The organism is Pseudarthrobacter sp. S3, assembly GCF_050156905.1.
In the GTDB taxonomy this organism is placed as follows: Bacteria; Actinomycetota; Actinomycetes; order Actinomycetales; family Micrococcaceae; genus Arthrobacter.
On sequence record NZ_CP189583.1, the window covers coordinates 1,757,880 to 1,873,222 of the forward strand.

Sequence of the window (115,343 nt, forward strand, 5' to 3'; positions counted from 1 at the left end):
CGTGGTGGACGCCGACGGAAGGATTCTGAGCGAGGCCCGGCGGTCCACCCCAGGCAGCGACCCGCGCGCTGTGGAGCAGGTCATCGTCGAGCTCGTGGACGAATTGGGAGCAGGCCACAGGGTCTGGTCGGTGGGCATCGGTGCGGCCGGTTGGATGGATCTGGAGGGCGGAACAGTGCTTTTCAGTCCGCACCTCGCCTGGCGCAACGAGCCGTTGCGTGCCAACCTTGAGCGCCTCCTGCGACGCCCTGTGCTGCTGACGAACGACGCCGACGCCGCGGCCTGGGCGGAATGGCGCTTTGGTGCAGGGCAGGGGGAGGACCGGCTGGTGTGCATCACCCTCGGTACCGGTATCGGCGGCGCCATGGTGATGGACGGGCGGGTGGAGCGCGGCCGGTTTGGTGTAGCGGGCGAATTCGGCCACCAGATCATCATGCCCGGCGGGCAGCGTTGCGAGTGCGGGAACCGGGGCTGCTGGGAGCAGTACGCTTCGGGCAACGCCCTCGGCCGGGAAGCGAGGATCCTGGCGCGTGCCAACTCGCCGGTTGCCCAGGAACTGCTGGCCACCGTCGGCGGTGACGCGGAGCAGATCACCGGGTCGATTGTCACCGAACTGGCACTCGCCGGTGACGCGGCCTGCCGCGAACTCCTTGATGAAGTGGGCGAATGGCTGGGCCTGGGACTGGCGAACCTGGCAGCATCGTTGGATCCCGGACTGTTTGTGATCGGCGGGGGACTCTGCTCGGCGGGCGACCTGCTGGTGGAGCCCGCCCGTAAAGCCTTCGCCCGGAACCTCACCGGCCGAGGCTTCCGTCCGGCGGCCGGCATCGAGCTGGCAGCGCTCGGGCCAAACGCAGGGCTCATCGGAGCGGCCGATCTGTCCCGAGTCAGCAGCCGCATGCGGTGACGGACGCTTCTTAGACGCGCGCGCCGTCGTCGTTCTCGTCTTTTTCCTGGGGCAGCTTCATGATCAGGTAAACAACGGCGAGGATGAACACCGCCACCATGCCCACAATCGCCAGCAGTGGAGCGGACCGCCAGAACATGGCGGACAGGAGCAAGGCAAGGGGCGCACCAATGGCGCCGAGCCAGGCCAGCATGGTCAGGGGATCCGTCCCGGCAAGGCTTGGCGGTTCTTCCGGCACGAAGTCCCCCGCGTCGTCCTCCACGGCATAGTCACGCTGGCCGAAGCCCTCGCTGGCACCCTGGCCGTAACCAGCGGTACCTTCGCCGGCCTTCGCACCGTCACCGGCGCCGGACGTTGCCGCCTGCCGTTCGGCTGCGGACAGTTCGGTAGGGGCTGTGCCCGCCAGGCCCAGGGGATCAAAGTCGCGGAACGTCGCGGACCTGCCAGACCCGGCCGCGGCTTCCGGGCCTGCTAAATCAGGAGTTTTGGTGTCATTACAAGTGGCGTCAGGGCCCGGGGCAATCGGGCCGGGGGTGGTGGCACTCGCAGGGACTGTGCCGGAAGGGGCTCCGGGCTTTTCTTCGAGCCGGGCCACCAGGTCCAGCCACACTGCATCGTCCTGGTTTGCGCTTTGGTCCTGTGAGCCGGAGTCGGGCCTATTCATGGGCGGTACCCTCCTGGACCTGGGCTGCTGCCGTGCCGGCAACCACCGCCCGGACGAAGTCGGCGGATCCTCGGAAAATCTCCTCAGCGTCGTTATCAAGCGTTGCCACGTGGTAGCTGTTCTCCAGCGTGGTCAGTGTCAGTGGTGCGTTTGCCAGGCCGCGGCGCAGCGCTGCCACACTCGTGTCCGATACGACGTGGTCCACGGTGGAGCGGAAGACCCGGACGGGCGCGGTGACGCGAGGGAGCAACCGGATGGTGTCCTTGAACATCTTGTTCAGCTCATGGGCCGCAGCTACGGGCGTCCGGGGGTAGGCGCCCTCGTCCATCCCGGGTTTCAGGATGTCGTTGGCGATGGCCGGAGTACTCTTCAGGACCAGTTTCAGGATGCCGGCCAAGGGCGCTCGGGGATCATCGATAACGAGGCCGGGGTTCACCAAGATCACCCCGGCCACGGGCCGGCTGGCCGCGATTCTCAGGGCCAGGGCGCCGCCCATGCTCAGCCCGGCGACAAAGACGTGGTCGCAGTGCGAGTCAAGCTCCAGGTAGGCGTCGTCCAGTGCGCCGTGCCACTGCGGCCACCGCGTGCGCGCCAGGGCCTGCCAGCTGGTGCCGTGCCCGGGCAGCAGCGGCATGCGTACGGCGAACCCGGCGTCGGCGAACGACTGCGCCCACGCGCGCAGCCCGTGCGGACTGCCCGTAAATCCGTGGGAGAGGACCACCCCGATGCGGGCTCCGTCGCCGTTGAAGGTGCTGCTGAAAGGGCTGTGGTCCGGTGCGCCGGTCATGAGGTCTCCGAGGTGGTGTGAGGTGTGGCCGCGGTTCGGGCTGGCGGGGCAGCGGCGGGTGCATGGGCAAGGAAGAAGGAGCTGGAACGGGCAAATATCTCTGGCGCATCAACATCCAGCGTGGCCACATGTCCGCTGTTGTGCAGGTCCACTACTTCCACCAGCCGTGGGCCCAGAACTTGCCGCAGCGTCAGGAGCGAGGTGGCCGGCACGACGACGTCCGACTGGGACTTGAAGACCTGCACCGGGGCGCTGACCTGGTGCAGCCCCCGCGTGGCTGCGCCGAAAAGCTTCTTGAGCTCATGGACGGCTGCCAACGGCGTCCGCGAATAATCGCCGTTATTGGTGACTCCCGCCGTCGGCTGTTCCTCCTGGATGGGCAAGGTAGTGCGCTGGAAATACTTGAGCACTCCGATGACACGCACGCGGCGGTCATAAAAGCTAAGGCCAGGATTCACCAGAGAGACGCCAGCCGCAGGATGCCTGGCGGCCGTCAGCAACGCAATGGCGCCGCCCATCGAGAGGCCGGCCACAAAACACTGCTCCGTCCGGGCGCTCAGTTCCAGGTACGCCGATTCGAAAGTCCCGTACCAGTCGCGCCAATTTGAGCGCGCAAGCTGACGCCAATCTGTCCCATGGCCGGGAAGAAGCGGTACCGACACCGCGAATCCCTGGGCGGCGAGGTGCTCTGCCCAGGGCAGGACGCTCAGGGGGCTGCCGGTGAAGCCGTGGCAGATGGCAATCCCGGTGGTGGCATTGGGTCCGTGGCCGGGGTAGCTGAAAGCGGCAGGCCGGGGCGCGATGCTGCTTTCTGTCATGACACCATCGTGTCATTGTTCGGGACAAATCTCACTAGCGTAGGGTTGCATTGAAGTGCCCGCCCGGCCCGACGAAGGGGCTGGCCGGCCGGCTTCCGGAGAGGTTCATCACGTGTTCTATTGGGTCATGAAGAGGATCTTCCTGGGGCCGGTGCTACGGCTTCTTTTCCGTCCCTGGGTCAAAGGCCTGGACAATGTTCCGGCGCACGGGGCGGCCATTATCGCCTCGAACCATCTGTCTTTCTCCGATTCCATCTTCATGCCGCTGATGGTTCGAAGGCCGGTGGTTTTCCTGGCCAAGTCCGAGTACTTCACCGGCACGGGCCTCAAGGGCAGGCTGACGGCCCTCTTCTTCAGGCTCACCAACCAGTTGCCCATGGACAGGTCCGGCGGCGCGGCATCGGCCGTATCGCTCAACGCCGGCATGGATGTCCTGACAAGCGGGGGACTGCTGGCCATCTACCCTGAAGGCACCCGCAGCCCCGACGCACGCCTCTACCGGGGCAAAGTGGGCGTCGCCAAGCTGGCGCTGGAAGCTGGTGTGCCAGTGATCCCCGTGGCAATGATCGGCACGGACAAGGTTCAGCCCATCGGCAAGCGGATGCCGAATATCCGGCGGATCGGCATGATTTTCGGTGCCCCGCTGGATTTCAGCCAACACTCCGACCAGGCGGAGGACCGGCTGGTCCAGCGCAAGGTCACCGACGAGATCATGTTCGAGCTGATGCGCCTCTCCGGCCAGGAGTACGTGGACGAGTACGCTGCCGTGGTTAAGCTCCGCCTTGCGGGAGCAGCGGCGGGCGAGGCTGGCGATCCCTCCGCGAAACGGGCTGAATCTGACGGCGGTGCTGAGGGCACTGAGACCGAGGGCAAGGACCCGGCAGCCGGCTGACTGTGACGCCGCACCCGGGACGCGTGACGGACAGGTGTCCTGAAGCCAGCCGCGCACATTAGTCTTAGATAGTGACTGAGCTATCTGCAAAACCTGTCTTTTCGCTGTCCAGCACCGCCCAGAGCGGAGCAGCCAACTATCCCGGACTGGATGTGTGGCGTGACCTTCCCGTTTCCCAGCAGCCCAGCTGGCAGGACAAGGACGTTTTCGACGCATCGGTCGGGGAACTTTCCGTGCTGCCGCCGCTGGTTTTCGCCGGCGAAGTGGACGTTCTCCGTGAACGGCTGGCAGCAGCCGCGGAGGGCAAAGCCTTCCTGCTGCAAGGTGGCGACTGTGCTGAGACCTTTGAAGCGGCAACGGCGGATAAGATCAGCGCCCGCGTTAAGACCATCCTGCAGATGGCAGTGGTGCTTACTTACGGCGCAGCGATGCCGGTCATCAAGATGGGCCGGATGGCCGGCCAGTTCGCCAAGCCCCGCTCGTCCAACGATGAGACCCGCGACGGCGTGACCCTGCCGGCGTACCGAGGCGACATCGTCAACGGCTACGAGTTCACTCCCGAGTCCCGTGGCCATGACGCCGCCCGGATGCTCAAGGCCTACCATACGTCCGCCTCCACGCTGAACCTCATCAGGGCCTTCACGCAGGGCGGCTTCGCGGATCTGCGCTCCGTGCACCAGTGGAACAAGGGTTTTACCGAAAACCCGGCGCACGCCCGTTACGAATCCCTCGCCCGAGACATCGACCGCGCCATCAAGTTCATGGCCTCCTGCGGCGCTGATTTCGAAGCACTCAAGCGGGTGGAATTCTTCGCCAGCCACGAGGCCCTGCTGCTGGACTACGAACGTGCACTGACCCGCATCGATTCGCGGACCGGTTTTCCGTATGACACCTCGGCGCATTTCCTGTGGATCGGGGAGCGTACGCGCGAACTTGACCACGCGCACGTTGACTTCCTCTCACGCGTTCGAAATCCCATTGGCGTGAAGCTGGGCCCGTCGACAACCGGCGACGACGCCCTCCGCCTCATCGACAAGCTGGACCCCGAGCGGGAGCCGGGCAGGCTGACGTTCATCACGCGCATGGGAGCGGGCAATATACGCGAGAAGCTTCCTGCCATTGTGGAGAAGGTCACAGCCTCCGGCGCCAAGGTTCTCTGGGTCACCGATCCGATGCACGGCAACACGGTTACGTCGCCGAACGGCTACAAGACCCGCAACTTCGACGACGTCATTGACGAAGTACGCGGCTTCTTCGAAGTGCACCAGGCCCTGGGCACGGTTCCCGGTGGCCTCCATGTGGAGATGACCGGTGACGACGTCGCGGAATGCCTGGGCGGAGCCGATCCGGTGGACCAGGAATCGTTCCTCGACAAGTACGAGTCGGTCTGCGATCCGCGACTGAACCACATGCAGTCCCTTGAAATGGCGTTCCTGGTGGCCGGAGCACTGGCTAAGCACTGACCGCCCGATGCGGAGTCAGGCTTCCACGGTGGTGTGGCCGGCAGACCGCCGGCTACACCACGGTGAGGGTAACGACGGAGCCTTCAGGCACCTTCTTCTTCACCGGGTCTTGATCACGAACCGTGCCGAAGAAGCCGCCGAGGATATTGTTTACCCGTACCTCGAAGCCCAACGCACGCAGCGCTTCTTCGGCTTCTTTGGCTTGTTTGCCGATGAAGCTGGGGACTTCAACCAGCTTTGGTCCGTCGGAAATGGTCAGCGTCACTGCGCCGCCCTTGGTCAGGGTGCCGGTCGCGGGCGACTGCTCGGCAACTGAGCCCTTGGGCACCTTGGGATCGTTGACTTCGCCCTTCGCGACATCGGCCTTGAGGCCGGCAGCTTCGATGGTGTCGACGGCGGCGTTCTTCGCCAGTCCCACGACTGACGGGACCGGGATCGGCTGCGGCCCCTTGGAGACCAGAAGATTGACGGGGGTGCCGTGGCGCGCGGGAGTCGCGGCGGCCGGCTCCTGGGAGAGCACGACGCCGGCGGCAACGGCGTCGTCAAATTGTTCAGTGACGGTGCCGAGCGCCATGTCGGCCTGGTTCAGTGCATTTTTCGCTTCGTCAAGCGTTCCGCCGGTCAGCTTCGGGAGTTCATAGAGTTGCGGGCCCTTGGAAACAAACAAGGACACCGGCTGGTACTTCCGGGTCTCCGCGCCGGCAGTCGGGTCGGAGCCCACCACAAGGCCGGAAGGAACGTCGTCGTCAAAGACATCGTTGGTCCGTGACTGGAACCCCGCCTCGCTCAGCAATTGCTGCGCCTGTGCCACCGACTTGTTGGCGAGCGCCGGAATGGTGCCCGGGGACCCTGGACCCATGCCGAAGAACCAGCCGGCTCCGGTGGCAAGCAACGCGATGATGACCAGGACCACCACCCAGAGGACGCCGCGGCGCCGCGGGTTGCCCTCCCGGAGGCTCCGGACCGGGGTGGCCGCAGCCCGCGCCCTTGCCTTCTCTTCCTCCCTGTCGAGCCTGCGCCGGGCGCGTTTGCTGATGGGGATCGCTGCCGGGACGGCGTCTTGAGCATCTGGCCTGTAGTGCGCTTCCGGCCGGTACTGTTCGCCTGGCCGGAAGTCGGCGTCGGGCGGATACAGGGCATGCGGAGCGTGCGGTGGGTGCTGTGGCTGGGGCCGGGAGAAGGACGACATTACGGCGGTGGGGTTGTTGGTGCGGGCGATGATCTCGGTCTGGTTCTGCTGGCTTTCTTGGGTCGCGGCAGGCGGCCTGAGGTCCAGTTCGGCATCCGTGAGGTTGGTCCGGATGTGGCGGAGTTCCTGCAGCAGGGCGTTGCCGTCGACGGGGCGGTTCTCTGGATCGTTTGCGGTGCACCACTGGACGAGTTCATCCACCTCGGCGGCGAGGCCGGGCACCAAGGCCGAGGGAGGACCGACCGTTTCATTCACGTGCTTGTACGCAACCTGGATGGGGACCTCGCCGTCGTACGGCTGCTGGCCGGTCAGCATCTCATAGAGCATGATGCCCACCGAGTAGATATCACTCCGGGTGTCAGCCTGTTTTCCGAGCACAAGCTCGGGGGAGAGGTAACCCACGGTACCGATGAGTGTCCCGGTGCTCGTGGACGTCGTTACCGCACGGGCCAGTCCAAAGTCGCCGATCTTAATCCGGCCGTCGTCGGCAATCAGGACGTTCTCCGGTTTCACATCCCGGTGGATCAGCCCCGCCGCGTGGGCCGCGCCGAGGCCCTGCACTACCGGATCAATCAGGGCAAGGGCCAGCCGGGGAGGAAGCGCACCTTTGGATCTGATGACGTCCCGGAGGGTGTGGCCCTTGATGTGTTCCATGACCAGATAAGCGGTCTGGCCGTCGTTGCCCTGGTCCAGCACTCCCACAACGTGGGCGTGGGACAGCTTCGCGGCGGCTTTAGCCTCGCGGCCCAGCCGGTCCAGGAACGTCTCGTCGGTGGCGAGGTGGGGATGGAGGACCTTCAGGGCAACATCGCGTTCCAGCCGAAGGTCCGTTGCCAGATACACGGTCGACATGCCGCCGCGCGCGAGTTTAGAGCGGACGGCGTAGCGGTTGTCCACCAGCGTTCCAACGAGACGGTCTGACACTTGTTCCTGCACCCTACGATACTAATCCTGCATGGAAAAGGGTCCGAACCGACGTGCGGTCCGGACCCTTATCGTTATCCCCGGGCTGGCTTCAGCAAGCACGCGGGGCACTTTTATGCGGGGATTTAGCCGAAGTCCTTTTGGTGCGCCTTGATCGCAGCTACGTAGGCCTTGGTGTCGTCGTACATACCGTATTTGCTGACCGAGTACTGGCCCTGGTAGTACCCCGCTATCGCTGTGTCCTCGTCCTTGCTGGTGGAAATAAGCCGCTTGATGATCGCCACGCCGGCCGTTGCGTTGTCGTAGGGATCCAGCAGGTTGAGCTTCCGCCCTACGAGGTCTGACGCCCACTGCCCGGAGGACGGGATGACCTGCATGGTGCCGATCGCGTTGGCCGGTGACACCGCCCGCTGGTCAAAGCCGGACTCCTGCTGTGCGAAGGCCAGAGCCAGGGTGGGGTCCACCCCCAACTGGCGGGCTGTATCGGCCACAATTGTGCGCATCTCAGCCCGGGACGGTACGGGAGCGGCGTTCAGCAAGGCCTTGTTTTCGTTGGCGGAGCTCACAACGGCCGCGGGGTAGGTGAAGCCCAGGAAGGAGCTCGCTATCAGTGGAGCGGCGGGCGCCGCGGGGGCGGCCGGGGTGGAGGAAGCGGGCTGGATGGAGGCGCCCGGAATGACCAGCTTGTTGCCGGGGTAGATGACAGTAGTCATGCTCAGCTTGTTGGCCGCCAGGATGTCCGCGAGCTTGACGCCGTGCCGGGAGGCGATCGCTGACAGGGTGTCGCCGGCCTTGATCGTGTATGAACCGCCGGGAGCCGGTGCGGGAGCCGGCGCTACGGGAGCCGGCGCTGCGGGAGCGGAAGTAGGCTGGACGGCTGCAGCCGGTGCTGCAGCAGCACCCGCGCCCACGTTGATCTTCTGGCCAGGGTAGATGATGGAGCGCATGTTCAGTCCGTTCCAGCTGAAAACATCGGACAGACTGACGTTGTGCTGGGCCGCGATGGCGCCGAGCGTGTCGCCGGACTTTACCGTGTAGCTGCCTCCGGCATTGGCCGGAGCGGCCGCGGTGGGGGCCGCCGGCGCCGGAGCAGGCGCAGCGGGGGAACCCGAGCCGGACAGCTTGATCTTCTGGCCGGGGTAAATGATGGTGTTCGTCTGGAGGTTGTTGAGCTTGAGGACTTCGTACGTGTCCAGTCCGAATTTGCCGGCAATTCCGCTGATGGTGTCGCCGCGGGCGATGGTGTATTCCGCGGGCGCCGCAGGCTGCATGGGCTGGAAGGCAGCCGGAATGGTAGTGGAGACAGAAGCCGCCGGGATCAGGCCGACTTTCGTTTCAGCCGCTTGGGCCTTCATCGCGGCGGCAAGGGTTGCCGGGATTGCGCGGGCAGGTGCCTCTGCCGCAGCAGGCTGGGCGAGGGCCAACGACGACAAGACAACCGCAGGGAGTGCCGCCGTGGTGACAGCAATCATGGGCAGGCTCTGCCTCGGGGGTTGTTTTGGCGAACGGGACGTCGTCATGGAAAGAATCCTCTTCTTCAACTGCCGTGGGCGGGAGATGCAATGTGACTATTGATACTAATGTTACTTAAGTTATTGCTGTTACAAATGTGATCTATGTGAATCTCTCATGAAATGTCCCGTAGCACAAGAATTCCGACCCCGGCGGCATAAAGAGTTTTGTGGAGTGTTGGATAATTCGTGGCAATGGCAGCCAATGCCGACTAGGCGGCAGGGGTCCGGCCGTGGCAACCTTGATCCGTGAGTAACGTAGAAAGCCTTGTGGGCGAGTGGCTGCCCCTGCCGGATGTCGCGCAGATGTTGGACGTTTCGATTACGAGAGTCCATGGCCTTATTGATGAACGCGCCCTGGCGGCCCTGCGGGTCGGGGAACGGCGAATACGGTCAGTTCCAGCCGCGTTTATCCTGGACGGCCAGGTTGTTGACAGCCTCAAGGGGACCATTGTGGTCCTGGCGGACGCCGGCTACTCCGACGAGGACCTGATCGTCTGGCTGTTTACCCCCGACGAGTCGCTCCGGGGCCGGCCAATTGATGCCTTGCGGGAAGGCCGCAAGACGGAAATCAGGCGCCGGGCCCAAACTCTGGCCTGGTAAACAACATAAGGAGCCCGGTCAACGCCGGGCCTGCAGCTGCTGCAAAGACCAGTACGAATGTCAGGACGCGCGGCTGACCGTGGCTTCCGCCAGCTTCCGCAAGGCGGTCTTGGGCAGTTCGTCCAGCGGCAGCTGTTCCAGCGCGTTATAGGCCGCCGCGCCGAATTCGTTGATCAGCACTTCCGTCGCCTGAAGCGCACCCGACTCTTCGATGATCCGCCGGATCTCGGACACGTCAGCGTCGCCCAGGTCCGGGCTGCCCAGCTTGGCGTCGATAAATTCCGATTCTGCCGTTGACGCCTGGCCCAGCGCGAGGGCAATGAGCACTGTCCGCTTACCTTCGCGAAGATCGTCGCCTGCCGGCTTGCCCGTAGTGACAGGGTCCCCGAAGACCCCCAGGACGTCGTCGCGCAGTTGGAACGCCTCGCCCAGCGGCAGCGCGAAGGCCGAGTAGCCCCGGAGCAGGTCGTCCGGAGCGCCCGCCAAGGCGCCGCCAAGCGCCAGCGGGTGCTCAGTGGAGTATTTGGCGGACTTGAACCTGATGATGGACTGTGCCCTCGTCACCGCTCCGGCCCGGTCCCGGACGGGACCTGCCACTTCCTCCAGGATGTCAAGATACTGACCCGCCATAACCTCGGCACGCATGAGGTTGAAGATCAGACGCGCCCTACTGCCTGCAGCCGCCTGTTCGCCGATGTCCGTGAAGGCCTCCTCGCTGAAGGAGAGGCATAGATCCCCGGTGAGGATCGCGGCTGCCTGCCCAAACCGCTCGCTGTCCAGGGCCCAGCCTTGCGCGTGGTGCAGCTGGCTGAAGCGGCGATGCACGCTGGGCCCGCCACGCCGCGTGTCCGAGCGGTCAATGATGTCGTCATGGATCAGGGCAGCTGCCTGGAAAAGTTCCAAGGCCGATCCCGCCGTCACGATTTCCTCGGCCGCCGGATCGCCGCCCGCGCCGCGCCACCCCCAGTAACACATCAGGGCGCGGAGCCTCTTGCCGCCCGTCACCAGGTTGGAAATGGAACCCATGATGGGATCGATATCGGGTGAAATGGCAGCCATGAGCGATTGCCGCGTGGTGAGGAAGTCTGTGAGCTCACCGGCAACAGCGGCGACGAATGCAGTCTGCTCAATCCTTAACTGCTCCGAAACGCTCACTTGGCGGACTCAGCAGCCACGTTCGCGCCGATGGTGAAAGTAGAAAGGCCGGCCGCTTCGACGGCGGCGATGTTGACCGTCTCGGAATCGTTCCGGACGAAGTCTTTGGAAGCGACAGCGCCCACAGCGTCGCCGGGGACGGCTTTGAATCCCTGTGCTTCGAGGTGCTTTGTGTAGAACTCCACGACGGTGGCGGTCGGGGCGTTGATGCTGGCCACGAGGGCCGCCGTGGCGGGCGTTGATGTCTTATCAAAGCTGCTCGAAATCACCGTGGCGCCGGGCATCAGTGGGAGCAGGGTTTCCGGGAATCCCGCGACGATTGTCCCCACGGTGGCGGAAGTTCCCGGCGACGCCGTCGGGCTCGCGGACGCGGTTACGCTGGCGCTGCCAGTCGCTGGCGAGGATGTAACTGAGGAGGATGATGCCGCTCCGGGCTCCGCGGGGCTGCAGGCAGCGAGAGCCAGAAGGGCGCCCGCGGCCAGTGCCGCTAATCCTATTGGCTTAAGACTTTTCATGACGGTCACGGGGACTGTCCTCCTGGTGTTGATGCCGGATTCAGCCTCCAGTTTAGTCAGTACCAGCCGATACAATTGCCGGTGTGGGACCTGAGCGGAACAACCAGTACACCGAAGCGGGTCTTCGTGAGCTCCGGCGCAACTGCATCATGCACGTGGATATGGACGCATTCTTCGTCGCAGTGGAGCTTCGCACCCGGCCGGAACTCCGCGGCAAACCCGTGATCGTTGGCTTCCCTGCGGACCGCTCGGTAGTACTCTCGGCGTCGTATGAAGCCCGGGCCTTCGGAGTGAAGTCCGCCATGCCCATGGTGGTCGCAGCAAGGATGTGCCCCAAAGCCGTCATCATTGAACCGCGCCACAAGCTGTACTACGACGTTTCCGCCCGGCTGATGGAAATCTTCGCGTCCATCACCGATCTGGTGGAGCCGCTGAGCGTCGACGAAGCTTTCCTGGACGTCGGTGGCGCCATCCGGCGGTTGGGGCCCCCGCGCGAAATAGGTGAACTGATCCGGCGCCGGGTGGCTTCCGAACTGGGCATTACAGCCTCCGTGGGCATCGCAGCCAGTAAGTTCGTAGCCAAGATTGCTTCCACGCGTTGCAAGCCTGACGGGTTGTTGCAGATCGGACCCGACGAGACAGTGCCCTACCTCCACAGCCTGCCCGTCGGGGCGCTGTGGGGCATCGGCGCCAAGACCGCGGACGTCCTGGCCCGGATGGGCATCAGGACGGTGGCGGACGTGGCTGCCACTCCGGTGTCCGCACTGAAGAAAATGCTCGGGGCCACCGGTGAACACGTCTACCGCCTGTCGTGGGGGATCGATCCGCGGCCCGTAACCCCCGTGCGGCCTGAGAAGAGCATCGGCGCTGAAGAGACCTTCGCCGTGGATACCGGCGACAACGCCCTGATCGCACGGGAGCTGCTGCGGCTTTCCCACAGGACGGCAGGACGGCTGCGGAGTTCGGGGATGGTGGCGCGGACGGTGGCGTTGAAACTCCGGTATGCCGATTTTTCCACCATCACCAGGAGCCGCACTGTCCACGCACCTGTAGACAGCGCCCAACTGATTTATGCCGTGGCAATTCAACTCCTGGAATCGTTGGGGAGTCGGCCCATGACCGTGCGCCTTGTTGGCATCCGGGCCGAGCAGTTGGAAGACGCCGCCCACACGTCCCTCCAGCTGAGCTTTGACCGCCGGGATGATAACTGGCGGGCAGCAGAACAGGCACTGGACGAGGTCAGCCGGAAGTTCGGAAACAAATCGATTCTCCCCGCCAGCCTGCTGGATTCCGGAAACGGGTCTTAGCCGGACGCCGGCACGTTGCGTGTTTGGTTCAGGGAGGTGATGGCCGTCTTTCAGAACGGCCCCCGACAAACTATCCTTATATATACATAGTTCTCAGTTATTGCCGGACTTCCTGGACATGCTGCAGTTCCGAAGCCCCGCATGCCGGTGTTCGCTTTCCGCCATCGTCGGCGGGGCGGGAACCTCCCGGCCATGCCGGTCGTTATCGAAGCAGTAGTACGGGATGGGACCAGCCCGTACGTTGGCCTACTTAAGGAGGTCGTGATGCCGCTCTCGGAGCACGAACAGAAGCTGCTGGAGCAGCTGGAGAAGCAGCTGCACGAAGACGATCCGAAATTCGCCAATTCCATGGGTTCGGATCCCGGGCGAACGTGGTCCACCCGCCACATCGTGATTGGTGTGCTCTGCACTCTTGCGGGCATCGCCCTGCTCCTGGTCGGCGTCACAGTCCAGAACATCTTTGTCGGTGTCCTGGGCTTCGTAGTTATGGGCGGCGGTGTGTACTTCGCCACAATGCGCAGCGCTGCCGGCGGCAAGCAGCGCTCCGCACCTGGTACAGGTAAGTCCGGAAAACCAAGAAGTTCATTTATGTCCAGCCTGGAAGAGCGCTGGGACGAGCGCCGCCGCGACGAATCCTAAGGCAGCGCCTGTAAGCCGGGTGCCGTGGCCGTAGGTTCCGGCCTGCCCTCCATTTCGCTCCCCGCGGTCAGGATGACCGCAGCAGAAGACCCGCCACGGCGGGTCTTCTGCGTTTAACCGCAGCAGGTAGTAGCCGGTGCCCTTCTGCGTTTAACCGCAGCAGGTAGTAGCCGGTGCCCTTTTGCGCGCTCAAATCGACCCCTGCTGCGGGCCTTGGATGGGCGGCCGGATGCGCCGGCTGGGCCCGTTTTGAGCCTGACGGTGCAGGGCGCCGCCGTCGGGCACTTATGATTCCAGCCGAAACGGCGACGGACCCTCCACTTCCATCTCCCACGCCATTTGGGGGACAGTGGCCTGAAAGGGGGAATATTGGCCCAATTCGCGTTGACTGTGGTGGAAAGTGGAGTAATGTGGAGGACATAAGAGGGTAGTTGCAACACAGGGGATATTGCAGTTCCTGACGGCAGACAGGCGGTGGGCCAGTGTTTCTGGGCACACACTCGCCACGTCTGGACGAAAAGGGCCGAATTATCCTCCCCGCGAAGTTCCGTGAGGAGCTTGCCAGTGGACTTGTTCTCACCAGGGGGCAGGAACGTTGCATTTACGTCTTCAGTGAGCAGGAATTTGCACGTGTCCACGAGCAAATGCGGGAGGCGCCCATTTCCTCCAAGCAGGCCCGGGACTACATACGCGTCTTTCTCTCTGGAGCCTCTGACGAGGTACCTGACAAGCAGGGGCGCATAACCATTCCGGCCACGCTCCGGGAGTACGCAGGCCTCGGCAGGGAACTGGCCGTCATCGGTGCAGGAACCCGGGCCGAGATCTGGGATGCCCAGGCCTGGAACGAGTACCTCGCGGAGAAGGAAACCGCCTTCTCCGAAACCGACGACGCCATTCCGGGAATCCTGTGATCCCCTGAACGGCCCGGCGGAACCGCTTCTTGAACGAGATCTCCAGCCGCCCATCAGACAGTCAACCTGGCCTCACTTCCCCGGAGCCAGGCCGGCAGGATGATAGGCGCGGATGGGGATCTGGCTCAAGAAGCTACACACCAACACTCACGGCAAGAAGGGACGAAGGCATGACCGATGACCCGAAGCCAACGTCCGAACGCCATGTGCCGGTCCTCAAGAACCGGTGCATTAATTTGTTGGCCCCCGGCTTCGAAGCTGCCCGCCGCCGAGGTGAAACCCCGATCGCCATTGATGCGACCCTCGGCATGGGCGGCCACTCCGAAGCTCTGCTGGAGCGGTTCCCTGATCTGCACCTGATCGGCATCGACCGTGACGAGGAAGCCCTGGCGCTGGCAGGGGATCGACTGGGGCGCTTTGCTTCCCGGACGGATCTGGTCCACGCCGTCTACGACGAAATCGACGACGTCCTCGAAGACCTGGGTGTCGGGCAGGTCCACGGCATCCTCATGGACCTGGGCGTGTCGTCGCTGCAGCTGGACGAGCGCGAGCGTGGCTTCGCCTACTCCTTCGACGCTCCGCTGGACATGCGGATGGACACCAGCCGCGGGCAGACCGCAGCGGATGTGGTCAACAACTACAGCGAAGAGGATCTCGTCAGGATCATCCGGAAGTGGGGCGAGGAGAAGTTCGCTGGCCGGATCGCCAACAGGATTGTCGCGGCGAGGACTGCCAAGCCTTTCGCCAGCACGGGGGAACTGGTGGAACAGATCCGCTCCGTGGTTCCGGCCGCAGCCGCCAAATCGGGCGGCCATCCCGCCAAACGGACATTCCAGGCACTGCGCATCGAAGTCAATGAGGAACTGGACGTGCTGGAGCGCGCCGTTCCGGCAGCCGTGGAAGCAACGGCACTGGGCGGACGCATCGTGGTCATGTCCTACCACTCCCTCGAAGACAAGATCGTCAAGTCATTTTTCCAGGCCGGGTCCAAGTCCTCCGCGCCGCTCGGATTTCCGGTGGAACTTGAGGAACACAAGGCCTTCCTCAAAACCCTGACCAAGGGCACCGAGGTGCCCACCGCCGTCGAGATTGCAGAAAATCCACGCGCGGCCTCCGCCAGGTTGCGGGCCGTGGAACGTATCAGAGCCAGGAGCGAAGCATGAGCACTGCCGCCGTCAAGAACTTTCCGGTCGTCTCCGGCAGCAGCGCCCCGGCGATCAGGTCGCTTCCGTCTGGCGCTGGCCGCCGGGAACGCACACCTCTGTCTGTGGTCCGTTCCGCCCCCAAGAAGCGCCGGGCGCCGTTTGTCGTCATGTGTTTCGCCCTGCTCGCCGTTGCGCTCGTCACCGTGCTGGTCCTGAACATCTCAGTCTCTACCTCCCAGTACCAGCTGGTGGAACTGAGGGGTAAGCAGAGCACGCTGACCAAGCAGAACCAGGACCTGACACAGCAGGTCCAAAGCTTCGAGGCTCCCCAGAACCTGGCAGCCAAGGCCTCAGACCTGGGAATGGTCGCTTCGACGGTTAAAGGCCAGATCGATCTCTCCACCCTTGCCGTTACGGGCAAGGCAACTCCGGCTGTGAAGGGTGGCGCGGCTGGAGCGGTCATCCCCGCCCCGGCCGTCGAGGGAATGCTCATTGTGGTTCCCCCGGCAACGTCCGGGGAGCCGCTGGCGAACCGTAAACCTGCTACCGAAGAACCGGCACCTGCCGCGGCAGCCCCGCCGGTTGAAGCACCCGCTCCGCCGGCACCTGCCGTGGAGCTCCACGGCGGTTCGGTACCGGCGCCCGAACAGAAGGCGCCCGGGCTCTAACCGGTAGCCGCTGAAGGACAGCCAGTCAGGCATTAAACAGGCAATAATGGCGAGCAGCAAGGGAATCACGGTGGCGCAGAGGACCGGCAAGGCAAAAAGCGGTATGGCCCCTAACGCCACAAAACGGCTGCGCCTCGGCCTAGGCATTATGCTGACGCTGCTGTTGGTGGTGGGCGGCAAGCTCTTCTTCGTCCAGGGGCTCGACGTCGGCGGGATGGCCGCCGCTGCGCTCGATTACCGAATGCGCGCGACTTCGCTCCCTGCCGAACGCGGCAGCATCCTGGACGCAGCCGGGACGGTCCTGGCAAACAGCGTGATCCGCTACAACATTGTGGTGGACCAGACCACCAACACAAAGACCGATAAGTTCTGGCGCCTGGAGGAAGGCGCCGACAAGCTGGTTGAAGTCAGCCGGGAGCAGGGCATCAGCGAACTCGCGGCTGTCCTGGGCATGGACACTGAAGACCTCAGGAACGCCGTGACGGGTGAATCTAAATACCACATCGTCGCTAAGGACCTGAAACCGGACGTTGAGCTCAGGGTCTCGGATCTTAGTATTCCCGGCATCGTCACCGAGGGCGTCAGTAAACGCGTATACCCCAACGGTTCCGTGGCCGGTGGCATTATCGGCTTCCTCCAGGACGGAAGTACCGGCCAGGCGGGGATCGAACAGACCCAGGATGGGCTGCTGCGGGGCAAGGACGGCAAGCGGCTTTTCGAGATCGGCGCGGACGGTCTTCGGATTCCCGTCGGCGTCGATGAGCTGACACCCCCGGAAAACGGCAAGGACGTCAAGCTCACCCTCAATTCCGATCTCCAGTATTTCGCCCAGCAAGCCATCCAGAGCCAGTCGGACAAGCTCGGTGCCGAGTGGGGTGTCATCATCGTGATGGATGCCAAGACCGGCAACCTGATCGCGATGGCCGACACCAATGCGCCGGACCCGAACGATCCAGGCCGGGTGGCCGCCAAGGACCGCGGTGTGCGCTCCGTGACTGCTGCGTATGAGCCCGGATCGGTCCAGAAGATGATCACCGCGGCCGCCCTGATTGAGGAAGGAAAATCCAGCCCGCTGGACACCTTCACGCTCGGCCCGTCGTACACCGTGGACGGCCAGACGTTCACGGACTCCTTTACCCATGGCACAGAAGAGCGCACGCTCGCGGGCATCCTGGGCTGGTCCATGAACACCGGCACCGTGGCGGCCGGCTCCCGGCTCACCAAGGACCAAAGGCACGACTGGCTGAAGAAATTCGGTATCGGCGAAGCGCCGGACATCGGGCTGCCCGCCACCGCGGCCGGCATTCTTACCCCGGCCGACCAATGGGACGGCCGCCAGGAGTACACAGTGCTTTTCGGCCAGGGCGTGGCGCAGTCGACGCTGCAGACGGTCCGCGCTTTCCAGACGATCGCCAACAATGGTGTGATGCTCCAGCCGCGCCTGATTGATGCGTATGTGTCCCCGGACGGAACAGAAGAGGCGGTTGCCCCGCAGCCTTCCCGCCAGGTGGTGTCTGACGGCACGGCGCAACAGGTCCAGGACATCCTGGAAAGCGCGGTGACCGAAGGTCAGATCAAGGACGCCGCGATCGACGGGTACCGGGTGGGGGCAAAGACCGGAACGTCTGAATCTCCGTGCGACGACGGGAAGTCAGGGTTCTGCGGCTACACCGCTTCCATCGTGGGGATGGCACCGATGGACGACCCGCGGTTTATTGTTGAGGTGGTACTGCAGCGTCCGAAGGGCAGCATCTACGGCATCACGCAGGGGCCGGTGTTCCGTTCGGTCATGAGCCAGGCCCTGCGCACCTACAACGTCCAGCCGTCCACGGGTGAACCGGCCAGGTTGCCGCAGTACGCCAAGTAGCATCAAGCCAGGCAGCAGTTCCCCGAATGCCCGCAGTGGAAGCAGTTTCCCGCGGGCATGATCCACTAGCACCACCATCGGAGATTCCCTTGTCAGACCAGAACGCATCAGCCAACAACGCGGGGCCGGCAGGGGAACCAGCCCCCGCGCGGTTCAGGCCTACGGCCGTTGCTGCGGTCCGCCTGGACGCGATCGGAGACGCGATCGGTGTGCATGTCCCGGGTGCCTCCGCTGCCGTCAGCGTCATGGGAATTTCACTGAACTCGCGAACCGTGGAACCGGGAGACCTCTATGTGGCGCTGCCCGGTGCCGCCCGCCATGGCGCCGACTTCGTTTCGCAGGCGGTCGGCAGGGGAGCGGTGGCAGTCCTGACCGACGCCGCCGGCGCCCGCCTTCTCGCGCTGTCAGGGGACACTGCCGTTCCCGTCCTCGTGGTGGACGGACCGCGCAACGTGGTGGGGCCGCTGTCCGCCATGATCTACCAGAGCCAGCCAACAGCCGGGCGGACGCCGCGCTTGTACGGTGTGACGGGAACCAACGGCAAGACCACTACCACGTACTTCATTAACGCCCTCCTCCGTGCGCTCGGGCAGCAGACCGGCCTGATCGGAACCATCGAAATCCTGGCCGGCGGAGAGCCGGTTCCCAGCCTCCTGACCACACCCGAGTCACCGGATCTTCACGGCTTGCTCGCCCTCATGCGGGAACGGGGGCTGGACGCCGCCTCCATGGAAGTTTCCTCCCACGCCGTATCCTTCCAGCGGGTGGACGGTGTGCTCTTCGACGTTGCCGGTTTTACGAACCTGACGCAGGACCATCTGGACCTGCACGGCACCATGGAGGACTACTTCGCCACGAAGGCGGAACTGTTCACCCGGGGCCGTGCCCGCAGGGCTGTGGTGACGGTCGACGACGAATGGGGCCGCAGGCTTGCCGCCACGGCACCGATCCCGGTCACCACACTCTCGATGGCACCCGGCGCAGCTCCCACCGACTGGACGGTCACCGCCACTGCCGCGCGGGGGTTGGGTACCGACTTCAGCCTTGAGGGACCCGAGGGCGTCACCCTGAATGTACACACCGGCCTGCCCGGCGCTTTCAACGTCGCGAACGCCGCGCTGGCCACGGTAATGGTCATCGCCAGCGGAATGGACGCCACCACGGTGCAGGCTGGCCTGGACCACCACGACCCTTTCACCGTGGCCGTTCCGGGACGCATGCAGCTCGTCTCCGAGGAACCGGCGGCTGTAGTGGACTTCGCCCACAACACTGATGCCCTGGCACGCGCACTGGAAGCAGTCAGGTCACCGCTTCCCGGCTCCCGGGTGATTGTGGTTTTCGGAGCCACAGGACAGCGCGACCAGGGCAAGCGACCAGCCATGGGCGCCGTCGCCGCGAAGATGGCCGACATCGTCATCGTCACGGATGACGACCCCCACGATGAGGACCCTGCGGCCATCAGGGCAGATGTGCTGGCGGGCGCACGGCCAGCCCGCGAACAGGAATCACCAGGGTGTGTCATCGAAGAGGTTTATCCCCGCGACGCCGCCATCCGACGGGCCGTTGAACTGGCAGGTCCAAGCGACACCATTCTGGTGGCAGGCCGGGGGCACGAGGTCTGGCAGGAAGTCAAGGGCGTCAACCTGGCGCTCGACGACCGGGTGGAACTGCGGAACGCCTTGACAGCCAGGGGATTCACCGTTCTTCGAGACGACCGGATAGAGTCCTAGACCGAGATGATTGCACTTACTGCGGCGGAAATCGCCGAAATCACACACGGCCGCCTGGACGCCGATCCGGGGATTACACCCCTGTCAGTGGTCACTGATTCGCGGGAGGCTGCCCCTGGGTCCTTGTACGTGGCGAAACCCGGCGAGCACGCCGACGGCCACGACTTCGTTGCCGCGGCCGTCAGCCGCGGCGCGGTGCTGGTTCTGGCTGAGCGCCCCGTGACAGGGCCGGATGGCGTTAACTATCCGGCCGTCCTGGTCGATGATGTCGTGCTGGCCATGGGCGCACTGGCATCCGAAGCGGTACGTCGGATCCGGCTGGCCCGGTCTGCTGCAAGCGATGCCCTGACCGTCATTGGGATCACCGGTTCCGCCGGTAAAACCACCACTAAGGACCTCCTCGCCGGCATCCTCACAGAGCAGGGCGCCACCGTTGCCCCGCAAGGGTCCTACAACGGCGAGGTGGGCGTGCCCCTGACGGTCTTCCGGGCCGACACCCAAACGCGGTATCTGGTGATCGAGATGGGCGCCACGGGCATCGGGCACATCCGCTACCTGGCCAACATGGTGAAGCCTGACATCGGCGTCGTCCTAGGCATCGGCACTGCCCACGCCGGAGAGTTCGGCGGCGTGGACAACATTGCCCGGGCCAAGGGCGAGCTGGTGGAGGCCCTCGCGGCCGGCAGCACTGCCATCATCAACCTCGACGACGACCGCGTCGCTGCCATGCGCAGCCGCACCGGCGCCAGCGTGCTGGGCTTCTCGGCCGAAGGGCGCCCTGACGCGACCGTTCGGGCCCTGAATCCGGATACTAACGCCCAGGGCAACCCGGAATTCGAGCTCGTCCTGCCCGGCGGTGAAACAGGCGTGCACGTCAGCAGCCGCCTCATTGGCGCCCACCACACAGGCAACCTCCTCGCCGCAGCAGCTGCCGCGCACGCGGCCGGAGTTCCCGGCAAGGACATCGCCGCATCGCTGAGCGCACAGTCAGCGGCAAGCCGTTGGCGGATGGAACGCACGGAACGTGCTGACGGGGTGACCGTAATCAACGACGCCTACAACGCGAACCCGGAGTCCATGCGGGCGGCCCTGCGCACCCTGGCCGACCTGGGCCGCGGACGCCGCACCTGGGCGGTCCTGGGCGCCATGCTGGAACTGGGACCTGATTCAATCCGTGAACACACCGTTGTGGGCACCCAGGTGGTCCGCCTGAACATTTCCCGGCTGGTCGTCGTCGGCCGCGAAGCCCGCGCACTTTACGTTTCCGCCGTCCAGGAGGGTTCCTGGGGCGACGAATGCGTATTTGCCGAAACCGCCGAGGACGCCTACGCGCTTCTGAACGCTGAGCTTCAACCCGGCGACCTGGTGCTTTTCAAGTCGTCCAACAGCGTTGGACTGCGGCACCTTGGCGATCGGATAGCATTACCCCCACAATCCACCGAACCCACCGATGAAGGGAGCGAACTGCTGTGATTGCACTCTTGATCGGCGCAGGACTTGCCCTGCTGTTTGCCTTGGTGGGAACGCCGCTGTTTATCCGCTTGCTTGTCCGCAAGAGCTACGGCCAATTCATTCGTGATGACGGACCCACCTCCCACCACACTAAACGCGGTACTCCCACCATGGGCGGCACCGTGGTGGTGGGCGCGGTCCTGCTCAGCTATGGCCTGACCCACCTGATTATGTGGATGATTAACCCGGATTCAGGAGGCCCCTCCGCCTCGGCCCTGATCCTGTTGTTCCTGATGGTCGGCATGGGGCTGGTGGGCTTCCTGGACGATTTCATCAAGATCTCGCGGCAGCGGAGCCTTGGCCTCGACGCGAAGGCCAAGCTCATCCTCCAGGCCGCCGTGGGCATAGCCTTCGCTATCCTGGCACTGAACTTTCCCGATCCGGACGGCCTGACGCCGGCCTCGACCAAAATTTCCCTGGTCCGTGACATTCCCTGGCTGGACCTGGCCTTCGCCGGCACGGTAGTCGGTGCAATCCTCTTTGTGTTGTGGTCCAACCTGATTGTCACCGCTGCGACCAACGGCGTGAACCTCACTGACGGACTGGACGGGCTAGCGGCCGGTGCGTCGGTCATGGTATTCGGTGCCTACACGCTGATGGGAATCTGGCAGAACAACCAGGGCTGCGGGTCACCGCGCGAGACCGGCAGCGGCTGCTACTCCGTCCGGGACCCCCTGGACCTGGCGCTCCTGGCCGCTATCCTTAGCGCAGCCTTAGTGGGGTTCCTCTGGTGGAACACGTCCCCGGCGAAGATCTTTATGGGCGACACCGGGTCATTGGCCATCGGCGGCGCGATCGCCGGCTTTGCCATCTTGTCCCGCACGGAACTGTTGCTGGGAATCATCGGCGGCCTGTTCGTCCTGATCACGCTGTCCGTGATTATCCAGGTGGGCTACTTCAAGGCCACCGGCGGGAAACGCGTCTTCAAGATGGCTCCGCTGCAGCACCACTTCGAGCTCAAGGGCTGGGCAGAAGTCACGGTGGTGGTCCGGTTCTGGATCCTGGGCGGGCTCTTTGTGGCCGTGGGCCTGGGTGTCTTCTACGCTGAATGGGTTGTGCTCCTGTGACTGTTTCTCCCCGCCTGCAAAACCTGGTCAGTTGGGATTCGGATTGGGCAGGGCTGCGCGTTGCAGTGACCGGCATCGGAGTGTCCGGGTTCGCTGCTGCAGATACCCTCATCGAACTCGGGGCCCGGGTGGTGGTGGTTGATGCCGCCACCAGCGATACAGCCAGGGCACAGGCCGACACCCTGAAGATCGTCGGTGCCGTGGACGTGCTACTGGGCGAGGAGGCCGTAAACCGGATCCCCAAAATCGATGGAGGCTTCCCCGAACTCATCGTGACCTCCCCGGGCTGGCGTCCCGACCAGGCGCTCCTGGCAGCCGCGGCACGCGCGCACATTCCGGTCTGGGGCGACGTCGAGCTTGCCTGGCGCCTGCGCGTCCGGGCCGGGCACAAAACCGCTGACTGGCTGACCATCACCGGCACCAACGGCAAAACCACCACGGTGGGCCTGACCGCGTCGATGTTGCAGGCTGCCGGACTTAAGGCCATCGCGGTCGGCAACGTGGGCACCCCTATCCTGGATGCCCTTCGCGACCCCGTGGAGTACGACGCCTTCGCCGTTGAACTTTCCAGTTTCCAGCTGCACTGGGCTGAATCGCTGTCGCCGGTGGCCAGCGTCTGCCTGAATGTTGCCGAGGACCACGTTGACTGGCATGGATCCTACAATTCTTACCTCGCGGACAAAGCAAAGGTCTACGCGCGGACCCAGAAGGCGTGCATCTTCAACGCGGAGCAGATCGAGACCGAACGGATGGTTGAAGACGCCGACGTCATCGAGGGCTGCCGTGCGGTCGGGGTCACGACGCTCACCCCGGCCATCAGCATGCTCGGCGTGGTTGAGGGCCTGCTGGTGGACCGTGCGTTTATCGAGGAACGCAAGGACAGCGCAGCCGAGCTGGCCTCGATGAGCGACTTGGGCCAGTTTGCGCCCCGGCACATGGTGGCCAACGCCCTTGCGGCGGCGGCCTTGGTCCGGGCCTACGGTGTGGATGCGAAGGCAGTGCGCCAGGGAATCCAGGACTACGTGCCCGGCAACCATCGCATCCAGCCTGTCGCCAAGCAGAACGGCGTGCTCTGGGTCAACGATTCCAAGGCCACCAACCCACACGCAGCGGCAGCTTCACTGGCCACCTTTGAGAACGTCATCTGGATCGCGGGCGGCCTGTCCAAGGGCGTCAGCTACGACCATCTCGTCCGGGACAATGCGGCCCGGCTCAAGGCCGTGGTGCTCATCGGCACGGATACCGCCGCCCTGGCGGACGCCTTGCAGCGACACGCGCCCGATGTCCCCGTGATCACGACGCCGGCGGGCGACACTGAAAATATGCAGACTGCCGCAACGGGCGGGGCCATCACAGGCAGCTCGCCGGATTCCGGTGCAGCCGTGATGTCCCGGGCCGTTGCGTCAGCGGCGCAGCTGGCTGCATCAGGCGACACCGTGCTGATGGCCCCGGCAGCTGCTTCCATGGATCAGTTCTCTTCCTATGCTCACCGCGGCGACGCCTTTATTGACGCTGTCCGCGAGCTGGTGGAAGGGCAGGCCCAGACCGGCGAGGAGTAACAATGGTCAGCACGCCCACCCGGTCGCCGGACTCCCGGCCGCACTCCGGGAAACCCGCTTCGCCCATAAAGTCCACCATCACCCTGCCGGACCGGATCCGGGGCATGTACCGGGCCTTCTGGTCAATGCTGGAAGGAACCGGTACTTCCAAGAACGGCTCAACGTACTACCTGATCCTCGGTTCCACGCTGGCCCTGACCGCAATCGGCATCATGATGGTGCTGTCGGCCTCAAGCGTCGAATCCATCGCTGCCGGAAAATCGCCGTACGGCGACGCCCTCAAGCAGGGTATGTTCGCGGCCATCGGCATTTTCACCATGTTTGTCCTCTCGCGGATCAACGTGGTCTGGCTAAAGCGCCTGGCTTGGCCCGGCCTGGGCGTGGCCCTTCTCCTCCTGGTCCTGGTGCAGCTGATCGGTGACGAAGTCAACGGAAACAAGAACTGGATCGACCTCGGCGGCATCACCTTCCAGCCGTCCGAGGCGTCCAAGCTGACACTGGCTCTGTGGATGGCCACAGTCCTGGCCAGGAAAGGGAAGCTGCTGCGGCGCTGGCTCCACGTGCTGATCCCGGCCGTGCCGCTGGCGGGTGCGGTGATCGCCCTGGTCCTGCTGGGCAATGACCTGGGGACAGCCATGATCATCATGATGATCACCGCCGCCGCCCTCTTCTTCGCCGGCGTACCGCTGTACCTGTTCGGATTCGCTGCCCTGGCGGCCGCAGCAGGCACAGCTGTCATGGCCATCACCAGTTCAAACCGCATGTGCCGCATCACCTCGTGGTGGACCGGCCAGTCCTGTGCCGACGGCATTGACGCCAATTACCAGGCCACCAACGGGCTCTACGGGCTCGCTTCCGGAGGCTGGTTCGGCGTCGGCCTCGGCCAGAGCCGGCAGAAGTACAGCTGGATCCCGGAAGCCCACAACGACTTCATTTTCGCCATTATCGGCGAGGAACTCGGCCTCGTGGGCACCGTCGTCGTGCTTGTCCTCTTTGCAATCCTCGGGGCTGCCATCTACCGCGTCGTGGTGGCTCAGGAAGATATGTTCCACCGGGTGCTGGCGGGCACCATCATGGTTTGGCTGCTGGGGCAGGCCACGGTCAACATGGCCGTGGTGACAGGGCTGATGCCTGTGATCGGCGTGCCGCTGCCGTTCATTTCCTACGGCGGTTCGGCACTTCTGATGTCGCTCTGCGCCGTGGGAGTGGTGTTGTCGCTCGCCCGCGCTCAGATGGCGCTGGCCCTCCGGCCGAAGAAACTGCTCAATTTCGGCGCCCGGAAGGCCGGCGGAGCCCCTGGCCGAACAGTTGCCGGCCGCAAAACAACTGGCACCAACACGGCCGGCCGCAATAAAACCGCCGGCGCCAAAACAACAGCAAGAAAGCGTTCGTAGCTCCAGATGACTTCCCAGAACCTGTCCATTGTCCTGGCGGGCGGCGGAACCGCCGGCCACATCAGCCCACTGCTCGCTATCGCGGCCGCCCTGCGTGCGGCTGCGCCCGGTGTTAGGCTGCTCGCCGTGGGCACACCTGCCGGCATGGAAAACCGGCTGGTGCCCGCCGCCGGCCTGGAACTGGCCACCATCGACCGGGTGCCGTTTCCGCGGAAACCTTCCGTTGATTTGCTCAGGCTGCCTGCACGGCTGGCCGGGGCGGTCAGGCAGTCCGGACGTATCCTCGATGAAGCCTCGGCCGACGTCCTGGTGGGTGTCGGCGGCTACGTCTGCACACCGCTGTACCTCGCTGCCCGGCGCCGGGGAATCCCCATCGTGATCCACGAAGCCAATACCAGGCCAGGCCTGGCCAACCGGGTGGGATCGTTCCTGACACGTCACGTGGCCACCGCGTTCGTCACCACGCGCCTGCGCCACGCCCGCCATGTGGGCATGCCCATGCGGACCGAAATCTCCAGCCTGGACCGGGACGCTGCCCGGGCCGCCGCCCGCGTAGCCCTGGGCCTGGATCCCACCATGCCCACCCTGATTGTGACCGGCGGTTCCTCCGGGGCCCAAAGCATCAACCGTGGGGTGGCCGCCGCCGTCCAGGACCTTGGCGCGGCAGGAATCCAGACCTTCCACATCACCGGCCGCGGCAAGCCGGTTTTGGGGCCGGACGGCGCGCCCCTCGCTGTACCGGGCTACCGGCAGGTGGAATACGTGGACGGCATGGAACAGGTGTACGCCGCCGCGGACGTGCTGCTTGCGCGGTCCGGCGCAGCCACCGTCTGCGAAGTGGCCGCCGTCGGAGTTCCTGCGGTCTTTGTCCCGCTGCCAATCGGCAACGGCGAACAGGCACTCAACGCGGAGGGGCTCGTGAACGCCGGCGGCGCACTTCTGGTCCCGGATAAGGACTTCACCGCGAAGTGGGTGGCGAGCCATCTGATCCCCCTGGTCACCGACCCCGGACGCCTTGCCACCATGGCCGCAAGCTCGCGACGCCTTGGCATCAGAAACGCCGATCAGCGCATGGCTGATCTTGTCCTGGAAGCGGTATCCGCATGAACCCCGCAAGCATCCGCAGCCAGGAGTCCCTGGGCCGCGTCCATTTCATCGGCATCGGCGGGGTGGGAATGTCCGCTGTGGCCCGCATTATGGTCGCCCGCGGGGTCGCCGTCAGCGGATCGGACGCGAAGGACCTTCCGGTCATGGCGGAGCTGGCAGCTGCCGGCGCGAGGATCGCGGTGGGATACGCCGCAGCCAACCTGGGCGATGCCCAGACCGTGGTGGCCGGCTCGGCGATCCGTGCGGACAACCCCGAACTCGTGGCCGCGCGGGCGGCTGGCCTGCCGGTGCTGCACCGTTCGGAGGCGCTGGCGGCCACCATGGGGGACGACCTCGTGGTGACTGTGGCAGGTACTCATGGAAAGTCCACCACCACCTCCATGATCACCGTCCTGCTCCAGGGTGCCGGGGTGGATCCGTCGTTTGCCATTGGCGCCAACGTGCCTGCGCTCGGCGTCAATGCCGCCCACGGCACCTCAGCGGTCTTTGTGGCCGAAGCGGACGAATCCGACGGGTCCTTCCTGAACTACAGGCCCAGGATTGCCGTGGTTACCAATGTCGAGCCCGACCATCTGGACCACTACGGCACTGCCGAGGCCGTCTACGAGTCCTTCGACCGCTTTACGGCGCTGCTCCCGGCCGGCGGGGTCCTGATTGCCTGCGCCGATGACGCGGGCGCAGCGGCCCTCGCAGAGCGAACGCTCGCGCGCGGCAATACCCGGGTGGTGTTGTACGGCACCTCGGGCGGGTCGGATCTGGTACTGCACGACGGCGGCCCGGGGGATGTGGCGGTCTCCTCACCCGCCGGACGGTTCGCCCTAAACCTGCAGGTCCCGGGCCGTCACAACGCGCTGAACGCCGCCGCCGCCGTAGCCGTTGCGCTGGAGCTGGGGGTCGACGCCGAAGCTGCCGCAGGTGCCCTGGCGCACTTCTCGGGCGCTTCCCGGCGCTTTGAACTGAAAGGGGAGGTGCGCGGCGTGCGCGTCTATGACGACTATGCCCACCATCCCACCGAGGTCCGGGCCGCCCTGACGGCTGCCCGGTCCGTGGCAGGCGGGCACCGCGTCCATGTCCTGTTCCAGCCGCACCTGTTCTCCCGCACCAGGGCGTTTGCCACGGAGTTCGCGGCAGCGTTGAACCTTGCGGATACCGCTCTGGTCCTGGACATCTACCCCGCGCGCGAAGATCCCATCCCGGGCGTCACCAGCCAGCTCATCGTCGAACATCTGGCCGCCGGCGGACGGCTGGTGGAGTCGGGCAAAGCGGTCGCTGCCCTTACGGACGTGGCCGGTCCCGGCGACATCATCCTGACCGTCGGGGCAGGGGACGTGACGGCTTTCGGGCCGCAGGTAGTGCAGGCACTCGGTGGGTAGTCCGCGCCGGCCCACCTACGCTTCACCGGGCAGGCGGCAGCCACCCGCGCCAGCGGAACCGGAGGTCATCTCGGCGTCCAAAAGCGCCCCGGAAGCGGATACGCCCTCTTCGCCTGGCCGCATAAGAGTGCAGGCCGCTGGCCGCAAGCGGTCAGCGGAAGAGGTGCCAGCGGGCCCTGAGAAGGCACCGGCAGGCGCTGACAATGTGCTGGTATTCCCGGAGCCGCCCGGAAAACGCCGCAAACGGAACATCCTGGTGACGCTGGGCGTTGTCCTGGCGCTGGTCTGCGCGCTGCTGGCCGCCGCAATCTTCTCGCCGGTCCTTGCCGTAGGCACTGTATCGGTGTCCGGGACGCAGCTCGTCACGACGGCGCAGGTCCAGGCCGCACTGGAACCGCTGAAGGGCAAGCCCCTGCCCCAGATCAGCGATGAGGAGGTCAGCCGCCTCCTGGCGCCCCTCGTTCAGATTAAATCCGTCTCAACCCAGGCGCGGCCGCCGTCAGGATTGGTGGTCCGGGTGCTGGAGCGGGTTCCGGTGGCACTTGTCAAGCAGGGGGAGCAGTACCAGCTGGTGGATGTGGACGGCGTGGTGCTGGCCAGCCCCGCGGACCCGGCCGGGGTTGCCTTGCCCGTGATCGACGGCGGCGCCGGAGCGATCGGCAAGGACCTTTTTCAGGCCACTGCAGCGGTCCTCGGTGCACTCCCCCTGGACGTGCTGTCGAGACTGTCCAACGCGTCCGCGCAGTCGGTGGATGCCGTGGAGCTCAAATTGGTGGACGGCCAGACCATTATTTGGGGGAATGCGGGGGAGAAGGAGCTCAAAGCCAAGGTGCTCGAAGCCCTGCTCAAGGTTCCCGCGGACCCGAAGAACCCCGTCCGTGTGTACGATGTGAGCGCGCCCCGGCATCCGGTGACGCGCTGACCGCTTTATTTACCGGGTATTCGCGCGACACGCGGCTCCGGTTATTGAATGTCTGAACCATAGGAAATAGCGTTCCAGACATGAGTTACTTGACATAACTATAACCTTCAACTCGAAGGTTAAGGTTCGAGCTTCAAGCCCGACTCCACAGTTTTCGCAATAGGACACGAACAAGGGACACGTAACGTGGCAGCTCCGCAGAACTACTTGGCCGTCATCAAGGTCGTCGGCATCGGCGGCGGTGGCGTGAACGCAGTCAACCGCATGATCGAGGTCGGCCTCCGGGGTGTTGAATTCATCGCCATCAATACAGATGCCCAGGCTCTGCTCATGAGCGACGCCGATGTCAAACTCGACGTCGGACGCGAACTGACACGCGGACTCGGTGCAGGCGCCAACCCCGAGGTGGGCAAGCAGGCTGCGGAGGACCACGCCGACGAAATCGAAGAGGTCATCCGCGGCGCGGACATGGTCTTCGTCACCGCCGGTGAAGGCGGTGGTACCGGAACCGGAGGCGCCCCCGTCGTTGCGCGCATCGCGCGCTCCTTGGGTGCGCTGACCATCGGCGTTGTTACCCGTCCGTTCACTTTCGAAGGCCGCCGCCGTGCGGGCTCCGCCGAGGCCGGCATCGACGCCCTGCGCGACGAAGTCGACACCCTGATCGTGATCCCGAACGACCGCCTCCTGTCCATCAGCGACCGCAACGTCTCCGTCCTGGACGCTTTCCGCTCCGCTGACCAGGTGCTCCTCTCCGGTGTCCAGGGCATCACGGACCTCATTACCACTCCCGGCCTGATCAACCTTGACTTCGCGGACGTCAAGTCGGTCATGCAGGGTGCCGGCTCCGCACTCATGGGCATCGGCTCCGCCCGCGGCGAAGACCGCGCGGTGAAGGCCGCGGAACTGGCTATCGCGTCCCCGTTGCTGGAAGCCTCCATCGACGGCGCCCACGGTGTCCTGCTCTCCATCCAGGGCGGTTCCGACCTCGGCTTGTTCGAAATCAACGAAGCTGCCCGCCTGGTCCAGGAAGTGGCCCACCCGGAAGCCAACATCATCTTCGGTGCCGTGATCGACGACGCACTCGGTGACGAGGCCCGCGTCACGGTCATTGCCGCTGGTTTTGACGACGTCAAGGCCACCTCTCCTTCGATGGACCAGTCGCAGCCGCAGGTTGCTCCGCAGCGGCCCGCAGCGGCCCCCGCTCCGGCCCAGGCGCCCACGTCGGGTGGCAGCCACCAGCATAACGTCCAGCCGGTTCACGCAGGCGTTGGTGCGTCAGGCCTCAGCAACTGGGGCCAGCAGCGCCCGTCGGTGGTCCCCGCCGATTCAGGCTTCGACGTCGACCTGCCCTCAGTTGTGGAGCCGGACCTCTCGGGGAACCGCGCCGATGACCTGGATGTCCCCGACTTCCTGAAGTAGGGCCCGGGTTGTTCTATTGGCGGGCCGAAGTCTCTGCTGGCGTAAGCGTGGCGTTTACAGACATCCAGGCCGGCAATCTCGCCCTGCACGTCGGCGACAATGCCGGCCGCGTTCTCCAGCGCCGCGAGGCGTTGGAGAACGCGGCCGGCATAACCCGTGGGTCCCTCCGGTTCATGGAACAGGTCCACGGCACGTCCGTTGAAATGATGGAGCCGGCCACGCCGCCGGCGACCGCCGACGCCATGGTGTCGCGGGGACTGCCGCTGGCGGTCATGGTGGCTGACTGCATCCCCGCGGTGCTGGTGGGTCAGGGGCCGGGCGGTCCGGTGCTCGCCGCCGTTCACGCAGGCCGGCCGGGGATAGAAAACGGAATTCTCCCGGCGGCAGCGGCACGTATGCGCTCAGCCGGGGCCACCGGCATCCGCGCCTGGCTGGGCCCGTCAATCTGCGGACGTTGCTATGAAGTGCCGGCCGACCTGCGCGGCCACGTGGCAGAGCAGGTACCCGCAACGTGGGCCGCCACATCCTGGGGCACACCGGCCCTTGATCTCCCGGCGGGGGCGAAAAGCCAGCTTGAAGCAGCCGGGGTTTTCATTGAATATGCGGGCCCGTGCACGCTCGAGTCCGACGAACTCTTCTCCTACCGAAGGTCCCGCCGCACCGGGCGCTTTGCCGGACTGGTGTGGTCGCATGAATGAGGATGTGGTGGAGGACGATCCGGCGCGGATGGCTGATCTGGCGGAACGCCTCGGCGCCGTGCAGCGTCGTATTGAAGCCGCCCTCCAGGATTCAGGCCGGGCAGGGGATCGGCCCACGCTGATTGTGGTCACCAAGTTCCACCCGGCCGCGGATATCAGGCTTCTCGCCGCGCTGGGCGTCCGCGACGTCGGCGAGAACCGGGATCAGGAAGCCTCTTCGAAGGCGGACGAACTGGCGGGCCTCGGCCTCAACTGGCACTTCGTCGGGCAGTTGCAGAGCAAAAAAGCGAAATCCGTGGCCAAATATGCCCGCGCGCTCCATTCGGTGGACCGGCTGGCCCTGGTGGAGGGCCTGGAGCGCGCCATTGCGGCGGAACAGGAGCGGACGGGCCGGGGAGCCCTGGAATGCTTCATCCAAGTCAGCCTCGACGACGACGCCGGCGCCCACCGCGGCGGCGCGGCTGCGGCGGAGGTGCCGCTCCTGGCGGAGCGGTTGGCGGCCGCGGCAGGACTGGAACTGGCGGGTGTTATGGCCGTCGCCCCGTTGGGTACCGGCCCGGCGGCAGCCTTCGAAAAGCTGGCAGCCATCTCGGCGCGCTTAGTGGCCGAGCATCCCGGCGCAACGGCCATCTCGGCCGGCATGAGCCAGGACCTGGAAGCGGCCATCCGTTTCGGTGCGACACACCTGCGGATCGGTTCGGATATTCTCGGATCGCGTCCTGACGTGGGGTAGCGTCGAAACCATAGGAAGTGAGTGGCGGGGGATTCAAGGCTGTCAAGTCATTGGGCGGCCCGCCTACGGACACGATTAGGAGTCGACCATGGCCGGCGCTCTGCGCAAGACAATGATCTATCTTGGGCTCGCCGATGGCGATGAACACTACGAGTCCGAGCACACCACAACACGTAAGGACGAGGACGATTCGATGGAAGTTGACCGCGAGGAACGCCGTGCACCGGCACCCGTCCGCGATGTCAGCCGCGAGCCATCTCACGCCCCCGAAGAGGAATACCGCGCACCAGTGACCCCCATCAAGCGTGCGGCCTCGAGCCGCGAAGAACCGTCCGGGCTTCGGCAGATCACCACGATCCACCCACGGTCCTATAATGACGCCAAGCTCATAGGTGAGAGTTACCGGGACGGCATTCCTGTCATCATGAACGTGACCGACATGGGCGAAGCGGACGCGAAGCGACTCGTCGATTTCTCGGCCGGTCTGGTTTTCGGCCTCCGGGGCAGCATCGAACGCGTCACCAACAAGGTTTTCCTGCTGTCGCCGTCCTACATTGAAGTCATTGGCGATGACAAAAAGGTCAGCGAGACCCAGGCCAGCTTCTTCAATCAAAGTTAGCCCTGAGCTTATTCCGGATGCCAGACAGGTACACCTGTCTGGCATCTGTGCTGAAATAGACAAGAAACATTGGCAAGGCGCCGCGGTATCGGGAATGGACATGGAGATATGAGTTAAGTCATGGGAATTATTTTCGGACTTGTCTATATCGCCCTTTTGCTGTTCTTCGTGGCGTTGATCATCCGGCTGGTTTTCGACTGGGTCCAGATGTTTGCCAAGGGATGGCGTCCGCGTGGTATTGCCCTTGTGGTGGCCCACACTGTGTATTCGATCACCGATCCGCCGCTGAAGGGGCTCCGTAGGCTGATCCCGCCGTTGAGGCTCGGAGGGGTGACCTTGGACCTCGGGTTTCTGGTCCTGTTCATCGGCGTGAGCATCGCGATGGCGGTCACCAGGGGTTTCGCGTAATCTTCGACAAGACCTAGCAGAGCAGGCGGAGTTCCTGGAATTGGAACTCCCTCTGAGCTGCGAAGAAATCTCCGGTTTGACACTCAGTGTTGAATTAGAGGAACCAGACAATATTTAGGTACCGTAGTTTTGACGGCCGGAAGGCCTACTGACTAACTAGACCAATGAGGTGACCAGATGGCTTTGACGCCAGAAGACGTTGTCAACAAGCGCTTTCAGCCGACCAAGTTCCGCGAAGGCTACGACCAGGATGAAGTTGATGACTTCCTGGACGAGATCGTTGTGGAACTCAGGCGCCTGAACCAGGAGAACGACGAGCTCCGCAAGAAGCTTGCAGAATCAGGTTCCGGCGTGCCGGCCAGCTCGGCTGCGTCCGCCCCCGTGGTCGAGAAGGTTCCCGCCCCCGTCAAGGCTGACAAAGTTGAGTCTCCGGCGAAGGCTGGAGTTGAGACTAAAACTCCCGACGCTGCCAAGAAGAAGGAAGCCGAGCCGGCCGCACCTGTTGCAGTCGTTCCGGCTGCGGCGCCCGCCGCCGGGAGCTCGGTTTCGGCCGAGTCCGCTGCAGGACTGCTCGCCATGGCGCAGCAGATGCATGACCGTCACGTCGCCGACGGTCAGTCCCAGAAGGACAAGATCATCGCCGAGGCCCAGATCGAGGCCAGCAGCCTTGTCAACGATGCCCAGGAGAAGTCCCGGAAGATCCTCGGCGCCCTTGAGCAGCAGCGCTCCGTCCTGGAACGCAAGGTAGAGCAGCTCCGTGGCTTCGAACGCGACTACCGCTCACGCCTGAAGGCCTACATTGAAGGCCAGCTTCGCGACCTTGACGCCCGCGGTTCCGTAGCGGCCCCGGAGGTTGAAGCGAACTAGTTCGCCAAGCACGTATTCTGAGAACCGGTGGCTGAGGATTCCTCGGCTGTCGGTTTTTGGGATTTAACATCGGTTTCACAAAATGAAAGCACCATGACTGACCACATCGCCGCTGACGCCGCAAACCCTTCTCCCTCATCGGCCCGACCCCGGCGGGCACTCCTGCTCTCGCTCTTCGCTGGCTTTGCGGTCTTTGCGTACGTCCTGGACCAGCTGACAAAACTGTGGGTGACGTCCTCGATGGTGGAGGGTGAACGTATCCCGGTGCTGCCGCCGCTCCTGCACTGGTACTTCATCCGAAATTCCGGAGCCGCATTTTCGATCGGTGAAAATGTCACCTGGGTGTTCTCCATCATCATGGCCGGCGTCGCCATCGCCATCCTGTTCCAGGTGCGTAAGCTGGGCTCGGCCTGGTGGTCGCTGGCACTGGGCCTTCTCCTGGGCGGTGCCCTGGGCAACCTGACGGACAGGCTCTTCCGGGAGCCCTCGTTCGGCATGGGGCATGTGGTGGACTTCATCCAACTGCCGAATTTTGCGATCTTCAACATCGCCGATTCCGCCGTGGTTTCAGCAGTAGTCATCATCTGCATCCTGACGTTGCGGGGGATCGCCCTTGATGGCTCACGGCACGACGCGGCACCACGGAACGAGGCGGCCCAGCCGAAGGACACGGACGGTGTCTGAGCGTGTGGTGGTCGCCGACGAAGTCGGTGGAACACGGGCGGACGCCGGGCTCGCCAAGCTGATGGGGATTTCCCGGTCGATGGCCGCGACCCTCATCGCCGAGGGCAACGTGGTGAGCCGCGGCAAGAAGCTCGGCAAGTCCGCGCGGTTGGTTACCGGCGATGTCCTGGAAGTGACGGTGCCTGAACGACGGGACCCGCTCGAAGTGGTGGAGGAAGTTGTGGAAGGCCTGAATATCCTGCTGGACGACGACGAATTTGTTGTTGTGGACAAGCCAGTGGGCGTTGCCGCCCATCCATCCCCCGGCTGGGTAGGCCCCACCGTGGTTGGCGGGCTCGCCGGAGCCGGATTCCGGATCTCGACGTCGGGTTCCCCCGAGCGGGTGGGGATCGTGCACCGGCTCGACGTCGGCACGTCCGGGGTAATGGTGGTGGCCAAAACGGAGCGCGCCTATACGGCCCTGAAGCGGGCCTTCAAGGAGCGCACCGTGGACAAGGTCTACCACGCGGTGGTCCAGGGGCTACCGGACCCGCTGGAGGGCACCATCGACGCGCCAATCGGGCGCCACCCCGGACACGACTGGCGCTTTGCGGTGATCGAAGACGGCAGGCCGTCGATCACGCACTATGAGGTGTTGGAAGCGTTTGGCAAAGCCACCCTGGTGGAGGTGCACCTTGAGACCGGGCGCACACACCAGATCCGTGTCCACTTTTCGGCGCTGCGGCACCCATGCGCGGGAGATCTTACCTACGGGGCGGATCCTCGGCTCGCCGCCACCCTGGGCCTGACCCGGCAATGGCTCCATGCCCGGCAGCTCGGCTTCGACCACCCGGCAACGGGGGAGCGCGTCATCGTGACCAGCGAATACCCGCAGGATCTGGCCTTTGCCCTCGCAGTCCTGGAGTCGGGGGAAGCCTAGCAGCGGCTTCGCTGGGCCTTGGGCGGCCGGCCAGCGCTTAGAATGGTGCGGTGACTTCCAGCAATGCCTCGTTCGTCCATCTCCATAACCACACCGAATACTCCATGTTGGACGGCGCAGCCCGCTTGGGTGAGCTCTTCAACGAGACTGAACGCCTCGGGATGCCGGCACTGGCCACCACCGACCACGGATACCTGTTCGGGGCTTTCGATTTCTGGAAGCGCGCCACGGACCAAGGGATCAAGCCGATTATCGGTGTGGAAGCCTACGTCACCCCCGGTACTGCGCGCACGGACAAAAGCCGTGTCCGCTGGGGCGAGGAACATCAGCGCAAGGACGACATCTCCGGCGGTGGTTCTTACACCCACATGACGCTGTTGAGCTATAACAACGTCGGTATGCGCAACCTCTTCCGGGCTTCGTCCATCGGCTCGCTGGACGCAGTTTTCGGCAAATGGCCGCGTTTGGACCGTGAGCTCCTCAACACATACTCCGAGGGCCTGATCGCCACCACGGGCTGCCCTTCGGGGGAGGTCCAGACCCGGCTGCGGCTGGGCCAATACCGCGAGGCCTTGGAAGCCGCCTCGGAATTCCGCGACATTTTCGGTGCGGAGAACTATTTCTGCGAACTGATGGACCACGGCCTGGACATCGAACGACGGGTCACGGGAGACCTGCTGAGGCTCGCCAAGGATCTGAACCTGCCGCTGGTGGCCACCAACGACCTTCACTACACGCACGAACATGACGCCAAGGCACACGAGGCACTGCTTGCGATCCAGTCAGGTTCCACGCTGCTGGAGCCGTCCTATGACAACGGCGGCTCCCGCTTTGCTTTCTCGGGCAGCGGCTACTACCTTAAGTCCCCGCAGGAGATGCGGGAGCTGTTCAGGGACCACCCGGATGCTTGCGACAACACCCTGCTGATCGCCGAGCGCTGCGATGTCTCGTTCAACACCGGCGCAAACTACATGCCGCGGTTTCCATGCCCGCCGGGCGAGGACGAGACATCCTGGCTGGTCAAGGAAGTTGCCACGGGACTGGAATACCGGTACCCGGGCGGTGTCCCGGACAAAGTCCGCACCCAGGCGGACTACGAGCTCGAAGTTATCACCTCCATGGGCTTCCCGGGATACTTCCTGGTGGTGGCCGACTTCATCAACTGGGCGAAGAAGAACGGCATCCGCGTCGGTCCCGGCCGCGGCTCCGGCGCCGGCTCCATGGTGGCGTACGCCATGCGCATCACGGACCTTGATCCGCTCCATCACGGCCTGATCTTTGAGCGGTTCCTTAACCCTGACCGGGTGTCCATGCCTGACTTTGACGTTGACTTCGATGACCGGCGCCGGTCCGAGGTCATCGACTATGTGACCCGGAAATACGGCGACGAGCGCGTGGCAATGATTGTCACGTACGGCACCATCAAAACCAAGCAGGCGCTGAAGGACTCCTCCCGTGTGCTGGGCTACCCGTTCAGCATGGGGGAGCAGCTGACCAAGGCGCTCCCGCCGGCAGTGATGGCCAAAGACATCCCGCTCGCCGACATCCAGAACAAGGACTCAAAGCGCTACAGCGAGGCCGGTGACTTCCGGCAGCTGATCGCCACCGATCCCGAGGCCGCGAAGGTCTTTGAGACCGCCCTCGGCATTGAGGGGCTGAAGCGCCAGTGGGGCGTGCACGCCGCTGGCGTCATTATGTCCTCGGACCCCATCATCGACGTCATCCCGGTCATGCGCCGTATCCAGGACGGCCAGGTGATCACGCAGTTCGACTACCCCACATGTGAGGGGCTGGGCCTGATCAAGATGGACTTCCTCGGCCTGCGGAACCTGACGATCATTTCCGACGCCCTGGAGAACATCAAACTTAACCGCGGCCTGGACCTGGACCTGGACAGCCTGGCACTGGATGACGTGGCCTCCTATGAACTGCTGGCCCGGGGCGACACCCTGGGTGTTTTCCAGCTTGATGGCGGTCCCATGCGGTCCCTGCTGAAGCTGATGAAGCCTGACAACTTCGAGGACATCTCCGCCGTGCTGGCTCTATACCGGCCCGGTCCGATGGGCGCGAATGCGCACACCGACTACGCGCTGCGCAAAAACGGGATCCAAGAAGTCATCCCCATCCACCCCGAGCTCAAGGAACCGCTTGCTGAAATCCTTGGCGGGACCTACGGACTGATCGTTTATCAGGAGCAGGTGATGGCCGTAGCCCAGAAACTCGCCGGCTATTCGCTCGGGCAGGCAGACATCCTGCGGCGCGCCATGGGCAAAAAGAAGAAATCCGAGCTGGACAAGCAGTTCGCCGGATTCTCCCAGGGAATGCAGGACAACGGCTACTCCATGGCCGCAGTGAAGACCCTGTGGGACATCCTGCTGCCGTTCTCCGACTACGCCTTCAACAAGGCCCACTCGGCCGCGTATGGCGTGATCTCCTACTGGACCGCGTACCTGAAGGCGCACTTTGCGCCGGAGTACATGGCTGCCCTGCTGACGTCTGTCGGGGACGACAAGGACAAATCGGCAATCTATCTCAACGAATGCCGGCGCATGGGAATCACCGTGTTGCCGCCGGACGTGAACGAATCCGCGCTGAACTTCACTCCGGTAGGCACCGACATCCGATTCGGCATGGGCGCCATCCGCAACGTGGGCGTCAACGCCGTCGAAGCGATGGTGGGCGCGCGCGAGAAGGAAGGCGCCTACACGTCCTTCAAGGACTACCTCATGAAGGTTCCCGCGGTGGTCTGCAACAAGCGGACCATTGAATCCCTGATCAAGGCCGGAGCCTTCGATTCCCTCAACCACCACCGGCGTGCGCTGGCGATGATCCATGAGGAGGCCATCGACTCTGTGATCACGCTCAAGCGAAACGAAGCAATCGGCCAGTTCGATCTCTTCGCCGGTTTCGAGGAGGCAGAATCCGAAGCGTCGCTGAGCATCGAGATCCCCGACCTGCCGGAATGGGAGAAGAAGGACAAGCTCTCCTTTGAGCGCGACATGCTTGGCCTGTATGTGTCAGACCACCCGCTGCAGGGCCTGGAAGGACTCCTCAGCCAGCACGCGGACCAGTCCATCACCTCGATCATCGGCGAAGACGGGCCGCACGACGGCGCCATCATCACCATCTCCGGCATGATCACCTCGCTTAGCCGCAGGATCGCCAAGGCGAGTGGCAACGCCTATGCCCGGGCCGAAATCGAAGACCTCGGCGGTTCGATGGAGGTGATGTTCTTCGGCCAGGTCTATGGCCCCATCGCGTCGGTCCTTGCCGAGGACCTGATCGTAGTGGTCAAAGGCCGCCTGCAGCGGCGGGACGACGGTGCCGTGGCACTGAACTGCATGGAACTGTCCGTTCCGGACCTCAGTGAAGGAACCAACGGCCCCGTGCTCATTTCGATTCCCACGCACAAGGCGACCGAGGCTGTTGTCACCGAACTGGGCGATGTCCTTCGGAACCATCGGGGGAACTCGGAGGTCAGGCTGCACCTGCAGGGCGACACCCGGACGGAAGTCATGGGGCTGCCCGTCCATCTCAGGGTCAACCCCAGTCCGTCACTGTTCGGTGACCTGAAGGTGCTCCTGGGCCCAACCTGCCTGGATAACTAGGTTCCGGTGCGCCATCAGATCTGGTAGTCCAGGGGGACCGGCTGGCCATAGCCGCCGGCGTGGTACAGGAGCGGCGAGCCGTCGTCGCCCACTTCGCCGTCCACAACCTCGACAACCACCACGGCATTGTTCTCGAAGGAGAGCCGCATCTGGATCTTGCCGATCAGCCAGCCGGCGACGTCTTTGAGGATCGGGACCTCGTGCGGGCCAAGTTTCCAGTGGTCCCCGTCGAACCTGTCCTTGGTGCGCGCGAAGCGGTCTGCAAGCGCCTGGTTTTCCAGGCCGAGCATGTGGACACCTAGGTGGGTGGCGTTGGCTACGGCCGGCCAGGAACTTGAACTGCGGGCCATATTGAACGTGAACCGCGGCGGCTGCGCGGAAAGTGACGCCACGGACGTGGCGGTGAAGCCGTAGGGCTCGCCCTGGTAGTTCACGGTGATGATGGCGACCCCGGCCGCATGCCGCCGGAACATTTCCTTGAACGTGCCCTCGAACGGCGTTTTGTCTGTCATCGTAAAATTTGCTCCCTGGAAAGCAGGCTGAAATGGTCTCTTCCTTAAGGGTATTAGTCCCCGCCGGACAGGGAGCAATCCCTTGACCCGGCACGTCATCTGTCAAGACTGCCCACGTCATCTGACCGGACACGCCGAGATTTGTTAAGGTTTGTTTCATGAGAGAACACTTCAGCCGCCGGTCCGCCCGGCTGCCGTGGAAATGCTTTGCCGCTGCTGCTGCCGGTGGTGTTCCTGTCGGCCTGTTGTGGTGGCTGCTTGCCCCAGGTGGCTTGAACCTGATCACGCGCGACCCCGCCCTGGCAGCCGGGACCAACCCGGACGTATGGCTGCCCAGGGACCTCACCCTTGCTGGACTTTGTGTGTTCGCAGGGTGCCTGGTTGCCGTGTTCCTGGCGGATAAGGGCGCCCGCGATGAGCAGGCGGTCTTTCTCCTGGGCCTGGCCGGCGGACTGGGCGGGGCGCTGATCGCGTGGCCGACCGGCGTTCTTGCGGGCCAGCTATGGGGCGGACCCGCAGACACGTCGGTCAACGCAAGCGTCGCGTTCACGCTCCGGTCCCTGCCCGTGCTTATTTTGTGGCCAGCCGCGACTGCCGCGTCCGTGTTTGTCCTAAGCCTGGTGAACCTGCTCAAGAGTGGGCCCGGGAGCACGGGCACGCCGGTAGCCGAAGGCAGCGCGCCCGGCGCGTAAAATGGACCGGTGACCATTTCTCCTGAATTTCCAGCCACACCCACTGCCGCCGCTGTCAGCTTCCGGACAGTCGACCTTCGCGGCAGGGGTCTGACCCTCGCCGGTTTGCGCGCCGCTGTTCCCCGGGCGCGGCAGCACACCGTGGCGGACGCGGAACAAAAGGTAGTGGACATCATCAAGGCCGTCCGCACGGACGGCTTCACCGCCCTCAGCGACCTGGCACTCCGTTTCGACGGAGTCCAGCAGGTCCACCCGCGGGTCCCGGCAGCCTCCCTGGCCCGGGCGCTGGCGGGGCTGGATCCGGCGGTCCGCGGCGCGCTGGAAGAATCCATCAGCCGCGCCCGGCGCTTCGCGGACGGGCAGCGGCCGCGTGATCTCGACGTTGAACTCGGCGACGGCGCGCTGGTGAGCCAGAATTGGGTTCCGGTTTCTCGGGTGGGTTTGTACGTGCCCGGTGGCCTTGCCGTATATCCGTCGTCGGTCATCATGAATGTTGTCCCGGCCCTGGCTGCGGGAGTACAGTCCATCGCCCTGGCATCACCGCCGCAGAAAGATTTCGGCGGCCTCCCGCACCCCACCATCCTTGCGGCAGCGGCCCTGCTCGGTATCGACGAGGTCTACGCCATCGGCGGTGCACAGGCAATCGCTGCCTTCGCCTACGGCGTGGAGGCCAACGACTCCGGGCCCGCTTTGGAACCCGTTGATGTAGTCACGGGTCCGGGAAACATTTTTGTGGCGACGGCGAAGCGCCTGGTCAAGGGTGTGGTGGGAATCGATTCCGAGGCCGGAACCACCGAAATCGCCATCCTGGCTGATGCGACGGCGCAACCTGACCTCGTGGCAGCAGACCTGATCAGCCAGGCGGAGCACGATCCCCAGGCGGCTTCCGTGCTCATCACGGACTCGGAGGACCTTGCCGCGGCAGTCCGCACCGAACTGGACCGGCAGGCGGCCGGCACTAAGCACTCCGCGCGCGTACGTGAGGCACTGTCCGGCCCGCAGTCGGGAGTGGTCCTGGTGGAGGACCTGGAACAAGGCATCGCCGCGTGTGACGCCTACGCTGCTGAACACCTTGAAATCATGACCGCGGATGCGCTGGCGGTAGCTGCCCGGATCCGGAACGCCGGCGCGATCTTTGTGGGGGACTATAGTCCTGTCAGCCTGGGCGACTACTGCGCCGGCTCCAACCACGTCCTGCCCACCAGCGGGACGGCGGCGTTTTCCTCCGGACTGAACGTGACCACCTTCCTGCGTGCCATCCAGGTCATCAACTACAGCCGGGCCGCGCTGCAGGAAGTCAGCGGCCACATTGTGAGCCTGTCCGGTGCCGAGGACCTGCCGGCGCACGGTGAAGCTGTCACGGCACGCTTCCGTCATACCCGCTGATGCAGACGGTCTCCGGCGCAGACTACAGTTACCACTACATGTGGTAATGACAGGATTGTTATTCCGCAACATGTAGTCGTAAACTGAGAGGCGGAGAGGTCTGCCGGGGCCGGAAACATCGGCACCGGAAGACATCGAGGGAGGGGACACCATGTACTGTCCATTTTGCCGCAATCCGGACTCCCGCGTTGTGGACAGCCGGATGGCCGATGACGGCTCGGCCATCCGCCGCCGCCGGCAGTGCCCGGAATGCGGCCGCCGGTTTACGACCGTGGAGACCACCAGCCTTTCGGTGATCAAACGCTCCGGAGTGGGTGAACCGTTCAGTCGCAGCAAGGTTATCAACGGCGTGCGTAAGGCATGCCAGGGCAGGCCGGTCAGCGAAGATGACCTGGCGCTCCTGGCCCAGGAGGTGGAGGAGCAGATCCGCGCTTCTGGCGCGGCCGAGATCGACGCCCATGAAGTTGGCCTGATCATCCTTGGTCCGCTGCAGAAGCTTGACCAGGTGGCCTACCTTCGCTTTGCGAGCGTGTACCAGGCGTTCGAATCCCTCGAGGATTTCGAGACCGCCATTGCACTGCTCCGCCATGAATCAGTGGAAGAAGGAACGCAACGCTCGGCGGCGGCCGCCAAGAGCTCCGAAAAGAGCCCCCTTTAAACTCCGGTGGCGGCCGCGGAGGGGAAGCCGCCGCCACCACCGGCACCGGCTGCCCTCGGGCGCCGGTCATTAGCCGGTTATTTTGTGAGTTTGTGTTTCACGGCAATTTCGACGGCGGCGCCGACGATCCCGGCCTCATTCTTGAGTTCGGCCGGCACAATCGGGGTTCGCAGTTTCATGTGCGGCAGGTATTCGTCGGCGCGCTTGGAGATGCCGCCGCCCACGATGAACAGTTCAGGCGAGAAGAGAAATTCCACGTGGGAGAAGTAGCGTTGCAGCAGCACGCTGTATTCCTCCCAGGTCAGTCCGTCCCGTTCACGGGCCACCGCTGAGGCCTTGCTTTCGGCGTCAAAGCCGTCGATCTCCAGGTGCCCCAGTTCCGCGTTGGGGACGAGACGTCCGTCGAAGATGAATGCCGAGCCGATTCCGGTGCCCAGGGTGATGACTAGGACAGTTCCGTCCACGCCTTTGCCCGCGCCGTAACGGGCTTCCGCCAGGCCGGCGGCGTCGGCGTCGTTGATTACCTCCACCGGGCGGCCAAGCCGTGCGGTGAGCAACGCGTCAATATCGGTGTTGAGCCAGCTCTTGTCAACGTTAGCCGCCGAATGGACCACGCCATGCTGGATGATGCCGGGGAAGGTGACGCCCACGGGCGAGTCCGCGGCCGGAGCCTCCGGGCGGCTTGAAAGCTCGGCAACCACCTGCGCCACAACGTCCGCTACGGCGTCAGGGGTGGCGGGCTGGGGCGTAGGCACGCGGAACCGCTCACCCAGGAGCTTGCCCTTTTTCAGGTCGACGATGCCGCCCTTAATTCCCGTGCCGCCGATGTCAATGCCGATCAGCGGGGCGTTCTTGTGCGACTTCTCGTCCTTCTTGGCCAATGTTGTTCCGTTCGTGGCTGGGCGGGCTGGTCGGCCGGGCGGCTGACCGGGGAAATTTCAGGGGAGCGTGAGGATTTCGGCGCCGGACTCTGTCACCAGCAGGGTGTGCTCAAACTGGGCGGTCCGCTTGTGGTCCCGGGTGACAACTGTCCAGTCGTCTTCCCACATGTCCCATTCGATGGTGCCGAGTGTCAGCATGGGTTCGATGGTGAACACCATGCCGGTCTCGATCACAGTGTTGTAGGCCGGAGCCGCATCATAGTGCGGGATGATCAGGCCCGTATGGAACGCTTCGCCGACGCCGTGGCCGGTGAAGTCCCGCACCACGCCGTAGCCGAAACGCTTGGCGTACGACTGGATGGCGCGGCCGATCACGTTGATCTCCCGGCCGGGGGCCACGGCTTTGACGGCGCGGTTGAGGGATTCCCGGGTGCGCTCCACCAGCAGGCGCGATTCGTCGTCCACCTCACCCACCAGGAAGGTGTGGTTCGTGTCGCCGTGCACCCCGTTTATATATGCCGTGATGTCGATATTGAGGATGTCGCCGTCCTGGACCACGGTGCTGTCCGGGATGCCGTGGCAGATCACTTCATTCAACGACGAGCACAGGGACTTCGGGAACCCGCGGTAGCCCAGTGTGGACGGATAGGCCTTGTGGTCCAGCAGGAATTCGTGACCCACCTTGTCCAGCTGGTCGGTGGTCACACCGGGCTTGATGTGGTTGCCCACCTCAACGATGGCCTGTGCGGCGATCCGGCTGGCGATCCGGATTTTCTCTACAGTCTCGGCGGACTTGATCTCGGAGCCGGTGAACTTGGCCGGGCCGGGCTTGCCCACGTATTCCGGTCGCGTGATGGACGCTGGAACGGCGAGCTGCGGGCTCACGGTTCCCCGGGTAAGGGTGCCGGTGGGTGCAGTCGAGGCTAGGGAAGGCATAGATTGATCATATAAGGCACCGCATTAGGCCAAGTAACTGGAAGCCCTAAGCTGTCCGCGTCGACGTTTAAGTTACGTGGATCACGGCCGGGCCTCCGCCAGCCGGAACTAGGAGCACCGATGACTGAGTACTGGTACAACGTAAACACCCACGAGGTGGAAGAAGACGCACTCTCGGACTGGAGCCAGCTGATCGGCCCCTACAAAACGCGGGAAGAGGCCGAACACGCCCTCGAAAAGGTCCGGGCCAGGAATGAGTCGTGGGAAAAGGGCGATGACGACTGAACTGCACTCATCTGCCGCCCGTGACGTGCCAGCGGCCAGAACGAGCCCGCGACCTGCCGGGGCCTAGAAAGAGTGTTCCGGGCCGGGGAACGCACCTGTTCGGACCTCGTCGCCGTACGCCTTCGCCGCGTCGCTGAGGGTAGTGCGCAGGTCAGCGTACTGTTTGACGAACTTCGCCATCCTGCCACCGCGCAACCCGGCCATGTCCTGCCACACCAGCACTTGCCCCGTGGTGGCATTGCCCGCGCCGATCCCGACAGTCGGCACGCTGACCGCTGCGTCAACGGCGGCTGCTGTGGCCGCCGGAACCATTTCCATCAGGACGGCGAACGCCCCCGCCTCAACCAGCGCCGTTGCGTCGTCAATCAGGCGCTGCGCATCTTCCCCGCGGCCCTGGACCCGGTAACCGCCCAGCGCGTGTTCACTCTGCGGGGTGAAGCCGATATGGGCCATGACCGGGACGCCGGCCTGGACCATGGCGCGGACGGTTTCCGCGTAGTATTTTCCGCCCTCGATCTTCACGGCATGGGCCAGCCCTTCCTTGAGGAACCGGACGCCTGTTTCGACACCCTGCTGCGCCGAAACTTCGTAACTGCCGAACGGCAGGTCTGCCACCACCAGGGCGCGCTTGGCGGACCGCGCCACGGCGCGGCAGAGGGGGAGGAGCTCATCCACCGTGACGGGCAGGCTGGTCTCGTTGCCGAAAACGTTGTTGGATGCCGAATCGCCCACCAGGAGGACCTCGATGCCGGCCTGGTCGAAGATCTCCGCGCTGTACTGCTCATAGGCGGTCAGCATGGCGAAGCGTTTACCGTCCCGCTTGGCCTGCTGCAGGTGGTGGATGCGCACCCTGGGTGCGGGCTTCGCATTAATTTCCGACGACGGTGCCTGCTCCGGTGCAGGTCCGGTTCCGTAGGGTGCGTGTACTTCAGCGGACGCGCTTGACTCAGAGCTATTGGTGGAGTCCATGGCAAGAGCGTAATGCGGCACCGGCAGTCCTAGCCACCGCAGACGGGCCAGCGGACCGTGATCCGTGTCATATTCAGGTGCCCGTCGGGGCATATTTGCCACCCGTGGGTGCGGCCGGCCGTGGTTGCCGTGTTAACGCTGTGTTACGCGCGGTGCGGTCGCCCGCATTGGAGCCGATTGCTTAGTAAAGTAATGGTGAACTGCTGCCGGCCGCCGCTTCCGCGGGCCCGGGGCATGAACGATTGACCGGAGAAGAGGCCATCATGGACCGCCAGCAAGAGTTTGTCCTGCGCACAATCGAGGAACGCGACGTACGGTTCGTACGTTTGTGGTTCACCGACGTCGTAGGTTCACTCAAATCGGTGGCACTTGCCCCGGCCGAGGTCGAAGGGGCCTTTGAGGAGGGACTCGGTTTCGACGGTTCAGCCATCGAAGGCTTGGCGCGCGTGTTCGAATCGGACATGCTGGCACAACCGGATCCGTCCACCTTCCAGATCCTGCCGTGGCGTGGCGAGACGGAACAGACGTCGAGAATGTTCTGCGACATCCTGACTCCGGACGGCGAACCGTCGGCCGCGGATCCCCGCAATGTCCTCAAGCGCACGCTGGCCAAGGCCGCGGACATGGGCTTTACGTGCTACACCCACCCGGAGATCGAGTTCTACCTCCTCAAGTCCCAGCAGCCCGGGCCCGACGGCGCGCCCATACCCGTTGACGAGGGCGGCTATTTTGACCACGTGCCCGGCGGCGTGGCGCAGGACTTCCGCCGCACGGCCGTGACCATGCTGGAATCCGTGGGTATTTCGGTGGAGTTCAGCCACCATGAAGCCGGTCCCGGCCAGAACGAGATCGACCTGCGCTACGCGGACGCCCTGCAGACCGCGGACAACATCATGACCTTCCGCACGGTGATCAAGGAAGTGGCCCTCCAGCAGGGCACTTACGCCACGTTTATGCCCAAGCCCTTCACCGACCACCCCGGCTCCGGGATGCACACGCACTTCTCGCTGTTCGAAGGTGACGCTAACGCTTTTTATGAGGCCGGCGCCGAATTCCAGCTCTCCAAAACCGCCCGCCAATTCATCGCAGGGATCCTGAAGCACGCCCCCGAATTCACCGCTGTGACCAACCAGTTTGTGAACTCCTACAAGCGGCTCTGGGGTGGCGGCGAAGCACCGAGCTACCTCAGCTGGGGGCACAACAACCGTTCGGCCCTGGTCCGGGTCCCGCTGTACAAGCCCGGCAAGGGCCAGTCGGCCCGCATCGAATACCGCGGCATTGATTCAGCAGCGAACCCCTACCTTGCCTATGCTGTCCTGCTGGGGGCCGGACTGAAGGGGATCGAAGAAGGCTACGAGCTGCCCGCCGCAGCAGAGGACGACGTCTGGTCACTGAGCTCCGCCGAGCGTCGCGCCATGGGCCACGACCCCCTGCCCGCCAGCCTTCACGATGCCATCAGGTCCATGGAGGACTCCGAGCTGATGCCGCAGATCCTCGGTGAGCAGGTCTTCGAGCACTTCCTGCGCAACAAGCGTGCCGAATGGCAGGACTACCGGCTCCAGGTGACGCCTTACGAACTGCAGCGCAACCTCGGCATTCTTTAGGCGGCGGTGAGCCTCGCACGCCGCCTCATCTCAGCCGGCTTCAGTGACCTGGAGAAGGGTGAGCGCTTCCTTGCTGCCCCGGAGCTGATTGGCCTTGACCCGGACAGGATTTTCGCCGGCCTGCAGCTGGCCGCCAACCCCGACACCGCCCTGCAGTCACTGGTGCGGCTGATTGAAAAGCACCCGGGTCTCCGGGAGCTGGCGGCGGCCGATCCGGAGACCAGCGAGCCGCTCTACAGGGTGCTCGGGGCCTCCGAAGCGCTCGGGGAATTCCTTATCCGGCACCCGGAACACCTCGATGCCTTCGAAGTCACCGCCAGTCCCGAGCCACTGCAGGCAGATCCGGAGCAGCTCCGCTCTGTGCTCCTGAAATCTGTCCGTGCGGAACCCTCGTCAGCCCGGCCCGTGGCAGGAGTGACCGGAACCGAAGCTTATGCGGCGCTGCGGTCGGCGTATCGCCGCGGGGTGGTGGACCTGGCGGTCAAGGACATGTGCGCCGCTGACCCGCTGGACTTTATGCCCGCCGTCGGGGCTGAGCTCGCTGATCTGGCGGGGGCCGCGATCGAAGCTGCGCTGGCAGTTTCCCGTGCCGAGGCTGCTGAGCAGTTCAGCGCCAGGGAAGTGGCCGCCGTCGGTCTGGCCGTCATCGGGATGGGCAAATGCGGAGCGCGGGAACTGAACTATATTTCCGACGTCGACGTCATCTACGTGATCGACGCCGGCGACCTCGATGACGCCCGTGCCAACACCATCGGCACAGCCTTGGCCGCCGGCATTTCCCGGGCCATCTCGTCGGTGGCACGTGAGCCCGGTCTCTGGGAAGTGGACGCCAACCTGCGGCCGGAGGGCAAGTCCGGCCCCCTGGTCCGAACCCTCGCGTCGCACGAAAGTTACTACGCGCGCTGGGCGGAAAGCTGGGAATTCCAGGCACTCCTGAAGGCCCGGACCATCGCCGGCGACAGGGACCTGGGGGAGCGCTACGAAAAGGCCGTGACTCCACTGATCTGGAGCTCCGCGGGCCGTGAAGGGTTTGTGGAGTCCGTGCAGGCGATGCGCCGCAGGGTCACAGAGCATATCCCGGCGGCGGAGGAACAGCGGCAGATCAAGCTTGGCCGGGGCGGCCTCCGGGACGTCGAGTTCACCGTGCAGCTGCTCCAACTGGTGCACGGAAAATCCGACGAAACCCTCCGCCGCAGGGATACCACCGCAGCCATTGCGGCCTTGTCCGCCGGGGGCTACATCGGCAGGACCGACGCCGCCGCTTTCGACCACGCCTACCGATACCTGCGGGTCCTGGAGCACCGCATCCAGCTGTTCCAGCTCCGGCGGACGCACCTGATGCCCGTGGGCGAGGCGGCACAGCGAGCCCTTGCAAAGGCAGTCCTTAGCCCTTTCTCCAATGACAGGCCACCGCCGGCTTCGCTGCTGGCCACCTGGCAGAAGACCAAACGCTCTGTCCGTGAACTGCACGAGCGTATTTTCTACCGGCCGCTGCTGAACACGGCAGCCAAACTTAGCACCGAAGACGCCAGGCTGACGCCTGAGGCCGCCCAGGGCCGCCTTGCCGCACTGGGCTATCGCGATCCGAGGGGAGCCATGCGGCACATTGAGGCGCTGACCGCAGGTGTCAGCCGGCGCGCGGCGTTGCAACGCCAGCTGTTGCCCATCCTGCTGGACTGGCTCGCCAGCGGCGTTGATCCCGACGCCGGGCTGCTCGCGTTCCGGCGCGTCAGTGAGGCCCTTGGCACTACCCACTGGTACCTGGGCATGCTCCGCGATTCCACCGCCGCGGCCGAACGGTTATGCAACGTTCTCGCCAACTCGCGGCTGATCGCTGACCTGTTGGAGGTGTCGCCGGAATCGGTGGCATGGCTGGGCACCAACAAGGACCTTGCGCCATTGAACTTCGAAGCCCAGTGGCAGGAAATCACGGCCAAAATGTCGCGGCACTCGGACCCGGAAAACGCCATCAGGCTGATCCGGCTGATCAGGCGCAGGGAGATCCTGCGGATCGCGATCGCCGATTCTGCCGGTCTGCTCAACCAGGACCAGGTGGGCGCGGCGCTGGCGGACACCGACCGGGCAGCGGTGCTGGGCGCCCTGCGTGTGGCCGAAGGAATCATCACCGCTGAGGGACCGCTGAAGACCGCGATGCTGGTGGTGGCCATGGGCCGGCAGGGCGGCCGCGAGATCGGCTACGGCTCCGACGCCGACGTGATGTACGTGCACCGCGCGTTGCCGGGCTATACCGACGAGGAGGCGCAGGATCAGGCGGCCCGGATTGTGGCCAAGGTCTCCAGCCTGCTCACACAGCCACTTAAACCGGCCATTATGGCCGAGCGTGTACTGCAGATGGACGCGGATCTTCGGCCCGAAGGCAAGAACGGCGCCATGGTCCGCTCCCTCGATTCGTTTGCCGAATATTACCGCCGCTGGTCGTTGATCTGGGAAGCGCAGGCGCTGTTGCGGGCCCGGCCCATGGCGGGCGACGACGCCCTGGCCGAGGACTTCCTGTCGCTCATCGACCCGATCCGGTACCCGGCGTCGATTTCGGAGCAGGATGTCCGGGAGGTGCGCAGGGTCAAGGCGCGGGTGGAATCGGAGCGGTTGCCGCGCGGGGCGGACCCCGCACGCCACTTGAAGCTTGGCCGCGGGGGGCTGAGCGACGTTGAGTGGCTGGTACAGCTGCTCCAGCTCCAGCACGCTGCCAAGCACCCGGAACTGCGGACAACGTCCACGGTGGAGGCCCTTGAAGCCGCGGCTTCACTGAACCTGCTCACGGCTGCCGACGCAAAGCTGCTGGCCGAGGCGTGGCGGCTCGCCAGCAGGATCCGGTCCGCCAACGTCATTTGGAGCGGCAGGGCTTCGGACCTGCTGCCATCTGCGCGGGGGGACCTGGAGGCGGTGGCCCGCTGGTGCGGCTACGCACCAGGCCACGCGGCCGTCCTGGAAGAGGACTACCTCCGGCTGAGCCGGCGTGCCCGGGGTGTGTTCGAGAAAGCCTTCTACGGCCATTAGCCGCTGTTTGGGTCCTCCCCGGAGGGCTGCAGACAGTCGCGGAGGCTCGGTGCTAGGTTGGGGGCCATGGCAACGCAAATTTATGTGAACCTGGCCGTTAAGGACCTGAAGCGGTCCGTCGATTTCTTCACCGCCCTGGGCTTCTCGTTCAACCCGGACTACACCGACGAAAACGCGACCTGCATGATCATCAACGACAACGCCTTTGTTATGCTCCTGGTAGAGGGATTCTTCAAGACCTTCACCTCCAGGGACGTGGCCGACGCCACCAGTTCCACCGAAGCCATCATGGCCTTTTCGGTAGACAGCAAGGAAGACGTCGACGCAACCATACGCAAGGCGTTGGCCGCTGGCGGCACCCCGTCGCAGGAGGTCCAGGACTACGGCTTTATGTACAACCACAGTTTCCAGGACCTGGACGGGCACCTGTGGGAGGTACTCTGGATGGACCCTGCCGGTCCACCTGCCGACGACGGAACCCCCGCCGGATCAGACGGACAGCCCACCTGAAAACCCGGGTTGATTCTGTCTGGCTCATCGCCCTGGATGACCTCGACGGTGATGCCCTTGCCATCCAGCTGGGTGAGGTAGCCAACCTTGAACTGGGCCCAGGACAAAGCAGCTTCGTGGGTGACCCGCTCCGCATGGTCCTGGCGGGACTGGAGGAGGATTCGCGGTTCCCGTATGTCGTGGAGGCTGCGGGCTACGCAGTCGGCGTGCTGACCCTCCAGGCCGGTGCCGCGCGCCTGGCCGGCTGGCCGGACGAGGATTCTGCGTGGCTGCTCCGCGGTTTCCTGATCGACAGGCGCCACCAAGGGCAGGGCCTCGGACCGCTGGCGGCCACGTCCGCAGTGGACGCCGCCGCGAAACTGACCGCCAGGCGCGGAACCCACGAGGCCGGCGTCGTGCTTTCCGTCAACGAAACCAACCAGGCCGGGCTGGCCGCATACCGGACCGCCGGCTTTGTGGACCAGGGGCAGTACCTGGGCGGCAGTTCCGGACCGCAACGGACCATGTACCGGGGCTTCACATAATAGTCTTCGGCGGTTTGCATTGCCTCCGGCTCAACATTGACGGATCATGTGGATTGGCGGTGTTCTTCAAACCTTGTTGGGGGGAAGGCTTGAAAAGTCTTCGTCTCGGGGAGCACATGTCAGGGGGCTGGCTCCTGGTCTCAGCACGTCTGGAGGCAGCCCCCACCTAAAGAGACAAAAAAGTCCGCCCGGGCTGCAGCTCTGATGCTGGCAGCCCGGGCGGACTTTTTGGCGGACTGAACGGGTTCAGCCGCCGATCGTGCTAGACGCCGTAGTAGAGCTCGAACTCGTACGGGTTCGGGCGCAGGGACAGCGGGCGGATCTCGTACTCGTATTTGTACTCGATCCAGGTGTCGATCAGGTCCTGGGTGAACACGCCACCGGCCTGCAAGAACTCGTTGTCCTCGCGCAGGGCCTCCAGCGCCTCTTCCAGCGAACCCGGAGCCTTCGGGATGTCCTTGGCTTCCTCGGCAGGCAGCTCGTAGAGGTCCTTGTCGATTGGCGCCGGCGGTTCGATGCGGTTGCGGATGCCGTCAATCCCGGCCATCAGCTGGGCAGCGAAGGCCAGGTACGGGTTGGACGAGGGGTCCGGAGCGCGGAACTCGATGCGCTTGGCCTTGGGGTTGGAGCCCGTGATGGGGATACGGATCCCGGCGGAGCGGTTGCCCTGCGAGTACACCATGTTGACCGGAGCTTCGAAGCCCTTGACCAGGCGGCGGTAGGAGTTCACCGTCGGGTTGGTGAAGGCGAGGACGGCGGAGGAGTGCTTCAGCAGGCCGCCGATGTACCAGCGGGCCATGTCGGACAGGCCGGCGTAGCCCTTTTCGTCGTAAAACAGCGGCTCGCCGTTGGTCCACAGCGACTGGTGGCAGTGCATGCCCGAACCGTTGTCGCCAAAGACCGGCTTCGGCATGAAGGTCACGGACTTGCCCCAGGCATCGGCCGTGTTCTTGATGACGTACTTGAACTTCTGCAGGTCGTCCGCGGCGTGGGTCAGGGTGGTGAACTTGTAGTTGATTTCAGCCTGGCCGGCGGAGCCTACCTCGTGGTGGCTGCGCTCGACCTCGAGGCCTGCCTCATCCAGGGCGATACACATGGCGTCGCGGAGGTCAGCCTGCTTGTCGGTGGGGGAAACCGGGAAGTAGCCGCCCTTGATGGGGGTCTTGTAGCCGAGGTTTCCGCCCTCTTCTTCGCGGCCGGTGTTCCAGTGTGCTTCTTCGGAGTCGATCTTGTAGAAGCTGCCCTCGGGGGAGGACTGGTACTGGACGTTGTCGAAGACGAAGAATTCGGCCTCCGGAGCGAAGAACGCGGTGTCGGCGATGCCCGTGGAGGCGAGGTAGGCCTCAGCCTTTTCGGCTACGCCGCGGGGATCGCGGTGATACGGGTCTCCGGTGCGGGGGTTCACGATCGAGAAGTTCAGCGCAAGGGTCTTTTCCATGCGGAACGTGTCCAGGAATGCGGTGGTAACGTCCGGGATCAGCTGCATGTCGGATTCGGCGATGCCCTGGAAGCCGCGGATGGAGGAACCGTCGAAGAGCTGGCCGTTGATGAAGAAGTCCGCGTCGACGCTCTTGGCCGGCACGTTGAAGTGCTGCTGCACACCCGGGAGGTCGGTGAAGCGGATATCGACGAATTTAATATCTTCGTCCTTGATGAACTTGAGGACTTCGTCCGCAGTCTTGAACATCTATGCTCCTTACGCATATGTAATATCTGGCTGGCAAGCCAACTGATCCAGCGCAATCCGAAGGGCAGGGAAACCTGGTTTCCCTGCTTGGGAGGTATTGCTTGAAACTGCTATCAGCCTATGGACACGTCATTTCCCGTCAGTGTCCACATTGTTTCGGGCAGGTTACAGAATGCCCTGTTCAGGTTACAGAATTGTCCTGAACAGGTAACGCTATCCGGTGTCCAAAGTGTGGTCCAACGGTTTCCACTCTGTGGTCGGCGGTGAGTCGGTAAGCTTGGACGGTGGTAGATCGCAATGATATTGGTTCCTGGCTCAGCGGACCGGACACGTCCGGCATCTCAAGGTACCCGGGGGAGCGGTTGGGAATGCCCGAATCCGGTTCCGGCTCCATGGCCAGGGCAGGCAGGCGCTTCCTCGCCATCGCCCTTGACTGGGGGATTGCCCTGCTGATCAGTAATTTTGCCTTTGGCGGTGACTCCTGGGCCACGTTGGCGGTATTTGCCGCGGAACAGATGCTGCTCGTGGGCACCCTTGGTTACAGCATCGGCCACCGCGTGGCCGGGATCCACGTGCTGCGCCTGGGCGGCGGACCCGCTGGTCCGATGGCCGCCGTGGTGAGGTCAGTGTTGCTGTGCTTAGTGATTCCTGCCGTAATTTTCGATCCGGACCAGCGGGGACTGCACGACAAGGCGATGGATACTGTCCTCGTCAGACGCTAGCAGGGTCCATGCGCTTGGCGAAGGCCATGTGCCGGCACCCCGCGGCTTGGGAATACAGTGCCGTGCCGGGTCAGACCCCCGCCGTTTCCTTCGTCCCGGCAGCGACGGCCGTGCGTGGCGTCAGGTAGCCGTGCTTTCCGGCCCAGCGTTCGAACGCCACCGTGGCGAACGGGAACACTGCCGACAGCCCCGCGAACAGGGCCACCACGAAGGGCCACCGCTGGAGGCGCCACAGGGCGAGGGCAGCGATGCCGTAGCCCACAAACAGCGCACCATGGATAGGACCGGCGATCTCCACGCCCAGTTCGGTGGTCTTGGCGACCCATTTGAAGTACATGCCCGCCAGGAGCGCAGCCCAGCTGCAGCATTCGGCAACCGCCAGGACGCGGAAGGTCCGGATGACGAGGGTTCTAGCGGGAATCGTCATGTAGCTGCTTCCAATCAATGTACCCGCCCGGGTGGCCGGCGTCGGCAGACAAAAACTGCCCGGGTTCCGGCTTGGCCGGAACCCGGGCAGTTCAAGAGTCTTAGCGTCCGCGGTTGGGACGCGCTTTGTAAGGGTCGATTCCCTTGGGGATCGGGAGTCGGTTGCCCAGCGAGGAAATGCGTTTGGATACGGCATTCACCTCAAGCTTGGTCAGCTCCTTCTTGAGCTTGCCCATCTTCTTGGCTACCTGGCTGATTGGGACCTGGCCTTCGCCGCGGCCGCTTTCGATCATGTGGACCGTGACGTTTGGGAGGATGCGCGCGAGGCGCTTACGCTCAGCGTCGAGCATCGGCTTGACGCGGATGGTGGGGCCTTCGCTGACGAGGACGACGCCGGGACGGCCGACGGCGCGGAACACGGCGTCCTGCGTGCGTGGGTTTACGGCGACCGGCTGGTCCTCGGTGATCCAGCCGCGCTTCAGCGTGCCCAGTGCGGCGCCTGAGGCTCCGGGCTGGTTCTCGATCTGGGCGAAGGCGGCGCGTTCGGCGCGACGCGAGAGGATCAGGGTGGCGCCGAGGAGGCCCAGCGGAATGCCGATGAGCAGGCCAGTGATCCAATTTTCCAGCCAATAACCCACCAGGAAGCCGACAGCCACAACACCCAGAAATACCAGCAGCATCAGCCACGGGACCATGGGATCATGGCGGCGGGTCATGTTAAAGACTTCGCCGATCTGCTTGAGCCGGCTGGGCTTCTTGACCTTTGCTTGTTTTGGCTTGCGCGAGAAGAGGCCACGTTTCGAGGCGTCAGGGGCCGCCGGAGTGCTGTTACTGGAATCAGGGGTGTTCGCCATAGTTCCTCAATTCTACGTGATTTATGCCTGCGGGCCGGACACCGGAGAATGTCCGGTGCCGGCCCGCAGGGATACCAAACTACGGCTTAGGAACGGGCGGCCAGCAGTGTGCTGGCTTCCTGGCGGGTGCTGCCGGAAGACTCGATGTGGGCGAGCTGGGCGGGGATTTCCCAGCCCTTCTTGCGCATCGCGGTGGCCCAGAGCCGGCCGGCCCGGTAGGAGGAACGGACCAGGGGTCCACTCATGACGCCGAGGAAGCCGATCTCCTTGGCCTCGTCCTGGAGGTCCACGAACTCCTGCGGCTTGACCCAGCGGTCCACCGGCAGGTGCCGCTCGGACGGTCGAAGGTACTGGGTGATGGTGATCAGGTCACAGCCGGCCTCGTGCAGGTCCCGCAGCGCCTCGGAGATCTCCTCGCGGGTCTCGCCCATACCCAGGATCAGGTTGGATTTGGTCACCATGCCCAGGTTCCGGCCCTGGGTGATGACATCCAGGGACCTCTCGTACCGGAACGCGGGCCGGATCCGCTTGAAAATCCGGGGCACGGTTTCAACGTTGTGCGCGAAGACCTCCGGCTTCGAAGCGCAGATCGCCTCGATGTGCTCGGGCTTGCCGGAAAAGTCAGGGATCAACAGTTCAACGCCGGTGCCCGGGTTCAGCTCGTGGATCTTCCGCACCGTCTCGGCATACAGCCACACACCCTCATCGGCCAGATCATCTCGGGCCACCCCGGTGACGGTGGCGTAGCGCAGCTGCATGGCCAGGACCGAGCGGGCCACCTTCGTGGGCTCAAACACGTCCACCGGGGACGGCTTACCCGTATCGATCTGGCAGAAATCACAACGCCGGGTGCATTCGGAGCCACCAATCAGGAACGTCGCTTCCTTATCTTCCCAGCACTCAAAAATGTTCGGGCAGCCGGCCTCCTCACACACCGTGTGCAGGCCTTCCTTCTTAACCAGGTTCTTGAGCTGGACATACTCCGGACCCATCTGGACCTTCGCCTTGATCCACTCCGGCTTCCGCTCCACCGGTACTGCAGAGTTACGCTGCTCAACGCGCAGCAGCTTCCGGCCTTCTGGTGCCAGTGTCACAGGAGTGCTCCCTCAGGGATTGAAACGAGTGCTTCTTCGTGCTTGCGAAATTCTTCCACGAACCGGTCCGCGATATCGCCGGGGGCGATGTTCCTGCCGGTTTCGATGGACATTGTGGTGACGCTGGCGTCGGTGATGCCACAGGCGATGATCTGGGCATAGGGCGCCAGATCATTGTTGCAGTTAATGGCAACGCCGTGCATTGTGACCCCGTCCAGGACGCGGATGCCGATCGCTGCAATCTTCCGGTCCGGGCCTTTGCTGTCAGCGGTGATCCACACGCCGGCCCGTCCCTTTATGCGCTCAGCGTTGATGCCGTAGTCGGCCATAACGGCGATCATGACCGCTTCAAGCCGCTCAACATAGTCTCGGATGCCTGACCGGTTCTTCAGCCTGAGAATCGGATACACGATCAGCTGGCCGGGGCCGTGCCAGGTCAGCTTGCCGCCGCGGTCCACCGCAACGACGGGCGTGCCGTCCAACGGGCGCTCGTGCTCTTCCGTGAGCTTGCCCGCTGTATAGACAGCGGCATGTTCAAGGATGAGGACAGTGCTGGGCGCCTCGGCTGTGACGACCTTGCTGTGGATCCCGCGCTGCAGATCCCAGCCGCGCGTGTAGTCAACGAAGTCCGGGGCGAGACCCACCTGTGAAAACTCAAGAGTCATGCCGTCAAGCTTAGACCCCGATCCGCGAGGGGTCCGGTTATAGTGTCGGACCTCTCATGCACTGACTCATGCGCTGGCGGATCCGGTGGATGCCCATGGCCTGTGGATAACTTCTGCAGGCATTCCCGGATTCCGCTAGACATGGGTCATGGATGATTTCACTGCCCCCGTAGTTCCCGGGTTCCTGGTGGGCCGCGTGTTGGGCCGCGGCGGAAGTTCGACGGTGTGGCTGGTTACGGAAGAAGGGTCCGGGCGCGAGTTTGCGCTGAAATGCCTCGGTGCCGGGCACCGCGTCGCGACAGGCCTCGGCGAAGGCAGGGAAACCGGGGCCGACGCCGAGGAGGCCATCCGCCGTGAAATCCGTATTCTTTCTGTCCTTGACCACCAGCACCTCATCAAAGCCCACGATGCCCTCCGTCTTCGCGAGCCGGCCGGATCAGCAGTGACGGCCGGAGGGACAATAGGGCTGCTGCTGGATTACGCGCCCGGCGGTTCCCTCGGAGAGCTGGTCGGAAGCAGGGCGAAGCTCACCATCGGGGAGACGGTCACCGTGCTCACCCCTATTGCCCAGGTACTTGGCTACCTGCACGGCCAGGGGTTCACCCACGGTGACGTATCGCCCGGGAACGTCCTCTTTACAGGCCATGGCAAGCCAATGCTCTCCGACGTTGGCATTGCACGGATGGTGGGTGATGTTTCAGCGGTGCCTGACCACGGAACCGCTGGGTTTATGGATCCGGCACCCGTGGACGCCGTAAGGGCCGGGCTGCAGCCGGAACGCGACGTTTACTCGGTGGCGGCGCTGGGGTGGTACTGCCTTACGGGCCAGCCGCCACGCCGTACCGCCGACCGTCCGCCTCTTTCCCTCCTGCTCCCTGACGTTCCAGTCGAGCTGGCCGCAGCCCTGGAGGCGGGACTAAATGAGGACAGGCGGCTGCGACCCACAGCCGTTGAGCTGGCGACGGCGGTCTACCGCAGCGCCCCGCCGCAGCCGGTGGACCTCTCGTCCTCGGTCCACGCCACGGTCATTCCGCAGCTGCTGACACGGCGCCGCGTCCCGGAACGTCCCGGTGGCGCGCTCCGCCGTAATCTTCAGGCCTGGCGGCGCCGGATTTCGACGTCGCGCTGGTCCGGGCTGGTCGGGGCGCGGCAGACCCTTCCGTTCCCGGCCGCAGACGAAAGGGAGATGCTGGCGGTTCCCGGGCCAACGCTCCGCGAATCAGTGGCCAGGGCACCCGGGGCCGGCAGCCTGGCGGCACCGGTCCAGGCCGCCGACGTCGACAATCCGGGACCGCGCGGCAGGCATGCTGTGGAACCCGGCACGCACGATCACGAACCCAACGCCGGTTCGAGGCGTCGGACGGTGGCGTCGCCGAAATCGGTGGACCCCGGCCCGTCCCGGCGCCGTGGGCGCTCAGGGACGGCCGGGCACAATCGGGGCACCGTGCTGTTGGCAGTGGGAGCGGGTGCGATCCTGGCAGGCACTATCTGGGCCGCCGGCGTCTTTGGGCCGGATGGGCCGTGGGGGGCGCCAGCTTGGCCAGAGGCGGTGGCGGAGAGTGCGGATGCCGGAGGGGTGGACCCAGTGCTCGCCGCCACAGGAGTCCCGGCAGCCGCCGCGGCGCAGCTGGCCTCGGCGGACCCGCTTCAAGCAGTCCAGGGACTGGCTGCGGTGAGGTCCGTGGCCTTCAGCTCCGGCCGGCTGGAGCTGCTGGATCTGGTGAATGCCCCGGGATCTGCTGCCGCTGCCGCGGATGCAGGTCTCAAGGCCGGGCTCCAGAAGTCCGGCCACGTCCTGGCCGGATTCACCAGTTCCGTATCGAACCTGCAGGTCCAGCCTGGCAGTCCACCCGGCCAGGTGGTTGTTGCTGTCACGTCAGCCACGTCGCCGTATGAGGAGAAAGACGCGTCCGGGGCAGTCGTGGCGGCGGGCACACCGGTGGCTGCCCGGAACCTCCGGCTGGTGCTGGTCTCCGTTGACGGCCAGTGGCGGATTACGGACGTCCTGCCTGGGGCCTGACTATTTGTCTCAGTACGCTGCCTCAGCGGTGATTTTCCGAAGTCGGCTTCACGGAATGTCCAAAGTCGTCTGCACCAACTCACGCCTGGTCTTAGTGAGTCCCATTTGGGGAACCCTCTACGGGAAAGATTGAGAATTGTTCTCGGGTGAAGGCGACTATCGGTCCCGAATCGCTCGCGGAGCATGCCGTGATTCGGAGTCAGCACGGGCCGCAGGGTGCCTAAAAGCTGGCTCAAAGGATGAATCATCTGGCTTTTGGGTTGAGATTGCACCGATATGGCGAGAAGGGTGTGATTGCCGTGGATATGGTGACTGGCATGGAACCAGTTCTGAAATTTGTACGGCGTTGGGGCGCCCCCGTGGCGGCCGTCATCTTCTTCTCCCTGTGGTGTGTGGCCGAGGCAGGCAGAATGGGAGGGTCCTGGTTCTCGTGGTCAGGGAACTGGCCGCTGGCCTTGATGACATTGGCTGTTGCCACGGCGTCCTGGAAACCCCTGGTGTCTCTTGGGTTCACGGTTGCGCTCCTTGCCGGACAGTTGAGTCATGCCCTGCCGCCTATGTATTCCAATCACTGGGCCATCTACTTGGGTTCCTTTGTCGCTCTTGGCTTCATCATGTGGACCGCTCCACCGCGGCTGCGGTTCATCGCTGGGGGCGCGAACGTGGTCGCCGCTGCTGTCATGGCGTTCCTGATGCTCTCGTGGAGATACGGCGACGGTGTCGGCTGGTATCCGCCGGCGTACGCCGGAGACCGGTGGATGCTGCAGGACTATGGCTGGCAGCTGTTAGCCCTCCTCCTGGTGATCGCCGGGGCCTGCGCCGCCGTCGGACTTCTACTCGCTCTATATCAGGAACGGGGCAGTCTATTCCGGGCCCGGGAGCTTGCGCAGAGCAGCATGAAGGAAACCGAGATCGACCTCATCGTGGAGCAGGAACGGACACGCATCGCCCGCGATCTGCACGATGTCCTCGCCCATTCCCTCGCAGTCATCGCCGCCCAGGCCGACGGGACCCGCTATCTGAGCAAGGACCAGCCCAAGGTCGTCCTCAATGCCCTGGGCACCATCGCCCGGTCCGCCCGCAGCGCCCTTGTGGATGCCCAGCGCGTGATCGAAGGAGTACGCGATGACGGCATGGTGACGCCCCAGCCGCGGCTGAGCGACATCCCGGCACTAATCGAAGGGATGCAGCGCGGCAGTTTGAAGATCCACCCCAGCGAGTCCGGGTCGCCCGTGGAACTCTCCACCGGACAGGAAATGGCGGTCTTCAGGATCGTTCAGGAGTGCCTGACCAATGCCCTCAAACATGGCGGGCGCGGCACGGATGTGCGGCTCCACTTTGACTGGAGCGGGCCGGGCCTGACTCTGCACGTGGCCTCGGCCGTTGACCCGGCCGAACAAGACGGCGCTACGAATCCGGCCACCGCCCGGGTCGGGAGGGGACTTCCGGGCATGCGCGAACGCGCCCATCTGGCCGGCGGCTGGCTGACGGCCGGACCGGACGGCGAACACTTCCGGGTGACAGTCTTCATCCCCTACGGAACCCGGGAAACGAGGGCAGCGGACGATACAGCCGGCGCCGAAGCCGGGGGAACTTTCGTTGAAATTTCAGGTGCGGAAGCCCCGCCGGCACTGGCCGCAACAGGCCTCCCCCTGCCGACAGGGGCCGCACGGGAAGCAGGCGACCGTGGCTGATGCCGGTGCGCGCATCACCGTGGCCCTGGTGGACGACCAGCCCTTGTTCCGGGCGGGTATCCGCATGCTGATAGAGAGCCAGAAGGACTTGGAACTCTCGGGAGAGGCCGGTAACGGGGAAGAGGCGGTGACCCTGGCAATCGACCGGCGCCCGGACGTCATGCTGATGGACCTGCGGATGCCGATCATGGATGGCGTCGAAGCCACCCGGCGGATCGTGCAGCACGCCGCGGCGGCCGGAACCGACAAGCCAAAGATCATTGCGCTGACGACCTTCAACAGAGATCAGGCCGTGGTCCAGGCCGTGCAGGCCGGGGCGAGCGGGTATCTGCTCAAGAGCGCGGAACCGGAATTCCTGCTGGCAGCGATCCGGACCGTCCACTCCGGATACTCCGTCATCGCGCCAGGATCCATCCACTCTCTCTTCGAGCATGCTGCCCGCAACGTTCCCGCTGTGGGTCCGGACTTGTCCGTACTTAACGTCCTGTCCGTGCGGGAGCGGGACGTCTTTCTACTCGCGGCCAAAGGCCTCAGCAATGGTGAAATGGCGGAGAGTCTGTTCGTCTCTGAAGCCACCATCAAAACTCACCTGCGCAGTGTGTTGTACAAACTGGAACTCCGCACCCGGCTCCAGCTGGTCGCATTCGCCCACGAACGCCGCCTACTGGGCACCTGAACAGACCACCAGAGGGATCCGCAACGGGTCATTAGCCGAACAAGAGCGCTGCTGTCCTGGGAGCTCTAGCCTTCCAACACCTGATCGTTGATGGGGGTTCCCGAATATCCGACCGGTCGGCGCCGCGGGCCGCTGGGCACCGACGCTGTTTATGATGGTGCAACTCCTGTGGCCTATTGGGGACCTGGAACCAGGGCGCCGGCTGCGCGGCTGATTCCACGTTCAGGCCTCGGTTCCGCCGTCCACGCGCAGCACGACGCCGGTGATGTAGGAGGCCTGATCCGAAAGGAGGAAAGCGGTTGCGTTGGCAATGTCTTCGGGTTGGCCCAGGTGCTTCATCGGGATCTCAGCGGCGTAGGCGGCCTTGGACTCGGTAGGCAGGGAAGCCAACGCCGCGGTTTCAATGGCACCGGGGGCCACGGCGTTAACGCGGATGCCTTGTTCGGCGGTTTCCTTGGCGACGCTGCGGGTCAAGGAAACCACGCCGTGCTTTGCGGCACCATAGGGGGTCAAATGCGGGGTGGCGCTGATGCCTGCCAGCGAGGCGATATTCACGATCGAACCACATCCCTGTTCCAGAAAGTGTGCGACCTGGGACTGCATGGCCAAGAAGGTACCCCGCAGGGTGACGTTGATGGTGCGGTCCCAGTCCGCGGCGGTGATCTCCTGCACGGGCGTGGGCATGGCTCCTACCCCGGCGTTGTTCACTGCCATGTCCAAACGGCCGAAGGACTCGATGGCGAAGGGAACCAGCGCATTGACCTCCTCGGCGTTGGAGACATTGGCATGCTTGTAGGCCGCTCGACCGCCGGTGGCCTCAATGAGCGCCACGGTCTCGGCACCGGCTTCGTCGTTGACGTCAGAGACGATGATCGAGGCACCGTCTGCGGCCAGTCGCAGGGCAATGGCACGTCCGATTCCGGCTCCGGCTGCCGTGAACCACCCTGGGTTTGATGGAGACTCTAACCTCACACGGAGAATAGAGTCATGGCAAGTGGTAGAAAATTTGATGAGGAAACCAAGGCCCGCGTGGTGCGGATGTATCTCGAGCGCCGGGGTGAAGTTGCCGGCGAGTCGGAAACGGCCGCCCGGAAGCACGTAGGTGCCCTGTTGGGCGTCAGCGCGGACACGATGCGGCCCTGGATCGTCCAGCACGAGATCGAGACCGGTTCCAGGCCCGGGGCGACGGTGGCGGAGAACGACGAAGTGAAGAAGCTGCGGCGCGAGAACGCCGAGCTGCGCCGGGCCAACGCGATCCTGAAGGCGGCCTCGGCTTTCTTCGCGGCCGAGATCGACCGGCCACACACCAGATAGTTGCCTTCATTACGGCCCACAAGGACCGTAAAGACGCCAAAGGCCTGCGATGGGGCGTCGAACCGATCTGCGCCGTGCTCACCGAGCACGGGACCAGGATTGCCCCGTCGACTTACTACGCCGCCATCAAGCGCGGCGTGTCCAAACGCGAACTCTCAGACAGGAAAATGATCGACATCATCAAGACCATCCATAAAGCCAATTTCAGCGTCTACGGTGTCCGTAAAATGTGGAAGAAGCTCCTGCGTGAAGGCCACGAGATCGGCCGGGACCGGGTCGGACGGCTGATGCGTGCCGCAGGGCTGCGGGGTGTGCTGCGCGGCGGACACAAGACCTTCACCACCCGCCGTGATGACCTGGCGGCAAGGTTCCCGGACCGGGTGAAACGCCAGTGGAATACCGGCGTCCAGGACAGGATCTGGGTCGCAGATTTTACGTATGTCTGGACGTACGCGGGGTTCTGCTATGTGTCTTTCGTCACGGACGCGGCGTCACGGCGGATCCTGGGCTGGAAGGCCTCGATGAGCAAAGAGACGCCCCTCGTCACTGATGCCCTCCAACAGGCCCTGTCGGTGCGCCGGCGTACCGACAGCGAGTTCACCGCGACCGGGCTGATACACCACAGCGACGCCGGGTCACAGTACACCTCCGTCATGCTCACCGAGCATCTGGTCGCTGCGGGCATGGAGGGCTCAATCGGTACCGTGGGGGACGCGTACGACAATGCCCTGATGGAATCGACCATCGGACTGTACAAGACCGAACTGATCGATTTCGACCGCTTCACCACCTGGAAATCACGCCAGCACGTCGAGTCCGAAACGGCCCGCTGGGTCCATTGGTACAACACCGAACGGCTGCACACAAGCATCGGGGACATTCCGCCAACGGAATTTGAAACCACCCATCAACAAACGTGTATTCTGTCAACGCAGACTGCATAAACGAAGTCTCCATCAAACCCAGCGCGGTTCAGCCGTGACGAGGGCTACTTGGTTTTCAAAAAACATGTGAACACTCTCCTCCTTGGGGAAAATTGCTGGCGCAATAGGGGTGGTGTTGGATTTTTATCCGGATGCGGCCTCGCGCCGTGATTCCCAGCGTCGCAGCAACAAGGCGACCAAGACTGCTGCGGCAATTCCAATGACCGTGAAAATGACTCGCTCAATGGTCAGTTCGAATCCGCGCTCGACATCGCCAAGAGAAGCGAAGATCAACAGCATCGGTGTCAAGGCCAGTGCCTGCATGAGGTAGGCCCCGCCCATGGAATACCAGACCAGGAAGAACAAGCACAGTACAGCCACAATGACGGCGCCCCAGACGGGCAGGAACAACACGGCCAGCAAAGCGATAATGGCCCCCAGGAAGGTGCCGATGAGGCGTCCGTTGAGGGTCTCGCGCCGCTGATTGGCTAGTGGTCGCAGGGCCATCAGTACGGTCACCGCGACCCAGTAACCATGGGGGATGTTGTTGGCCAGCGCCCAGTACATGATCGCAGCACACAATAGGCCTACCGCGATGCCGTGCTCCCACGCGGTGCGTTTTTCCACCGGAAGTGTAGGAGCCTGGAACTTGAGCAGGCGGGTGATCAGGGCGCCGGCCAACCCTCCGGCAAGGATCCACAGCACCGCGGACCACCAGGGGAGGTTGATGGGACCGGGGCCAAAGAGGATCACCATGACCGGAGTCAGCGAGAGCAGTCCGGCGGAGCGCTGGTTGGTGGCTGCAAAGAGGATCGCAGAGACGAACATAAGCACGGCGATGGCCCAGGGCGTTGAACCTGCCAAGGACGCCAAGCCGCCAAGTGCGGCACCGACGATCACCAGCAGTGCTGCCTGGCGCGGCTTGCTGACGGGAGTGACCGCCATGCCCAATCCCATGGCCAGCCCGAATCCCATGCTGGCCGAGGTCCCTCCGAACACGCTCACGATGACAGAGGGAATCATGATGGTCACGAGGAGCTTGAGCGCTATCGGTAGGGTCCCCGATTGGGGACGGCTAAAAATCACCATGGTGTCATTGCCTTTGCATGGATTGGCGGGCAGCACGAGTACCAGCCCTCCGCGGACGGATGGGCTGAAAAGATCGGCATAAATACCCACGATATCGTCGCGAATCCACCCCGCACGCATGATGGGGAATCATTATTCCCATGGCAGGAATCGCCCCGCAGATCCGCGGAGTCTGCTACACCCGAAAGATGCGCGGGAGGTTGCCTGGGCTGTTGGCCACGCTTGTCCGCACCGTCGCACGTGGTCTGGACACGCCGTTTCCATCGAGGCCAACAAACAAATCCCGCCTAAATACTCAGGGAAGTTCGGCCACCAATCCCAGGGCTGCATCGAAATCCTCGTACCGTTCCTGGGTCATTGCGAACACGTGACACAACCATCTACCCGATTGGGCACCGGTTCAATGGCAGCGGCCTCGGGTTGGTCCCTGACCATCGATGTTGGAAGCCGACGGCGGTCTTCGCATCGATGTCTCTAGTGGTGTCCTCCGTTCGACGACCACACAGAGCCAAGCCCTTGCCGAACCTTCCACTGGCAAGGCCTCCCGGGCCGATACCGCTGTCCAGCATGAACAACGCCAAAACACCGAAGCCACAATCCGCCGGTCTACTACGCATCCCAAAGTTTGGGTGCGACATTTATCGCTGCAAGAAATGCGACATTTAGCGCCGAAAAACCACACGTTTCCGCAGCCGGACCATTCCCGTATACCCCGCCCGCAAAAATGCCCGGTGAAGGGAAGGCAAACGGGACATCAAGACCATGACCGGATTCCTCATCGGATACGCCCGAGTATCCACGAACGCCCAAGTCCTCAATGGTCGCGAAGTCAAGCTCAGCATGGGAGGCTCCGTCCACGATCATCCCGTCTACCGAGCCATCAACCGCTCAGGCGACGCCGCATGACCTCCTAGCCTGAAATTTCCGTACCGATTCTCCTCGGACCCCGAACGCACGCGGCTCCGAGACTTGTGCAGAGGACTCCGGATATTCGCTACAGACGCGTCTTCGGAAAATGACACCAGCAGGCTGCCTCAGCCGGTTGACTCAGTGCTTGCCCGCCACCCATGCAGCGGCCTCGGCCAGTGACGGATGCTGCCACTGGAAGCCGGCGGCCTCCAGAACTGCCGGTTCCATCCGCTGGCTGGGCAGGATCAGTTCGTCGGCCAACTGACCCAGGACCAGGCGCAGGGCCGGCGACGGTACCCGGAAAAACGCCGGGCGGTGGAGCGCGGATGCCAGGGCGCCGACCAATGCGTTGACGTCAGCGCTCTCGCGGGCGCAGACGTTGACCGGTCCGTGGAGCCCGGAGTCTGCGAGGAACAGAAATGCTGCGGCGACGTCCGGAAGCGTGATCCACGGCCAGTACTGCCTGCCGTGTCCCAGTGGACCGCCCAGCCCGAGGCGAAGCAGCGGCAGCATCGGACCCAGAGCGCCACCTGCAGGGCTGAGGACGACTCCGGTGCGTGGGGTGATCACGCGGACACCTGCCGGCGCCTGATGCGCGGCGGCCTCCCACTCGACGCAGATTCGGGACAAAATGCCCGAACCCGGCGACGCATCCTCCCGGAGCTGGGCGGACCCCGAATCGCCGTAGTACCCTGACGCCGACTGGCTGATAAACGTCCGCGGCGGGTGGTCAAGCGTGGCCATGGCGGCGGTCAGTGTGTTGGTGGCAGCCAACCGCGACGTCAACAGCTCGTCGATCCGGCGTCTGGTCCAGCGCCTGTCCCCGATCCCGGCGCCGGAGAGGTTGATCACGGTGTCCGCGCCCGCCAAGGCTTGGGGATCGAGCCGCTGCACTGCCGGGTCCCAGCGGATTTCGGCCGCAGACGTGGGCTCGCGTCGAACGAGGGTGGTCACGTTATGGCCAGCCTCTCGCAGCGTTGCGGACAGGTGGGTCCCGATCATTCCTGAGGCTCCGGCAATAAGGATGTGCATGATCCATCTCACCACGGCCCGCACGCCGCCTGCACCTCCCACGGCCCGCACGCCGCCGGCACCTCCCTCGGACCGTACCGGGAGTTGACTATGATCGAACGATGACTTCTTCGAGCTACTTCCGGTTTCCGCATGTCCACGGCGAGCTGGTCACGTTTGTGGCAGAGGACGACGTATGGATCGCACCGCTCAGCGGCGGCCGTGCATGGCGCGTGTCATCACTGCAGCTGCCCGCCCGCAATCCGCGGTTTACGCCTGACGGCAAGCGGCTGGTCTGGACTGTTGTCCAGGGAACCGCCCCGGAAGTTGTCTCGGCGGAGGTGGACGGCGGTGGCTACCGGCAACTGACGTATTTCGGCCACGCCACAACCAAGGTCAAAGGCTTCACCGCCGCCGGCGACGTAGTGGTGACCAGCGCGTTCCGCCAGGCCGAAAGCCGGCATACCTACGCTTACAGCGTCCCGGTCGACGGCGGGTCGGCTGAGGAGCTCCCCTTTGGGCCGGTCGAATCCGTGGCCTTCGGTCCCGAAGTGGGGGACGAGCGGCCCGTAGTCCTGGCCAGCGTGCTCTCCCGTGAACCGGCCTGGTGGAAGCGGTACCGCGGCGGTACCGCCGGCAAGCTCTGGATTGACACCGACGGAAACGGCGAGTTCGAGCGACTGGTTCCCCAGCTCGACGGAAACCTCGCAGATCCGCTGTGGGTGGACGGGCGCATCGCATTCCTGTCAGACCACGAGGGTTACGGAAACCTGTACTCGGTGCTGCCCGGCGGCGGCGATCTCCGACGACACACCGATCACGAGGACTTCTACGTCCGGCATGCATCCACTGACGGGGAGCGGGTCATCTTCGAATCGGCCGGTGAACTCTGGATCCTGCACGATCTGTCCTCTGCCGCGGTACGGCTGGACCTTTCGCTGGGCTCGGCATCTCAATCGCGCCGCCCGGGCCTGCTGAAAACCTCCAAACACCTGGGCGCGGTGGCGCCGGATGACAGCGGCTCCGCCAGCGTCGTGGAGGCCCATGGCACGCTTCACTGGCTCCGCCACAAGGACGGCCCGTCGCGTATCGTAGAGGCCACCCCGGGTGTCCGCGCGAGGCTCCCCAGGCCGCTCGACGGCGGCCGCCTCGCCTACGTCGCAGATCACGACGGCGTGGAGGCGATCTACATCAAGGAGATTGCCGCGCCGGTGCCCGACACCCTGGTTCCTGCCGTTACGGCAGCCCCCGTCGCCGCACCCGCGGCAGTGGATCGGGACCAACCGGAAGCACCGCTGCCCCGGCCGGTTCCCGCGGCGGCATCATCCGCAACTGTGGCTGCCGACGTCGTTGTCCCGGTGCCGGATGACTCCCCGTCTAGCAAATCCCCGGCCGACGTGCCCCCCAGCCCGGCAGAAGCTGTGGTCAACTCGGGACCGTCAGTCCTGACCCGCGTCGCCTTCCCCAAGCCCTCACGCGCCAGCGCCCTGGAAGCGAGCCCCGATGGCCGGTGGATTGCCGTGGGAACCTCCTTCGGCGACATTTATGTGGCGGACACAGCCACCGGGGACCTATCCCTGGTCACCAGCATCGGCGAGGGAAGCATCGCGGAAATCGCGTGGTCCCCGGACTCCCAGTGGCTTGCCTGGTCCGAACCCGTCACCTCGTTCGGCTCCCGGAGCCGGCTCCGGCTCGCCAACGCCACGGATCTGGTGGGCGGCATCGTCGAGGTCACGGACGGCCGTTTCTGCGACCTGTCCCCAAGTTTCACGCCGGACGGAAAGTTCCTGGCCTTCCTGTCCAACCGCAGCTTTGACCCGGTCTACGACGGGCACTCGTTTGACCTGTCTTTCCCCAGCCCCATCAAGCCGTATCTGGTGGCACTGGCGGCCACAACGCCGTCGCCGTTTGGCCCTGCCGTTGACCTGGCCCCTGCCGCAAGCGCGGACAGCACGGATGCAGACGCGGCGGCAGGCGCTGCACCAGTGAGTGCGGTCCGTGTGGATCCGGCCGGCTTGGCGCACCGTGTTATTGGCGTTCCCGTTCCCCAGGGCAACTACACGTCACTGACCTCAACGGAGGGCGCGCTGCTGTGGCTGGACTGGGCCCTGGCCGGGGTCACTGGCGACGGCAAAGCCAGCCAGGACGACAAGGACGCCCGCCCCAGCCTGGTCCGGTTCGACCTGGCCCGCCGGAAGTCAGCCACGCTGGTGGAAGCCCTGGACAGCTACCGGCTCTCCGGCGACGGAAAAAAGGTGGTGCTCATCCACGACAAACAGGTCAGCGTGGTTCCCTCTGCCGCCAAGGCAGATGAGGAATCCGGCCAGCTGGTCAAGGTGGATCTGGGCCGGATCCGCGTGATGATGGATCCCCTCAGCGTCTGGGGCCAGGCGTTCGATGAAGCCTGGCGCCTGCAGCGCGACTTCTTCTGGGCCGAAGACATGGCAGGACAGGATTGGGAATCCATCCACAAACGCTACCGTCCGGTCGTTGACCGGCTGGGGTCCCACGACGACCTGGTGGACCTGCTCTGGGAGCTGCACGGGGAACTGGGCACCTCGCATGCCTACGTCCGGCCCGCGGCGGTCACGGAAAACGGAAGCAACGGTCAGGGACGCCTCGGCGCAGATTTCGCGTTCACAGCGACAGGCTGGGAGATCACCCGCATCCTTGCCGGCGAGTCCTCTGACCCGCTGGCCACTTCGCCGCTGACCCGGCCCGGTGCCGCCGCGATTGCCGGGGACGTAGTACTGGCCGTCGACGGAGTGCCGCTGTCCGCCACGGTGAGCCCCGCGATGCAGTTGGTGGGCGCTGCCGGACGGGCCGTGGAGCTGACACTGCGCAACGGAACCGGTCATGGCGCAGAGGCAGGGGCGCAGCGGCGGATCGCCGTGATCCCGGTCAGGGACGAGGAGCGGCTGCGCTACCAGGAGTGGGTGGCCGCGAACCGCGGGATCGTCCGGGAGGCCTCCGGCGGCCGCTACGGGTACCTGCACATCCCGGACATGATGGCGAACGGCTGGGCGCAGCTGCACCGCGACCTGGACACCGAAACTGCCCTCGACGGCCTCATCGTGGACGTCCGCCGGAACCGTGGCGGCCACACGTCCCAGCTGGTGGCGGAACTGATTGGCCGGAAGGTCACCGGCTGGAGCATGCCCCGCGGCGAACGTCCGCGGACCTACCCGCACCACGCACCGCGGGGTCCGGTGATCATCCTCGCCGATGAATTTGCCGGCTCCGACGGCGACATCATCACCCAGGTCTCCAAGCTGCGGGGGATCGGCCCGGTGATCGGCACGCGCACCTGGGGCGGCGTGGTGGGGATCGATAACAGGTTCGCCCTGGCCGACGGCACCGGCGTGACCCAGCCGCGGTACGCCACCTGGTTTGGTGGCGGTGTGGGCTGGTCGGTGGAAAACTACGGCGTGGATCCCGACATCGAAGTGCTCTACCCGCCGCACGCTTATGCAGCCGGCAGGGACCCCCAGCTGGAATACGGGATCGGTGCGCTCAGGGAAATGATCCAGGAGCTGCCGACCGACAAGCCCCCGGTCCGCGAAGGCTACCGCCGCCTGAAGCCCGCGCCGCTTCCGGCCCGCCGGCATGGCGGCTAAGACCGTGCGGCGACAATAGACCAAAGAAGGCCCTGCCCCTCCCGGAAGTCCGGACGGGGCAGGGCCTTCTCCGTTTCAGGAGCAGCCAGCGTCACTAGCGAACGCGGCTGCCGCCTGGGTGGATCAGGATTCCAGGGATGCGTCCAAGGTGATCTCGATGCTGGCCAGCGCGCCGGAGACCGGGCAGCCGGTCTTGGCCTCGCCGGCGATCCGCTGGAACTCCTCTTCGGAGATGCCGGGGATCTTGGCGGACATCGTCAGGTGGCTCCCCGTGATGCCGGTGCCGGGAACGAACGTCACATCGGCTTTGGTGTTGACTTCTTCCGGAGCATGTCCGGCCTGGGCGAGCATGTTGCTGAATGCCATCGAGAAGCAGCTCGCGTGCGCTGCCGCGATGAGTTCTTCCGGGCTGGTCTTGCCCCCTGCCGCTTCGGTGCGTGCCTTCCAGGTAACCTCAAATGTGCCCAGGCCGGAGCTGTCCAGCGTGGTCTGACCCGACCCTGTCATCAGGTCGCCGTTCCATACTGTGTGCGCGGTGCGTATTGCTGCCATGTCCACTCCTCAAATCGGTTCGAACCGGGACCGGCCGTTCCCTGGCCCCGCCACTTCCAATCCTAGGGATTGAGCGGGGGCCGTGCACAGGGTGTCCGCTCTCAGTGGATTGTGACTGTGCGCGTGGCCGGCAGCCGACGAAGGCCCGGCGGTTAGTCCGCGTGGCCGTTAAACTGCGACGGCGCCGCTCCCGGATGAGGGGAGCAGCGCCGTCGGGGGCGGTTCGGCCAGCGATCAGTTCCAGAGCGTGGCGATTGCCACGTTGAGAAGCGCAAGTCCGCCAACTCCGTGGGCCAGGCCTTTGCTGATGGCCTCTCCCTTTTTGTATTTGCGGCGGCCGATGAAAGCCAGCACGCCGACGGCCAGGGCGATCGCGAACTTGATGCCCAACTTGAAGTAGTTCGCGTCCATATCCAGGGCCGGGATCAGGCCCATCAGCACAATGCCGGTGACGAGCTGAAGGGCTGCGCCATCGAACTGCCGGGGATGGACCGTGGGGGTCTTCATGTTCCCGATCCAGATGCCGACGATCATGGCGGCGCCGACGATGTGCAGGAAGACCACGATGTTGTACACGATAATCATGCGACCAGTCTACGCAGGGCTTCTACACCATGTAGTAAGGCGGACCGCAGGGTTCTGGTGTGTCGGCGGAGACACTGGCTCCTTGGCTTAAAGCGCGACGGCGGTGCACGGGTTCCGGTGGTTTCCCACCGCTGCGTGCACCGCCGTCGTCCGGTCTTGCTCGGGGCTAGAGTCCCAGATCGGCCTCGAAGGCGCCTTCTTCGAGGCGGGCCTTCAGGGTCTGGAGGAAGCGTCCTGCGTCCGCTCCGTCCACCAGGCGGTGGTCGTACGTGAGGGACAGGTACATCATGGAGCGGATGGCGATCGAGTCGTCACCGTTCTCATCGGCCACCACCACGGGGCGCTTGACGATAGCGCCCGTGCCCAGGATGCCCACCTGCGGCTGGTTGATGATCGGGGTGTCGAACAGTGCGCCGACCGAACCGATGTTGGTGATGCTGAACGTTCCACCGGACAGTTCGTCCGGGCCGATCTTGCCGTCGCGGGTGCGGCCGGCAACGTCTGCGATCTTGCCGGCCAGCCCGGCCAGGTTCAGGTTGCCGGCATCGGTGACGACCGGAACCAGCAGGCCCTTGTCCGTGTCCACCGCAATCGCCAGGTGCTCGGCGTTGTGGTAGGTGATCTCCTGCTTGTCCTCGTCGTACGCAGCGTTGAGCTTGGGGTGCTGCTTGAGGGCCTCGGCCACGGCCTTGGCGATGAACGGCAGGAAGGTGAGCTTGACGCCGTTCTGGGCCAGGAACGAGTTCTTGGCCTTCAGGCGCAGCTTGGCCACCTTGGTCATGTCCACTTCATGCACCTGCGTAAGCTGCGTGGAGATTTCAAGGGATTCGCGCATGCGGCGGGCAATGACCTGGCGGATGCGGGGAGCCTTCTGCGTGGTACCGCGCAGAGAGGAGGCTGCCGGACCCGCCGGAGCGGCGGACGGCTTGGCCGGTGCAGCTGCGGGGGGAGCAGCCTTGGCTTCTGCCGCCGCGAGGACGTCCTGCTTGCGGATGCGCCCACCAACGCCGGTGCCGGACAGTGATCCGACGTCCACGCCGTGCTGGTTGGCCAGCTTCCGGACCAAGGGCGTCACGTAGCCGGATTCGCCACCCGCAGCAGGCTCGGCCGCGGGTGCCGGGGCTGAAACTGGAGCCGGTGTTGCCGCCGCGGCCGGTGCCGCCGGAGCGGCCTCTGCCTTGGGTGCAGCGGGAGCCGGTGCCGCGGCGGGCGCTGGTGCCGCAGGCTCAGCGGCGGGCGCCGGAGCTGCTGCCGGTGCCGGAGCGGAGGCTGCGGGGGCAGTCGCGCCGGAGCCGATGACAGCGAGGACTGCGCCAACTTCGGCCGTTTCGTCTTCGTTGACCCGGATTTCCTGCAGCGTTCCCGCGACGGGCGACGGGATTTCGGTGTCAACCTTGTCCGTGGAAACCTCGAGGAGCGGCTCATCCACTGCAACGGTGTCGCCCACGGCCTTCAGCCAGCGGGTGACGGTTCCTTCAGTGACGCTTTCGCCCAATGCCGGGAGGGTGACGTCGTGGGTTTCGCCGTCCGACGCGGCGGGTGCTGCCGCTGCGGGAGATTCTGCAGCCGGTGCTTCGGCGGCCGGAGCCTCCTCTGCGGGTGCCTGCCCAGCTGGTGCGGCGGGGGCTTCCTCGGCCGGTGCTGCGGCTTCGGCGGCCGCGCCGCCGCCGGAGCCGTCGCCGATGCGGACCAAGGGAGCGCCTACTTCGGCGGTCTCGTCTTCGGCAACGAGGATTTCCTCGATGATGCCGGCAACCGGAGAGGGGATTTCGGTGTCTACTTTGTCGGTGGAAACCTCGAGCAGCGGTTCGTCCACCTCTACCCGGTCACCTACCTGCTTGAGCCAGCGGGTGACGGTTCCTTCGGTGACGCTCTCACCGAGGGCGGGCAAGTTAACGGATTCAGACATGTCGTCCCCGTTCTCCTTATTGATCTTTTGTGCGGATGATGGCTGGCTTGTTCGAGCTTAGTGAACCCGGCGGATCACGCCGGGGGCACTAAGCCCTGTTGTCTTGCGGTGGTGCGGGCGGAACTGCTAGCCATGCAGGGGCTTGCCGGCTAGGGCCAAGTGGGCCTCGCCCAGGGACTCGTTCTGAGTCGGGTGTGCGTGGACCAGTTGGGCCACGTCCTCCGGGTAGGCTTCCCAGTTCACGATCAGCTGGGCCTCGCCGATCTGCTCGCCCATGCGGGCGCCGATCATGTGGACGCCGACCACGGGGCCGTCCTTCTGGCGGACCAGCTTGACGAGGCCGCCGGTGCCCAGGATGGAGCTTTTGCCGTTGCCGGCGAGGTTGTATTCCTGGGTCTGGATCTGGTCGTCACCGAACTTGGCCTTGGCGGCCTTTTCCGTGTAGCCCACCGTGGCGATTTCGGGCTCGGAGTAGGTGACCTTGGGGATGTTGACGTCTTCGACGACGACGGGCTTCAGGCCGGCGATTTCCTCGGCGACGAAGATGCCCTGCTGGTAGCCGCGGTGTGCCAGCTGGACGCCGGGGACGATGTCGCCGACGGCATAGACGTTGCCGACACCGGTGTGCAGACGCTCGTTGGTGATGACGAAGCCGCGGTCGATGGTCAGACCGGCCTCTTCGTAGCCGAGGTTGGCCGTGACCGGGCCGCGGCCGACGGCCACAAGCATCAGGTCGGCTTCGAAGGTCTTGCCGTCCACGAGGGTGACCTTCACGCCGTCGGCGTTCTGCTCAACGCCCTGGAAGAACGTGCCGGTGGAGAACTTGATGCCGCGCTTCTTGAAGGCGCGCTCGAAGGCCTTGACGATTGTCGCGTCCTCGTTCGGGACCAGCGAAGGCAGGCCCTCGATGATGGTGACGTCGACGCCGAAGGACTTCCAAACCGAAGCGAACTCGACGCCGATCACGCCGCCGCCCAGGATGATCGCGCTCTTGGGGATGAAATCCATGGTGAGGGCTTCGTCGGAGGTAATGACCTTGCCGCCGATTTCCAGGCCCGGCAGCGACCGGGAGTAGGAGCCGGTCGCGAGGACAATGTTCTTGCCCTTGTACGCGGTACCGTTCACGACTACGGTATCGGTGCCCTGGAGCTTGCCTTCGCCTTCGATGACGGTGATGCCTTTTTTGCCCTTGATGAGACCCTGCAGGCCTTTGAACTTGCCGGCGATGATCCCGTCTTTGTAAGCGTTGACAGCGGTGATGTCGATGCTGTCAAGAGTGACGTTGACGCCGTACTTTGCCGAGTCGCGGGCGTGGTCGGCCAGTTCAGCGGAGTGCAGCAGGGCCTTGGTGGGGATACAGCCGTTGTGCAGGCAGGTGCCGCCGAGCTTGCCCTTTTCGATCAGGCCAACGGTGAGGCCAAGCTGAACGGCACGCAGGGCAGTTGCGTAACCGCCGCTGCCGCCGCCGAGTACCAGGATGTCGAATTCTTGCGCAGTTGCCTGATCGGCCACTAAAACGCTCCCTCGCGTGAACGATGACACGAGAGTACGCATCATCTGGTCTTGAAACTTCCCTGCCGTGATTATGCCAGCAGGACAGTTCCCTTTCATTTGTGACTACCGGAGTTCACCTTAGCGAACCACTAATACATGCTCCACCTTGCCGTCGGGTTTGTGGGGCGCTTGTGGTGAGAGTCACGCGGCTTTGTGTCCAAGGATTCACGGAGGTGTCACAAAGCCGCGTGACACTTCAAAAGCCGCCGGTCAGGCGGCAGCTGCCAGGATGTCCTCCACGTAAGCCACCAGTGTGCGGACGGTGCAGCCTGTGCCCTGCTTGTGCGTGTAGCCGTAAGGGCTTCCGTTGTTGAAGGACGGGCCGGCGATGTCGATGTGCGCCCAGGGAATCTGTTCCCCGTCCTTGCCCTTGCCCACAAACTCGCGCAGGAAGACAGCCGCGGTCATCATGCCGCCGTGGCGTTCGCCGATGTTGGCGAGGTCGGCCACCTGGGAGTCGATGCTCGGGCGCAGTTCCTCCGGCAGCGGCATGGGCCACACCAGTTCGCCCGCGCGGTCTGCGGCGGCCTTGATCGGTCCGGTGACGCTGTCAGAGCCCATGACGCCCGCAGTCCTGTTGCCGAGGGCGATGAGCTGCGCGCCCGTGAGGGTGGCGACGTCGATGATGGCGTCAGGGTATTCACGGCTCGCCGCGACGATGCCGTCTGCCATCACCAGGCGGCCCTCGGCGTCGGTGTTCAGCACTTCCACGGTCTTGCCGCCGAACATGGTGAGCACATCAGCAGGCCGTGAAGCTGCACCGGAGGGCATGTTTTCAGCGATGCAGAGCCAGGCGGTCGCCTTCACCGGCAGACCCAGTCCTGCGATCGCCAGCACGGTGTTAAGGACGACGGCGGCGCCCGCCATGTCGCTCTTCATGTCACCCATGCCAAGGGCCGGTTTAATGGAAATGCCGCCGGTGTCGAACGTTATGCCCTTGCCGACGAGGGCGATTTTTGCGGTTGCCTTTGCGGGCGCGTATTCGACCTTCACCAGGCGGGGCTGGCGGGTGGAGCCCTTGCCGACGCCCATGATGCCGCCGAAGCCTTCCTTTTCGAGGCGCTTTTCGTCCCAGACAGTCACCTTGACCGGCAGGCCCTTGGCCAGTTCCTTGGCGGCCTCGGCGAAGGATTCGGGGTACAGGTGGCTGGGCGGCTGGTTGACCAGGGAGCGCGTGGCGTTGACTGCTTGACCGATCAGGCCGGCACGCGTCAGCGCGGCGCGAAGCGCATCGTTGGGGGCAACGTCCGTGTAGATCAACGCGTTGCGGACCGGTTCCTTCAGTCCGTCCTTGGACGACCGGTACTCGGTGAAGGAATAGGCGCCCAGGGCCGCACCCTCGGCGACCGCAGCGACGTCGGCGACTGCCGCCGTCGGGAGCGCGAGGACAACAGTGGGCAGGCCGCCGAGCTGGCGGACGGCGGAACCCGCGGCACGCCGCAGGGACTCTTCGGTGAGCGGACGGCCAGCGGCCACCTTGCCGACACCGGCGAGAACCAGAACACCGGTACCCGTTTCCGGGAGGCCGGGCAGCCGGACGATCTGGTCAGCGGCGCCGGTGACACCCAGAACCTTGAGGGAATCGGTCAGTGCTTCCGCCGATTTTGCGGTCAGCGGGTTCGCAAGCAGGATAGGGCCGTCCGATCCCTGTCCCACGCCGATGACGACGGCGTCACTGGGGGTCCTCTTCAGGTCCTTGGCGAGGGTACTAAGGTTGATTTCAGTATTCTTGACCACGGGGTAAGTCCTCAATTCTCGAAAAGGCTGTTCGCGCTGGTATGGATGTCAGGCGTTCGGCCATGGAAATCCGGGGGCCGTCCGATCGGGACGCCGGGGTGCCGGTAATCCCGTCCGGCGGGCCATTCACGATCGTAGCCGCTGCGGGCATCGGCCGCGGAATCCCCTGAGACCTGCGCCACACCGACTGGCGGAATTCCGGGGTGCCTGAACGTGTTGTACAAGATATTCACCCGACTCCTTGAAAGGACGACGCCGTGCTTGAACGGATTTCCGGTTCGCTGCTGGACCCCGATGCGCTCTATGCGAGCAACATCGAGCTGTTCCACAGCCCGGCGCTCAGCGGGCTGAACCTGGTGATGGGCTTCACCGGCTTTGCCGATGCCGGCCACGTGGTGAGGCAGATCAATGCGGAGCTCCTGGACACCCTCGACGCCGAGCCGGTGGCTGTGTTCGACGCTGACCAGCTCATCGACTACCGTTCGCGGCGGCCCCACATCTCCTTCGTGGAGGATCATCTGCAGGACTACCAGCAGCCGAAGCTGGCGCTGTACAAGCTGACGGACGGGCTCGGCAGCCCCTTCCTGCTGCTGGCCGGTTTTGAACCCGACCTTCAATGGGAGCGGTTCGCACGCGCCGTCGTCGGCATTGTGGAAAAGCTGGACGTGAACCTGGTGACCTGGATCCACTCCATTCCCATGCCTGTGCCGCACACGCGCCCGGTGGGCGTGACCGTCCACGGCAACCGTCCGGAACTGATCGAGGGCATTTCCGTCTGGAAGCCCACCGTCGACGTTCCGGCTGCCGTGGGGCACATTCTGGAGCTGCGGCTGATGGAGGCTGAGCGCAATGTTGCCGGCTACGTGATCCACGTTCCGCACTACCTTGCCGACGCGGAATACCCGCCGGCCGCAGTAGCCGGACTTGAATTCCTCGGTGCCGCGACGTCCCTGATGCTGCCGGCGGACCGGCTGCGCGAGGCGGGCCGGGAAGTGGGCCGCCAGATCGCTGAACAGGTCGCAGCCTCGGAAGATGTGCAGCAGGTTGTCGCCCGGCTGGAAGAGCGGTACGACGAGAAGGCCGAGGGTACCGTTCGGCGCTCGCTCCTGGCCGATGAAAATGACGAACTTCCGAACGGGGACGAGCTGGGCGCGGCAGTAGAGGCCTACCTGGCCCGCGAGAACCCTCACCCGTAGCCGGCCCACGGAGTCCGCTTGGCAGACGCCTGCCCGGGGCGGAGCAGCAGCCCGGGCATAATGAGGGGGTGACTGCACCCCGAGCCTGGCTGATCTGGAGCATCGGCATCTTCGCCTACCTTGTGGCCGTCTCCCAGCGCACCTCATTCGGTGTGGTGGGGCTGGAAGCCACCGAGCGGTTCCATGCCGGCGCGTCCGCCATCTCCTTCTTCACGGTGCTGCAGCTGCTGGTCTACGCAGGCCTGCAGATCCCCGTCGGCCTCTTGGTGGACAGGTTCGGCTCGCGCATCATGATCGCCGGCGGGGCCGTCCTCATGGGACTTGGGCAGCTCCAGCTGGCCTTCGCCGACACCGTCCCGGGCGGTGTGGCAGGGCGGGTTCTTGTGGGCGCCGGCGACGCCATGACCTTTATTTCCGTGATCCGGCTCATTCCCCTGTGGTTCGCGCCTTCCCGGGTTCCCCTGGTCACGCAGCTGACGGGCATGTCGGGCCAGTTGGGGCAGCTGTTCAGTGTGCTGCCGTTCGCCTTCGTCCTGCATTCCTTCGGCTGGACTCCCGGCTTCCTGATGCTCGCGGGCATGGCGGGCCTGGCGGTGGTGCTGGTGCTGGTCCTGTTGAAGGACCACCCGCCCGGTGCGCCCGCCCCCCAGCCGCAGCAAGGGTTGAAGGCCACCGGCGCCTCGCTCGCGCGGGCCTGGCGCCAGCCGGGTACCCGGCTGGGGATGTGGAGCCACTTCACCATCCAGTTCAGCGGCACGGTGTTCGCCATGACCTGGGGATATCCGTTCCTGATCTCGGGACAGGGTCTGGATGCCGCAACCGTGGCCGGCCTGATGACCTTGTACGTTGCGGCGGCGATGGCCGTGGGCCCTTTCATCGGGCAGTTCGTTTCCCGCCACCCACTTCGCCGGTCCACCATGGTGCTGCTCATCGCCGGGGCCACGGCCGCTGCCTGGGCCGCCGTGCTGGTGACGCCTGGCCGCTCCCCGCTGTGGTTGCTGGCGTGCCTGGTGGTGGTCCTGGCCATCGGGGGGCCAGGATCGATGATCGGGTTTGATTTCGCGCGGACGTTTAATCCGGCGCACAGGATCGGAACCGCAACGGGCATCGTGAATGTGGGCGGCTTCATCGCGGCCCTCGTGGCGATCTTCCTGGTCGGCCTCGTGCTGGACGTCCTGCTGGCCAGCGGCTATTCCGACGGCGTCCTGTACGGGCTCGAGCCGTTCCGGATCGCACTTAGCGTGCAGTTCCTTTTGCTGGGCTTCGGCGCCGCCATGACGCTGGTCTGCCGGCGCAAAGTACGTCGTCAAATGGCCGCGCAGGGTGTTGTGGTGCCGCCGCTCCTCCGGGCCATGGCGCAGCAGCGGCGGGCCAACCTGGCCCGGCGGCGTCAGCCATCCGAGTACAAGGACCGCTAAGACTCTTCCTCCACATCAGGTCGCTTGTCCACATGGCCCAGGTTTTTTCAGGCGCGCGCCACCGGCTGAACCAAGACTTGAACCATGAAACCTTCAGAACACCTGACCGTCCGAGGCCCCGAAGACATCCTCGGCTTCATCCCGCACTCCCTGGGCTACTGGCCGGCAGACAGCCTGGTTGCGATGACCCTGCACGGGAACCGGCTGGGCGCAACCCTGCGGCTGGATCTTCCAGGTCCGGAAACCCTCTCAGACCCGAGGGGCTACGCCCACACGGTACTCGGCTATCTCCGGGCTGACGGCGATGCCGACGCCGCCCTGCTGGCCTGCTTCACCAACGACGGCTGGATGGAACCTCCAGGAACCTACCGCGGGCTACTGGACGCACTGCAGTCGGTCTTAGGGGCCGCGGGGATGCCTGTACGGGACGCCTGGTATGTCGGTGACGCCTACTGGCGTGATGCCTATTGCACCGACCCGTCCTGTTGTCCCTCGCCGGGCCGGTCCGTTCAGGTGATCCGGGACAGCATGCTCAACGCCGAGATGGTTTTCCGCGGCAGCAGCGTCGGGCCCGCACCAGAGGACGGTGCGCACCCTCCGCCCACGCTTTCCGGCGAGGACCGGACCGCCATCCTTGCCCACGAGGAAACGTGGGCGGAGCAGCTGGACCTGCGCCGGGGGAGCAGGGACCAGTTCGGCCGGCTGATGGTCCAGTGGGAGGCCCGGCTGGCCAACGTGCCTGGTCAGGTGCTGCCGGTCAACGAGATTGGCTACCTGCGCGCGTCGCTCCGTGTCCCGGCCTGGCGTGACGCCGTCTTGGTGATGGCCGCCGCCGGCCAGGCGGCTGCCCTGGCGGGAGCAGAGAAATTCGGTATCTTCGATGCCGGCTGCATCCTGGCTCCGGTGGGGCCTGCGCTCCTGGGCTTCGAACCTTCCGGACTAAAGTCCGGAGCCGGAGCGGCAGGATGGGAGCCAGCCGGGCCGTGCTGCCCAGGTATTCCGGGGTATGGCGAAGTCCTGTTGGGGCTGGACCCTGTTGTTCCTGCCTGGCACACCCTTAACAGCCTTGACGCAGTGCTGGAACAGCTGTCGGCGTGCGGCGGTCAGGCCGGTGCGGCTGCACTGACCGGACGTGGGTGGATCGCGTGGTGCAGGGGGCGGGGGTCGTACGCTGCCGCGTACTTCGGCCGTTCCCTTGAGGAGGAACCAGGCTACCGGCTCGCTGAACTGATGCTTGAGCTGGTGCGGCGCGGCACCCTCTGCGGCTGGGCCGCACGGAAGGAAGCCGCATGGCGGAAATTCGAACCGGATGCAGCCTGAGCCGTTGTAGCCTTACCCGTGGGGACCGGGACGGGACCGCCTTGAGGTCGGGTTTGGGAAAACCATGAGACAATGGTTGCCGAGACCCGGTTGGGTCCGTGAATCAAGTGCATGTGATGAAGCCCAGCAGGGAACATTATGGCCGCCCCGGCAGTTCTACTTGTAGACTCTGCCGGCCGTGGTTGCACCTGATATCTATCACGGACTTGACAGGGTCATAGTGGTGTTGCCCGTATGGTGATTCCACAGACCGCCGCTAGAAAGGTTTTCTGTGACCCCGTCTTCCGCGAAGAAGGAACCCGCCGCCCAGGACGATTTGTCCCCTGAGGCGAAGCAGGCTGCAACGAACGCCAAGCGAGCAGCGACGCGGGCAGCCAACAAAGCCATCAAGGATGCCTCCGGTGACGCCGGTTTGGACGGCAAGCCTGAGCCCAAGAAGCGCGGGCCCAAGCCCGGCGCCAAAGCCGCTGCCGAAGCAGCCGGAAAATCCGCGCGCGGCGACGATGATGAGGACGTTGAGGAGGACCTCGACGACATCAACATCGCCGATGACAGCGAGATCAACGCAGCCAAGGCCGCCTCAGCAGCAACGGGCAAGGGGTTTGTCTACTCGGATGCCGATGACGACGATGCCCCTGTCCAGCAGGTGATGTCGGCCGGTGCGACGGCTGACCCCGTCAAGGACTACCTCAAGCAGATCGGTAAGGTGGCGCTGCTCAACGCCGAGCAGGAAGTCGACCTCGCGCTCCGGATCGAAGCCGGACTCTTCGCCGAAGAGAAGATCAACGCCGACGACGGCTCGATGGAACCCAAGTTCAAGCGTGAACTTGAGTTCGTCATCCACGACGGCAAGCGCGCCAAGAACCACCTGCTCGAAGCCAACCTCCGCCTCGTGGTTTCACTGGCCAAGCGCTACACCGGCCGAGGCATGCTGTTTCTGGACCTCATCCAGGAAGGCAACCTGGGTCTGATCCGTGCTGTCGAGAAATTTGACTACACGAAGGGCTTCAAGTTCTCCACGTACGCCACATGGTGGATCCGCCAGGCCATCACCCGTGCCATGGCAGACCAGGCCCGCACCATCCGCATCCCGGTGCATATGGTCGAAGTCATCAACAAGCTGGCCCGCGTGCAGCGCCAGATGCTCCAGGACCTGGGCCGCGAACCCACGCCCGAAGAACTGGCCCTCGAACTGGACATGACTCCTGAAAAGGTCGTCGAGGTCCAGAAGTACGGCCGCGAACCGATCTCCCTTCACACCCCGCTGGGTGAAGACGGTGACTCCGAGTTCGGCGACCTCATCGAGGACTCTGAGGCCGTTGTTCCCGCTGATGCCGTGAGCTTTACGCTCCTGCAGGAACAGTTGCATTCCGTTCTGGACACCCTGTCCGAGCGCGAAGCCGGCGTGGTGGCCATGCGTTTCGGCCTGACCGACGGCCAGCCGAAGACTTTAGACGAGATCGGCAAGGTCTACGGTGTTACGCGTGAGCGTATCCGCCAGATCGAATCCAAGACCATGTCCAAGCTCCGCCACCCGTCACGGTCGCAGGTGCTGCGGGACTACCTGGACTAGATCGGGACTCAGGCAGCGCGGGTCACTTTCCGCCCATCATCTTCGGGTTGAGGGGTGAGGAGGGGACCCGCGTTGTCCGCTTTGGGATTCAACGCGTGGTCTCCACAGCAAAGAAATGCTTGGTCTCCATAAAAAAGAAGAGGACCCCTCCGGCTGGAGGAGTCCTCTTCTTTGGTGTTAAAGGTTGGTGCGCCTAGTCAGTCGACGGCCACGGGAGCCTTCTCGTGAAGCCTGCCCGTCTCGTCGTGCCAGTCGGAGCTCAACGGCCTCAGTGTAGCCTCGATTGCACGGGCATGGTGGCCGCAGAACAGCAACTCACCGCCGGAGGACTCGAGTACAACGCGGACATATGCCTGAGCTCCGCAGCGATCGCACCGGTCCAGTGCGTTGAGTGTGCGGTCTGCCACTGCTGTTGTCATGTCGGCCTCCTTAGTAGATCTGTATGTCTATATAACCAGTATTCGTAGCAATTCCATCGCAAGGACGGGTCAAGTTCGCTGTCCGCGTAGCCACAAGAATTCATCAAGGCGCAGGTTTCCGTCACGGAAGGATAACGAGTGGGCCGGCGCACAGCCTTGGCCACGTGTGGCAGCCACCCGTCTGCTGCCGCGCCGACTAGGCTTGATGCAGCGCCCGCAGCGCCAGCTGTTCCGTCACTGAAGGAGTTCACAACCCGTGGCACCAAGTTCCGATTACACCGCCCGGCATCTTTCTGTCCTGGAGGGCCTCGAAGCCGTCCGCAAGCGCCCCGGCATGTATATCGGTTCCACCGATTCGCGCGGGCTGATGCACTGCCTGTGGGAGATCATCGACAACTCGGTGGACGAAGCGCTTGCCGGTTTTGGCCACGACATCAAGATCATCCTGCACGCGGACAACTCCGTGGAAATTCACGACGACGGCCGCGGCATCCCCGTGGACGTGGAACCGAAGACGGGGCTCACCGGCGTTGAGGTGGTCTTCACCAAACTCCATGCGGGCGGCAAGTTCGGCGGCGGGTCCTACACGGCTTCCGGCGGCCTGCACGGCGTGGGCGCCTCCGTGGTGAACGCCCTGTCTGCCCGCCTGGACGTTGAAGTGGACCGCGGCAGCAAAACCTACAAAATGTCATTCCGGCGCGGCGAGCCGGGGCGCTTCAAGGACCAGGGATCCAAGCTGGACCCGTCGGCAGTGTTCGCGCCGTTTGTGGACGGCTCCGTGCTGGACGTGGTAGGCAAGGCGAAGCGTGGTGTGACCGGGACCCGGATCCGCTACTGGGCCGACCGTCAGATTTTCACGCCGGACGCCAAGTTCTCCTATGACGAACTGGCCGCGCGGGCACGGCAGACTTCCTTCCTGGTGCCGGGGCTCAAGCTCACCGTCCGCGATGAACGCAGGCTGCCAGGGACCCCCGGTGAAGCGGCGGGCCACGAAGAGGTGTTCCATCACGACGGCGGCCTGTCCGAGTTCGTCGAGTTCCTGGCCGCCGATCCCGCCGTCACCGACGTCTGGCGGCTGCACGGTTCAGGCAAATTCAAGGAAACCGTGCCGGTACTGGACGAGCGCGGGCACAGCCAGCTCGCCGAGGTTGAACGCGACTGTGAAGTGGACGTGGCGCTCCGCTGGGGCATCGGCTATGACAGCACTGTCCGCAGCTTCGTCAACATCATCGCCACGCCCAAGGGCGGAACCCACCAGTCAGGCTTCGAGCAGGCGCTGGTCAAGACGTTCCGGAAAGCAGTGGAGGCCAACGCCCGCAAGCTGAAGGCCGGCAACGACAAAATTGAGAAAGACGACATCTTCGCCGGGCTGACGGCTGTGCTGACGGTCCGGTTGGCCGAGCCGCAGTTCGAGGGCCAGACCAAAGAGGTCCTGGGCACCTCCGCGGTCCGCGCCATCGTCGCGAAGGTCGTTGAGCAGGAGATCACCGCGAAGCTGAACTCAGCCAACCGGAATGACAAGGCCCATTCAGCGCTGCTCCTGGAGAAAATCGTCAGCGAGATGAAGTCCCGGATTTCCGCTCGGGTACACAAGGAGACCCAGCGGCGTAAGAACGCCTTGGAGACCTCGTCCATGCCCACCAAGCTCGCCGACTGCCGGACGGACGACGTCGACCGTTCCGAACTGTTCATTGTGGAAGGTGACTCGGCGCTGGGAACTGCCAAGCTGGCGCGGTCCTCGGACTTCCAGGCGCTGCTGCCCATCCGCGGCAAGATCCTGAACGTGCAGAAGGCGTCCGTGGGAGACATGCTGTCCAACGCCGAATGTGCTGCGCTGATCCAGGTGGTGGGCGCAGGTTCGGGCCGCAGCTTCGACATCAACGCGGCCCGGTACGGCAAGGTCATCCTGATGACCGATGCCGACGTGGACGGCGCGCACATTCGGACGCTGCTGCTGACGCTTTTCTTCCGGTACATGCGCCCCATGATCGACGCCGGAAGGGTCTATGCTGCCGTGCCGCCGCTGCACCGGGTGGAGGTCATCAACGCCGGGCAGAAGGCCAATGACATGATCTATACCTACTCGGAGACGGAATTGCACGTGCTCTTGGCCCGGCTGGCCGAGGAAGGCAAGCGCTACAAGGAGCCGATCCAGCGGTACAAGGGCCTGGGCGAGATGGACGCCGGGCAGCTGGCCGAAACTACCATGGATCCGCGGCACCGGACACTGCGCAAAGTGGGCATCGAGAATGCCAAGCACGCGGAGGACACGTTCGACCTGCTGATGGGATCCGATGTGGCCCCCCGTAAAGACTTCATCATCGCAGGCGCCTCCAGCCTGGACCGGGAGCGGATCGACGCCTGACGACCGGTGACGGTCCGGCCCAGGACGGCAAAGCCCACAAGCGGGGATTCAGTCGGTGACGGGATTCAGCCGATGCGGAGGTTCAGTAGCCGCGCTTCAACCCAGCAGGCCAGGCACGATCAGCAGGGCGGTGGGCAGGGCCAGGAGCAGGGCGCAGCCGGCAAGCACCAGCCCGCGGGCGGCGGCAGGAAGCTGCGGCTGAGGGGACAGCAGCCGGCTGACCCGGGACATGGTGGTCCGGGCAGAACCTGAGACGGCGCCGGCGGGCGCCTCAAGCCCATCCAGGGCAAGGCCGGGGTGCGCGGACGGCAGGGCGGCGGCAGCCACACCCGTCGCCGTACCAGCGGCCATACCTCCGGTGGGGCCGCTGGCCACTATGGCGATCGCCTTGATGAGCGTGGCGTTGCTTTCCGTCTTGAGTGCTACGTCGTCAGCCAGCATTTCGATCAGCGAGTTCACCGCCTCCTGCGCGAGGCGGGTGGTGGGCAGCCAGGGGAGCGCCTGGCGCCACGCGGCAAACGCCCAGAGCAGGAGATGGTGGCGCTGGTTGAGGTGGGCATTCTCGTGGCTCAGGACCGCCCTTAATTCGGCCGGCTCCAGAGCCGCCATCAGGCCGTCCGAGAGCACCGTAACGGAGCGGGCCCCGCCCGGCAGGCAATAGGCAACAGGTGAATCGTGGCTGATGACCACTGTTCGGTCTGCGTCAACGGACGGGGCGGCCAACAGGGCCAGGAGCTCCCGGTGCCGACGCCGCTGCCGTTCGATCCTGTAGTACGTCAGCAGGAGGGTGAAGACCAGGTGGGCGGTGAGCAGCGCCGCCGCGGACAGTGCGAAGAGATGCCAGAAGCCCAGTGCCGTGGTGGGCGCGTTGAAGAGGACCATGGCCGCCAGCCCGTGCAGCCCCGAGATGAGGTTGTCTCCGATCGGTTCGAGCCCGTAGACCAGCATGGCGCCGATCATGGACAGTCCGCCCGCGAGTGCTATTGCCTGCCACAGCAGCATGGCAGTGAATGGTGACCGTGCAGGCCAGGAGGCACGGGAAAGCAGGATAGGCACTGGCCACGCCAGGACTATCGCGAGGACCGCCAGCAGGTACGAGGTCCAGAACATGGTCCCCTAGATGTGGCCAAGCAGTTTGCGCAGGGTTTCCGCTTCACTGTCCGTCACGGAGCCGATGAACCGTGCCAGCACGGCTTCGCGGTCGGGCGCCGAGCCCAGGACTTCATGCATCAGTTCCGCCGTGTGGTCTTCCCTGCTCGAAACGGCCTGGTAGCGGTGCGGCCGCGTACCGCGTTCCCGCTCCACCAGGCCCTTCTTCTCGAGCCGCGAGAGGACGGTCAGGACTGTTGTGACGGCAAGCTCCTTGCCCTCATGCCCTGCGGCATCCCCGCTAGCTTCAGTGGTTGTTGCCAGTCTGTCGCGCAGGGTATTCGCTGTGGCTGCTTCGTGGCCCGCCCAGAGCAGATCCATCACTGCCCGTTCCAGTTCGCCAAGACTTGCCATTGCCATACATCCTTCGATTTCCCCGCACCGGGCCGTTCACGGCCGCGGTGACTGCACCAGCGCTACATATACAAGAACAAATTTACCTGTTTTTCGGCTGAGTTTCTACGTACGGTAGAACAGTCGGCGCGCCGCGGCCTTGTGGGCGCCATTTCCTCATGGAACTGTTGGTTTACAGTGCTGGCCGCATTGTTCTACACTCTGTAGAAGTCAAAGTTCTACGAACCGTAGAAAAGTAGCACCGCCAACCGAGGGACTGCTGTGGAAGCTCTGGAAATCGCACGCTGGCAATTCGGCATCACCACCGTCTACCACTTCATGATGGTGCCCCTCACCATCGGACTGGGCCTGGTGGTCGCCGTGATGCAGACGCTCTGGCACCGCACCGGCAAGGAGGAATACCTCCGGATGACCAAGTTCTGGGGCAAGCTCTTCCTGATCAACTTCATCATGGGCGTGGCCACCGGCATTGTGCAGGAGTTCCAGTTCGGCATGGCCTGGAGCGAGTACAGCCGGTTCGTTGGAGACGTCTTCGGGGCGCCGTTGGCGCTGGAGGCGCTGCTGGCCTTCTTCGTTGAGTCCACGTTCCTGGGCCTGTGGATCTTCGGCTGGAAGCAGCTGAAGCCAGCCATCCACCTGGCCTGCCTCTGGGTGGCCGTGGTGGGATCGGTGTTCTCCGCGTACTTCATCATCGTAGCCAACAGCTGGATGCAGCATCCCGTGGGCGCGAAGATTATCGACGGCCGGCCGGTCATGACGGACGCCTGGGCAGTCTTCACCAACAACACTGCACTCGTGGCCTTCCCGCACACCCTGATGGGCGCACTGGCCGTGGCCGGCGGCTTCCTTCTCGGCATTGCCTGGTACCACCTCTGGCGCAGGCGCACCGACGGAGTCGACGCCGTCGGCGCCGACGGGAAGGTGATTCCCGGTGAAGCAGCCATCCCCGGCCGTGACCGGACCGATTACAAAGTCTGGATCCGCTCCCTGCGGATCGGCGCCGTCGTCGCCATGATCTCGTTCGCCGGCACCGCACTGACCGGCGACCTCCAGGGAAAGTTGATGTTTGAGCAGCAACCCATGAAGATGGCCGCGGCCGAAGCCGCCTGCCACGACGGTACGGGCTTCTCCGTGCTGAGCATCGGGAACCTGGGCTCCAAGAACTGCGATGACATCAAGGCCGTGATCGAAGTACCCGGCATCCTGTCCTTCCTCGCCAAGGGCGACTTCACTACCGAGGTCCAGGGCGTCAACAGCCTCCTGGACCAGTACAAGGCCGACTACGGAACCCACCTGCCCGACAACCCGATCTACGGCGAGAGGGCAGGCCAGGAGATCCAGTACGTCCCGGTCATGGAAGTCACGTACTGGGGCTTCCGGATGATGATCGGCTTCGGGGGTATAGCGGCGCTTGCCGCGCTCCTGGCGCTCTGGGTCACAAGAAAGGGCACGGTACCGGCATCGCGCTGGCTGATGCGCCTCGCGGTGTTCGGCATCCTGGCCCCGTTCGGCGCCAACGCGGCCGGATGGATCTTCACCGAGATGGGCCGGCAGCCGTTTGTGGTGGCCCCCAACCCGGACCTGAACGGCATCGACCAGGTGTTTATGTTCACCGCAGCAGCCGTCTCACCCGGAGTGTCGGCCGGTGAACTGCTGACGTCACTGATCGTTCTGACCGCCGTCTATGCCGCGCTGCTTGTGGTTGAGGTCAAACTACTGGTCAAGTTCATCCGGGGCGGTGTGGTATCCGCGATGCCGGAACTGGCCCACACCCCGGCCGACGAAAACGGGGACACCGACAAGGGCCCTGGCGCAGGCAAACCCGCCGGCGACGTCCTGGCATTCGCCTACTAAGAAGAGCAGAGGATACTCGAGCATGGAACTGCTGCCCACCATCTGGTTCATCGTCATCGCGGTGCTTTGGACCGGATACCTCTTCCTTGAAGGATTTGACCTCGGCGTGGGAATGCTGATGAAACTGTTCGCGCGGAACAACACCGAGCGTCGCGTACTGCTGAACACCGTCGGCCCGGTCTGGGACGGCAACGAGGTCTGGCTGATTACCGCCGGGGCCGCAACGTTTGCGGCGTTCCCGCTGTGGTACGCCTCGCTGTTTTCCGCCCTCTACCTCCCCCTCCTGGTAGTGCTGGTAGCCCTCATCTTCCGTGCCGTGGCGTTTGAATACCGAGGCAAGGGTGACACCGACACGTGGCGCGCGCGCTGGGACTGGGCCATCGCGCTGGGCTCCTTCTTTGCCGCGTTCGGTGTCGGCGCCGCACTGGCCCTGACCACCACCGGCCTGCCGCTGAACGCGAACGGTGACCGCGAAGGCGGTGCGTTCGCCTGGTTCAGCGGGTACGCCGTGCTGGGCGGGCTGGCCGTGGTGGGATTCTCCCTGCTCCACGCGCTGGCGTTCCTCGCATTGAAGACCGACGGCGACATCCGCCACCGTGCGCGCCGCTGGTTCGTCCGGCTGCTTCCGGTCCTGCTGCTGCCCCTGGCCGGCTGGGCACTCATCCTCCAGTTCCTGGAGGGCAAGCCGTGGACCTGGGCAGCGGTGATCGTGGCCGTGGTGGCCGCAGCAGCCGCATGGTTCCTGGCCCGGCGCGGATCCGAAGGCAGGGCATTTATGGCGATGGGGGCCTTCCTCCTCCTCGGCAGCACATCCATTTTCGGCGCCGTTTTCCCCGTGGTGCTGCCCTCCACACTGAACCCTGCGTTTGATCTCACCGTCGCCAACGCGTCGTCGTCCGATTACACGCTCGGGCTCATGAGCGTGGTGGCAGCTGTTGGCCTGCCCCTGGTGGTCACCTACCAGGCGTGGACTTACTGGGTGTTCCGGCGCCGAGTCAACGCGTCCCAGATCCCCGTAGCCCACAGCTTCCTGCCGGCCATTGCCGTCAGGGCGTTCACCACGAAGGGCTGACCGGCCGTGCGCCCTGATTTTCCGGCCGGACCGGCTACCCGTTCCGCCATTTACTGGCTTGGCCTGCTGGCAGCGCTGAAGGCGCTGTCGCTGGTTCTGATGGGGCAGGCCGTGGCTGCCATGCTGGCCGGCCTGGCGTTCGGGAGCGGGTCCTGGCCCGAGCAGTTGCCGTGGGGCCTGGCGGGCGTTGTCCTGAGGTCTGCCACCGTGTGGGCCCAGGGCATCGCAGCGCGCCGCGCCGCGTTGGGCATCAAGGAGGAGCTCCGCGCCGAACTGCTGGCCCGGGCCCTGCGGAACGGTGCACGCAGCACCGGCCCGGCCGACGGCGGGCTGGCCGTGCTGGCCACGCGCGGTCTGGATGCTCTGGACAGCTACTACACGCAGTTCCTTCCCGCCCTCGTGAACTGTGCCGCGATTCCGCTGCTGCTCGGGGCGCGCATCCTGTTCGCCGATTGGGTCAGCGCGGTGGTGATTGTCCTGACAGTTCCGCTCGTCCCGCTGTTTATGGTGCTGATTGGCCGGTACACCGAGGACCATGTCAGTGCGGCCCAGGAAAGCCTGACCCGGCTGTCCGCCCACATGCTTGAGCTCGCCAAGGGCCTGCCGGTCCTGGTGGGACTGGGCCGTGCCACCGCACAGCGCAGGGCCCTCGAGGAGATCTCGGAGGATTACCGCGCCAGGACCATGGGGACACTGCGCACCGCGTTCCTGTCCGCACTGGCCCTGGAACTGATCGCTACGATTTCCGTCGCAGTGGTCGCCGTGTTCATCGGTGTCCGCCTGGTGCACGGCGACATGCCACTCGAAGCCGGCCTGCTGGCATTGATCCTCGCCCCCGACTGCTACCTGCCGCTGCGCGAGCTGGGCACGGCCCATCACGCCAGTGATGACGGCCGGGCCGCCCTGGCCGCGACCAGAAAGGTCACTGAAGCACCCGAGCCGCAGCCGCTGCCCGCACCGGGACGCGAAGCTGCCGCGTCCGACGGCGGCAGCCCGGGCTCCGTGCCCGGGTCCGGGGGAGTGAGAGTCACGGGCCTCACCGTCACCTACTCCGGACGCTCCGCTCCCGCCGTCGGGCCCTTAACTTTCACTGCACCGCAAGGGCTGATCACCGCCCTCGACGGCCCCAGCGGCGCCGGCAAAAGCACTGTCCTTGGCGTGCTGGCCGGGACCGTCGGAGACGGCGGCGGAACCATAGTGTCCGGCCGCCTCGCCGGCCTGCAGCGCGACGCCATCGCCTGGGTTCCGCAGCATCCGGTGATGGTGGCGGACTCCGTGCTCGGGGAGGTCGTGCTGTATCTCGGTGGCGGAATGGGACCTGATACTCCGGCGGCAGCCGGGGCGGCACGGGATTGCCTGGCGGCGGCGGCAGCCGGGCACCTCGCCGGCCACCATCCGGCCGAACTGAGCCCGGGCGAGCTGCGGCGCGTTGCGCTGGCTCGTGGCCTGGCCCGCATCAGGTCCGGTGCCACCGTTCTGCTGCTCGACGAGCCCACTGCACACCTTGACGGGGTGTCGGCGGCGCTGGTGCAGGATTCGATCCGTGCGCTCCGGGGCCAGGTCACCGTCATTCTGGTGGCCCACGACCAACAGACCCGCGAGCTGGCTGACCATCTGGTGCCTGTATCGGCCCACGGCATCACCGTTCCCTCCGGCGGAGCCGTGGTGTTGGCCGGGACCCGGCCCACCGGGACAACCGCGGCGCAGGAGCATGTCCTGGAAACTGTCAGGCGTCACCTGGCGGGGACACAGAACCCTGCCGCCGGGGATCCCCGGCCAAGCCGAACTGCCCGCCTCCTGACCGGACTGCTGTCACCGGTGGCCGGCCGGTTCGCCGGTGCCGCGGCAGTGGGCACCTTTGCCGCTATTTTCGCCGTGGCCCTGTCCGGCCTGTCCGGCTGGCTCATCATCAGGGCAAGCGAACAGCCGCCCATCCTGTACCTGCTCACCGCCATCGTCGGTGTGCGGTTCTTCGGTATCGGACGCGCCGTGTTGCGTTACTGGGAACGGCTCCTGCTGCACGACGCCGTCTTCGGCGCCCTCACCCGGCTGCGCGGCCGGCTCTGGGAAGCACTGAGCCGGAAGGCACTCTCGCTCCGGCGGCTCCTGCAGGGCGGGAACGTCCTGGGCACGGTGATTGACGACGTCGACACCGTCCGGGATCTGTTGCCGCGGGTTGTCCTGCCGCCCGTGACGGCCCTTGCCGTGGCCGGTTCGGCGCTGGTGGCAACCGCCCTGGTGGCGCCTGCTGCGCTCCCTGCCGTTGCCTTGGCAGCGGCGCTCAGCCTGTTCCTGGCGCCGGCCGCGGCCCTGTGGGGGGACCGCCGCTCAGCTACAGCGGAGCAGAGTCTGCGGGCACGCGTCCTGCGGCGCACGTCGGCTGCGCTGGATGCCCGGGCAGAGCTGCACGCGAACGGAGTCGCGGGCACCGTCCTGGACGCGCTGCGCGCCGAGGACCGCCTGGCCACCCGGTCATCGCAGCGTTCCGCGTGGGCCGAAGGCCTCGGCCAGGCCATCACAGTCGCTGCCTGCGGAAGCGCCGCCTTGGCCGCTGCCGTGCTGGCCGCACCCCAGGTACTGGCGGGAACCCTGGAGCCCGCCACTGCCGCGGTTGTTGTGCTGCTGCAGCTGGCGCTGGTTGAACCGTACGCAGCGGTGACGACGGCGGTGCGCCAGTACCCGGCCCTGCGCAGCGTTATGCGCCGGATCGGCGACTCTGGCGTGCTGGACGGCGGCGCCACCGAAACTGGGGCCGGCGACGGACTGCATGCTGTCCCCGCCCGTTCCGGCGCCGCCGCTGGCGTTGAACTGGAAAACGTCGGGGCGGCGTGGCCCGGCGGAGAACTGGTGTTCTCCAGGGTCTCCGCAACGGCCGGACCCGGGACCTGGCTGGCGGTCACCGGACCGTCGGGCGCGGGGAAATCCACGTTGCTCGCCGTCCTGCTGGGATTTCTGCCGGCCGCCACCGGCCGCGCAGCGGTGACAGGGACGGCGGCCTGGTGCCCGCAGGAGGCACATCTGTTCGATTCGACGGTGCGGGGCAACCTCATGCTGGGCGTCCCAGCCGCGGACTCGGTGACGGGCGCTTCCGCTGCTCGCAGCGATGGTACGCCTGCCGATGATGCGCCCACGGCAGGTGACGCCGAGCTGGAAGCGGCGCTGGCCGCCGTCGGCCTCAGCGACTTGGTGTCGCGGCTGCCAGCCGGGCTGGACACCCGGATCGGGCCGGGTGGTTCCTTCCTCAGCGGCGGAGAGCGGCAACGGTTGGCCGTGGCGCGGACCCTGCTGACGGGGGCCGAAGTTATCCTGCTCGACGAGCCCACGGCTCATCTGGACGCGCAGGCGGGACGGGAAATGCTGGCAGACCTCCGCGCCGGCCTGAAAGACCGCACGGTGGTCATGGTGACGCACAATCCGGCGGACATCCAGCCTGATGACGCCCGGCTGGAACTCCCGGCAGCTTCCCGGATGGGCGTGGCTGCTTCGCTGGTGGGCTGAGGCCGGTGGCCTGAACGTCGGGCATGCGCAGCCCGGCGTTCCCTGCCCGGCCTGCCCGGCCTGCCCGGTGCAGCGTCCCCGGCTGAGCCGTCTGCTCCTCAGCCGTCCACATCGTGGAGGTGATGGACGACGTCGTGCAGGAAGTACTGGGCAAGCGTCAGGACCGTGAATTCGGAGCCGTTGCTGCGGACGCCCCGCCGGCCCCACTCGGCTTCCCGGACGCCGGCGAAGGACTCCGCGATCTGTTCACCCTCCGCCGTCAGTTCTGCGCTGACCACGGCGGGATCGGCGTTGGCGTAATCCTTTTCGACGGCGGTGACGTCCTGGTCCCAGTTCTCAAATTGGGCGCCGTCGGCGTCAAGCATGAGGTTCAGCCGCTGGTCGAACAGTGTAAAGACGTCACGGACGTGGCAGGCGTATTCGAGGGCCGCCCACGTCCTGTCATCCGGGCGTTCGGCCACCTCAGGCCTGCGGAGAACAGCCCGCCAGCGTGGCAGCATGTTTTCCACGCTGCCCGGTACCGTGGCCGGCGTGACGGTGGACGCGTCGAAGGAGCACTCGGGGCAGGGCCGGGACAGGACCCAGGTCCAGTCCTTTTCATCAGGAATGATAGGCATGGCAGCAGTCTAGGACGGATCGCTCCACGCCATGGCCGGACCCACCGCATCCACTGACTGGGACAGCGGAATCCCCGAACCGTCCCGCCGGCCGTGCTCCTGCGGCAGCGACCTGGCCACGCCGCCCAGCGATGACGCCTTCGCTGGCCCGTGCCCGGCCCACGCCAACAGCAGCATGTCTTCGCCCTTGAGGAACCTGTGGGCGCGGACGCCTGCAGTCGCACGGCCCTTTGCAGGGTATTCGGCGAAGGATGTGACCTTCGCCGCACCCGGCGCGGTGCCCGGCAGGGCTCCGTTGGTGCCGGCAATGGTGACCACCACGGCGGCGTCGTCGGCGGCGGTGACAGCCCCGAAGAACAGCACCTGGTCCCCGGCGGCCAGCTTGATGCCCACCATGCCGCCGGCCGTCCTGCCCTGGGCCCGGACGTTGGCGGCGCTGAAACGCAGCAGTTGCGCCTCACGGGTCAGGAACACCAGATCAGTCTCCTCAGACCCGGCCGGCGCCACACCCACCACTTCATCCTTGTCCTTGAGCGCGATGATTTCCCAGTCCTCGCGGTTCAGGGGGTAGTCGGGCTGGACCCGCTTGACCACGCCGTGGGCCGTGCCGATGGCCAGCACTTCATCGAGCGGGGCGAACGCCACCAGCGTTTCAGCCTTGAGCAGTGTGATGAAGTCCTTGGCCGGGACACCGCCGGCGAGGTTGGGCAGCCCGGACATGGGTGGCAGTACCGGCATGTCCATGACCTGAAGCCGAAGCATCCTGCCTTGTGAGGTGACCGCGGCTATTTCCCCACGGGCCGAGGACTTGACCACGGAACGGAAAACGTCGTGCTTGGCACGCGGCCCGGACTCGGCGAGGGGATCCTGGTTGGATGTCCGCGCGATCTGTCCCGACGCCGTCAGGATGGCCCAGCAGGGATCGTCCGAGATCTCCAGGGCCAGCGGCGCGGCCTTGCCCTTGCCGTTGGGGGCGGCCGCCAAGGCTGCGGCCACGGTGGGGGAAACGGCCTCGGATTCGAGCAGGACGGTGCGCCGCGGCGTACCGTATTTTTCGGCGATTTCGCTGAGCTCGGAGGACACAAGTCCGCGCAGCCGCTCCTCGGAGCCGAGGATGGCTTCGAGCTCCGCGATCTCGCGGCGCAGCTCCTCCTGCTCCTTTTCAAGCTCGATCCGGGAGTACTTGGTCAGCTGCCGCAGCCGCAATTCCAGGATGTAATTGGCCTGGATTTCGGAAAGATCGTAGATGGACATGAGGCGGACCCTGGCGGCCGCCACCTCATCCGAAGAACGGATGATCTGGATGACCTCATCGATGTCCACGATGGCGATCAGCAGGCCCTCCACCAGATGGAGGCGGTCCTTCTTCTTGCCCAGCCGGAAGGCCGTCCGCCGGCGCACCACATCGATCCGGTGTTCCACGTAGACGGAGAGCAGCTTCACCAGGCCGAGGGTCTGCGGCTGGCCATCCACCAGGGTCACGTTGTTGATGCCGAAGGAATCCTCCATCGGGGAGTAGCGGTAGAGCTGTTGGAGGACGGCGTTCGGGTTGAACCCGTTCTTCAGCTCGATGACCAGGCGCAGGCCATGCTGGCGGTCCGTCAGGTCGACGATGTCACTGATCCCGGTCAGCTTTTTGCTGTTGACCGCGTCCTTGATCTTCTCGATCACCTTTTCGGGGCCGACCATGTACGGCAGCTCGGTGACCACCAGGCCGGTGCGCCGGGCCGAGAGCTGCTCGATCTCCACCTTTGCGCGGGTCTTGAAGGAACCGCGTCCGGTGGCGTAGGCGTCCCGGATTCCGTCCAGGCCCACGATCCGGCCCCCCGTGGGCAGGTCCGGTCCGGGCACAAAGCGCATCAGGTCATCGAGGGTCGCGTCCGGGTGGGCGATCAGGTGCCGCGCCGCGGAGATGACCTCAACGAGGTTGTGCGGGGCCATGTTGGTGGCCATTCCCACCGCGATGCCCGTGGCGCCGTTGACCAGCAGGTTGGGGAACGCGGCCGGCAGGACGTCCGGTTGGGTCAGCTGGTTGTCGTAGTTGGGGACAAAGTCCACCACGTCTTCGTCGAGGTGGGCGGTGAGCGTCAGGGCCGCCGCCGCGAGCCTGGCCTCCGTGTACCGGGGTGCCGCGGGACCGTCGTCGAGGGAGCCGAAGTTTCCGTGGCCGTCAATCAGCGGCAGGCGCAGCGAGAAGTCCTGGGCCATCCGGACCATGGCGTCATAGATGGCGGTATCGCCGTGGGGGTGGAGTTTGCCCATGACCTCGCCCACCACTCGCGCGCTCTTGACGTGGCCGCGGTCCGGACGCAGGCCCATCTCGCTCATCATGTACAGGATCCGGCGCTGGACCGGCTTGAGCCCGTCCCGGGCATCAGGCAGGGCCCTGGAGTAAATCACCGAATACGCATACTCCAGGAAGGAGCCTTCCATCTCGGACGTCACATCAATGTCCACGATGTTCTCGACGAAATCCTGGGGAGCGTCCCCGGCAGGGGCTGGGGTTTGGCGGCGGGCCATGGGGCGGGTGGATCCTTCTGCGTGACTGGTGAAGCAGTGGTCTGGGTGCAGGTGTGGAGGATGAGCTCCGGGCACACGGCCTGCGCCGTGAGTTTGTGGTTAGGCTAAGCCTATGGTGGATCAGCCCGGGGACGGCGAATATCCGGAACATTGGGAAGCTGATGTCGTACTCCGTGACGGTGGAACGGCCCATCTGAGGCCCATCCACCCCAGCGATGCGGACGCGGTCCAGGCTTTCCATACGGGACAGTCGCAGAACTCAATCTACATGCGCTTCTTCGCGTTCAAGGCCCGGCTGTCCAGCAAGGAGCTCAAGCGCTTCACCGAAGTGGACTACAAGGATCGGGTTGCCCTGGTGATTACCTTCGGCGGCGAAATCCTGGGAATCGGCCGCTACGACAGGCTGAATGACCCCCTCGAAGCCGAAGTCGCGTTCAACATCGCCGACGCCCACCAGGGCCGGGGTATCGGCTCAATCCTGCTCGAACACCTTGCCACGGCGGCCCACGAAAACGGGATCCGGCGCTTCAGTGCCGAGGTGCTGCCGGAAAACCGCAAAATGCTGATGGTGTTCGCCGATGCCGGCTACGACGTCAAACGCCATTTCGACGACGGCGTGGTCAGCCTGGAGTTCAACATCGACCCCACCGAAAAGTCCCGTGCAGTGATGGAATCACGCGAGCACCGCGCCGAGGCGAGAAGCGTCCGGGACCTGCTGGCGCCGTCGTCCGTTGCCGTCATCGGGGCGAGCCGCAAATGGGGGACCGTGGGCTACCAGCTGCTGGAACACATCATCGAAGGCGGCTACTCCGGGCAGGTCTACGCCATCAACCCGGAGGCGCTGGAGCTCGCCGGAATGTTGTCCTTCGGCAGGATTTCCGAGGTTCCGGAGCCGGTGGGGCTCGCAGTGATCGCCGTTCCGTATGAGGAAGTGGCCACGGTGGTTGATCAGTGCGCCGCGGCGGGGGTCAAGGGTCTGGTGATCGCCTCCGCGGGCTTCGAGGACGACGGCGAACGCGGCCTCGCCAGCCAGCGCAACCTCGTGCGCAAGGCCAGGGCCAACGGTATGCGGGTGATCGGGCCCGCATCCCTGGGGATCGTTAACACCCATCCCGACGTGAGGCTGAACGCCTCCATGGCGCCCTCACTGCCCAGCCGCGGTGGCCTGGGACTGTTCAGCCAGTCGGCGGCGATCGGTGTGTCGCTCTACGCGGCGTCATACCGCCGCCGGCTGGGCGTTTCCACGGTCCTGTCGGCCGGCAACCGCGCGGACGTCTCGGGCAACGACATGATGCAGTTCTGGGAGGACGACGCCGACACTACCGCGGTGGGCCTCTACCTGGAGTCGATCGGGAACCCCCGCAAATTCTCCCGGATCGCCCGGCGGCTTGCCCGCAGCAAGCCCGTGGTGGTGGCGAAATCGGAAACCATGGGCCTGCGGCTGCCGCCTGGCCACGCCGTGCGTACCACCCAGGCGCCCGCCGGTGCACTGGACGCCATGATGCGCCAGGCCGGCGTCATCCGGGTAGAGACCATCGAACAGCTGATGGACATCACCCAGATAGTGTCCGGGCAGCCGCTCCCGGCGGGGCCCGGACTTGCCATCTTCAGCAACTCCCTGGCGCTGGGCAAAGTGGTGGCGGACAGCGCCGAGGCGCACGGCCTGACCGTGAATGGCATCGTCACCGACGTGGATCTCGACGCCGGCATGTCCCTGTCTCTGCCGGCCCTCCGCCGCAGCCTCCGGGACACCCTCGCGTCCGACGCCGTCCATGCCGTGGTGGCCGCGCTGCTGCCGGTGCGCGGCCTTACGGTGGACCATATCGCCGAGGTCCTGGCCGAATGCTCGGCCGCCGCCGGGAAACCGGTCGTCGCTGCCTTCACCGGCATCCTTGACCCCTCCATCTATGTGGAGGGCATGGTGGGGGCCGAACAGCAGACAGTGCCGTGCTTCTCGAACGCCGGTGCGGCTGTGGCTGCGCTCGCCGCCGTGGTGCGCTACGCGGAATGGGTGGCACGGGACCCCGGTCACTTTGTTCAGCCCGAAGGCTGCGATCCGGAGGGCGCACGGATCCTGCTGGATCAGCTTCTGCACGATGTCCACGAGGAGCAACTCAAGGCCCTGGAACCGGCGTCAGCGGCAGAGCTGCTGGCGCACTACGGCATTGCGGTGCTGCCATCTGCCGGGTTTGACTCTGAAGATGAGGCCGTAGCTGCCGCCGGAAGGCTGGGCTGGCCGGTCGCGCTGAAAACCACGGACCCGGCGCTTCGCCACCGCCTCGACCTGGGGGGAGTCCGCCTCGACATCGAGGATCCGGATTCCCTGCGCCGCAACATCGTGCAGATGCGGCGCTCGCTGGCACCTTACGGTTCCCCGGCACTGGAGGTGCAGTCCATGGCTCCTGTGGGGCAGGCGTGCACGTTCCGGGCCATTGAGGATCCACTGTTGGGGCCGGTGGTCTCCTTCGGGCTGGCCGGGGACGCCGTCAATCTGCTGGATGACTGGTCGCACCGCGTGCCTCCACTGTCCGCCGTGGACGTGAAGGACTTCATCCGCGGACCCCGGGCCGCCCGCAAGCTCTTCGGCTACCAGGGTCTTCCCGCCGTGGATATTGCCGCTTTGGAGGAGGTCGCCGGGCGGCTGGCCTGGATGAAGGACAACCATCCGGAGATCGCGTTGGTGGAATTCAACCCGGTTCTCTGCGGGACTCAGGGCGTGTCAATCCTGGCCGCAGATATCCGGATCGGCAACGCGGCCCAGCGCACTGACAGTGCCCGCCGGGCCATGCTCGGCTGAGCGCGGTTAGCATGTCCCCTGCCGATCTGTGAAAATGGGGGAATGAGCTCACAGCCTTCCCCGTCGACGCCTTCCACCTCCGGCAGTGACAACCAGGCAACCCGCCCGCACAGCTCACACAGCCACACGCCCCAGGGCCAGAGCCTGGACGGTGCGCTCCAGAAGGCGGGTTTCTACCCGCGACTAGTGGCCGACGTCGTTGACGACGCCCTGGACGGCCGCGAATGCGTGGCCCACCTGGTCCACCTGGAAACCCACTTCGACCGGGCCGAGGTCCGCCGCCACATCACGGTGCTGGTCCTGACCGCCGACATGCTGGTGATCACCCACGTGGACGACCAGCAGCTCGACGACGCCGGCGAACAGATCGTGGCCCAGATTTCCACCGAATCCGTGCCCGTCGCGCAGATCCGTTCCGTGGTCCTGAGCTATATGTACTCCCAGCCGCAGGACTACAAGCCTTCGGATCCGGTCCGGGAAGTCACCCTCGCCATTGCCTGGTCCGGCGGGCAGAGGCTGGACATGGGGCCCGCGAGCTGCGGAGACCCGCAATGCGAGGCAGACCACGGTTACAGCGGCACCATTGCCCAGGAGGACATCGTCCTGCGGATCAGCGCTGAAGCCGACGGTGCACAGGCCGTCCAGGACGCCAAACTCTTCGCCCGCGCCCTGCGGGCTGTGAACACCGGCTCCACCGCTCCGGTGGCGCACGCCGGCCAAACGCTCCAGCCCCGGCCCCGGACAGGTGTGTTCGGAAACAGGCTCAGCCGCGGGCATCAGCAGCGCTGAGATGCCGGACCAAGGGAAAACAACGGTCTCCTCAGCCGCTTCCGCAGCGGTTTCCCAAGGGTCCGCCGCGCAACTGAGCATGCCGCCCGCGCCCGCCTTTGGCCAGCGGTCCATCGCGGACGTCCTCACCAGCGCAGCCGCAAGCCTCGGAGTAGAAGGTTTCACCAATACCCTGCGCCTTCCGCCGGCGTCTCGCGTCTGCGTGGTCCTGGCCGACGGCCTGGGCCGGAACCTGCTGAAACAGAAGTCCGCCCACACACCGTTCCTGCGCTCCGTTATGCAGTCCGGTCAGGGGGAAGTTCCGGTATGGCTGGACTCCACCTTCCCCTCGACCACGGCCGCTGCCCTTGCCAGCTTCGGCACAGGCCTCCCTCCCGGCCAGCATGGAATGGTGGGCTACGACGTCCTGGACCCGGACCAGGACAAGGTAGTCAACATGCTCGGCAATTGGGATGCCAAGGTGGATCCCGCCGAGTGGCAGCCGTTCCCTACCGTCCTCGAACGGGCCGCCGAATCACTTAATGTGACCACCGTCAGCCTGCCGCAGTTCGGCGACTCGCCCATGACCCAGGCGGCCCTCCGCGGCGGGAATTTCATCCCAGGAGTGACTGCCCACGCCCGCACGGCTGCCGCCGCTGAAGCCATGGACACCGCCGGAAAGTCCCTGATGTACTTCTACGTCAACGACCTGGATAAGGCAGGCCACCGGCACGGCTGCCAGTCTGAACAGTGGGAACACCAGCTCGAAGAACTCGACGCAACCGTCAAACGGCTGCACGCCTCGCTTCCGGCCGGGACCACAGTACTTCTCACGGCGGACCATGGGATGCTCGACGTCCCGGAACAACAGCGGATCGACTTCTCCGCGGACACGTCGCTTGTTGATGGCGTGCGGCATACAGCGGGGGAGCCGCGGATGGTCCACCTCTACCTTGAGGATCCGGCGGATGCCGCAGGCCGGGAGCGCTTGTTGCGTGCGTGGCGTACCCGTTTCGGCGACAGGATCTGGGCTTTTACCAAGGCGGATGCCGTCGCCGCCGGACTGTTCGGCACACTGCGCCCCGCCGTCGGGCCCCGGATTGGCGACATCATGATTGCCGCGCGTGACGCCCTGGCGCTCTACGACACTCGCCGCGGGCGTCCCGCCGCCATGGAAGTGGTGGGCCAGCACGGCTCGCTGACCAAAGCGGAACGCGAAGTACCGCTGCTGTGCTTTGCGGCCGAAGGCAGGCCACGGCGACGCTGAGGCGTTAGTCCCGTTTGGTCCCGAAGACGATCTCGTCCCAACTGGGAACCGTGGAGCGCTTCGGTTTCGCCGGCTGCCGTTCAGGCTGGTCCGCGTCATGATCGTGGTGCTGGCCGGATCCTGCGTCCTCGGGGCCAGAAGTGTAGGCTGCCCTGCGCGGGCTTCCGCCGCCCAGCAGTTCGTCAAGGCCCACGTTCGGCGCAGGACGCCCCGACCCTGATTCTCCGGGGGCACCGTGTCCTGCGGGACGGGGCGGGGACGCCACGATGGTTATTTCCCTCGTGTCGGTGCTGACTCCGTCGTGCAGTTTCAGGACGTCATCATCGTCAGAGTCCCGGTGCTGCGGGATGAGGCTGAGCCGGGACAGCATTGATGGCCGGACGTCCCGCTTGCGGGTGAGAGGATCTGCTGCGACAGCGGGCGCGGCTTCGGCTGGCACGCTGGACTCGGTGGGAGCCGGCTCCGGTGTTTCCGGCTCGCGGTATTTCTGGTCCCTGGATTCCGGTTCCGGGACCACCTCCGAAGGGCGCGGATGGGCAGCCGGCACGCCGTGGGTCAGGAGCAGGGCCAGGGCGTCGTCGGCGTCTTCGTCGACGCCGAGGCGCTGGCCGCGGCGTGAACGGAGCATATCGAGGAGACCGTCGGATTCCCTGGCCGGCGTGACGGCTTGCGGACCGGTCGCATTGCGGGCGGCCGCAGCTTCTGCATCGGTTTCAAAGTCAAACGGCCGGTCCGAGACCGCAGTGAGGCGGCGGGCCGGGACGGGACCGTCCAGCGGCTCGAGCTCACTGAGTTGCTGAGCCCAACGGTTGGCGTTCTGCAGGGACTTGCGGACCGGACTGAACGTCCATTGCGCAGGCGGCTCCTCGCCGATGCCGGAGGTGCCGTCCCTTGGGGTTTCAAAACGGGCCACCACGGTCCAGTTGCCGTCCTGGCGACGCCAGGAATCCCATTCCACAGTGGAAGGCTCAACCCCGTGGGCTGAAAGCCGGTGGTTGACCATGTCCTGGAGGGACGCCGGGTTGTCGCCAAAAACGGAGCGGTAGGTGTCGTGGCCGGGGGAGGGCGAGGCGACTTCCACCTTCCGCGCCTGCTGCGCTACATACTCCCGTTCGGCAAGGACTGGGCCCTCATACCGCTCGACTTTTGCGAGGGGCAGCCCGGAAAGCTCAGCTACGTCCGCTGCGGTGGCGCCGCTGCGGATCCGTGACTGGATGTCCCGAGGGGACATGGCAGTGGGCGCGGCCGCGGAAGCGGTCTTCGCCGAAGACCGGCTGGCCGTCCGCAGTGCTTCATCGATCGGCAGCTGGAACATCTCGCCGCCGGCACCGCTTAACAGGAGATGCTCCCCGTCGTCGTGTACGCCTACAAGCCGTAGATCCTGCATACAAATCCTCCACCCTGGCATTACTATCAATCGAAACTCTGCCACTCACCGGCACTTATTTGGGTTAGGAGCGAGGGCGCGCCGCGATATTCCGGCACTTTCGGACGCCGTTGCGGCAAACGGCAAGAGGCAAGCGGCACGCGTTTCAGGAGTCCTGGCCGTCCGGACCCGCGCAGAAGTCCGGGTATTGGAACCTGTCCGGCGAGAGTTGCGCCCGCGCAGCGGCACCCGGGCGCCCCTTTCCTCCGGGCTGCTATTTCCGCGAAAGCGCGGCTGTGAGTTCCTCGGGCCGCTTGGACGACGTCAGCCAATAGGGGGTCCGGTCTGACGGGTCCGTAATTTCGATCCGAACCACCGGGTCGATCCAGCCACGGATGCACAGGTAGGCGAGGCCATTGAGCAGGGTCCCCCGCTGGGACGTGGCGTCCTTGCCGCGGAACGCAGCCACTTCGCCAACATAGCGGCGCTCGATCGTGGCACGACCTACCGTCAACGCGTCACTGGTGACAATGATGGTTGGGGTTGACAGCACCAGCAGGACAGCCATGATCGTGAACAGAACGCCGGCGGCCGTGTAGCCTGCAGCCATGCTGATCGGCGCGAAAACGAGGATCCCGGCGCCGGAGATTCCCGCCGTGATCACCCAGATCCAGACGTTCGGCCACAGCCTCTCCCGGAAAACAGCCGGGGTGCCGGCAGTGGGGGTGTCAGGTACGGGTGCGGTGGAGCTGGATTCGGGCATGTCACCAGCTTTCCACCTTTGGCTGGCTATTTCATCTTGGGCTCACACTGCCCTGGCCGGGCGTCCCATCGAATCTAGGACGGAACTGCGGCTGGGCGTTAGAGTGAGTGACTGTGACTGACGAACTTGCCACTGTTGAATCCGTTCCTGACGATGAGCTGTCCGGTTCTGCGCTGGATACAGCCGCAGCCTATGGGGCCCCGACGCTGCAGGTGCAGCTGAAAATGCTCGACGCCGGGCTGGAGGCACCGTCGTATGCCCACCCGGGCGATGCGGGGGCGGACCTGCGGGCCCGCGAAGATCTGGTCCTGGCGCCCGGAGAGCGGAAGCTGGTGGCTACCGGTGTTTCCATCGCGTTGCCGGCCGGCTTCGTTGCCCTGATCCACCCGCGCTCCGGGCTGGCCACGAAGCACGGGCTGACCATCGTTAACGCGCCGGGCACCGTGGATGCCGGTTATCGGGGGGAGATTTCGGTGACTCTCCTCAACACCGATTCCAGGAACGCCATCGAGCTCCGGCGCGGCGATAGAATTGCACAGATGGTGATCCAGCGGGTGGAATATGCCCAGTTTGTCGCCGTCAACGAATTGAGTGAATCGGTACGGGGAGCCGGCGGATTCGGATCCACCGGCGGATTCACCCCGCCGAACGCCTGACACCCGCCGGTGGCGGCAACCAGCGGTGGTTGCCCGCGGCAGCTAAGACTTCCGACGGGACCTCCGGGCCGGCGAGTCACTTTCACAACTAAGGAGACAAACCCCATGGTTTTTGGGCTCGGCAGGAAATCCAAGAAGGACCATTCAGCCGACCCGGCTGAATCCCAGGCCTCGGGGGAATCAAGGGATTCCGCTGACGTGGCTTCGGCGGTCGCCGGGCGTCGGGACGAAGGCCCCTTTGATGTTTCCGAGGTCTCCAGCCGCGACGGCTACGTTGACCTCGGTGCACTGTTGATCGCCCCGAGCGAAGGGCTCCAGCTCCGGCTCGAAGTTGAGGAAGCCACGCAGCGCGTGGTCGCGGTGACCATGGACCTGGACGGCTCCAGCCTTCAGCTGCAGGCGTTCGCAGCGCCCAAGACCGAGGGACTGTGGGACGAAATCCGCGAACAGATCGGCCAGTCCGTGGGAAGCCAGGGCGGTCAGGTTGAAGAAGTCGAGGGTGGCTTCGGAACTGAACTGATCGCCAAACTGCCCGCCGGTACGCCGGACGGCAGCCAAGGTTACCGGGTGGCGCGTTTCATCGGCATCGACGGTCCTCGGTGGTTCTTGCGTGGCGTCCTGGGCGGCCCGGCAGCGATGGAGCGCGAGGCTGCCGCACCGCTTGAGTCACTGTTCCGCCAGATTGTGGTCATCCGGGGCGACAGCCCCATGCCGCCCCGGGACCTGCTGCAGCTGCGCCTGCCCAAGGACGCCAGCGCCAGCCCGGCGCCTGGTGCCCCGGAATTCAATGCCCCCGAAATTAAAGGCCCCGAACGTGGTCCGGAAACCACACAGATTGGCTGATTCCCGCCAGGACCGCCTGGAATCGTCCCCGCACGCTGGAATGCCGGTCAGCCGACTGCCCGAACGAGGGAGGGTGGTGTGCCAAGGGCACATCGAATCGGTCACCTATATGCCCGCAAACCAGAACGCGGCCTTCACTGCCATCGTCTCGGACCCAGACATTCGCGAGTCCGGTGCCAAGCGGGTCCAGGGGAAGGGCGGCCGCCTTCGCGTGGTCTGGCTGGGACGGCGCAGGGTGCCGGGCATCGCCGCCGGAACCGAACTACGCCTCGAGGGCATGCTGTCCCAAAGCCACGGACTGCCCACCATGTTCAATCCACGCTATGAAATCCTTTCCCGCCAGGAGAACGAATGACCTCGCCCCAGCAGCCTGAGCCGTCCGAGCAGCCCGAGCCGTCCGCAGTGCAGGGTTTTGCGGAGGGCTACGCAGCCAAGGCCGGCCTGCACCGCACGCATGACGGCCGGATCGATGTCCTGAAGAGCGCCGGTGGAATCCAGGGCCTCGCCGAGAGCATTGTGCCGGGCATGGTCTTCCTGATCGCCTTTACTATCAGCCGGGACCTGACGCAGTCGCTGGTGGCGGCGCTGGCCTCCGCCGCGGTCTTTACGGTGGTCCGCCTCGTCCAGCGGCGTCCGCTGACCCAGGCCCTCGCCGGCGTTGTGGGGGTGGGCATCTCGGCCTGGCTCGCCAACACCACGGGCAAGGCCGAGGATTTCTACCTCCCGGGCTTCTTCACCAACACCGCGTACATCCTCGCCATGGTGATTTCCATCGCGATCAAGTGGCCGGTGGCCGGCCTGCTGTTCGGGATCCTCCGCACCGAGGGCCTGGACTGGCGAAAAGACCCCGCGCGGCTCAAGGCGTACCGCCTGGGCACGTGGATCATCGTGGCGGTCCTGGTACTTCGGCTGGTCGTCCAGGTTCCCCTGTACCTGATGGGCTCGGACGGACTGGCCGCCTTGGCCACGACCCGCCTGATCATGGGTGCGCCGCTCTATATCCTGGGCGTCTGGATCGCATGGCTGGTCACCCGGCCGGTACCGGCCGCCGCCGATGCGCGGACGTCGGATCAGCCGTCGAAGCCGTCGTCCTCCGGCGCCTGAGTTTCGGCAGGCTGCACGCCTTCGTGCTCGTGGGAGCCCTCCGGCTCGTCTGCTGATTCGGGGGACAGCAGCGCACGCAACTGGTCCTCGGCCGCGATGGTGGTGACGAAGAACAGTTCGTCCCCGCCATCAATGACGTCGTCACGGCTGGGAGTGATGGGCGCGTGGTCCCGGAGGATCGCCACCAGAGTGGCGTCCTCGGGCCACTGGATGCCGCCCACCGTCAGGCCAATGACGTGGGAATCGTGCGGCACCGTGAACTCCACCAGCGAAGCGACGCCGGTCTGCAGCGTCAGCAGCCGGACCAGGTCACCGATCTCCACCGCTTCCTCCACCAGCGCGGTCATCAGCTGCGGGGTGTTGACGGCGACGTCCACGCCCCAGGAGTCGTTGAACATCCAGTCGTTCTTGGGGTTGTTGACCCGCCCCACTGTGCGGCCCACCCCGAATTCGGTTTTGGCCAGGAGCGAGACCACCAGGTTCACCTTGTCATCGCCCGTCGCTGAAACAACGACGTCGGCATCCTCCACTTTCGCTCCCTGCAGGGTGCTGAGCTCGCAGGCGTCGCCCACCAGCCAGTGCGCACCGCGCAGCCCGCTGCGCCCGATGACCTCAGGTTTGAGGTCGATCAGCAGGATTTCGTGCTTGTGGGCCAGCAGTTCCCGGGCGATCGAAGACCCGACGCTGCCGGCACCGACGATAACAACTTTCACTACAACTCCTTGGCAGGTGCTTTGGCCAGGATCTGGGCGACCTGGGAACTGCGGTCCACCGGCAGCATGGCATGGACGGTGTCGCCGTCCTGGTAGGAAGTCCCGGTTTCGGGAAGCATGCCCTCGCCAAACCGGGTGAGATATGCCACCCGGATGTTGGCAGCCTTTTCGACCGCGCTGATCCGGTGGCCGATCCAGCCGGCGTCCAGGTCCACTTCAGCGAGGACCAGACGGCCGGAAGGCTCGCGGAAATCGCCGGCGAGATGCTGTTCGGGCAGGATGCGGCGCAAGACCTGGTCTGCGCTCCACCGGACGGCGGCAACGGTTGGGATGCCGAGCCGTTGGTAGATTTCGGCCCGGCCGGGGTCGTAGATCCTGGCCACCACGTGGGGGACGTGGAAGGTCTCGCGCGCCACGCGGGTGGCGAGGATGTTGGAGTTGTCACCGCTTGAAACGGCCGCGAAGGCGTACGCCTCGGCCACGCCAGCCTGCTGGAGCGTGTCCCGGTCGAAGCCCACACCGGTGACTTTCCGGCCGGTGAAGCCCTGCCGAAGCCGGCGGAACGCGCGGTCGTCCTGGTCGATGATGGCGACGGAATGACCGGCGTCCTCCAGCGTATGCGCCAGAGTGGCCCCTACCCGGCCACATCCCATGATCACGAAATGCGCCAACGTATCTCCTCAACTTCCGTAGCCTGTTGCTGCTGCTAGAACTCTACCGGCAGCGCGCGTACTGCATCCGCACGGACGCCGTCATGACATGGGCGGCGAATCAGACTAGCTTTGTGGAGTGCTGACAATATTGAATGCCGTGAAACGGGTGCTGGTGGGCAGGCCCTTCAGGAATGACAGGCTCGCCCATACCTTGCTCCCCAAACGGATAGCACTCCCGGTTTTCGCTTCGGACGCACTGTCATCGGTGGCCTACGCGCCCGATGAAATCCTGCTCACCCTGGCCCTGGCCGGCGTGAGCGCTGTGGCTTTTTCGCCGTGGGTGGGCCTGGCCGTCATGGTTGTCCTCCTCACGGTGGTCGCTTCATACCGGCAGAACGTCCACGCGTACCCTTCCGGCGGCGGAGACTACGAGATCGCCAACGAAAACCTGGGCAAGTTTTCCGGGCTGACCGTGGCCTCAGCCCTCCTGGTGGACTACGTCCTGACGGTGGCCGTCTCGATGTCCTCGGCGGCCACCTACCTCACCACGGCCGTGCCTTCCCTGCATGGGCAACAGGCCCTGTTCGCCACGATCGGCGTCGTAATCCTGGCCCTTGTCAACCTCCGCGGCATTAAGGAAGCCGGCAGCGTTTTCGCTGTCCCCACGTACATTTTTATGGCGGCGATCCTCGGCATGACAGGGGTAGGCGTCTTCCAGGCCGCGACAGGCCAGCTGGGCGAAGCACCGTCGGCGGCCTTCGAGATTGTGCCGGCTCCCGGTTTCGACGAAGGGCTGGTGGGCCTGGCCGGCGCCTTCCTCCTGCTCCGGGCGTTCTCCTCCGGCGCCGCCGCGCTGACCGGCATTGAGGCCATCAGCAACGGTGTGCCGAACTTCCAGAAACCGAAGAGCAAAAACGCGGCCACCACGCTGTTGCTGCTCGGCGTCATCGCCTCGTCCATGCTGGCCGGCATCATCTTCCTGGCCAACGCCACGAAGGTGCACATCGTGCTGGATCCGGCAACGGAATTCCTGATGAACGGCCTGCCGTTGCCGGAGGATTACATCCAGAGTCCTGCCATCAGCCAGATCGCCCAGACCATCTTCGGCCCGGGTTCAATCCTGTTCTTCATCGTGGTCGCCGCCACGGGTGTGATCCTGGTGTTCGCCTCGAACACCGCGTTCAACGGGTTCCCGGTACTTGGCTCCATCCTGGCCCAGGACGGCTACCTGCCGCGCCAGTTGCGGACCAGGGGAGACCGCCTGGCGTTCAGCAACGGTGTCCTTGCCCTGGCCGCCGGAGCGCTGGTGCTGATCATCGCGTTCAACGGCGACGTCACCAAGCTGATCCAGCTCTACATCGTGGGCGTCTTTATCTCCTTTACCCTCAGCCAACTGGGCATGATCCGGCATTGGGGGAGGCACCTCAAGCTCGCCAAGGACAAAGCCACCCGACGCCGGATGGTGAAGTCCCGCACCATCAACAGCATCGGGTTCGGCATGACGTCACTGGTGCTGGTGATCGTGCTGATCACCAAGTTCCAGCAAGGCGCGTGGATCGCGCTGCTGGCCATGTTCATCCTGTTCCTGATCATGTGGAGCATCCGGGCACACTATGACAACGTGGCCAAGGAACTGGCCGTGGACGAGGACTCCTCGCCGCGTGCCCTGCCATCCAGGGTCCACGCGGTACTGCTGGTGTCCCACGTGCGCAAGCCGGTGTTGCGTGCCCTGGCCTACGCCCGGGCGTCGAGGCCGTCGCGGCTGGACGCCATCACGGTGGACATCAACGCAGAAGAAACCGCGCACACGGTTGCCGATTGGGAAAAGCTGGAGATCCCCGTGCCGCTGACCGTCCTCGCCAGCCCGTACCGGGAAACCATCACGCCCATTATGGAATACGTCAAGAACATGCGCCGTGATTCCCCCCGCGACCTGATCGTGGTCTACATCCCCGAATACGTGGTCGGCAAATGGTGGGAACAGTTGGTTCACAACCAGACGGCGCTGCGCATCAAAACCCGGCTGCACTTTGAACCTGGCGTGATGGTGGCCAGTGTCCCGTGGCAGTTGAAATCGTCCGAAGAAGCCAAAAACATGCAGGATATCCGATGAACCCCCAGACCCAGACCCACTCCTCAGCTGCCCCGGCAGCCCCCACCGAACTGGTTCTCGACGTCGGCCCGGTGGCCCACGGCGGCCACTGTGTGGCCCGGCACGAGGGCAGGGTGATCTTTGTCCGGCACGGCATCCCCGGCGAAAAGGTACGCGTCCGCCTCACCGACGCGGGGGAGTCGGCCAAGTTCTGGCGCGCCGACGTTGTTGAGGTGCTGGAGGCCTCCCCGGACCGGGTGGAGCATTTCTGGCGCCCGGCGGACTCCCTCCGCGCCTGGGGCCACGGGCATCCGCCGGTGGGCGGGGCCGAATTCGGCCACATCTCGCTGGCCCGCCAGCGCGCGCTCAAGTCGGCGGTACTGGCCGAGCAGCTTCAGCGGCTCGCCGCGGTCGAACACCTGCCCGACGGGCTGGACCTCGGAAACGTAGTTGAGGCCGTGGCCGCGGGCGGGGCGGATTCAGGCGAGGAGACGGTGCCAACGTCCGACGCCGGTACTGGCCTGGGCTGGCGGACGCGCGCCAGCTTCTCGGTGACCCCGGGCGGCAAACTTGGCATGCACGCGCACCGATCCGAGCACATCATTGCTGTCCGGGAGATGCCGCTCGCATCGGAGGGCATCAACCGGCTGCGTTTGTGGGACCTCGACCTGACAGGCATCGAACGCGTGGAGGTGGCGGCGCCGTCGAACGGTTCACGCCCCTTGGTGCTGCTGGCTCCGGCTCCCGGCACCAAGCCCAAACGGCTCAGCGCCATCGCGGTACAGCTTCCGGACGACGTTTCGGTGGCCACTTTCGACCCCCTGACCGGGGACGTTGCGCAGCTTCGGGGCCGGACCTGGGTCCAGGAGACCGCGGCCGGCCACAACTACAGGGTCACCGGCGCAGGTTTCTGGCAGATCCACCGCGACGCGCCCGGGACGCTTGTGGGGGCCATCACAGAATTCCTCCACGCCGGCGGATTCCTTGAACCGGGTGCCGTAGTGGCAGACCTCTACGCCGGCGCCGGGCTGTTCACCGCTCCGCTGGCTGACGCGGTGGGGGAGACCGGGTCCGTTCTCTCGGTCGAAAGTGCACAGGGAACCAGCCGGGACGCCCGGAAGAACCTTCACGGTGCGCCGCAGGTGGAGATCGAGGTCGGACGCGTGGAACGTGTCCTCCGCCAAAAGCCGCGGAATTTCGACGCCATCGTGCTGGATCCGCCCCGGGCCGGCGCCGGGAAGCCCGTGGTCAGCCAACTGATCGCTGCTGGTCCGCGCGCCATCGCCTACGTATCCTGTGATCCGGCATCGTTTGCCCGGGACGTGGGGTACTTCCAGCAGGCAGGCTGGTCCCTGGCGGGCTTGCGGGCGTTCGATCTCTATCCGCACACCCACCACCTGGAGACGGTGGCGTTGCTGACGCCGGGTCCGTGATGCTACTAGGATGGCGGTAGTAATCCCACGTCGCGCCCCGTATTCACGGCTGACCTCCTGCAATTTTTGTGGCCAGCACTAATTAGGCCTGCCTAACTAGAAAGCGGTCTACCGCGCGACAAAGATGAAACTGTTGCGAGAGGAGTCCTGCGATGAGCACTGTGGACAGCTTCGGTTCAAAAGGCAAACTTAATGTAGCCGGAACCGAATACGAAATTTTCCGGTTGAACTCCGTTGAAGGTGCAGAAAACCTTCCGTTCAGCCTCAAGGTATTGCTTGAAAACCTGTTGAGGACCGAGGACGGCGCGAACATCACGGCCGATCACGTGCGAGCCTTGGCTGGCTGGGATCCTAATGCCCAGCCCGATACAGAAATCCAGTTCACGCCTGCCCGCGTGATCATGCAGGACTTCACCGGCGTCCCCTGTGTGGTGGACCTGGCGACAATGCGTGAAGCGGTCAAGGAACTCGGCGGCGACCCCAAGCGGGTCAACCCCCTCGCTCCGGCGGAAATGGTCATTGACCACTCCGTGCAGATCGACGCCTTCGGTAACTCCGGGGCGCTGGAGCGCAACATGGAGATCGAATACCAGCGCAACGGTGAGCGTTACCAGTTCCTGCGTTGGGGCCAGACCGCATTCGATGACTTCAAGGTTGTTCCCCCGGGAACCGGCATTGTGCACCAGGTCAACATCGAGTACCTGGCGCGCACTGTCATGACCCGCGAAATCGACGGCGTTCTCCGGGCCTACCCGGACACCTGCGTCGGCACCGACTCGCACACCACCATGGTCAACGGCCTGGGTGTCCTGGGCTGGGGCGTTGGCGGCATCGAAGCCGAAGCGGCCATGCTGGGACAGCCTGTCTCGATGCTCATCCCGCGTGTTGTGGGCTTCAAACTGACCGGGTCCATTCCGGCCGGCGCCACCGCCACGGACGTGGTGCTGACCATCACCGAGCAGCTGCGCAAGCACGGTGTTGTGGGCAAGTTCGTCGAATTCTACGGTGAAGGTGTCGCGGCCGTGCCGCTGGCCAACCGCGCCACCATCGGCAATATGAGCCCTGAATTTGGCTCCACCGCGGCAATGTTCCCCATCGATGACGTCACTTTGGACTACCTGCGCCTCACCGGCCGCTCGGACGAAAATGTGGCGCTCGTGGAGTCCTACGCCAAGGAGCAGGGCCTCTGGCACGACGCTTCCCGCGAGATCAAGTTCTCCGAGTACCTCGAGCTGGACCTGTCTACGGTTGTTCCCTCCATCTCCGGCCCCAAGCGTCCCCAGGACCGCATTGAGCTGACGGATGCCAAGGAACAGTTCCGCAAAGATATCCATAACTACGTCGCCATCGAAGACGGCAGCGTGGACGAGTCCCTGGACGAGTCCTTCCCCGCATCGGACGCCCCGTCATTCACGCACGCCGACTCGCACACCACCGAGACAAGCCGTGTTGTGTCCGCAGCGAACGGCGCCCACGGGCGTCCGTCCAACCCGGTGCACATCAAAACCGAAGACGGCCGCGAGTTCGAGCTGGACCACGGCGCGGTATCCATCGCCTCGATCACGTCCTGCACCAACACGTCCAACCCTTCGGTGATGCTGGCGGCAGCCCTGCTGGCCCGCAACGCCGTCGACAAGGGCCTGACCTCGAAGCCGTGGGTCAAGACCTCCGTGGCCCCCGGGTCCAAGGTTGTCACCGACTACTACAACAAGTCTGGCCTGACCCCGTACCTTGAGAAGCTTGGCTTCTACATCGTGGGTTACGGCTGCGCCACCTGCATCGGTAACTCCGGACCGCTGGACGCCGAGATCTCCGAGGCCATCCAGGCCAACGACCTCTCCGTTACCGCGGTGCTTTCCGGTAACCGCAACTTCGAAGGCCGGATCAATCCGGACGTGAAGATGAACTACCTGGCCTCCCCGCCGCTGGTCATCGCGTACGCCCTGGCCGGTTCCATGGACTTCGACTTCGACACCGATTCCCTGGGCAAGGACGAAGCAGGCAACGACGTCTTCCTCAAGGACATCTGGCCCAACCCGGTAGAGGTCCAGCAGGTCATCGATTCCTCGATCGACAAGGACATGTTCGCCCGCGGCTACGAAGGCGTCTTTGACGGCGACGAGCGCTGGAAGGCGCTCGACACCCCGGCCGGCGATACCTTCGCCTGGGATCCGAACTCCACCTACGTCCGGAAGCCCCCGTACTTCGATGGCATCAAGGCGCAGCCGGAACCCGTCCAGGACATCTCCGGCGCACGCGTGCTGCTGAAGCTGGGCGATTCGGTCACCACCGACCACATCTCCCCGGCCGGTTCCTTCAAGTCGGACACCCCCGCCGGCCAGTACCTGCTGGCCAACGGTGTTGAGCGCAAGGACTTCAACTCCTACGGCTCACGCCGTGGCAACCACGAAGTCATGATCCGCGGCACCTTCGCGAACATCCGCATCAAGAACCAGATCCTGGACGGCGTCGAAGGTGGCTTCACCCGCGACTTCACCCAGGCTGACGGCCCGAAGGCATATGTCTACGACGCCGCGCAGAACTACCAGGCAGCCGGCACCCCGCTGGTGGTACTGGCGGGCAAGGAATACGGTTCCGGATCCTCGCGTGACTGGGCAGCGAAGGGCACCGCCCTGCTGGGCGTCAAGGCCGTCGTCGCCGAGAGCTACGAGCGTATCCACCGCTCCAACCTGATCGGCATGGGCGTCCTGCCCTTGCAGTTCCCGGCTGGAGAATCCGCAGCCACCCTGGGCTTGACCGGCACGGAAACCTTCGCGGTTGAGGGCGTCATTGCCCTGAACGAAGGAACCACGCCCAAGACCCTCAAGGTCACCGCCACAGCAGAAGACGGCTCCGCCAAGTCATTCGATGCAGTGCTCCGCATCGACACTCCGGGCGAAGCCGACTACTACCGAAACGGCGGCATCCTGCAGTACGTCCTGCGCCAGATCTCCGCCAACTAGCCGGAACCTGAACCCACGCAGCACCCCTTCGAAGCCCCGGCCGGTCACCGACCAGCCGGGGCTTCGGCTTTGCATTTCCGCGAGGCGTTAGAGTTAACAGGCACGTCTACCACCCGAAGGAGGGGTCATTGGGAATCTTGGACACCATCCGGAATCCGCAGGACCTGAACCAGCTGTCTGACAAGCAGCTCGAAGAGCTGGCCGCTGAGGTCAGGACTTTCCTGATCACCAACGTCTCCCAGACAGGTGGACACCTCGGGCCCAACCTCGGCGTCGTGGAACTGACCCTTGCTGTGCACCGCATCTTCGATTCGCCCCGGGACAGCATCGTGTTCGACACGGGCCACCAGTCCTATGTGCACAAGCTCCTCACCGGCCGCCAGGACTTCAGTACCCTGCGCCAGCAGGGCGGCATGTCCGGCTACCCGTCCCGCGCCGAGTCCGAGCATGACATTGTGGAAAGCTCCCATGCGTCGTCTTCCCTCTCCTGGGCGGACGGCATCTCCCGGGCACGGCAGCTGACCGGGGAAGGCGACCGATACACCGTCGCGGTTGTGGGTGACGGCGCCCTGACCGGCGGCATGGCGTGGGAAGCCATCAACAACATTGCGGCAGACAAGCGCCGCCGCGTGGTGATCGTCGTCAACGACAACGGCCGCTCCTATGCCCCCACGGTGGGCGGCTTCGCGGACTACCTCGCCTCACTGCGCCCAACCATCGACTCGTTCCGCGCAGCCCCTGCCTATGAGGGCACTCTGGACTGGTGGAAGAAGAAGCTCCAGAACAGCGGCCCCGTAGGCCAGTTCACTTACAAGAGCCTGCACGCCATGAAAAAGGGCATCAAGGACTGGTGGGCGCCGCAGGGCATGTTCGAAGACCTCGGCATGAAGTACATCGGCCCGGTCGACGGCCACAACCTGCAGGCCATGGAGCACGCACTATCCACGGCCAGGAACTACGCCGGCCCGGTGATTGTCCACGCCATGACCGAAAAAGGGCACGGCTACGCCCCGGCCCGGGCCCATGAAGCGGACCAGTTCCACGCCGTCGGTATTATCGATCCGGAAACTGGCGAACCGACGGGACATTCCGGGGCACAGTCCTGGACATCTGTTTTTGCCGACGAGATCGCGAAGATCGCAGATGAACGCCCCGACATTGTGGGCATCACCGGGGCCATGCTCATTCCCGTGGGCCTGCACAAGTTTGCGGCCAAGCACCCGGACCGGGTGATCGACGTCGGCATCGCCGAGCAGCATGCGCTGACGTCCGCCGCCGGCATGGCTTTCGGCGGGCTCCACCCCGTGGTGGCCATATATGCCACCTTCCTGAACCGCGCCTTTGACCAACTCCTGATGGACGTGGCACTGCACAAAGCCGGCGTCACCATCGTCCTGGACCGCGCCGGCGTCACCGGCCCGGACGGGGCCAGCCATCACGGCATGTGGGACATGGCCATGGTCCAAATCGTGCCCGGACTCCACCTGGCCGCGCCCCGCGACGCCTCCCGGCTGCGGGAAGAACTCCGCGAAGCCGTGGCTATCAGTGACGCCCCCACCGTGGTCCGCTTCTCCAAGGGCACCGTGGGCGCAGAAGTGGAAGCCATCGAACGGCTGGGCGACGGCGTTGACGTGCTGGCACGCCGCCCCGCCGGGTCCACCGAAAACGATGTCCTGATCGTCAGCGTCGGAGCCATGTCCGAACTCGCCCTCGACGTTTCCAACCGCCTGGGCGCCCAAGGCATCAGCACCACCGTAGTGGACCCGCGCTGGGTGCTGCCCGTGCGGCGTTCCATCATTGCGCTGGCCTCCCACCACCGGCTGGTCATCTGCATCGAGGACGGTGTCAGGGCAGGCGGCGTGGGATCGCGGATCCGCCAGGAAATGCGGGCAGCCGGCGTTGACACCGCGCTGAACGAGGTTGGGCTCCCTGCGGAGTTCCTGGACCACGGCACGCGGAGCCAGGTGCTGGAGCGCGTCGGGCTGACGGCCCAGCAGATCACGCACGACGTCGTCGCCCAGGTTTTGGGCACAAAGGTCCCCTTCGCTCGCCCACTGCCGGGCCAGGAGCACCCCACCACCGGCAGCCTGCCCATCCTGTGAGGGAAGAAGACGCACTGAAGTATCCGGCCGGCGTCGGGGATTCACATCCGGCGAGGCACACCAGCACCACCCGCGTCCCCGCGGGGCTGCAGCCGGGCCAGCTGGTGGTGGCCCGGAACCGGAAATGGAACGGTAAAGCCCACTGGGTGGTCCCGGGGCGCTACCTCGGCGAAGACCGGCACGGCTGGTGGATCTTCCAGGGAACCAACGAATTCTGTTCGCGCCCGGGTGCTGCCTTCTACACCGCGTCCGACGCCGTGCTCCTGGTACCGCGGTCCGGAGACTGGGTTGCCACGTTCTATGACGACGACCATCCCAGCGGAGTCAGGGTCTACGTTGACCTCGCCGTCGCCCACGAGTGGACGGACATCCGGCCCGCGGTCACCGAGTTCCACGTGATCGACATGGACCTGGACGTGATCCGCATGGCCGGCCGTGGCGTCTTCATCGATGACCAGGACGAGTTCGCCGAGCACCGTATTGCCATGAATTACCCGGACCGGCTAGTGGATGCCATCCAGGCCGCCGCGGATGAGCTTTATCAGGCCGTCAAGGCAGAGCACGCACCATTCGACGGAACAGACGTCGAATGGTTCACGAAAGGACGGTCATGAGCGGAATCATCAGGGTCTACAAACGGGACGATGAAGGAACATTGCACTTCCGTGAAGGCTGGTTCGACGAGGACTACAGCCAGTTTGTGATGAACTACGGCGTGGTTGGGCACCAGAGCAAAACCGAAGAGACCGATGTGGCTGACGCCGCTGCGGTGGAGGGCCTCATGGATGCCTTTGCCGTGCAGTGCGCGGAGGACGGCTTCGCCGAAATCCCCGACGAGGACCAGTTCTGGGTGGTGGCTCAGTTCGCCCTG

96 protein-coding genes (2 of these 96 cut by a window edge) are annotated in these 115,343 nt (G+C 64.9%); 63 read left to right on the forward strand and 33 right to left on the reverse strand.

Annotated features, from left to right (window positions below):
* Positions 1-907, forward strand: partial view of an ROK family glucokinase gene (locus ACQCSV_RS08495; protein WP_354154381.1) — the 3' portion only. Its footprint begins 182 nt before the window's first position; the window shows 907 of its 1,089 coding nt (coding positions 183-1,089); its start codon lies beyond the left edge, outside the window; its stop codon occupies positions 905-907.
* A 10-nt stretch (positions 908-917) separates the two neighbouring features.
* Here ACQCSV_RS08495 and ACQCSV_RS08500 read toward each other — a convergent pair whose 3' ends face one another.
* Genes ACQCSV_RS08500 through ACQCSV_RS08510 form a run of 3 tightly spaced genes read right to left on the reverse strand, consistent with a single transcriptional unit; the run spans position 918 to position 3,176 of the window.
* A complete protein-coding gene (locus ACQCSV_RS08500) occupies positions 918-1,571 on the reverse strand; it encodes a hypothetical protein (protein ID WP_354154380.1) in 654 nt (217 codons plus the stop codon).
* A complete protein-coding gene (locus ACQCSV_RS08505; RefSeq protein ID WP_354154379.1) occupies positions 1,564-2,358 on the reverse strand; it encodes an alpha/beta fold hydrolase in 795 nt (264 codons plus the stop codon). Before ACQCSV_RS08505 ends, ACQCSV_RS08500 begins: the two co-directional genes overlap by 8 nt.
* On the reverse strand, positions 2,355-3,176 hold the full coding sequence (locus ACQCSV_RS08510; RefSeq protein WP_426939466.1) for an alpha/beta hydrolase: 822 nt from the start codon (positions 3,174-3,176) through the stop codon (positions 2,355-2,357). Before ACQCSV_RS08510 ends, ACQCSV_RS08505 begins: the two co-directional genes overlap by 4 nt.
* Positions 3,177-3,288: 112 nt before the next feature.
* On the opposite strand from ACQCSV_RS08510, the gene ACQCSV_RS08515 reads away from it, so the two are divergent.
* Together ACQCSV_RS08515 and ACQCSV_RS08520 are read left to right on the forward strand one after the other, a co-directional pair.
* The gene (locus ACQCSV_RS08515; protein ID WP_354154377.1) at positions 3,289-4,068 is read left to right on the forward strand and encodes a lysophospholipid acyltransferase family protein; all 780 of its coding nucleotides are present in this window, start codon (positions 3,289-3,291) and stop codon (positions 4,066-4,068) included.
* Positions 4,069-4,139: 71 nt separating this feature from the next.
* On the forward strand, positions 4,140-5,531 hold the full coding sequence (locus tag ACQCSV_RS08520; protein WP_426939467.1) for a class II 3-deoxy-7-phosphoheptulonate synthase: 1,392 nt from the start codon (positions 4,140-4,142) through the stop codon (positions 5,529-5,531).
* 52 nt (positions 5,532-5,583) lie between these two features.
* On the opposite strand, the gene pknB is transcribed toward ACQCSV_RS08520, so the two are convergent.
* Together pknB and ACQCSV_RS08530 are read right to left on the reverse strand one after the other, a co-directional pair.
* On the reverse strand, positions 5,584-7,656 hold the full coding sequence (gene pknB, locus ACQCSV_RS08525; protein ID WP_426939468.1) for a Stk1 family PASTA domain-containing Ser/Thr kinase: 2,073 nt from the start codon (positions 7,654-7,656) through the stop codon (positions 5,584-5,586).
* A 113-nt stretch (positions 7,657-7,769) separates the two neighbouring features.
* Entirely contained in the window at positions 7,770-9,164 is a 1,395-nt protein-coding gene (locus tag ACQCSV_RS08530) for a LysM peptidoglycan-binding domain-containing protein (RefSeq protein WP_354154375.1), read from the reverse strand.
* A gap of 240 nt (positions 9,165-9,404) precedes the next feature.
* Here ACQCSV_RS08530 and ACQCSV_RS08535 point away from each other — a divergent pair, with 240 nt between their 5' ends.
* Positions 9,405-9,758: an Rv2175c family DNA-binding protein gene (locus ACQCSV_RS08535; protein ID WP_185263214.1), complete on the forward strand. Its 354-nt coding sequence runs from the start codon at positions 9,405-9,407 to the stop codon at positions 9,756-9,758.
* Positions 9,759-9,818: 60 nt separating this feature from the next.
* Here the strand turns inward: ACQCSV_RS08535 and ACQCSV_RS08540 are convergent, their stop codons facing one another.
* On the reverse strand, positions 9,819-10,913 hold the full coding sequence (locus tag ACQCSV_RS08540; RefSeq protein ID WP_354154374.1) for a polyprenyl synthetase family protein: 1,095 nt from the start codon (positions 10,911-10,913) through the stop codon (positions 9,819-9,821).
* Complete coding sequence (locus tag ACQCSV_RS08545; protein WP_426939546.1) at positions 10,910-11,428, reverse strand: hypothetical protein; 519 nt, start codon at positions 11,426-11,428, stop codon at positions 10,910-10,912. Before ACQCSV_RS08545 ends, ACQCSV_RS08540 begins: the two co-directional genes overlap by 4 nt.
* 149 nt (positions 11,429-11,577) lie before the next feature.
* Here ACQCSV_RS08545 and dinB point away from each other — a divergent pair, with 149 nt between their 5' ends.
* The 23 genes from dinB (at position 11,578) to dnaE (ending at position 38,584) form a co-directional block, all read left to right on the forward strand.
* Positions 11,578-12,735, forward strand: coding sequence for a DNA polymerase IV (dinB, locus tag ACQCSV_RS08550; protein ID WP_426939547.1), 1,158 nt, complete (start codon positions 11,578-11,580; stop codon positions 12,733-12,735).
* Positions 12,736-12,999: 264 nt separating this feature from the next.
* Positions 13,000-13,374: a DUF3040 domain-containing protein gene (locus tag ACQCSV_RS08555; protein WP_354154371.1), complete on the forward strand. Its 375-nt coding sequence runs from the start codon at positions 13,000-13,002 to the stop codon at positions 13,372-13,374.
* A gap of 482 nt (positions 13,375-13,856) precedes the next feature.
* Positions 13,857-14,285, forward strand: coding sequence for a division/cell wall cluster transcriptional repressor MraZ (gene mraZ / locus ACQCSV_RS08560; protein ID WP_354154370.1), 429 nt, complete (start codon positions 13,857-13,859; stop codon positions 14,283-14,285).
* Between the two features lie 170 nt (positions 14,286-14,455).
* The gene (gene rsmH / locus ACQCSV_RS08565; RefSeq protein ID WP_354160039.1) at positions 14,456-15,448 is read left to right on the forward strand and encodes a 16S rRNA (cytosine(1402)-N(4))-methyltransferase RsmH; all 993 of its coding nucleotides are present in this window, start codon (positions 14,456-14,458) and stop codon (positions 15,446-15,448) included.
* Positions 15,445-16,098, forward strand: coding sequence for a hypothetical protein (locus ACQCSV_RS08570; protein ID WP_354222869.1), 654 nt, complete (start codon positions 15,445-15,447; stop codon positions 16,096-16,098). The genes rsmH and ACQCSV_RS08570 overlap by 4 nt, the downstream gene beginning before the upstream one ends.
* 70 nt (positions 16,099-16,168) lie before the next feature.
* Entirely contained in the window at positions 16,169-17,965 is a 1,797-nt protein-coding gene (locus ACQCSV_RS08575; protein ID WP_354154418.1) for a penicillin-binding protein 2, read from the forward strand.
* 89 nt (positions 17,966-18,054) lie between these two features.
* Positions 18,055-19,695, forward strand: coding sequence for a UDP-N-acetylmuramoyl-L-alanyl-D-glutamate--2,6-diaminopimelate ligase (locus ACQCSV_RS08580; protein WP_426939469.1), 1,641 nt, complete (start codon positions 18,055-18,057; stop codon positions 19,693-19,695).
* A gap of 6 nt (positions 19,696-19,701) precedes the next feature.
* Positions 19,702-21,168 (forward strand): UDP-N-acetylmuramoyl-tripeptide--D-alanyl-D-alanine ligase, encoded by a 1,467-nt coding sequence (locus ACQCSV_RS08585; RefSeq protein ID WP_354154367.1) that lies wholly within the window; start codon positions 19,702-19,704, stop codon positions 21,166-21,168.
* Positions 21,165-22,274, forward strand: coding sequence for a phospho-N-acetylmuramoyl-pentapeptide-transferase (gene mraY / locus ACQCSV_RS08590; protein ID WP_354154366.1), 1,110 nt, complete (start codon positions 21,165-21,167; stop codon positions 22,272-22,274). Before ACQCSV_RS08585 ends, mraY begins: the two co-directional genes overlap by 4 nt.
* Positions 22,256-23,833, forward strand: coding sequence for a UDP-N-acetylmuramoyl-L-alanine--D-glutamate ligase (gene murD, locus ACQCSV_RS08595; RefSeq protein ID WP_354154365.1), 1,578 nt, complete (start codon positions 22,256-22,258; stop codon positions 23,831-23,833). The genes mraY and murD overlap by 19 nt, the downstream gene beginning before the upstream one ends.
* Before the next feature lie 2 nt (positions 23,834-23,835).
* Positions 23,836-25,227: a putative lipid II flippase FtsW gene (ftsW, locus tag ACQCSV_RS08600; protein WP_354222873.1), complete on the forward strand. Its 1,392-nt coding sequence runs from the start codon at positions 23,836-23,838 to the stop codon at positions 25,225-25,227.
* Positions 25,228-25,233: 6 nt separating this feature from the next.
* Positions 25,234-26,334 (forward strand): undecaprenyldiphospho-muramoylpentapeptide beta-N-acetylglucosaminyltransferase, encoded by a 1,101-nt coding sequence (gene murG, locus ACQCSV_RS08605; protein ID WP_354222875.1) that lies wholly within the window; start codon positions 25,234-25,236, stop codon positions 26,332-26,334.
* Positions 26,331-27,707 (forward strand): UDP-N-acetylmuramate--L-alanine ligase, encoded by a 1,377-nt coding sequence (murC, locus tag ACQCSV_RS08610; RefSeq protein WP_426939470.1) that lies wholly within the window; start codon positions 26,331-26,333, stop codon positions 27,705-27,707. Before murG ends, murC begins: the two co-directional genes overlap by 4 nt.
* The gene (locus ACQCSV_RS08615) at positions 27,700-28,629 is read left to right on the forward strand and encodes a cell division protein FtsQ/DivIB (protein ID WP_426939471.1); all 930 of its coding nucleotides are present in this window, start codon (positions 27,700-27,702) and stop codon (positions 28,627-28,629) included. Before murC ends, ACQCSV_RS08615 begins: the two co-directional genes overlap by 8 nt.
* Before the next feature lie 186 nt (positions 28,630-28,815).
* Complete coding sequence (gene ftsZ, locus ACQCSV_RS08620; RefSeq protein WP_354222879.1) at positions 28,816-30,048, forward strand: cell division protein FtsZ; 1,233 nt, start codon at positions 28,816-28,818, stop codon at positions 30,046-30,048.
* 8 nt (positions 30,049-30,056) lie between these two features.
* Positions 30,057-30,746 carry a polyphenol oxidase family protein gene (locus tag ACQCSV_RS08625; RefSeq protein ID WP_354222881.1) on the forward strand — a complete coding sequence of 230 codons (690 nt, stop codon included), beginning with the start codon at positions 30,057-30,059 and terminating at the stop codon, positions 30,744-30,746.
* On the forward strand, positions 30,739-31,479 hold the full coding sequence (locus ACQCSV_RS08630) for a YggS family pyridoxal phosphate-dependent enzyme (RefSeq protein WP_354222883.1): 741 nt from the start codon (positions 30,739-30,741) through the stop codon (positions 31,477-31,479). Before ACQCSV_RS08625 ends, ACQCSV_RS08630 begins: the two co-directional genes overlap by 8 nt.
* An 88-nt stretch (positions 31,480-31,567) precedes the next feature.
* A complete protein-coding gene (locus ACQCSV_RS08635; protein ID WP_426939472.1) occupies positions 31,568-32,098 on the forward strand; it encodes a cell division protein SepF in 531 nt (176 codons plus the stop codon).
* A gap of 120 nt (positions 32,099-32,218) precedes the next feature.
* Positions 32,219-32,506 (forward strand): YggT family protein, encoded by a 288-nt coding sequence (locus ACQCSV_RS08640; protein ID WP_185263229.1) that lies wholly within the window; start codon positions 32,219-32,221, stop codon positions 32,504-32,506.
* A 177-nt stretch (positions 32,507-32,683) separates the two neighbouring features.
* A complete protein-coding gene (locus ACQCSV_RS08645; RefSeq protein WP_354154356.1) occupies positions 32,684-33,373 on the forward strand; it encodes a DivIVA domain-containing protein in 690 nt (229 codons plus the stop codon).
* A gap of 93 nt (positions 33,374-33,466) precedes the next feature.
* Positions 33,467-34,057, forward strand: coding sequence for a signal peptidase II (lspA, locus tag ACQCSV_RS08650; protein ID WP_354154355.1), 591 nt, complete (start codon positions 33,467-33,469; stop codon positions 34,055-34,057).
* Entirely contained in the window at positions 34,050-34,976 is a 927-nt protein-coding gene (locus ACQCSV_RS08655; protein ID WP_354154354.1) for an RluA family pseudouridine synthase, read from the forward strand. The genes lspA and ACQCSV_RS08655 overlap by 8 nt, the downstream gene beginning before the upstream one ends.
* Positions 34,977-35,026: 50 nt before the next feature.
* On the forward strand, positions 35,027-38,584 hold the full coding sequence (gene dnaE / locus ACQCSV_RS08660) for a DNA polymerase III subunit alpha (RefSeq protein WP_426939473.1): 3,558 nt from the start codon (positions 35,027-35,029) through the stop codon (positions 38,582-38,584).
* 14 nt (positions 38,585-38,598) lie between these two features.
* On the opposite strand, the gene ACQCSV_RS08665 is transcribed toward dnaE, so the two are convergent.
* On the reverse strand, positions 38,599-39,096 hold the full coding sequence (locus ACQCSV_RS08665; RefSeq protein WP_354154352.1) for a flavin reductase family protein: 498 nt from the start codon (positions 39,094-39,096) through the stop codon (positions 38,599-38,601).
* 158 nt (positions 39,097-39,254) lie between these two features.
* On the opposite strand from ACQCSV_RS08665, the gene ACQCSV_RS08670 reads away from it, so the two are divergent.
* The 3 genes from ACQCSV_RS08670 (at position 39,255) to nrdR (ending at position 41,832) form a co-directional block, all read left to right on the forward strand.
* A complete protein-coding gene (locus ACQCSV_RS08670; protein WP_354154351.1) occupies positions 39,255-39,788 on the forward strand; it encodes a hypothetical protein in 534 nt (177 codons plus the stop codon).
* A 9-nt stretch (positions 39,789-39,797) separates the two neighbouring features.
* Entirely contained in the window at positions 39,798-41,174 is a 1,377-nt protein-coding gene (gene hisD / locus ACQCSV_RS08675) for a histidinol dehydrogenase (RefSeq protein ID WP_426939474.1), read from the forward strand.
* A gap of 151 nt (positions 41,175-41,325) precedes the next feature.
* Positions 41,326-41,832 carry a transcriptional regulator NrdR gene (nrdR, locus tag ACQCSV_RS08680; protein ID WP_354154349.1) on the forward strand — a complete coding sequence of 169 codons (507 nt, stop codon included), beginning with the start codon at positions 41,326-41,328 and terminating at the stop codon, positions 41,830-41,832.
* Between the two features lie 77 nt (positions 41,833-41,909).
* Here nrdR and ppgK read toward each other — a convergent pair whose 3' ends face one another.
* Positions 41,910-42,713 carry a polyphosphate--glucose phosphotransferase gene (gene ppgK / locus ACQCSV_RS08685; protein WP_185263238.1) on the reverse strand — a complete coding sequence of 268 codons (804 nt, stop codon included), beginning with the start codon at positions 42,711-42,713 and terminating at the stop codon, positions 41,910-41,912.
* A 57-nt stretch (positions 42,714-42,770) separates the two neighbouring features.
* Positions 42,771-43,649 carry a type I methionyl aminopeptidase gene (gene map / locus ACQCSV_RS08690; RefSeq protein ID WP_426939475.1) on the reverse strand — a complete coding sequence of 293 codons (879 nt, stop codon included), beginning with the start codon at positions 43,647-43,649 and terminating at the stop codon, positions 42,771-42,773.
* Positions 43,650-43,769: 120 nt separating this feature from the next.
* Between map and ACQCSV_RS08695 the strand changes: the two genes are divergently transcribed.
* Complete coding sequence (locus ACQCSV_RS08695; protein ID WP_185263240.1) at positions 43,770-43,934, forward strand: SPOR domain-containing protein; 165 nt, start codon at positions 43,770-43,772, stop codon at positions 43,932-43,934.
* A 63-nt stretch (positions 43,935-43,997) separates the two neighbouring features.
* Here the strand turns inward: ACQCSV_RS08695 and panB are convergent, their stop codons facing one another.
* A complete protein-coding gene (gene panB / locus ACQCSV_RS08700) occupies positions 43,998-44,903 on the reverse strand; it encodes a 3-methyl-2-oxobutanoate hydroxymethyltransferase (RefSeq protein WP_426939476.1) in 906 nt (301 codons plus the stop codon).
* Between the two features lie 263 nt (positions 44,904-45,166).
* Here panB and glnA (ACQCSV_RS08705) point away from each other — a divergent pair, with 263 nt between their 5' ends.
* From glnA (ACQCSV_RS08705) to ACQCSV_RS08720, 4 genes are all read left to right on the forward strand, one after another.
* On the forward strand, positions 45,167-46,507 hold the full coding sequence (gene glnA, locus ACQCSV_RS08705) for a type I glutamate--ammonia ligase (RefSeq protein ID WP_282330620.1): 1,341 nt from the start codon (positions 45,167-45,169) through the stop codon (positions 46,505-46,507).
* A 6-nt stretch (positions 46,508-46,513) separates the two neighbouring features.
* Positions 46,514-49,525, forward strand: coding sequence for a bifunctional [glutamine synthetase] adenylyltransferase/[glutamine synthetase]-adenylyl-L-tyrosine phosphorylase (locus ACQCSV_RS08710; RefSeq protein ID WP_426939477.1), 3,012 nt, complete (start codon positions 46,514-46,516; stop codon positions 49,523-49,525).
* 66 nt (positions 49,526-49,591) lie between these two features.
* Complete coding sequence (locus ACQCSV_RS08715; protein ID WP_354154345.1) at positions 49,592-50,035, forward strand: VOC family protein; 444 nt, start codon at positions 49,592-49,594, stop codon at positions 50,033-50,035.
* The gene (locus tag ACQCSV_RS08720) at positions 50,014-50,559 is read left to right on the forward strand and encodes a GNAT family N-acetyltransferase (RefSeq protein ID WP_426939548.1); all 546 of its coding nucleotides are present in this window, start codon (positions 50,014-50,016) and stop codon (positions 50,557-50,559) included. The genes ACQCSV_RS08715 and ACQCSV_RS08720 overlap by 22 nt, the downstream gene beginning before the upstream one ends.
* A gap of 262 nt (positions 50,560-50,821) precedes the next feature.
* On the opposite strand, the gene glnA (ACQCSV_RS08725) is transcribed toward ACQCSV_RS08720, so the two are convergent.
* Entirely contained in the window at positions 50,822-52,246 is a 1,425-nt protein-coding gene (gene glnA / locus ACQCSV_RS08725; RefSeq protein ID WP_354154344.1) for a type I glutamate--ammonia ligase, read from the reverse strand.
* A gap of 284 nt (positions 52,247-52,530) precedes the next feature.
* On the opposite strand from glnA (ACQCSV_RS08725), the gene ACQCSV_RS08730 reads away from it, so the two are divergent.
* Positions 52,531-52,968 (forward strand): RDD family protein, encoded by a 438-nt coding sequence (locus ACQCSV_RS08730; protein ID WP_354154342.1) that lies wholly within the window; start codon positions 52,531-52,533, stop codon positions 52,966-52,968.
* A 70-nt stretch (positions 52,969-53,038) separates the two neighbouring features.
* On the opposite strand, the gene ACQCSV_RS08735 is transcribed toward ACQCSV_RS08730, so the two are convergent.
* The 4 genes from ACQCSV_RS08735 to lipB all read right to left on the reverse strand — a co-directional run bounded on the left by ACQCSV_RS08735 (position 53,039) and on the right by lipB (position 56,007).
* Entirely contained in the window at positions 53,039-53,389 is a 351-nt protein-coding gene (locus tag ACQCSV_RS08735; RefSeq protein WP_426939549.1) for a DUF3817 domain-containing protein, read from the reverse strand.
* 106 nt (positions 53,390-53,495) lie between these two features.
* Positions 53,496-54,248: a DUF4191 domain-containing protein gene (locus tag ACQCSV_RS08740; RefSeq protein ID WP_354154340.1), complete on the reverse strand. Its 753-nt coding sequence runs from the start codon at positions 54,246-54,248 to the stop codon at positions 53,496-53,498.
* Positions 54,249-54,334: 86 nt separating this feature from the next.
* Positions 54,335-55,342 (reverse strand): lipoyl synthase, encoded by a 1,008-nt coding sequence (lipA, locus tag ACQCSV_RS08745; RefSeq protein WP_354154339.1) that lies wholly within the window; start codon positions 55,340-55,342, stop codon positions 54,335-54,337.
* Positions 55,339-56,007 (reverse strand): lipoyl(octanoyl) transferase LipB, encoded by a 669-nt coding sequence (gene lipB / locus ACQCSV_RS08750; RefSeq protein ID WP_354154338.1) that lies wholly within the window; start codon positions 56,005-56,007, stop codon positions 55,339-55,341. Before lipB ends, lipA begins: the two co-directional genes overlap by 4 nt.
* A 148-nt stretch (positions 56,008-56,155) precedes the next feature.
* Here lipB and ACQCSV_RS08755 point away from each other — a divergent pair, with 148 nt between their 5' ends.
* From ACQCSV_RS08755 to ACQCSV_RS08765, 3 genes are all read left to right on the forward strand, one after another.
* Positions 56,156-58,027, forward strand: a complete 1,872-nt coding sequence (locus ACQCSV_RS08755; RefSeq protein WP_354154337.1) for a serine/threonine-protein kinase — start codon at positions 56,156-56,158, stop codon at positions 58,025-58,027.
* A 317-nt stretch (positions 58,028-58,344) separates the two neighbouring features.
* Entirely contained in the window at positions 58,345-59,721 is a 1,377-nt protein-coding gene (locus ACQCSV_RS08760; RefSeq protein ID WP_354154336.1) for a histidine kinase, read from the forward strand.
* Positions 59,714-60,397 (forward strand): response regulator transcription factor, encoded by a 684-nt coding sequence (locus ACQCSV_RS08765; protein ID WP_354154335.1) that lies wholly within the window; start codon positions 59,714-59,716, stop codon positions 60,395-60,397. Before ACQCSV_RS08760 ends, ACQCSV_RS08765 begins: the two co-directional genes overlap by 8 nt.
* Positions 60,398-60,619: 222 nt before the next feature.
* Here the strand turns inward: ACQCSV_RS08765 and ACQCSV_RS08770 are convergent, their stop codons facing one another.
* A complete protein-coding gene (locus ACQCSV_RS08770; RefSeq protein ID WP_426939478.1) occupies positions 60,620-61,369 on the reverse strand; it encodes an SDR family NAD(P)-dependent oxidoreductase in 750 nt (249 codons plus the stop codon).
* Positions 61,370-61,384: 15 nt separating this feature from the next.
* Between ACQCSV_RS08770 and ACQCSV_RS08775 the strand changes: the two genes are divergently transcribed.
* Positions 61,385-62,655 (forward strand): IS3 family transposase gene (locus tag ACQCSV_RS08775; protein WP_354163281.1). Its coding sequence is split into 2 segments (ribosomal slippage): positions 61,385-61,670 and positions 61,670-62,655, totalling 1,272 coding nucleotides; the frame shifts between segments, so codons are not numbered across the junction.
* A 123-nt stretch (positions 62,656-62,778) separates the two neighbouring features.
* Here ACQCSV_RS08775 and ACQCSV_RS08780 read toward each other — a convergent pair.
* Positions 62,779-63,723: an FUSC family protein gene (locus ACQCSV_RS08780; RefSeq protein ID WP_354222890.1), complete on the reverse strand. Its 945-nt coding sequence runs from the start codon at positions 63,721-63,723 to the stop codon at positions 62,779-62,781.
* Positions 63,724-64,485: 762 nt separating this feature from the next.
* Here ACQCSV_RS08780 and ACQCSV_RS08785 point away from each other — a divergent pair.
* A complete protein-coding gene (locus tag ACQCSV_RS08785; protein ID WP_354222892.1) occupies positions 64,486-64,629 on the forward strand; it encodes a hypothetical protein in 144 nt (47 codons plus the stop codon).
* Between the two features lie 141 nt (positions 64,630-64,770).
* Here ACQCSV_RS08785 and ACQCSV_RS08790 read toward each other — a convergent pair whose 3' ends face one another.
* A complete protein-coding gene (locus ACQCSV_RS08790) occupies positions 64,771-65,664 on the reverse strand; it encodes a TIGR01777 family oxidoreductase (RefSeq protein WP_354222919.1) in 894 nt (297 codons plus the stop codon).
* Positions 65,665-65,765: 101 nt separating this feature from the next.
* Here ACQCSV_RS08790 and ACQCSV_RS08795 point away from each other — a divergent pair, with 101 nt between their 5' ends.
* Entirely contained in the window at positions 65,766-69,260 is a 3,495-nt protein-coding gene (locus tag ACQCSV_RS08795) for a S41 family peptidase (RefSeq protein WP_426939479.1), read from the forward strand.
* Positions 69,261-69,383: 123 nt separating this feature from the next.
* Here the strand turns inward: ACQCSV_RS08795 and ACQCSV_RS08800 are convergent, their stop codons facing one another.
* From ACQCSV_RS08800 to ACQCSV_RS08820, 5 genes are all read right to left on the reverse strand, one after another.
* On the reverse strand, positions 69,384-69,812 hold the full coding sequence (locus ACQCSV_RS08800; protein ID WP_282330444.1) for an OsmC family protein: 429 nt from the start codon (positions 69,810-69,812) through the stop codon (positions 69,384-69,386).
* A 234-nt stretch (positions 69,813-70,046) separates the two neighbouring features.
* Positions 70,047-70,397 carry a hypothetical protein gene (locus ACQCSV_RS08805; protein ID WP_354154329.1) on the reverse strand — a complete coding sequence of 117 codons (351 nt, stop codon included), beginning with the start codon at positions 70,395-70,397 and terminating at the stop codon, positions 70,047-70,049.
* A 166-nt stretch (positions 70,398-70,563) separates the two neighbouring features.
* A complete protein-coding gene (sucB, locus tag ACQCSV_RS08810; RefSeq protein WP_426939480.1) occupies positions 70,564-72,306 on the reverse strand; it encodes a 2-oxoglutarate dehydrogenase, E2 component, dihydrolipoamide succinyltransferase in 1,743 nt (580 codons plus the stop codon).
* Positions 72,307-72,432: 126 nt separating this feature from the next.
* Complete coding sequence (lpdA, locus tag ACQCSV_RS08815) at positions 72,433-73,818, reverse strand: dihydrolipoyl dehydrogenase (RefSeq protein ID WP_282330441.1); 1,386 nt, start codon at positions 73,816-73,818, stop codon at positions 72,433-72,435.
* A 252-nt stretch (positions 73,819-74,070) separates the two neighbouring features.
* Positions 74,071-75,597: a leucyl aminopeptidase gene (locus tag ACQCSV_RS08820; RefSeq protein ID WP_354222898.1), complete on the reverse strand. Its 1,527-nt coding sequence runs from the start codon at positions 75,595-75,597 to the stop codon at positions 74,071-74,073.
* A 257-nt stretch (positions 75,598-75,854) separates the two neighbouring features.
* On the opposite strand from ACQCSV_RS08820, the gene ACQCSV_RS08825 reads away from it, so the two are divergent.
* The 4 genes from ACQCSV_RS08825 (at position 75,855) to ACQCSV_RS08840 (ending at position 81,104) form a co-directional block, all read left to right on the forward strand.
* Complete coding sequence (locus tag ACQCSV_RS08825; RefSeq protein ID WP_354154324.1) at positions 75,855-76,793, forward strand: PAC2 family protein; 939 nt, start codon at positions 75,855-75,857, stop codon at positions 76,791-76,793.
* Between the two features lie 68 nt (positions 76,794-76,861).
* Positions 76,862-78,211: an MFS transporter gene (locus ACQCSV_RS08830; protein ID WP_354154323.1), complete on the forward strand. Its 1,350-nt coding sequence runs from the start codon at positions 76,862-76,864 to the stop codon at positions 78,209-78,211.
* A gap of 84 nt (positions 78,212-78,295) precedes the next feature.
* On the forward strand, positions 78,296-79,531 hold the full coding sequence (locus tag ACQCSV_RS08835) for a DUF4192 domain-containing protein (RefSeq protein WP_354222900.1): 1,236 nt from the start codon (positions 78,296-78,298) through the stop codon (positions 79,529-79,531).
* A 271-nt stretch (positions 79,532-79,802) separates the two neighbouring features.
* Positions 79,803-81,104, forward strand: coding sequence for an RNA polymerase sigma factor (locus ACQCSV_RS08840; protein WP_282330436.1), 1,302 nt, complete (start codon positions 79,803-79,805; stop codon positions 81,102-81,104).
* A 197-nt stretch (positions 81,105-81,301) separates the two neighbouring features.
* On the opposite strand, the gene ACQCSV_RS08845 is transcribed toward ACQCSV_RS08840, so the two are convergent.
* Positions 81,302-81,523, reverse strand: coding sequence for a DUF7455 domain-containing protein (locus ACQCSV_RS08845; RefSeq protein WP_160670061.1), 222 nt, complete (start codon positions 81,521-81,523; stop codon positions 81,302-81,304).
* Between the two features lie 256 nt (positions 81,524-81,779).
* On the opposite strand from ACQCSV_RS08845, the gene ACQCSV_RS08850 reads away from it, so the two are divergent.
* Entirely contained in the window at positions 81,780-83,888 is a 2,109-nt protein-coding gene (locus ACQCSV_RS08850) for a DNA topoisomerase IV subunit B (RefSeq protein ID WP_354154321.1), read from the forward strand.
* A gap of 96 nt (positions 83,889-83,984) precedes the next feature.
* Here the strand turns inward: ACQCSV_RS08850 and ACQCSV_RS08855 are convergent, their stop codons facing one another.
* Entirely contained in the window at positions 83,985-84,998 is a 1,014-nt protein-coding gene (locus ACQCSV_RS08855) for a M56 family metallopeptidase (RefSeq protein ID WP_354154320.1), read from the reverse strand.
* A 6-nt stretch (positions 84,999-85,004) separates the two neighbouring features.
* On the reverse strand, positions 85,005-85,391 hold the full coding sequence (locus ACQCSV_RS08860; RefSeq protein ID WP_354154319.1) for a BlaI/MecI/CopY family transcriptional regulator: 387 nt from the start codon (positions 85,389-85,391) through the stop codon (positions 85,005-85,007).
* 261 nt (positions 85,392-85,652) lie between these two features.
* Between ACQCSV_RS08860 and ACQCSV_RS08865 the strand changes: the two genes are divergently transcribed.
* Genes ACQCSV_RS08865 through cydD form a run of 3 tightly spaced genes read left to right on the forward strand, consistent with a single transcriptional unit; the run spans position 85,653 to position 91,815 of the window.
* The gene (locus ACQCSV_RS08865; protein WP_354154318.1) at positions 85,653-87,245 is read left to right on the forward strand and encodes a cytochrome ubiquinol oxidase subunit I; all 1,593 of its coding nucleotides are present in this window, start codon (positions 85,653-85,655) and stop codon (positions 87,243-87,245) included.
* A gap of 22 nt (positions 87,246-87,267) precedes the next feature.
* Entirely contained in the window at positions 87,268-88,317 is a 1,050-nt protein-coding gene (cydB, locus tag ACQCSV_RS08870) for a cytochrome d ubiquinol oxidase subunit II (RefSeq protein ID WP_354154317.1), read from the forward strand.
* A 6-nt stretch (positions 88,318-88,323) separates the two neighbouring features.
* The gene (gene cydD, locus ACQCSV_RS08875) at positions 88,324-91,815 is read left to right on the forward strand and encodes a thiol reductant ABC exporter subunit CydD (RefSeq protein ID WP_354154316.1); all 3,492 of its coding nucleotides are present in this window, start codon (positions 88,324-88,326) and stop codon (positions 91,813-91,815) included.
* Between the two features lie 98 nt (positions 91,816-91,913).
* Here cydD and ACQCSV_RS08880 read toward each other — a convergent pair whose 3' ends face one another.
* On the reverse strand, positions 91,914-92,432 hold the full coding sequence (locus ACQCSV_RS08880; RefSeq protein ID WP_354154315.1) for a DinB family protein: 519 nt from the start codon (positions 92,430-92,432) through the stop codon (positions 91,914-91,916).
* A 9-nt stretch (positions 92,433-92,441) separates the two neighbouring features.
* The gene (locus ACQCSV_RS08885; RefSeq protein WP_354154314.1) at positions 92,442-94,952 is read right to left on the reverse strand and encodes a DNA topoisomerase IV subunit A; all 2,511 of its coding nucleotides are present in this window, start codon (positions 94,950-94,952) and stop codon (positions 92,442-92,444) included.
* A 112-nt stretch (positions 94,953-95,064) separates the two neighbouring features.
* Between ACQCSV_RS08885 and ACQCSV_RS08890 the strand changes: the two genes are divergently transcribed.
* From ACQCSV_RS08890 to ACQCSV_RS08900, 3 genes are read left to right on the forward strand one after another with little or no spacing between them, the layout of a single operon-like run.
* Entirely contained in the window at positions 95,065-97,749 is a 2,685-nt protein-coding gene (locus tag ACQCSV_RS08890; RefSeq protein WP_354154313.1) for a GNAT family N-acetyltransferase, read from the forward strand.
* 42 nt (positions 97,750-97,791) lie between these two features.
* On the forward strand, positions 97,792-98,538 hold the full coding sequence (locus tag ACQCSV_RS08895) for a DUF5998 family protein (RefSeq protein WP_282330427.1): 747 nt from the start codon (positions 97,792-97,794) through the stop codon (positions 98,536-98,538).
* Position 98,539: 1 nt separating this feature from the next.
* Entirely contained in the window at positions 98,540-99,784 is a 1,245-nt protein-coding gene (locus tag ACQCSV_RS08900) for a nucleotide pyrophosphatase/phosphodiesterase family protein (RefSeq protein WP_354159034.1), read from the forward strand.
* Between the two features lie 4 nt (positions 99,785-99,788).
* On the opposite strand, the gene sepH is transcribed toward ACQCSV_RS08900, so the two are convergent.
* Both sepH and ACQCSV_RS08910 read right to left on the reverse strand, forming a co-directional pair.
* Entirely contained in the window at positions 99,789-101,171 is a 1,383-nt protein-coding gene (sepH, locus tag ACQCSV_RS08905; RefSeq protein ID WP_426939481.1) for a septation protein SepH, read from the reverse strand.
* Positions 101,172-101,424: 253 nt separating this feature from the next.
* A complete protein-coding gene (locus ACQCSV_RS08910; RefSeq protein ID WP_354159030.1) occupies positions 101,425-101,913 on the reverse strand; it encodes a DUF3093 domain-containing protein in 489 nt (162 codons plus the stop codon).
* 113 nt (positions 101,914-102,026) lie between these two features.
* Here ACQCSV_RS08910 and dut point away from each other — a divergent pair, with 113 nt between their 5' ends.
* From dut to ACQCSV_RS08930, 4 genes are all read left to right on the forward strand, one after another.
* The gene (dut, locus tag ACQCSV_RS08915) at positions 102,027-102,569 is read left to right on the forward strand and encodes a dUTP diphosphatase (RefSeq protein WP_354159028.1); all 543 of its coding nucleotides are present in this window, start codon (positions 102,027-102,029) and stop codon (positions 102,567-102,569) included.
* A gap of 105 nt (positions 102,570-102,674) precedes the next feature.
* Positions 102,675-103,412: a DUF3710 domain-containing protein gene (locus ACQCSV_RS08920; protein ID WP_354154307.1), complete on the forward strand. Its 738-nt coding sequence runs from the start codon at positions 102,675-102,677 to the stop codon at positions 103,410-103,412.
* Between the two features lie 109 nt (positions 103,413-103,521).
* Complete coding sequence (locus ACQCSV_RS08925) at positions 103,522-103,767, forward strand: hypothetical protein (RefSeq protein WP_354154306.1); 246 nt, start codon at positions 103,522-103,524, stop codon at positions 103,765-103,767.
* Positions 103,764-104,516 (forward strand): DUF3159 domain-containing protein, encoded by a 753-nt coding sequence (locus ACQCSV_RS08930; RefSeq protein WP_426939482.1) that lies wholly within the window; start codon positions 103,764-103,766, stop codon positions 104,514-104,516. Before ACQCSV_RS08925 ends, ACQCSV_RS08930 begins: the two co-directional genes overlap by 4 nt.
* Here the strand turns inward: ACQCSV_RS08930 and ACQCSV_RS08935 are convergent.
* Together ACQCSV_RS08935 and ACQCSV_RS08940 are read right to left on the reverse strand one after the other, a co-directional pair.
* Positions 104,483-105,229, reverse strand: a complete 747-nt coding sequence (locus ACQCSV_RS08935) for a TrkA family potassium uptake protein (RefSeq protein WP_354154304.1) — start codon at positions 105,227-105,229, stop codon at positions 104,483-104,485. The two genes, ACQCSV_RS08930 and ACQCSV_RS08935, sit on opposite strands and share 34 nt — an antisense overlap.
* Complete coding sequence (locus tag ACQCSV_RS08940) at positions 105,229-105,900, reverse strand: potassium channel family protein (protein ID WP_282330419.1); 672 nt, start codon at positions 105,898-105,900, stop codon at positions 105,229-105,231. The genes ACQCSV_RS08935 and ACQCSV_RS08940 overlap by 1 nt, the downstream gene beginning before the upstream one ends.
* Positions 105,901-106,018: 118 nt before the next feature.
* On the opposite strand from ACQCSV_RS08940, the gene ACQCSV_RS08945 reads away from it, so the two are divergent.
* The 6 genes from ACQCSV_RS08945 to ACQCSV_RS08970 all read left to right on the forward strand — a co-directional run.
* Positions 106,019-107,995, forward strand: a complete 1,977-nt coding sequence (locus ACQCSV_RS08945; protein ID WP_354154303.1) for an APC family permease — start codon at positions 106,019-106,021, stop codon at positions 107,993-107,995.
* Positions 107,992-109,407 carry a class I SAM-dependent RNA methyltransferase gene (locus ACQCSV_RS08950; RefSeq protein WP_426939483.1) on the forward strand — a complete coding sequence of 472 codons (1,416 nt, stop codon included), beginning with the start codon at positions 107,992-107,994 and terminating at the stop codon, positions 109,405-109,407. Before ACQCSV_RS08945 ends, ACQCSV_RS08950 begins: the two co-directional genes overlap by 4 nt.
* Before the next feature lie 152 nt (positions 109,408-109,559).
* Positions 109,560-112,370 (forward strand): aconitate hydratase AcnA, encoded by a 2,811-nt coding sequence (gene acnA / locus ACQCSV_RS08955; protein WP_426939484.1) that lies wholly within the window; start codon positions 109,560-109,562, stop codon positions 112,368-112,370.
* Between the two features lie 128 nt (positions 112,371-112,498).
* The gene (gene dxs, locus ACQCSV_RS08960) at positions 112,499-114,472 is read left to right on the forward strand and encodes a 1-deoxy-D-xylulose-5-phosphate synthase (RefSeq protein ID WP_426939485.1); all 1,974 of its coding nucleotides are present in this window, start codon (positions 112,499-112,501) and stop codon (positions 114,470-114,472) included.
* Positions 114,469-115,086: a DUF402 domain-containing protein gene (locus ACQCSV_RS08965; RefSeq protein WP_354154299.1), complete on the forward strand. Its 618-nt coding sequence runs from the start codon at positions 114,469-114,471 to the stop codon at positions 115,084-115,086. Before dxs ends, ACQCSV_RS08965 begins: the two co-directional genes overlap by 4 nt.
* A protein-coding gene (locus tag ACQCSV_RS08970) for a hypothetical protein (protein WP_354154298.1) crosses the window boundary here: on the forward strand, positions 115,083-115,343 show its beginning. 300 nt of this gene lie beyond the right edge of the window; only the first 261 of its 561 coding nucleotides appear in the window; its start codon is at positions 115,083-115,085; its stop codon lies beyond the right edge, outside the window. The genes ACQCSV_RS08965 and ACQCSV_RS08970 overlap by 4 nt, the downstream gene beginning before the upstream one ends.

Coding starts and splice junctions, on each gene's coding strand:
- ACQCSV_RS08500 (WP_354154380.1), bottom strand. CDS start 1,571: ATGAATAGGCCCGACTCCGGCTCACAGGACCAAAGCGCAAACCAGGAC.
- ACQCSV_RS08505 (WP_354154379.1), bottom strand. CDS start 2,358: ATGACCGGCGCACCGGACCACAGCCCTTTCAGCAGCACCTTCAACGGC.
- ACQCSV_RS08510 (WP_426939466.1), bottom strand. CDS start 3,176: ATGACAGAAAGCAGCATCGCGCCCCGGCCTGCCGCTTTCAGCTACCCC.
- ACQCSV_RS08530 (WP_354154375.1), bottom strand. CDS start 9,164: ATGACGACGTCCCGTTCGCCAAAACAACCCCCGAGGCAGAGCCTGCCC.
- ACQCSV_RS08545 (WP_426939546.1), bottom strand. CDS start 11,428: ATGAAAAGTCTTAAGCCAATAGGATTAGCGGCACTGGCCGCGGGCGCC.
- dinB (WP_426939547.1), top strand. CDS start 11,578: ATGCACGTGGATATGGACGCATTCTTCGTCGCAGTGGAGCTTCGCACC.
- ACQCSV_RS08555 (WP_354154371.1), top strand. CDS start 13,000: ATGCCGCTCTCGGAGCACGAACAGAAGCTGCTGGAGCAGCTGGAGAAG.
- rsmH (WP_354160039.1), top strand. CDS start 14,456: ATGACCGATGACCCGAAGCCAACGTCCGAACGCCATGTGCCGGTCCTC.
- ACQCSV_RS08570 (WP_354222869.1), top strand. CDS start 15,445: ATGAGCACTGCCGCCGTCAAGAACTTTCCGGTCGTCTCCGGCAGCAGC.
- ACQCSV_RS08585 (WP_354154367.1), top strand. CDS start 19,702: ATGATTGCACTTACTGCGGCGGAAATCGCCGAAATCACACACGGCCGC.
- murD (WP_354154365.1), top strand. CDS start 22,256: ATGGGTTGTGCTCCTGTGACTGTTTCTCCCCGCCTGCAAAACCTGGTC.
- ftsW (WP_354222873.1), top strand. CDS start 23,836: ATGGTCAGCACGCCCACCCGGTCGCCGGACTCCCGGCCGCACTCCGGG.
- murG (WP_354222875.1), top strand. CDS start 25,234: ATGACTTCCCAGAACCTGTCCATTGTCCTGGCGGGCGGCGGAACCGCC.
- murC (WP_426939470.1), top strand. CDS start 26,331: ATGAACCCCGCAAGCATCCGCAGCCAGGAGTCCCTGGGCCGCGTCCAT.
- ACQCSV_RS08630 (WP_354222883.1), top strand. CDS start 30,739: ATGAATGAGGATGTGGTGGAGGACGATCCGGCGCGGATGGCTGATCTG.
- ACQCSV_RS08635 (WP_426939472.1), top strand. CDS start 31,568: ATGGCCGGCGCTCTGCGCAAGACAATGATCTATCTTGGGCTCGCCGAT.
- ACQCSV_RS08640 (WP_185263229.1), top strand. CDS start 32,219: ATGGGAATTATTTTCGGACTTGTCTATATCGCCCTTTTGCTGTTCTTC.
- ACQCSV_RS08645 (WP_354154356.1), top strand. CDS start 32,684: ATGGCTTTGACGCCAGAAGACGTTGTCAACAAGCGCTTTCAGCCGACC.
- lspA (WP_354154355.1), top strand. CDS start 33,467: ATGACTGACCACATCGCCGCTGACGCCGCAAACCCTTCTCCCTCATCG.
- ACQCSV_RS08665 (WP_354154352.1), bottom strand. CDS start 39,096: ATGACAGACAAAACGCCGTTCGAGGGCACGTTCAAGGAAATGTTCCGG.
- ACQCSV_RS08670 (WP_354154351.1), top strand. CDS start 39,255: ATGAGAGAACACTTCAGCCGCCGGTCCGCCCGGCTGCCGTGGAAATGC.
- nrdR (WP_354154349.1), top strand. CDS start 41,326: ATGTACTGTCCATTTTGCCGCAATCCGGACTCCCGCGTTGTGGACAGC.
- map (WP_426939475.1), bottom strand. CDS start 43,649: ATGCCTTCCCTAGCCTCGACTGCACCCACCGGCACCCTTACCCGGGGA.
- ACQCSV_RS08695 (WP_185263240.1), top strand. CDS start 43,770: ATGACTGAGTACTGGTACAACGTAAACACCCACGAGGTGGAAGAAGAC.
- panB (WP_426939476.1), bottom strand. CDS start 44,903: ATGGACTCCACCAATAGCTCTGAGTCAAGCGCGTCCGCTGAAGTACAC.
- glnA (WP_282330620.1), top strand. CDS start 45,167: ATGGACCGCCAGCAAGAGTTTGTCCTGCGCACAATCGAGGAACGCGAC.
- ACQCSV_RS08715 (WP_354154345.1), top strand. CDS start 49,592: ATGGCAACGCAAATTTATGTGAACCTGGCCGTTAAGGACCTGAAGCGG.
- glnA (WP_354154344.1), bottom strand. CDS start 52,246: ATGTTCAAGACTGCGGACGAAGTCCTCAAGTTCATCAAGGACGAAGAT.
- ACQCSV_RS08740 (WP_354154340.1), bottom strand. CDS start 54,248: ATGGCGAACACCCCTGATTCCAGTAACAGCACTCCGGCGGCCCCTGAC.
- lipB (WP_354154338.1), bottom strand. CDS start 56,007: ATGACTCTTGAGTTTTCACAGGTGGGTCTCGCCCCGGACTTCGTTGAC.
- ACQCSV_RS08755 (WP_354154337.1), top strand. CDS start 56,156: ATGGATGATTTCACTGCCCCCGTAGTTCCCGGGTTCCTGGTGGGCCGC.
- ACQCSV_RS08760 (WP_354154336.1), top strand. CDS start 58,345: ATGGAACCAGTTCTGAAATTTGTACGGCGTTGGGGCGCCCCCGTGGCG.
- ACQCSV_RS08780 (WP_354222890.1), bottom strand. CDS start 63,723: ATGGTGATTTTTAGCCGTCCCCAATCGGGGACCCTACCGATAGCGCTC.
- ACQCSV_RS08785 (WP_354222892.1), top strand. CDS start 64,486: ATGACCGGATTCCTCATCGGATACGCCCGAGTATCCACGAACGCCCAA.
- ACQCSV_RS08790 (WP_354222919.1), bottom strand. CDS start 65,664: ATGCACATCCTTATTGCCGGAGCCTCAGGAATGATCGGGACCCACCTG.
- ACQCSV_RS08795 (WP_426939479.1), top strand. CDS start 65,766: ATGACTTCTTCGAGCTACTTCCGGTTTCCGCATGTCCACGGCGAGCTG.
- ACQCSV_RS08800 (WP_282330444.1), bottom strand. CDS start 69,812: ATGGCAGCAATACGCACCGCGCACACAGTATGGAACGGCGACCTGATG.
- ACQCSV_RS08805 (WP_354154329.1), bottom strand. CDS start 70,397: ATGATTATCGTGTACAACATCGTGGTCTTCCTGCACATCGTCGGCGCC.
- sucB (WP_426939480.1), bottom strand. CDS start 72,306: ATGTCTGAATCCGTTAACTTGCCCGCCCTCGGTGAGAGCGTCACCGAA.
- ACQCSV_RS08835 (WP_354222900.1), top strand. CDS start 78,296: ATGAAACCTTCAGAACACCTGACCGTCCGAGGCCCCGAAGACATCCTC.
- ACQCSV_RS08845 (WP_160670061.1), bottom strand. CDS start 81,523: ATGACAACAGCAGTGGCAGACCGCACACTCAACGCACTGGACCGGTGC.
- ACQCSV_RS08855 (WP_354154320.1), bottom strand. CDS start 84,998: ATGTTCTGGACCTCGTACCTGCTGGCGGTCCTCGCGATAGTCCTGGCG.
- ACQCSV_RS08860 (WP_354154319.1), bottom strand. CDS start 85,391: ATGGCAAGTCTTGGCGAACTGGAACGGGCAGTGATGGATCTGCTCTGG.
- cydB (WP_354154317.1), top strand. CDS start 87,268: ATGGAACTGCTGCCCACCATCTGGTTCATCGTCATCGCGGTGCTTTGG.
- ACQCSV_RS08880 (WP_354154315.1), bottom strand. CDS start 92,432: ATGCCTATCATTCCTGATGAAAAGGACTGGACCTGGGTCCTGTCCCGG.
- ACQCSV_RS08885 (WP_354154314.1), bottom strand. CDS start 94,952: ATGGCCCGCCGCCAAACCCCAGCCCCTGCCGGGGACGCTCCCCAGGAT.
- ACQCSV_RS08890 (WP_354154313.1), top strand. CDS start 95,065: ATGGTGGATCAGCCCGGGGACGGCGAATATCCGGAACATTGGGAAGCT.
- ACQCSV_RS08895 (WP_282330427.1), top strand. CDS start 97,792: ATGAGCTCACAGCCTTCCCCGTCGACGCCTTCCACCTCCGGCAGTGAC.
- ACQCSV_RS08900 (WP_354159034.1), top strand. CDS start 98,540: ATGCCGGACCAAGGGAAAACAACGGTCTCCTCAGCCGCTTCCGCAGCG.
- sepH (WP_426939481.1), bottom strand. CDS start 101,171: ATGCAGGATCTACGGCTTGTAGGCGTACACGACGACGGGGAGCATCTC.
- ACQCSV_RS08910 (WP_354159030.1), bottom strand. CDS start 101,913: ATGCCCGAATCCAGCTCCACCGCACCCGTACCTGACACCCCCACTGCC.
- ACQCSV_RS08920 (WP_354154307.1), top strand. CDS start 102,675: ATGGTTTTTGGGCTCGGCAGGAAATCCAAGAAGGACCATTCAGCCGAC.
- ACQCSV_RS08925 (WP_354154306.1), top strand. CDS start 103,522: ATGCCCGCAAACCAGAACGCGGCCTTCACTGCCATCGTCTCGGACCCA.
- ACQCSV_RS08930 (WP_426939482.1), top strand. CDS start 103,764: ATGACCTCGCCCCAGCAGCCTGAGCCGTCCGAGCAGCCCGAGCCGTCC.
- ACQCSV_RS08950 (WP_426939483.1), top strand. CDS start 107,992: ATGAACCCCCAGACCCAGACCCACTCCTCAGCTGCCCCGGCAGCCCCC.
- acnA (WP_426939484.1), top strand. CDS start 109,560: ATGAGCACTGTGGACAGCTTCGGTTCAAAAGGCAAACTTAATGTAGCC.